89 protein-coding genes and 26 pseudogenes (1 of these 115 cut by a window edge) are annotated in these 115,343 nt (G+C 58.8%); 74 read left to right on the plus strand and 41 right to left on the minus strand.

From position 1 onward, the window contains the following. From WDM24_RS05530 to WDM24_RS05540, 3 genes are all read right to left on the minus strand, one after another. Positions 1-976, minus strand: the 5' portion of a protein-coding gene (locus tag WDM24_RS05530; protein WP_338830693.1) for a hypothetical protein. It extends 986 nt beyond the left edge of the window; only the first 976 of its 1,962 coding nucleotides appear in the window; the start codon lies at positions 974-976; its stop codon lies beyond the left edge, outside the window. Between the two features lie 483 nt (positions 977-1,459). Further along, on the minus strand, positions 1,460-1,744 hold the full coding sequence (locus tag WDM24_RS05535) for a hypothetical protein (protein ID WP_338830694.1): 285 nt from the start codon (positions 1,742-1,744) through the stop codon (positions 1,460-1,462). A 382-nt stretch (positions 1,745-2,126) separates the two neighbouring features. Continuing rightward, positions 2,127-2,669 (minus strand): hypothetical protein, encoded by a 543-nt coding sequence (locus tag WDM24_RS05540; RefSeq protein ID WP_338830695.1) that lies wholly within the window; start codon positions 2,667-2,669, stop codon positions 2,127-2,129. 486 nt (positions 2,670-3,155) lie between these two features. Between WDM24_RS05540 and WDM24_RS05545 the strand changes: the two genes are divergently transcribed. Continuing rightward, positions 3,156-4,850 carry an ATP-dependent nuclease gene (locus tag WDM24_RS05545; protein WP_338830696.1) on the plus strand — a complete coding sequence of 565 codons (1,695 nt, stop codon included), beginning with the start codon at positions 3,156-3,158 and terminating at the stop codon, positions 4,848-4,850. A gap of 207 nt (positions 4,851-5,057) precedes the next feature. On the opposite strand, the gene WDM24_RS05550 is transcribed toward WDM24_RS05545, so the two are convergent. After that, complete coding sequence (locus WDM24_RS05550; protein ID WP_338830697.1) at positions 5,058-6,152, minus strand: DUF4238 domain-containing protein; 1,095 nt, start codon at positions 6,150-6,152, stop codon at positions 5,058-5,060. Between the two features lie 674 nt (positions 6,153-6,826). On the opposite strand from WDM24_RS05550, the gene WDM24_RS05555 reads away from it, so the two are divergent. After that, on the plus strand, positions 6,827-7,645 hold the full coding sequence (locus tag WDM24_RS05555) for an SIR2 family protein (RefSeq protein WP_338830698.1): 819 nt from the start codon (positions 6,827-6,829) through the stop codon (positions 7,643-7,645). Between the two features lie 15 nt (positions 7,646-7,660). Further along, positions 7,661-9,012, plus strand: a protein-coding gene (locus WDM24_RS05560; protein ID WP_338830699.1) for an IS3 family transposase whose coding sequence is annotated in 2 segments (ribosomal slippage) — positions 7,661-7,997 and positions 7,997-9,012 — 1,353 coding nt in all. Because the reading frame shifts where the segments join, the coding sequence is not laid out codon by codon here. Between the two features lie 69 nt (positions 9,013-9,081). On the opposite strand, the pseudogene WDM24_RS05565 reads toward WDM24_RS05560, so the two are convergent. From WDM24_RS05565 to WDM24_RS05575, 3 genes and pseudogenes are all read right to left on the minus strand, one after another. Continuing rightward, positions 9,082-9,971: pseudogene (locus WDM24_RS05565) on the minus strand (IS3 family transposase); the annotation flags it as partial. A gap of 25 nt (positions 9,972-9,996) precedes the next feature. Then, positions 9,997-10,572 carry a hypothetical protein gene (locus WDM24_RS05570; protein ID WP_338830700.1) on the minus strand — a complete coding sequence of 192 codons (576 nt, stop codon included), beginning with the start codon at positions 10,570-10,572 and terminating at the stop codon, positions 9,997-9,999. Positions 10,573-10,978: 406 nt separating this feature from the next. After that, a pseudogene (locus WDM24_RS05575) lies at positions 10,979-12,249 on the minus strand (IS256 family transposase). A gap of 353 nt (positions 12,250-12,602) precedes the next feature. Between WDM24_RS05575 and WDM24_RS05580 the strand changes: the two are divergent. Continuing rightward, positions 12,603-13,421 (plus strand): IS3 family transposase, encoded by an 819-nt coding sequence (locus WDM24_RS05580; RefSeq protein WP_338830701.1) that lies wholly within the window; start codon positions 12,603-12,605, stop codon positions 13,419-13,421. Between the two features lie 20 nt (positions 13,422-13,441). Next, the gene (locus tag WDM24_RS05585) at positions 13,442-13,714 is read left to right on the plus strand and encodes an IS3 family transposase (RefSeq protein ID WP_338695849.1); all 273 of its coding nucleotides are present in this window, start codon (positions 13,442-13,444) and stop codon (positions 13,712-13,714) included. A 420-nt stretch (positions 13,715-14,134) separates the two neighbouring features. On the opposite strand, the gene WDM24_RS05590 is transcribed toward WDM24_RS05585, so the two are convergent. Together WDM24_RS05590 and WDM24_RS05595 are read right to left on the minus strand one after the other, a co-directional pair. Beyond that, positions 14,135-14,371 (minus strand): hypothetical protein, encoded by a 237-nt coding sequence (locus WDM24_RS05590; RefSeq protein ID WP_176529002.1) that lies wholly within the window; start codon positions 14,369-14,371, stop codon positions 14,135-14,137. Between the two features lie 691 nt (positions 14,372-15,062). After that, complete coding sequence (locus tag WDM24_RS05595; RefSeq protein ID WP_338830702.1) at positions 15,063-15,494, minus strand: hypothetical protein; 432 nt, start codon at positions 15,492-15,494, stop codon at positions 15,063-15,065. 1,007 nt (positions 15,495-16,501) lie between these two features. Between WDM24_RS05595 and WDM24_RS05600 the strand changes: the two genes are divergently transcribed. From WDM24_RS05600 to WDM24_RS05610, 3 genes are all read left to right on the plus strand, one after another. Next, a complete protein-coding gene (locus WDM24_RS05600) occupies positions 16,502-16,759 on the plus strand; it encodes a hypothetical protein (protein ID WP_176529000.1) in 258 nt (85 codons plus the stop codon). Between the two features lie 313 nt (positions 16,760-17,072). Next, the gene (locus tag WDM24_RS05605; RefSeq protein WP_275948935.1) at positions 17,073-17,198 is read left to right on the plus strand and encodes a hypothetical protein; all 126 of its coding nucleotides are present in this window, start codon (positions 17,073-17,075) and stop codon (positions 17,196-17,198) included. 775 nt (positions 17,199-17,973) lie between these two features. Continuing rightward, the gene (locus tag WDM24_RS05610) at positions 17,974-19,716 is read left to right on the plus strand and encodes an ABC transporter ATP-binding protein (RefSeq protein ID WP_338695860.1); all 1,743 of its coding nucleotides are present in this window, start codon (positions 17,974-17,976) and stop codon (positions 19,714-19,716) included. A 2,330-nt stretch (positions 19,717-22,046) separates the two neighbouring features. On the opposite strand, the pseudogene WDM24_RS05615 reads toward WDM24_RS05610, so the two are convergent. After that, positions 22,047-23,366: pseudogene (locus WDM24_RS05615) on the minus strand (IS5 family transposase). A gap of 215 nt (positions 23,367-23,581) precedes the next feature. Between WDM24_RS05615 and WDM24_RS44320 the strand changes: the two are divergent. Both WDM24_RS44320 and WDM24_RS44325 read left to right on the plus strand, forming a co-directional pair. After that, positions 23,582-23,938 carry a ParA family protein gene (locus tag WDM24_RS44320; protein WP_414645688.1) on the plus strand — a complete coding sequence of 119 codons (357 nt, stop codon included), beginning with the start codon at positions 23,582-23,584 and terminating at the stop codon, positions 23,936-23,938. A gap of 765 nt (positions 23,939-24,703) precedes the next feature. Further along, positions 24,704-25,363, plus strand: coding sequence for a DUF2188 domain-containing protein (locus WDM24_RS44325; protein ID WP_224924196.1), 660 nt, complete (start codon positions 24,704-24,706; stop codon positions 25,361-25,363). Here the strand turns inward: WDM24_RS44325 and WDM24_RS05625 are convergent. The 3 genes from WDM24_RS05625 to WDM24_RS05635 form a co-directional block, all read right to left on the minus strand. Further along, complete coding sequence (locus WDM24_RS05625; protein WP_224924937.1) at positions 25,250-25,591, minus strand: globin domain-containing protein; 342 nt, start codon at positions 25,589-25,591, stop codon at positions 25,250-25,252. The two genes, WDM24_RS44325 and WDM24_RS05625, sit on opposite strands and share 114 nt — an antisense overlap. Positions 25,592-26,171: 580 nt before the next feature. After that, complete coding sequence (locus tag WDM24_RS05630; protein WP_338701886.1) at positions 26,172-26,369, minus strand: hypothetical protein; 198 nt, start codon at positions 26,367-26,369, stop codon at positions 26,172-26,174. Between the two features lie 459 nt (positions 26,370-26,828). Next, a complete protein-coding gene (locus WDM24_RS05635) occupies positions 26,829-27,665 on the minus strand; it encodes a di-heme-cytochrome C peroxidase (protein WP_338830703.1) in 837 nt (278 codons plus the stop codon). Between the two features lie 883 nt (positions 27,666-28,548). Here WDM24_RS05635 and WDM24_RS44330 point away from each other — a divergent pair. After that, entirely contained in the window at positions 28,549-28,869 is a 321-nt protein-coding gene (locus tag WDM24_RS44330; protein ID WP_414645689.1) for a transposase, read from the plus strand. Here WDM24_RS44330 and WDM24_RS05645 read toward each other — a convergent pair. From WDM24_RS05645 to WDM24_RS05655, 3 genes are all read right to left on the minus strand, one after another. Continuing rightward, positions 28,853-29,065, minus strand: a complete 213-nt coding sequence (locus WDM24_RS05645) for a hypothetical protein (RefSeq protein WP_207835018.1) — start codon at positions 29,063-29,065, stop codon at positions 28,853-28,855. The two genes, WDM24_RS44330 and WDM24_RS05645, sit on opposite strands and share 17 nt — an antisense overlap. Positions 29,066-29,469: 404 nt before the next feature. Next, positions 29,470-29,811, minus strand: coding sequence for a hypothetical protein (locus WDM24_RS05650; RefSeq protein ID WP_338695889.1), 342 nt, complete (start codon positions 29,809-29,811; stop codon positions 29,470-29,472). Positions 29,812-30,615: 804 nt separating this feature from the next. Then, entirely contained in the window at positions 30,616-30,810 is a 195-nt protein-coding gene (locus WDM24_RS05655; protein WP_224924198.1) for a hypothetical protein, read from the minus strand. 898 nt (positions 30,811-31,708) lie between these two features. On the opposite strand from WDM24_RS05655, the gene WDM24_RS05660 reads away from it, so the two are divergent. After that, the gene (locus tag WDM24_RS05660) at positions 31,709-31,906 is read left to right on the plus strand and encodes a hypothetical protein (RefSeq protein WP_338830704.1); all 198 of its coding nucleotides are present in this window, start codon (positions 31,709-31,711) and stop codon (positions 31,904-31,906) included. 578 nt (positions 31,907-32,484) lie between these two features. Here WDM24_RS05660 and WDM24_RS44255 read toward each other — a convergent pair. The 7 genes from WDM24_RS44255 to WDM24_RS05690 form a co-directional block, all read right to left on the minus strand. Then, a complete protein-coding gene (locus tag WDM24_RS44255) occupies positions 32,485-32,634 on the minus strand; it encodes an FAD-dependent monooxygenase (RefSeq protein WP_349259400.1) in 150 nt (49 codons plus the stop codon). A 22-nt stretch (positions 32,635-32,656) separates the two neighbouring features. After that, the gene (locus tag WDM24_RS05665; RefSeq protein ID WP_338830705.1) at positions 32,657-32,857 is read right to left on the minus strand and encodes a hypothetical protein; all 201 of its coding nucleotides are present in this window, start codon (positions 32,855-32,857) and stop codon (positions 32,657-32,659) included. Positions 32,858-32,896: 39 nt separating this feature from the next. Beyond that, the gene (locus WDM24_RS05670; RefSeq protein WP_224924200.1) at positions 32,897-33,061 is read right to left on the minus strand and encodes a hypothetical protein; all 165 of its coding nucleotides are present in this window, start codon (positions 33,059-33,061) and stop codon (positions 32,897-32,899) included. Beyond that, positions 33,058-33,477: an NAD(P)-binding protein gene (locus WDM24_RS05675; RefSeq protein ID WP_338823019.1), complete on the minus strand. Its 420-nt coding sequence runs from the start codon at positions 33,475-33,477 to the stop codon at positions 33,058-33,060. Before WDM24_RS05675 ends, WDM24_RS05670 begins: the two co-directional genes overlap by 4 nt. 189 nt (positions 33,478-33,666) lie before the next feature. Continuing rightward, positions 33,667-33,933: a hypothetical protein gene (locus tag WDM24_RS05680; RefSeq protein WP_176529011.1), complete on the minus strand. Its 267-nt coding sequence runs from the start codon at positions 33,931-33,933 to the stop codon at positions 33,667-33,669. Between the two features lie 414 nt (positions 33,934-34,347). Next, positions 34,348-34,629 carry a hypothetical protein gene (locus WDM24_RS05685; RefSeq protein WP_338695897.1) on the minus strand — a complete coding sequence of 94 codons (282 nt, stop codon included), beginning with the start codon at positions 34,627-34,629 and terminating at the stop codon, positions 34,348-34,350. A gap of 477 nt (positions 34,630-35,106) precedes the next feature. Continuing rightward, positions 35,107-36,260, minus strand: a protein-coding gene (locus WDM24_RS05690) for an IS3 family transposase (RefSeq protein ID WP_338832275.1) whose coding sequence is annotated in 2 segments (ribosomal slippage) — positions 35,107-36,011 and positions 36,011-36,260 — 1,155 coding nt in all. Because the reading frame shifts where the segments join, the coding sequence is not laid out codon by codon here. 1,331 nt (positions 36,261-37,591) lie between these two features. Between WDM24_RS05690 and WDM24_RS05695 the strand changes: the two genes are divergently transcribed. Then, positions 37,592-38,875, plus strand: a complete 1,284-nt coding sequence (locus WDM24_RS05695) for an IS256 family transposase (protein WP_338823021.1) — start codon at positions 37,592-37,594, stop codon at positions 38,873-38,875. Positions 38,876-39,261: 386 nt separating this feature from the next. Then, positions 39,262-39,927: a hypothetical protein gene (locus WDM24_RS05700; RefSeq protein WP_338830706.1), complete on the plus strand. Its 666-nt coding sequence runs from the start codon at positions 39,262-39,264 to the stop codon at positions 39,925-39,927. Here the strand turns inward: WDM24_RS05700 and WDM24_RS05705 are convergent. After that, the gene (locus WDM24_RS05705; RefSeq protein ID WP_338701907.1) at positions 39,897-40,454 is read right to left on the minus strand and encodes a hypothetical protein; all 558 of its coding nucleotides are present in this window, start codon (positions 40,452-40,454) and stop codon (positions 39,897-39,899) included. The genes WDM24_RS05700 and WDM24_RS05705 overlap by 31 nt on opposite strands. A 14-nt stretch (positions 40,455-40,468) precedes the next feature. On the opposite strand from WDM24_RS05705, the gene WDM24_RS44335 reads away from it, so the two are divergent. Both WDM24_RS44335 and WDM24_RS44340 read left to right on the plus strand, forming a co-directional pair. Then, positions 40,469-40,687 (plus strand): alcohol dehydrogenase catalytic domain-containing protein, encoded by a 219-nt coding sequence (locus WDM24_RS44335; RefSeq protein WP_414645690.1) that lies wholly within the window; start codon positions 40,469-40,471, stop codon positions 40,685-40,687. A gap of 213 nt (positions 40,688-40,900) precedes the next feature. After that, a complete protein-coding gene (locus WDM24_RS44340; RefSeq protein ID WP_234600305.1) occupies positions 40,901-41,245 on the plus strand; it encodes a hypothetical protein in 345 nt (114 codons plus the stop codon). A 4-nt stretch (positions 41,246-41,249) separates the two neighbouring features. Here the strand turns inward: WDM24_RS44340 and WDM24_RS05715 are convergent, their stop codons facing one another. The 4 genes and pseudogenes from WDM24_RS05715 to WDM24_RS05725 form a co-directional block, all read right to left on the minus strand. Continuing rightward, positions 41,250-41,849 carry a plasmid pRiA4b ORF-3 family protein gene (locus tag WDM24_RS05715; protein WP_338695900.1) on the minus strand — a complete coding sequence of 200 codons (600 nt, stop codon included), beginning with the start codon at positions 41,847-41,849 and terminating at the stop codon, positions 41,250-41,252. Further along, a pseudogene (tnpC, locus tag WDM24_RS05720) lies at positions 41,846-43,410 on the minus strand (IS66 family transposase). The gene WDM24_RS05715 and the pseudogene tnpC overlap by 4 nt, the downstream one beginning before the upstream one ends. Before the next feature lie 104 nt (positions 43,411-43,514). After that, positions 43,515-44,000: an IS66 family insertion sequence element accessory protein TnpB gene (tnpB, locus tag WDM24_RS44345; RefSeq protein ID WP_414645691.1), complete on the minus strand. Its 486-nt coding sequence runs from the start codon at positions 43,998-44,000 to the stop codon at positions 43,515-43,517. Positions 44,001-44,153: 153 nt separating this feature from the next. Beyond that, positions 44,154-44,420, minus strand: a complete 267-nt coding sequence (locus WDM24_RS05725; protein WP_173643880.1) for a hypothetical protein — start codon at positions 44,418-44,420, stop codon at positions 44,154-44,156. 172 nt (positions 44,421-44,592) lie between these two features. Here WDM24_RS05725 and WDM24_RS05730 point away from each other — a divergent pair, with 172 nt between their 5' ends. Next, complete coding sequence (locus tag WDM24_RS05730; RefSeq protein WP_176529017.1) at positions 44,593-44,817, plus strand: hypothetical protein; 225 nt, start codon at positions 44,593-44,595, stop codon at positions 44,815-44,817. Here WDM24_RS05730 and WDM24_RS05735 read toward each other — a convergent pair. Then, on the minus strand, positions 44,814-45,464 hold the full coding sequence (locus WDM24_RS05735) for a hypothetical protein (RefSeq protein WP_176529018.1): 651 nt from the start codon (positions 45,462-45,464) through the stop codon (positions 44,814-44,816). The two genes, WDM24_RS05730 and WDM24_RS05735, sit on opposite strands and share 4 nt — an antisense overlap. A 1,069-nt stretch (positions 45,465-46,533) precedes the next feature. On the opposite strand from WDM24_RS05735, the gene WDM24_RS05740 reads away from it, so the two are divergent. Continuing rightward, entirely contained in the window at positions 46,534-46,707 is a 174-nt protein-coding gene (locus WDM24_RS05740) for a hypothetical protein (protein WP_176529019.1), read from the plus strand. 247 nt (positions 46,708-46,954) lie between these two features. Here the strand turns inward: WDM24_RS05740 and WDM24_RS44350 are convergent. Together WDM24_RS44350 and WDM24_RS44355 are read right to left on the minus strand one after the other, a co-directional pair. Continuing rightward, positions 46,955-47,694, minus strand: a pseudogene (locus WDM24_RS44350) (IS256 family transposase). A 20-nt stretch (positions 47,695-47,714) separates the two neighbouring features. Then, positions 47,715-48,005, minus strand: a complete 291-nt coding sequence (locus WDM24_RS44355) for a transposase (RefSeq protein WP_414645692.1) — start codon at positions 48,003-48,005, stop codon at positions 47,715-47,717. A gap of 457 nt (positions 48,006-48,462) precedes the next feature. Here WDM24_RS44355 and WDM24_RS05750 point away from each other — a divergent pair. Next, positions 48,463-49,227, plus strand: a pseudogene (locus WDM24_RS05750) (TrbI/VirB10 family protein); the annotation flags it as partial. Positions 49,228-49,231: 4 nt separating this feature from the next. Further along, a pseudogene (locus WDM24_RS05755) lies at positions 49,232-49,449 on the plus strand (DUF2274 domain-containing protein). A 641-nt stretch (positions 49,450-50,090) separates the two neighbouring features. Here the strand turns inward: WDM24_RS05755 and WDM24_RS05760 are convergent. The 3 genes and pseudogenes from WDM24_RS05760 to WDM24_RS05770 all read right to left on the minus strand — a co-directional run bounded on the left by WDM24_RS05760 (position 50,091) and on the right by WDM24_RS05770 (position 53,820). Continuing rightward, positions 50,091-51,080, minus strand: coding sequence for a GDP-L-fucose synthase (locus WDM24_RS05760; protein WP_338830707.1), 990 nt, complete (start codon positions 51,078-51,080; stop codon positions 50,091-50,093). After that, positions 51,061-52,146 carry a GDP-mannose 4,6-dehydratase gene (gene gmd, locus WDM24_RS05765; RefSeq protein ID WP_338695909.1) on the minus strand — a complete coding sequence of 362 codons (1,086 nt, stop codon included), beginning with the start codon at positions 52,144-52,146 and terminating at the stop codon, positions 51,061-51,063. The genes WDM24_RS05760 and gmd overlap by 20 nt, the downstream gene beginning before the upstream one ends. Before the next feature lie 342 nt (positions 52,147-52,488). Further along, positions 52,489-53,820, minus strand: a pseudogene (locus WDM24_RS05770) (IS5 family transposase). A gap of 547 nt (positions 53,821-54,367) precedes the next feature. Here WDM24_RS05770 and glmS point away from each other — a divergent pair. Further along, a complete protein-coding gene (gene glmS, locus WDM24_RS05775) occupies positions 54,368-56,194 on the plus strand; it encodes a glutamine--fructose-6-phosphate transaminase (isomerizing) (RefSeq protein WP_338695911.1) in 1,827 nt (608 codons plus the stop codon). A 510-nt stretch (positions 56,195-56,704) separates the two neighbouring features. Then, positions 56,705-57,975, plus strand: a pseudogene (locus WDM24_RS05780) (IS256 family transposase). A 2,014-nt stretch (positions 57,976-59,989) separates the two neighbouring features. Here the strand turns inward: WDM24_RS05780 and WDM24_RS05785 are convergent. The 4 genes from WDM24_RS05785 to dctA form a co-directional block, all read right to left on the minus strand. Further along, the gene (locus tag WDM24_RS05785; RefSeq protein ID WP_207835033.1) at positions 59,990-60,376 is read right to left on the minus strand and encodes a response regulator transcription factor; all 387 of its coding nucleotides are present in this window, start codon (positions 60,374-60,376) and stop codon (positions 59,990-59,992) included. A 93-nt stretch (positions 60,377-60,469) separates the two neighbouring features. After that, on the minus strand, positions 60,470-61,147 hold the full coding sequence (locus WDM24_RS05790) for a response regulator transcription factor (protein ID WP_176529024.1): 678 nt from the start codon (positions 61,145-61,147) through the stop codon (positions 60,470-60,472). Further along, positions 61,144-63,816 (minus strand): PAS domain S-box protein, encoded by a 2,673-nt coding sequence (locus WDM24_RS05795; RefSeq protein WP_338830708.1) that lies wholly within the window; start codon positions 63,814-63,816, stop codon positions 61,144-61,146. Before WDM24_RS05795 ends, WDM24_RS05790 begins: the two co-directional genes overlap by 4 nt. Positions 63,817-64,759: 943 nt before the next feature. Further along, complete coding sequence (dctA, locus tag WDM24_RS05800; protein ID WP_207835035.1) at positions 64,760-66,082, minus strand: C4-dicarboxylate transporter DctA; 1,323 nt, start codon at positions 66,080-66,082, stop codon at positions 64,760-64,762. A 443-nt stretch (positions 66,083-66,525) separates the two neighbouring features. Here dctA and WDM24_RS05805 point away from each other — a divergent pair. From WDM24_RS05805 to WDM24_RS05970, 35 genes and pseudogenes are all read left to right on the plus strand, one after another. Beyond that, positions 66,526-66,808 (plus strand): annotated as a pseudogene (locus WDM24_RS05805) (DNA-binding protein). Positions 66,809-67,064: 256 nt separating this feature from the next. Then, positions 67,065-68,112, plus strand: a pseudogene (locus WDM24_RS05810) (Rieske 2Fe-2S domain-containing protein). A gap of 3 nt (positions 68,113-68,115) precedes the next feature. Continuing rightward, positions 68,116-68,868: pseudogene (locus WDM24_RS05815) on the plus strand (GntR family transcriptional regulator). A 10-nt stretch (positions 68,869-68,878) separates the two neighbouring features. Further along, a pseudogene (locus tag WDM24_RS05820) lies at positions 68,879-69,860 on the plus strand (PDR/VanB family oxidoreductase). A gap of 1,109 nt (positions 69,861-70,969) precedes the next feature. Further along, positions 70,970-71,647, plus strand: a complete 678-nt coding sequence (locus tag WDM24_RS05825; protein WP_338701888.1) for a molybdenum ABC transporter permease — start codon at positions 70,970-70,972, stop codon at positions 71,645-71,647. Between the two features lie 1,373 nt (positions 71,648-73,020). Next, a complete protein-coding gene (locus WDM24_RS05830) occupies positions 73,021-73,401 on the plus strand; it encodes a twin-arginine translocation signal domain-containing protein (protein ID WP_275948937.1) in 381 nt (126 codons plus the stop codon). Then, positions 73,380-73,844: pseudogene (locus tag WDM24_RS05835) on the plus strand (hydrogenase small subunit); the annotation flags it as partial. The gene WDM24_RS05830 and the pseudogene WDM24_RS05835, both read left to right, overlap by 22 nt. Further along, complete coding sequence (locus tag WDM24_RS05840) at positions 73,811-74,041, plus strand: hypothetical protein (protein ID WP_275948938.1); 231 nt, start codon at positions 73,811-73,813, stop codon at positions 74,039-74,041. The pseudogene WDM24_RS05835 and the gene WDM24_RS05840, both read left to right, overlap by 34 nt. A 13-nt stretch (positions 74,042-74,054) precedes the next feature. Further along, positions 74,055-75,089, plus strand: a pseudogene (locus WDM24_RS05845) (nickel-dependent hydrogenase large subunit); the annotation flags it as partial. A 125-nt stretch (positions 75,090-75,214) separates the two neighbouring features. Further along, the gene (locus WDM24_RS05850) at positions 75,215-75,775 is read left to right on the plus strand and encodes a hydrogenase expression/formation protein (protein WP_224924202.1); all 561 of its coding nucleotides are present in this window, start codon (positions 75,215-75,217) and stop codon (positions 75,773-75,775) included. A gap of 599 nt (positions 75,776-76,374) precedes the next feature. Further along, the gene (locus WDM24_RS05855) at positions 76,375-76,833 is read left to right on the plus strand and encodes a hypothetical protein (protein WP_338695919.1); all 459 of its coding nucleotides are present in this window, start codon (positions 76,375-76,377) and stop codon (positions 76,831-76,833) included. Then, complete coding sequence (locus WDM24_RS05860) at positions 76,815-77,201, plus strand: hypothetical protein (protein ID WP_338695921.1); 387 nt, start codon at positions 76,815-76,817, stop codon at positions 77,199-77,201. Before WDM24_RS05855 ends, WDM24_RS05860 begins: the two co-directional genes overlap by 19 nt. Positions 77,202-77,459: 258 nt before the next feature. Next, positions 77,460-77,802: pseudogene (gene hypA, locus WDM24_RS05865) on the plus strand (hydrogenase maturation nickel metallochaperone HypA). A 28-nt stretch (positions 77,803-77,830) separates the two neighbouring features. Further along, complete coding sequence (locus WDM24_RS05870) at positions 77,831-78,058, plus strand: hypothetical protein (RefSeq protein WP_338832590.1); 228 nt, start codon at positions 77,831-77,833, stop codon at positions 78,056-78,058. 171 nt (positions 78,059-78,229) lie between these two features. Continuing rightward, positions 78,230-78,289 (plus strand): annotated as a pseudogene (locus WDM24_RS44360) (hypothetical protein); the annotation flags it as partial. Position 78,290: 1 nt separating this feature from the next. Continuing rightward, the gene (locus tag WDM24_RS44365) at positions 78,291-78,581 is read left to right on the plus strand and encodes a hypothetical protein (RefSeq protein WP_414645816.1); all 291 of its coding nucleotides are present in this window, start codon (positions 78,291-78,293) and stop codon (positions 78,579-78,581) included. 114 nt (positions 78,582-78,695) lie between these two features. Beyond that, positions 78,696-80,693 (plus strand): annotated as a pseudogene (gene hypF, locus WDM24_RS05880) (carbamoyltransferase HypF); the annotation flags it as partial. A 2-nt stretch (positions 80,694-80,695) separates the two neighbouring features. After that, positions 80,696-81,533 (plus strand): annotated as a pseudogene (hypD, locus tag WDM24_RS05885) (hydrogenase formation protein HypD); the annotation flags it as partial. Beyond that, positions 81,530-82,578: pseudogene (gene hypE / locus WDM24_RS05890) on the plus strand (hydrogenase expression/formation protein HypE). The pseudogenes hypD and hypE, both read left to right, overlap by 4 nt. 800 nt (positions 82,579-83,378) lie before the next feature. Then, positions 83,379-84,480: pseudogene (gene ald, locus WDM24_RS05895) on the plus strand (alanine dehydrogenase). A gap of 728 nt (positions 84,481-85,208) precedes the next feature. Beyond that, on the plus strand, positions 85,209-85,403 hold the full coding sequence (locus WDM24_RS05900) for a 4Fe-4S binding protein (protein WP_165128097.1): 195 nt from the start codon (positions 85,209-85,211) through the stop codon (positions 85,401-85,403). A gap of 187 nt (positions 85,404-85,590) precedes the next feature. Beyond that, complete coding sequence (sufB, locus tag WDM24_RS05905) at positions 85,591-87,087, plus strand: Fe-S cluster assembly protein SufB (protein WP_338830710.1); 1,497 nt, start codon at positions 85,591-85,593, stop codon at positions 87,085-87,087. Between the two features lie 68 nt (positions 87,088-87,155). After that, complete coding sequence (gene sufC, locus WDM24_RS05910) at positions 87,156-87,908, plus strand: Fe-S cluster assembly ATPase SufC (RefSeq protein WP_176529030.1); 753 nt, start codon at positions 87,156-87,158, stop codon at positions 87,906-87,908. Positions 87,909-87,927: 19 nt separating this feature from the next. Then, positions 87,928-89,250, plus strand: a complete 1,323-nt coding sequence (gene sufD, locus WDM24_RS05915; protein ID WP_338695929.1) for a Fe-S cluster assembly protein SufD — start codon at positions 87,928-87,930, stop codon at positions 89,248-89,250. Continuing rightward, complete coding sequence (locus tag WDM24_RS05920) at positions 89,247-90,494, plus strand: cysteine desulfurase (RefSeq protein WP_176529032.1); 1,248 nt, start codon at positions 89,247-89,249, stop codon at positions 90,492-90,494. Before sufD ends, WDM24_RS05920 begins: the two co-directional genes overlap by 4 nt. 469 nt (positions 90,495-90,963) lie before the next feature. Next, complete coding sequence (nifD, locus tag WDM24_RS05925) at positions 90,964-92,466, plus strand: nitrogenase molybdenum-iron protein alpha chain (RefSeq protein ID WP_338695932.1); 1,503 nt, start codon at positions 90,964-90,966, stop codon at positions 92,464-92,466. Positions 92,467-92,533: 67 nt separating this feature from the next. Continuing rightward, positions 92,534-94,090 carry a nitrogenase molybdenum-iron protein subunit beta gene (gene nifK, locus WDM24_RS05930; RefSeq protein WP_338695934.1) on the plus strand — a complete coding sequence of 519 codons (1,557 nt, stop codon included), beginning with the start codon at positions 92,534-92,536 and terminating at the stop codon, positions 94,088-94,090. A 95-nt stretch (positions 94,091-94,185) separates the two neighbouring features. Continuing rightward, a complete protein-coding gene (gene nifE / locus WDM24_RS05935; RefSeq protein ID WP_338695936.1) occupies positions 94,186-95,832 on the plus strand; it encodes a nitrogenase iron-molybdenum cofactor biosynthesis protein NifE in 1,647 nt (548 codons plus the stop codon). A gap of 8 nt (positions 95,833-95,840) precedes the next feature. After that, a complete protein-coding gene (nifN, locus tag WDM24_RS05940) occupies positions 95,841-97,250 on the plus strand; it encodes a nitrogenase iron-molybdenum cofactor biosynthesis protein NifN (protein WP_176529036.1) in 1,410 nt (469 codons plus the stop codon). Then, positions 97,247-97,642: a nitrogen fixation protein NifX gene (gene nifX / locus WDM24_RS05945; RefSeq protein WP_166073337.1), complete on the plus strand. Its 396-nt coding sequence runs from the start codon at positions 97,247-97,249 to the stop codon at positions 97,640-97,642. The genes nifN and nifX overlap by 4 nt, the downstream gene beginning before the upstream one ends. A 6-nt stretch (positions 97,643-97,648) precedes the next feature. Then, positions 97,649-98,113: a NifX-associated nitrogen fixation protein gene (locus WDM24_RS05950; protein ID WP_338695943.1), complete on the plus strand. Its 465-nt coding sequence runs from the start codon at positions 97,649-97,651 to the stop codon at positions 98,111-98,113. A gap of 8 nt (positions 98,114-98,121) precedes the next feature. Further along, on the plus strand, positions 98,122-98,322 hold the full coding sequence (locus WDM24_RS05955; protein ID WP_166073365.1) for a CCE_0567 family metalloprotein: 201 nt from the start codon (positions 98,122-98,124) through the stop codon (positions 98,320-98,322). Positions 98,323-98,335: 13 nt separating this feature from the next. After that, on the plus strand, positions 98,336-98,635 hold the full coding sequence (fdxB, locus tag WDM24_RS05960) for a ferredoxin III, nif-specific (RefSeq protein WP_176529038.1): 300 nt from the start codon (positions 98,336-98,338) through the stop codon (positions 98,633-98,635). A gap of 477 nt (positions 98,636-99,112) precedes the next feature. After that, on the plus strand, positions 99,113-99,964 hold the full coding sequence (locus WDM24_RS05965) for a host specificity protein (RefSeq protein ID WP_224496567.1): 852 nt from the start codon (positions 99,113-99,115) through the stop codon (positions 99,962-99,964). Between the two features lie 645 nt (positions 99,965-100,609). Further along, on the plus strand, positions 100,610-101,005 hold the full coding sequence (locus WDM24_RS05970) for a Rieske (2Fe-2S) protein (RefSeq protein ID WP_338695948.1): 396 nt from the start codon (positions 100,610-100,612) through the stop codon (positions 101,003-101,005). 9 nt (positions 101,006-101,014) lie between these two features. Here WDM24_RS05970 and WDM24_RS05975 read toward each other — a convergent pair whose 3' ends face one another. Next, entirely contained in the window at positions 101,015-101,620 is a 606-nt protein-coding gene (locus tag WDM24_RS05975; protein WP_207835057.1) for a hypothetical protein, read from the minus strand. Between the two features lie 273 nt (positions 101,621-101,893). On the opposite strand from WDM24_RS05975, the gene WDM24_RS05980 reads away from it, so the two are divergent. The 6 genes and pseudogenes from WDM24_RS05980 (at position 101,894) to WDM24_RS06005 (ending at position 106,497) form a co-directional block, all read left to right on the plus strand. Then, on the plus strand, positions 101,894-102,214 hold the full coding sequence (locus WDM24_RS05980) for a HesB/IscA family protein (RefSeq protein ID WP_173643898.1): 321 nt from the start codon (positions 101,894-101,896) through the stop codon (positions 102,212-102,214). A gap of 19 nt (positions 102,215-102,233) precedes the next feature. After that, entirely contained in the window at positions 102,234-102,524 is a 291-nt protein-coding gene (locus WDM24_RS05985; protein ID WP_338695951.1) for a NifU family protein, read from the plus strand. Between the two features lie 11 nt (positions 102,525-102,535). Then, positions 102,536-103,728 (plus strand): annotated as a pseudogene (gene nifS / locus WDM24_RS05990) (cysteine desulfurase NifS). Continuing rightward, positions 103,725-103,949, plus strand: a complete 225-nt coding sequence (gene nifT, locus WDM24_RS05995; protein ID WP_166073478.1) for a putative nitrogen fixation protein NifT — start codon at positions 103,725-103,727, stop codon at positions 103,947-103,949. The pseudogene nifS and the gene nifT overlap by 4 nt, the downstream one beginning before the upstream one ends. A 759-nt stretch (positions 103,950-104,708) precedes the next feature. Then, positions 104,709-106,261: pseudogene (nifB, locus tag WDM24_RS06000) on the plus strand (nitrogenase cofactor biosynthesis protein NifB). A gap of 11 nt (positions 106,262-106,272) precedes the next feature. Beyond that, positions 106,273-106,497 (plus strand): 4Fe-4S binding protein, encoded by a 225-nt coding sequence (locus WDM24_RS06005; protein ID WP_029084666.1) that lies wholly within the window; start codon positions 106,273-106,275, stop codon positions 106,495-106,497. Here WDM24_RS06005 and WDM24_RS06010 read toward each other — a convergent pair. Next, positions 106,494-106,757, minus strand: a complete 264-nt coding sequence (locus tag WDM24_RS06010) for a hypothetical protein (RefSeq protein ID WP_338830712.1) — start codon at positions 106,755-106,757, stop codon at positions 106,494-106,496. The genes WDM24_RS06005 and WDM24_RS06010 overlap by 4 nt on opposite strands. Positions 106,758-106,831: 74 nt before the next feature. On the opposite strand from WDM24_RS06010, the gene WDM24_RS06015 reads away from it, so the two are divergent. The 10 genes and pseudogenes from WDM24_RS06015 to WDM24_RS06060 form a co-directional block, all read left to right on the plus strand. Beyond that, positions 106,832-107,368 carry a hypothetical protein gene (locus WDM24_RS06015; protein ID WP_176529046.1) on the plus strand — a complete coding sequence of 179 codons (537 nt, stop codon included), beginning with the start codon at positions 106,832-106,834 and terminating at the stop codon, positions 107,366-107,368. Then, positions 107,365-107,685 carry a nitrogen fixation protein NifZ gene (locus tag WDM24_RS06020; protein ID WP_166073524.1) on the plus strand — a complete coding sequence of 107 codons (321 nt, stop codon included), beginning with the start codon at positions 107,365-107,367 and terminating at the stop codon, positions 107,683-107,685. The genes WDM24_RS06015 and WDM24_RS06020 overlap by 4 nt, the downstream gene beginning before the upstream one ends. Then, positions 107,682-107,921 (plus strand): nitrogen fixation protein NifZ, encoded by a 240-nt coding sequence (locus WDM24_RS06025; protein ID WP_338695970.1) that lies wholly within the window; start codon positions 107,682-107,684, stop codon positions 107,919-107,921. Before WDM24_RS06020 ends, WDM24_RS06025 begins: the two co-directional genes overlap by 4 nt. Positions 107,922-107,936: 15 nt before the next feature. Then, entirely contained in the window at positions 107,937-108,296 is a 360-nt protein-coding gene (locus WDM24_RS06030) for a DUF3024 domain-containing protein (RefSeq protein ID WP_207835065.1), read from the plus strand. Between the two features lie 32 nt (positions 108,297-108,328). After that, positions 108,329-108,589, plus strand: a complete 261-nt coding sequence (locus WDM24_RS06035) for a hypothetical protein (RefSeq protein WP_173643904.1) — start codon at positions 108,329-108,331, stop codon at positions 108,587-108,589. A gap of 15 nt (positions 108,590-108,604) precedes the next feature. Then, positions 108,605-109,798 (plus strand): DegT/DnrJ/EryC1/StrS family aminotransferase, encoded by a 1,194-nt coding sequence (locus WDM24_RS06040; protein ID WP_338830713.1) that lies wholly within the window; start codon positions 108,605-108,607, stop codon positions 109,796-109,798. Between the two features lie 560 nt (positions 109,799-110,358). Next, positions 110,359-110,833 (plus strand): annotated as a pseudogene (locus WDM24_RS06045) (Rieske (2Fe-2S) protein). A gap of 429 nt (positions 110,834-111,262) precedes the next feature. Continuing rightward, positions 111,263-111,559 (plus strand): hypothetical protein, encoded by a 297-nt coding sequence (locus tag WDM24_RS06050; protein ID WP_338695978.1) that lies wholly within the window; start codon positions 111,263-111,265, stop codon positions 111,557-111,559. 752 nt (positions 111,560-112,311) lie between these two features. Beyond that, positions 112,312-112,659, plus strand: coding sequence for a (2Fe-2S) ferredoxin domain-containing protein (locus WDM24_RS06055; protein ID WP_176529052.1), 348 nt, complete (start codon positions 112,312-112,314; stop codon positions 112,657-112,659). A gap of 91 nt (positions 112,660-112,750) precedes the next feature. Next, positions 112,751-113,799: pseudogene (locus WDM24_RS06060) on the plus strand (IS630 family transposase); the annotation flags it as partial. Positions 113,800-114,381: 582 nt separating this feature from the next. On the opposite strand, the pseudogene WDM24_RS06065 reads toward WDM24_RS06060, so the two are convergent. Next, positions 114,382-115,132 (minus strand): annotated as a pseudogene (locus tag WDM24_RS06065) (OmpW/AlkL family protein). On the opposite strand from WDM24_RS06065, the gene WDM24_RS06070 reads away from it, so the two are divergent. Beyond that, positions 115,050-115,250: a hypothetical protein gene (locus WDM24_RS06070; RefSeq protein ID WP_338701909.1), complete on the plus strand. Its 201-nt coding sequence runs from the start codon at positions 115,050-115,052 to the stop codon at positions 115,248-115,250. The pseudogene WDM24_RS06065 and the gene WDM24_RS06070 sit on opposite strands and share 83 nt — an antisense overlap. The last annotated feature ends 93 nt before the right edge of the window (positions 115,251-115,343 follow it).

Below are 115,343 nucleotides of genomic sequence, written 5' to 3' on the forward strand. Positions count from 1 at the left end.
GTGCTGAAGAGTTGAGCGTGGGCTCCTTACCCTTCAGCGCGAAGTACGCGTATTGATCCAACACTGCCTCTGCTGCAGCAAGCGTCTTGTCGATCTGGACGGCGATGCGGTTGCGCTCGGCAGCATCATTCTTGCCAATGTAGTTGTCATAGGGAAGTTTGAGCATTGCATCCCGGAGGGCGCGCAGGCTCACGGGTCCGTGTGGAGTTCCCTCTGGCCCCCAGGCCATACACGCGCCACCCCCGAAGCCGGCACTGACACCGGCGTGGTGACCCAGGTCCACGTAAAGCTTGTCCAAGGCCTCCACCTCTGCGGCGTGCTTGGCGCGCAGGTCAAGCGGAATGAAGCCAATAGCTTGGCCGAGGCTGTCCACTTTGACCTGGCTCTCTTCAATGACGTTGCACAGGGCTTCATCGACAATGGTCAGAAGACGCTGGCCGCCTCTCCAATGTGTAAGGCGCTCCCACTTTCTAGCACGGGTGCTGGTAAGGGTTTGCGTGGCATTCACGTAGGCCTGGTGCGTGATAACGAGCACGTCGCTTTCGCTCAGTTGCTCATTGGTGGCGCGATGGTCCGTGTGGTCCGCCACAGCCACCTGACGGCCGGCGAGAGAATTGATGGCTGCCACCATCTCGTCGGCTTGGGCGATCAGTCGAGTGACGATGAGGATACCCACGGGCTTCTTATGGCCCGCCGCGGCAGTGTTCTGCTGAGCCTGGAGAGCCGCGTACACCTTGGCTCCTAAGGTTTTCCCTGCGCCAGTGGGCGGCCACAGGATGCGCCACCTTGGCGTGACACCCGCAGCAGTATCAGCAATAGCTCCTTGATAAGTATTTGCCATGGTGGCCCACAGCTTCCTTAGGGAAGCACTGGGCACGTTGTGATAGGATGTGGTCCACTCGTGGGACAAACGGTCCACGAAGGTCTGCGGCGACACGAGAGCGTATTCCTCGTGCAGGCCGATAAGGTCGGTCATGTAGGTATTGGATTCCGGAGTAGGAAATGGGGGGGGGAACCTCTAAAGAAGATACCCTATATAGGTCTGCACCCCATTCTTTGGGTTGCCACTAAGGCCACACAGATGGCCAGGCTATTCGAGTGCGGCCGAGGTGCCGACGCTCAGCACTGCCACACCAACAAAGTCGCAAAGGGGGAGGGGTAAAGCCCCTCCTTGTAAGCAAAGCGGGCTTAGGAGCCCTTGGGAGGCTCATGGATTCGTTGAGCCGGCGCAGGGTTGCTGTACTAGCGTTGAATAACACGCACCACAGAGCTTTCTTGTGAATCCCAAGAGCCCTGTGGAACGTTGTTGTAGATTAACTCAGTGTAATTCTTCCTTGGTGTCGACCTAAGCCAGCTTGGTGTATCGAGCCTGAGTGCCTGAGTGAGCCCTCAGGCCAACCTGTGTAGTCCGAAGGGCGTGCATCGGACTGCCGCGGGTAAGCCCCAAAGCTTACAAACGTCAAAACCGCCTGCGTGGCTTCGGCTCGGTGAGGGCAACTCGAATTTGACTAGCGAACTCCAACCCGCGTTCGGTCAGATACACATGCTTCTCTCGCCGGTCGCCATACACTCGCTGCACCATCGTTATTAGACCCAAGCCAGGTCTGCCGTGTCTGTCGATGGTGCCTAAGTCGCTCAGATAGCGAGTAGCAACAGTTTTCCAGACGCCGCAGCGCTTTGCCAATTCGCTCACCGTCAGGCCGTCTTCCTTCCCCACAAGGAGAAGCATGAGCACGACATTCATCCGCATATTCGGCCTAACGCGAGTGAGCGGCGCCAAAGCGTTTCCGAGCCTCAGGCAGGTCTCGCGCTGGGAGCGTGTTAAGTAAGACTTTGGTTCGTCTATCGCCTCGGCCATGTGATTCACCTCCAAGCGTTCAATGGAGAACAGAGTGAAACACACGTATCGAGGCGCAGACCCCTATGGGTGCCAGATCGGCAACCAATTTCAACAGCATTGTCTTGGGCGTGTACTCATAGATTCATTGCGCGCATGCTGGAGGGCAATGTCCCTCACACGTCCGTGCCTGCTCACAGTCTCCGAGATCACGTATCCTACATCGGGTTACCCCGGCTGCTGCAGCACGTCAGTGGTCTCACCATCGAGGTATTGACCATTGGCATCTCTATTTTGCGCCTTGCAGTCCGAAGGCGTTATTGGCGTGAAGCTCACGGAAGCAGCTCCTCAGCAGGCGTTTTGATATTGGTGCATCAGGCCCGCGTCGTGGCCGGCCTTTTCTATCGTCGTATGCGGCCATGCATCCGCGCGCCATGGTCTCAGCTGCCGCCATGATCGCTGCGCCGTATCTCGGGTTGTCGGGATCGTCCCACTCGTAGTCCTTGGGCTCGGGGCGATCAAAGGGTGGCATTACGTAGCCGGGAGCCCGCATGGTCGCTAAGGCAGCCTTGGCTGGCTCGTAGTCCGGTCCTTGCTCGATGACGAACCGATAGCTGGCTGCAGTGGGCTTCGTTTGTCCAGGCACGAGATACATGCTGCGTGCGTATTCTGCGAGTTCTGCGGGAGTCCAGCCGGCCTTCATGAAGTTGCCTAAGGCTTCGCGCTGCTGGACGGTTTGGAGATAGCGGCGCACCTGCTTGTAGTCTGGGGCCTGCGATAGTGATAACTGCGATGACAATGTGGTGGTGAGGCCGTTAGCTTGCTCGATCAATCGATTTCTTGTGTGGTTAGGGGTGGAGGAAAAACGTTAGGAGCAGAGACCGTCTATGCGCCCCAGCATTGTCAGGCGAGTGGCCCGCGATGGGGCGCCGGTCTTCTTTGTTCGAATGCGCCAATGAGGTGAAGGTCGAAACTGTCTTGAGATTCTAATGGCCGTGGGCTCGCCTATTGTAGGGGGATAGGTCGTTCCTCGTCGCGGCTTCCTCTGTAGGGTAGGCCGTGAGGTTAGGGGTCTAAGTTGTTGATCTGCTCGGAATTGTCTTGATATTTCAATGGGTGACAGGCGGCCCTACGCGAGGCGGCGCAGTAGGGGAGATCAGGCGGGTGGGACGTTGGGCTTTCGATAAGAAGCCGATGAAGGACATCGCCGGCCCTGAGCGGCTGCCACGACTATTCCTCCTCACAACACAAAGGTCAGGCAAGGTCGGAAGCTAAAGCTCTTCATCGCTCAGCCTTCTCACCGGCTCGCGTCCAGGTGGTGGACAACATCGATTTCCCTTCACCGAAAACGCTTCGTTGGTCTAAATGGAATCCGGAGGATTTCCAGTTGAAGATCACGCGCGTTGAAATCGCTAACTGGCGGTCGATTAAGTACATCAACTTCTATCCGGAGGATGTCTGCATCCTCGTCGGAGCGAACAATGCTGGCAAAACCAACATCCTGTCGGCGATCAACTTCATCCTGGGCGAGCGCTGGCCGATGCCTGCGAACCTGGACGACTCGGATTTTTACGGGCGAAATCGCGACAACAGCATCTACATCCGGCTGTGCCTAGACGGCACGTACGTCTCCGAAATCGCGTTCGATACTTCCAAAACATCGTACGCACTAAATGCAATCGACATTCACGGCAGACCTGTCCGCCCATTTACGAATGCTCACCGGGAAGAGCTTGCCTTCGCTTACGTGGATGCTAGCCGAAACTACGAGAGGCAGTTCTCAACGTCGCGCTGGTCCATTTTTGGGCAGGCCCTCCGCCATCTCCATCAAACTTTGAAGGACAATGGAGACCAGCTGGCTCAACTACGCGAGGCACTCGATAGCGCCCACGCTCTCCTGCAAACAGACCAGTACAAGGCCTTTGAAAAGGAGTTGAAGGACGCGTTCGCCGCCCAGCTCAAGACTGCCCGGTACGACGTGTCGTTCGAGTTTCGGACGCTCGAGGAGACCAATCTCTATCGCAGTCTATATCCGACGCTCGTCGAACGAGGCGAGGCCAGAAATCCGCTGGAGGTCGGCTCAGGCGTGCGAAACGTGCTCGTGCTCGCGCTTTTCCAGGCCTTCGCTAAATCATTCCGAGGCGATGCGGTGCTAGGCATCGAGGAGCCCGAGCTATATCTACATCCGCACGCACAGCGCAGCCTGATGAAGCAGTTTGAGGCGTTAGCTGATGCCGGCAATCAAATCTTCGTTTCGACCCACAGTGCCCACTTTCTCGACGTCGCTCGTAGCGACCGCATTGTATTGGTGGACCGCTGTGAAGACGAAGATGACGACGTTTGTACTCAGGTGAAAACGGCTTCCAGCGAGGAGTTGCTCACCGCTCGTAAGAAGCTTCACCCGCAGCGAGAGATGACAGTGCAGTCCGTCCGCGCCTTCATCAGGAACGTGCGAACAGCCGAGATGACCGAGGCGTTCTTTGCCCGTGTCGTTATCGTCGTCGAAGGCCCGTCCGAGCGCGAAGCGATCCCGGTGTTCGCCAGGGCTCTCGGCTTCGATTTCGACGAGCACGGCATTTCAATCGTGTCCGCGGGCGGCAAGCCTGCTATTGACACGCTATGTCAACTTTACGAGGTCCATGGCATCCGCACGTACGTTTTGTTTGACAATGACGGCGGTAAGTCTTCGGAGAAAGCCGCTAATCGTACTTTGTGCCGTCTACTCGGAATAGAAGAAGCGGACGAGCCTGCGGCCTGCGTGACGGAAAACTACGCAATCTTGCAGGACAACTGGGAAACGCAGTGCAAGTCACATGTGGAGGTGATCGACGCCGGTCTCTACGACGCGCTGGAAGCCCAGGCGCGCGCTGAACTCGGTATCTCCGCTGACCGCAACAAACCATTGGTGGCTCGCTTCATTGCCGAGGCCCTTGCGGAAGTAGAACTTGTCCCACAATTTGTCCGAGAGATACTCGACGAAGTGAAGAAGAAGCTCCCTGTTATTCCTGCTTAAGGGCGGCATCCTCGATTAAAAAAGCATATAGGTGTCTTCAAGCAAGTCAGCGAGATCGGTGAGAAGCAGGGACATACGGCGCGGCTCGTTTCAGCTCGGTAGGCGCTCGCAGCGAAGGCCGGCCCCTTTGAAGCAGGCGAGGGTAAAATCCAATGCCGTAGGTCCGGCCAAAGCGGCCCCACTCAAAATTGGCGTGATGCCGCGCACCTACCTATGGCCAGCGCTGACCTTCGCTCGCCGCGTTAGCCACTCTTTCTTTCGAACATATCCGACTGAGCTGCCATTATTGAAACTGACCGGCTTCGGTCGGTATTTTAGAATGCCAGGCCATGCCGATGGCTCAGGGTGAACAAAGCTATTCATGACCAAGAATTGCTGGCTCTGAGCCTTTTCTTCTTCCGAGCCCTTTCTAAAGGCCTCGTGAGGACCGGTGACACTTTGATCCCGGATCAACTCCGTGATTCTGTGTGTGTCCGACTCCCGTTTTGGTGTAGCGGCGACGGCAAGTCCCGTGATGTAGTCTCTTTGATCCCAATTTGAGAAATAAAGATTTTTGTGCGCGCTCAAGCACTGCAGATGATTGAGAGCTTCAATGTCGGCACTACTGGTGATGTCGACGAAATTGGTCCCCCTAGGTATCGAGACGGTATAAATACCAATATCGAAGAAGTATGCGAGCAAATGCGGTGTGAGTGGAAGCGCCAAGATTAGACCGGAGTTACTCATACCAAAACTATCGTCTTTCAATCGCTCAAAGGCCCACCTGTTGGTCATCACCGCCGGATTATCTGAAAGAATGAAATCGACGGTGGTCTTATTTCGCAGCACAATAAACTTCAGATCGCCGCTATAGTCGTGCATTGCGAGGCCGCCGCTCATTGAGAGTGCGATGAGCTGCTTTCTCGTTAGAGACTCCGGTCTCTGCTCTGGATGCTTACGATAAATCGTGTCCATCAGATCTTCGGTGGCTTTTGCGGTTTCTGCGACAGCCTTTTCCGTACGTCTTGTTTGCAGGACCGTGAACAGGCGAAGCCAATCGTCATCGGACGGACTGAGCTGGCAGCCCTTCTCCAACATAGAAAGAATCCGAGCAAAGCGCCCCTCCAGGCCGCTGAGCGCAGTTTCAGCCTTCAGGTCCTCCCCATAGAAGTAGGTCTTGGCGCACTGTCCTTTGGCAGGCGCATTGGGAATATGTCGGCCAGCGCCTAAAATGTAGGTGTTAATTGCGTGTCCTTCGCGCTTCAGCGTAAAGGGCTTCAGTAGGCATCTCGGTACGAAATGCTGGTTCTTTCGATCGGCCATAGATTCTAACCTGCAGCAGGGCGCATCTAACTGGATTCGCCTGGGATTCACCACGTTTCCGTTTCTGCTTCCGTTGAATGCTCACCGGTCGCAACCGAATATCCGCGAGCGCATGCTGGTTTCAGCTCGGCAGCGGCCAGCAGCGAAGCCGCCGTTTTAGAAGGCCGGGGAGGAGCGAAACCCAGAACCGTAGGTCGCCCGAAAGGGGCCCCAAACCAAACTGGAGGCCATCCTGAACCCCGAGCGGTCCGAAACCAGGCGCTTGCGAGGTTTCTATGGTGAGAGCCGAGCGAGAAGGCGCGTGACAGCCGTGGGGTGCCATGTGTCACCACGAGGAGCCCTAATGTCCCTCGTGTTCAGCTCTTCAGCAATCCCACGTACCGTGGTGACCGATGGCGACACCAGTACACGAGCTTGAGCGGTACATGGGATGAGGGGACTGTTCGCAGGTAAGGGGCCATGCGTACAAGCGGAGCCACTTGGTGGCCCTGCGGCAACGGAAGGCGAGTGATCCGCCTTCCAAGTGGTGGCCGGGTGAGCGCTGAGCACAAGGCAGACACGAAATGCTGCCGGTTGTACCGGTATTCCTGCTTTCTCGAAGTGAAATCTCTTGAATAGAACCCTTTATCACCTTAATGGGAGCTTGAAAGTTTTGTACAATTTCGAGTTGCCAGATGGCGCCAAAGCATCTCGTCCACTTCCCGAAGCCGGTTCTGGAAGACTTAGTGAGTGGCCGATGGCTGCCCGTCATCGGGGCGGGCATGTCGTTGAATGCAAAATTGGCACCTCCGGCAAAGATGCCTCTATGGCCCGAGCTGGGCAAAGCTTTTGCCGACGAGCTTCTGGACTATTCGCCAACGAGCGTACTGGACGGCATTTCTGCATACGAGCATGAATTTGGCAGGGCGCGTCTCATAGAGCGTCTCGCAGAACTTTTACACATCAACGGGGCTGAACCGGGACCCGCGCACAAAGAGTTTTGCACTCTGCCGTTCGACATCGTCTGTACGACCAACTTCGATTTCCTACTCGAGAGGCAGTATGACCTCGACCGCCAAGATAATCGAACAGTGCATCCGGTGGTGGACGAAGATCAGCTGTCGATTAACATCGGAGCCTCAGGCACCCTTCTATTCAAATTGCACGGCGATGTTCGTCATCCGACGCGGCTTGTGGTAACTGAGGCGGATTACGATGGATTCCTCACAAACTATCCGCTCATCGCGACCTATTTAGCAAACCAGCTTATTACCAAGACTGCGGTCTTTATTGGTTACAGCTTAGACGATCCCGACTTTCGTCAAATCTGGCACTTGGTAGCAAGTCGCTTAGGCAAGACACGCCGTATGGCTTACGCCATCATGGTGAACGCTCGCCCAGGAGACATCGCAAGGTTCGAGCGCCGTGGTGTCAAGGTCGTCAATTGTTTGCCGTCAGGGCGTGTGAGACAAATTGAAGGATTTTGCGGAGGGAGGATTTCTGGTTCATCGTAGCCACCAGGAGCGAAGATGAAGCAGAAATCCGGACCGGGCAAAGCGCCGGCAGAACAGGTACTAAGGGACATTCGGCGCCAGACCCGCCGGCAGTATTCGGCGGAAGAGAAGATCCGCATCGTGCTGGAAGGACTGCGGGGCGAGGAGAACATCTCCGAGCTCTGCCGGCGTGAGGGCATTGCCGCCTCAATGTATTACGGCTGGTCGAAGGAGTTCCTCGAAGCCGGTAAGCGCCGCCTGGCGGGCGATACGGCGCGTGCGGCGACCTCCGGCGAGGTGACGGATCTCCGTCGTGAGACGGCCGCATTGAAGGAAGTCGTGGCCGACCTCACCCTTGAGAACCGCCTACTCAAAAAAAGCATGAACGGGGATGGGGAGGACGAGGCATGAGATATCCTGCGTCCGAGAAGGCCGAGATCATCCAGTTGGTCGAGCAGTCGCACCTGCCGGCCAAGCGCACGCTGGACAAGCTCGGGATCCCACGCGCCACGTTTTATAGATGGTATGATCGCTATCGTGATGGCGGCGTCGAGGCGCTGGCTGACCACCGGTCTCGACCTGACCGGATATGGAATCGCATCCCCGACGATGTGCGGGGCCAGATCATCGACCTGGCGCTGGAGCTGCCCGAGCTGTCGCCGCGCGAGCTGGCCGTGCGGTTCACCGACGAACGGAAGTATTTTGTCTCCGAGGCATCGGTCTATCGGCTGCTGAAGGCGCATGACCTCATCACCAGCCCCGCCTATGTGGTGATCAAGGCGGTGAACGAGTTCAAGGACAAGACCACCGCCATCAACCAGCTCTGGCAGACCGACTTTACCTACCTCAAGATCACCGGCTGGGGCTGGTACTACCTGTCGACCGTGCTCGATGACTTCTCGCGTTACATCGTCGCCTGGAGGCTTGGTCCCACGATGTGTGCCTCCGACGTCACGGCCACACTCGACCAGGCACTCGCGGCCTCCGGCCTTGACCACATCACCGTCGCGCACCGGCCGAGGCTTCTCAGCGACAATGGTTCGAGTTACGTCGCGGACGATCTGGCCAGGTGGCTCGAACACAAGGGCATGCAGCACGTGCGCGGCGCTCCGTATCATCCCCAAACCCAGGGAAAGATCGAGCGCTGGCATCAGACCCTGAAGAACCGCATTCTGCTCGAGAACTATTATCTACCTCACCACCTCGAACGGCAGATCGGCGCCTTCGTCGAGCATTACAACCACGTCCGCTATCATGAGAGCATCAAAAACCTGACCCCGGCTGACGTCTACTTCGGCAGAGCCGAGACCATCCTAACCGAACGACAGCGCATCAAGCGTGAGACCATCGCAAACCGCCGCTTGCAGCACCAACTGCAGGCCGCTTAAACTCCAACAACAGATGAGCCAGAGCCTCCCTTCTCGAAAAGCCTGATTAGTCTCAAATTATCTGACGACGGACATGTACTGGCTGCCCTGGTCGGAGTGATGCAACAGCGCATCCGGCTTGCCGCGCCGCCAGACGGCCATCAACAATGCGTCCGTCACGAGCTGTGCCGTCATGGCGGCACTCATCGACCAGCCCACCACGCGGCGTGAGAACAGGTCGATCACCGCTGCGACATAGAGCCAGCCTTCGGCCGTCCAGAGATAGGTGAAGTCGGCGATCCACTTCTGGTTCGGCCGCTCGGCGGCGAACTGCCGGTCAAGGAGGTTCGCCGGTACGGTCTCGAGCTGTCGATCGCCGCTGTCCTTCGGTAAGCGCCGACGTCGCGGCCGCGCCCGCAAGCCTTGCAGGCGCATCAGCCGCTCAATCCGGTGCAGGCCGCAATCCGCCCCGTCGGCGAGCAGGTCACGCCACACCCGGCGTGCGCCATAGGTGCGGTCGCTGGCGGCGAAGCTGGCCTTGACCTTGCCGCCGAGCTCCTCGTCGCTGCGGGATCTGGCGCTGGGAGAGCGGTTCAGCCAGGCATGGAAGCCCGACCGCGACACTCCCAGCGCATCGCATAGCCATGCCACCGGCCAGATCGTCCGGTGCTTCGCGACGAAGGCGAACTTCATGTCGCTTCCTTCGCGAAGTAGGCTGCGGCCTTTTTTAGGATATCCCGCTCGGCCTTCAGCTTGGCGACCTCACGGCGCAGCCGCTCGATCTCCTGCTGCTCCGGCTTCATCTGCCCGTGGCCGGGAAAGGCTTGCGCCGGGTCGGAGCCCAACTCCTTCACCCATTTGCGGAGAACATTCTCATGAACATCCAGGTCACGGCCAGCTTGCGCCACCGACACCCCACGTTCCCGCACCAGCTTGACCGCCTCGACCTTGAACTCGCGGCTGAACTTCCGTCTTTTCATCGCCACCTCCGGCTTCATGAAACACCTAATCTCGGTGTCCATCAAACCGGCAGCAGCTCAATCTGTCGACGTACAAGGTGGCGCCAGCAGTCAGCAGATTAACGCCAACGCGGGCCTGTCGCGCAGAGTAGAACGTTCTCATAGATAGATGATGGGCTATGATTTCTGTATCGATCGTTCCCGATTTATCCAAGAGATCCATGAAATCCCAGGAGAGCGTAACCGTACGAGTGCGCTCCTCCACGTGGAAGTAAATTGGGAGGCTGGCTATATAGCCTGCTCGTACACGCAACCGAGGGCCCCGTCGAGCCGCCTCGATCACGATAAAATCGAGCGGCCAGTGCATACATTTCTGGTAGTGCTGACGAAACTGATCCATAGACGCATGGGCTATTACGACCGAATGAACGCCAGCCTCGTCCGCCGCTACTTGACGCTCACGTATGACGAAGAACCATTGTTCAGTGTTCTTCACTAACGAACTCTCAAGACTCTTATGTTGGAACGGCCGGATGTAGCTTTCACCAACCTGTATCGAACTGCCTTTGGCAACAGGATCGTAGTTTTCCAAGTCGGCTATTTTCAGAGTGGCCTTGAGCATTGGTTCCTTAAACGTTGCCGCCTCTCGTGGGAGAGGCGGTAACGGAGTTAAGAATGATCTTAAAGGTAGCCGAAGTTACTGCTGTCGTTAGGGAAGGGGCCCTTCTCTCCCTGAATAGTGGGAGGTGGCAGTACCGGTAAGGGGAGGTCAGTTGTATCGGGCCGCGATGGCCGCTTAGGCGCGTCTGCAGTTGTGCTCTTCATGTCAATCTCCGGGTGATCGGGCTTCTCGTCGTCTCAAATCTAGGCTTCAGTAAAAGCCAGAGAGAGAGTGGCGCGGCACCGTGTCGAGCCACAATGGAAGGTCTCTCATGTGAGAAGGCGGGCGACAACCTACCAATGTCGGCAGTTGGATGACGGTGCTGGACAGAAGAGCTATCGCCAAATTTTGGTGACGGCGCGGCCGGTCAGGCGGCGGCGGGTATGGGCTGACGGTCAGTCGGTTTGGCGATGACCTCGATCCCGTCGTTGAATGTCACACCGAGAACGAGTTTTGGCAACTGGTTGTGGCCATCGAGACAACGCCGGCTTTTCTGCGCGGCCTCAAGCAGTTTGAAGACCATCGCGAGCGCCGTTCTGTTGGACAGGCTATCGTGCGGTGGCGCACGGTAGCGAAGGTGCTTCCAATGGGATTGATGGTCCGCAGGTGTTTCCAGTGTTCGGCCGGGAAGTCGTAGAACGCCAGTAGCGTGTCCCGATCCTTGCTCAGGCAGTCGGCCGCCTTCTCGTATTTGGGCGTATAGCTCTCGATGAAGGCCTCGAACGCCAGCTCGGCGGCGGCCTTGGTTTCGGCCATCCAGATCTCCTGCAACGCGCGTTTGGCTTTAGGCTGCTGGCTCTTCGGCAACTTGGCGATCACGTTGGCGGTCTTGTGTACCCAGCAGCGCTGCTCGCGCGTTTTCGGCCAGACCTCGCCGGCGGCCTTCCAGAACCCGAGCGCGCCGTCGGCGATGGTGAGCCGCGGCGGCACGCCGAGCCCGCGCCGCTTCAGGTCGAGCAGCAGATCGCGCCAGTCCTGCGCGCTCTCGCGGGCGCCATCGGTGAAGCCGACCAGTTCCTTGCGGCCTTCCGGCGTCGCGCCGATCAGCACCAGGATGCAATGCTTTTCGTCTTCGAGGCGTGCTTGGAGATGGATGCCATCGGCCCAGATGTAGACGTAGCGCTTCGCCGACGGATCGCGCCTCTGCCACGCGGTGTGTTCGTCAAGCCAACCGTCCTTCAGACGGCCGCTGGCGGATGCCGACAACCCGGCAGCATCCTTGCCGAGCAGCGCCGCCAGAGCCTCGGAGAAGTCGCCGGTGGAGATACCCTTCAGGTAAAGGATCGGCAGCAGCGTCTCGATCGATTTCGAGCGGCGCATGTAGGGCGGCAGGATCGACGGAGAGAACCGGATGCGGTCGGGATCGGTAGCCTCCGCCTCGCGATCGCGTACACGCGGCTGGCGGACGCCGACCGGACCGATACCATCCATCACCTCGCGTTCCGGCAGGTGACCGTGGCGCACGACGCGCTGGTGGCCGTCCGCAGTCTTCAAATCGGCATGCTTGCCGAGAAAGTCCGCGACCTCGGCCTCGACCGCCTGGGCCAACAGAGCACGCGCCCCATTGCGCAAGATTTCGGTGAGTTGATCGTCGACGTTTCCTGGCTGAATCAACTTGATGATGTTATCTTTGGACACGGCATATCGCTCCTTCGGTGGAGAAGTGGAGGCGTCAAGCACCCCCACGATATGCCGCCTTCCCGATTCCCGCCGTCACCAACTTTCAGCGATAGCTCCTCACCCGCCGAATGTGCCAATTACTTCGCCGACGCCGGATATGGCCAAAACTAAAGTAATCACGCTCTAGGTTGTGACGAACCGAAGTTGCATCCGATGCAAAGACCGCCATGGGATATCGCCCCGAGCGATCAGGCCTTGACGCCTTATGACCGGGAGCACGCCGTCACCTACATGCGCATGCTGGAAGCGGACTGAACCTCCTCCGAATGAGTGGACACCTGTAGTAGGCTCATTGAGCGCGGAGGTGTCGAATGGAACGTCAACGTCGGTCGTTTACCGAGGAGTACAAGCGGCAAGCCGTTGAGCTGGTGGTGTCGAGCGGCCGCTCGATTACGTCGGTTGGCAAGGAACTTGGTCTGCGAGACTCGGTGTTGCGGCGCTGGGTGGATAAGTCCGGCGGACCAGGCTTCGGAGATCGCCCGGTTGCGCCAGGAGAACGAACGGCTGCGCATGGAGCGCGACATTTTAAAAAAGTCGATCGCGATCTTTGCCGGAACCCGGACATGAGCTTCCGCTTCATCGAGGATCACCGCGATGCCTATCCGGTACGGCTGATGTGTGCCGTACTCGAGGTCTCGCCGGCCGGCTATTACGCCTGGCGCGATCGCCCGGTGAGTAAGCGGACAAAGTCCAATGCCGCGCTCCTGGCCGCGATCCGGCAAGTCCATCAAGACAGCAACGGCCGCTACGGCAGTCCCCGCGTCCATGCCGTCCTGCGGAGGCAGGGCCGCGGCGCCAGCCGCGGCCGGATCGAGCGGATGATGCGTCGGCACGGTATCCGCGCCATCATGGCGCCGCCGCGCCGTGTGGGCACCACCGACAGCCGTCACAACCTGCCGATCGCGCCGAACCTGATCGCGCGCGACTTCTCAGCCCCGGTTCCGAGCCGGATTTGGCTCGCCGATATCACCTACATCCCGACCGCGGAGGGCTGGCTGTATCTCGCGGCCGTGATGGATCTCTTCAGTCGAAAGATCGTCGGCTGGGCCATGCGCGATCATATGCAGGTCGAACTCGCAGCAGCGGCACTGACGATGGCCATCCAGCAACAACGGCCCCAGCCGGGTTGATCCACCACTCCGATCGAAGTGTGCAGTATGCCTCACACGCCTATCGCAATGCTCTCGCAGGCGCCGGCATCACCGCATCGATGAGCCGCAAGGCCGATTGCTACGACAATGCTCCGATGGAGAGCTTCTTCCATACCTTGAAGACTGAGCTCGTTCATCATTGCAACTACAAGACCCGCGCCGAGGCCCAGCGCGATATCTTCGCCTTCATCGAAGGCTTCTACAACCGAATAAGGCTCCATTCCGCCCTGGGATATATCGCCCCGATCGAAATGGAGCTAAAAGCCGCCTAAACCAGTCCACTTTCTCGGGGGAAGATCAGACGCAGAGTGCGCAGACTGGCGAGAGGTAGCGGAGATCGTATTGCGCATCAATCCTAAACGCGAGCCGCAGCGCGCCCGCCGAGCGTATGAGACGTATATCGCCCGGACCAAGTGGATGACTAATCAAGGATACCGGCACATCTTGCGTGACGGCGGCCCGGCCGTCGTGGATAACTAACTTCAGGTATCCATGTTCCTTAGGCCGCAATTGCTTTGTTAAGCAGGCTTGCCTGAGGCCATCCACATATTCGGCTGTGTCAACGGCCTCGGAGCCGTCCACCGCATGGACGCGGACTTGGCGACCTCAAGATCTGCCAAAAGCTGATCAATGTTCGCTCGCTCTCGCTGCAACTCTTCAATGATCGAACCGTGTTTTGTCATCCCGCTTCCTTACTCATCAGGTTTGACTGTTGTGTTCGCAGCCACCGTTAAACTCGACGAGCGGGCGTGTTCGGTGATCTTATCGCCAGCACGCTCGGGAGTGTGGCCGCTTGTGAACGTGCCGCGATACCCGAAGAAGAAAAGATGCATGTCGCCGAAATCGGGGCGGTCACCTTCGTAGTCGTCAAGCTCCACTTCATTCCACGCAAGCCCGTCATCCAGATCATTGCGGGGCTCGCCAGGCATGAGGACAGCAGAGCTCGCAGGGGGATGGTTGTGGTCGTAGTTGACCGGAGTTGGCGGCTCTGCGTGCACGCTCAGGCTTACTTGCATAGCTTCGATGACGGCAGGGAGCTTCCCATAGTTTGCGACCGAGTAGGAAGGCCATTCCCACCGCGAAAGTGGCGACCGTGAGCAAGCAACCTATAACAATCTCGGGCACTCAGAACTTCATGCTCGCTCGTCTGATTGAGAGGTGCCATTGCGTCCGTACAATCGAAGGGTGCTGCACCAAATGGTGGTTCAATTGAATAGCTGGCTTCCAGCCCGATCCCTATTGGGATTCGGTTGCGGGAGGTCGGACCTTCTCCCCGCGATGCGTCAACGAGATACTCCGCAGGTTGAGCGCGTGCTAACGTCTAATGGCGTCGCCGTCAGGTTGGCACCTATGCAGACAAGTAGGTGTAGGGCTCGGGTTGCCGTGTCAGGGTGCGGAACGCGTGCCGGCCTGTGCTGGTGTGCCGCGTCTCGGAGTGCACGCTCCGTCAAGTGCTAGAGATGTGTAGTGCGTGGCGACCTTCCGTATATCGCATACGTCATTTTGATGGGACTAACCTCGCTCGCCATCGCCGCGGTCGTAATATTTATGCAATGAGGTGGCCGTCCTCGTGTTCAGCCGCGGTGTCCGATGCCTCGGGATCTTAAGAGGTTCGGCAGCTCAGGGCCCACGGAGCTCAACAAGATGGATGGTTGGATAGTGACAGCGGCTTTCTTCAAGGAAGATGGCGACGATGACGAAGAATTCGGGCACATAGCTTGCGTGGGGGCCGTCGCCGATCCTGCGGAAGTGGTGAGGATGACCATCGCGGAATGCGGCGCAAAAGCCGCAATGCTCAACTGCCCAATCGAAGAGGAGCAGTTGCGAAGACTTGGCGTGAAGCCCGGCGAGCTTCTCATCGTGCACGATGACGAGATCAGTCCGACTATTTCGCACGCTCGTCGTCATTAACGCGGCACGTCTGATGTCGCTCAGTTGCGTCCGGTTCGTGACATTGTCGTCCGGAAAGCACCGCTCGCGCGAGTAGTTAGTCTGCACAAGGTATGAAAGCGCGCCGTTTGCCTCTCTGCGCAATGTGGCCGTCTGGCCCATTGATTGCTGAGCCAAGTATGGCTTGGTCGCTTATTGATTGAGGGCCAAGTCCTCGCACCGTAACTCGTGCGGGCGGTCCCTCAGCCACCGCCCGCGCGGCTTTCCATCGTGGCGCTAGCCGCCATGCTCTGTCGAGGTCAGGCTACGACGGGCGAAAAGACTGGCACCGCTTATCTCTACACTTGAAGTTCGTGACCGTCTGGCACGCGAGTTGCTGAGAGCCTTTTGGCTTGGCTGTTTATTTCACGCAACCCCAGCAGCCAAGCTTGGCGTAGCAAACTTCGCGCGGGCGGCTCCTCCAGACGCCCGCGCCTCTTTTCCTGGGTTCTACCGGTCTTCTGCAACAGGCTCGCTGGGGAGATAGTTCACATGAGCCGTGAAAAGGCTTTGGAAGGCGCCATCGCGGCGCTCGGAGATTGGTCTGGGGGAACGACCGAAACGAGCGTAGTTCTCGCGACGATTGCGCAGCTCACGGCGACTGGGCCGCCCCCTAGCCGGCCTCAAAACCAAAAGCTCGTTTCCCCGACTGACACTCACGATGGCTTTGTGGAGTGTGCTGTAATGGACCGGCTCAAATTCATACCGGCCTTCGAGGCCGCTATTCGCTCTTCCGCCCCTGAGAAGCCATCTGCACTCCGAGAGGTCATCCGCCAGCGCGGAGGCCCTGATGAGTTCGCGGTGACGAGCACTTAGCTCTTTAGGCTGATCAAGATCATATTCTCGCGGCGTGTGCGAAGAGTATCGCTCATGAATGGCAAGCTGCCGCCCGCTCGTGGTCGCTTGGCTAGGGGCGGCTCGCGAGCAATGAAAGACAGCACGGGGAGCATCACTGCGGATGTTGGACCGACATCGATCGGCCTTATCGGCATCTTAATGACAGCGGTCCAACTGGCCGCGCACTTCAAGACCACGCCTCGAACAATCGCTCGTTGGGCTGAAGAGCCAAATTGTCCGTGGGCGAGCACTTCAGCAGGTGAGGTAATGTGGCTGTTAACGGACGTACAGGAGTGGAACCGCCAACGCCGACGCACCGCGCCGCGCTACGCTCCAAAGAGAAGACCATCGAGAAGGTGGTGGAAAAAGCTGGCCGCCGCCAGCGCCTCATTGCGGCGTTTTCCCGGCGATATCCGCCGCAGATCCGGCGATCAGCAGTTCCGCCGCTTGGCGCGCCCCTCTCGCCCAAGATGATCGTTCAGGCCGATGGCTCGCTAGCCCCTGCGCCCACTGAAGAACAAGAATCGAATGAAGCCGATTTTCATCAGTGACAGAATCTTAGTGCTGCCGTGTTTCGCCAGGCTGTCAATGCACTGCCGGCGGCATTGATCGCGTCGATAACGCGCTTCTCAAGTGCACCCAGCGTGTCTTTCGGCACGTAGTCCCGGGCCACCTCAACGCGGAGATCGGCCAGCCTTTTTCAAGCGAGATTGTTCGAGCGACCGCCGGATGCCGATTTGGCTGCCTCATCCGCGGTCACTTTGCATCCGTTATAAGGTTGGAAAGTTCATCCAGAATGTGAGGGTGCCTCCGATGGAGACCACGGCCCCGAGCAGCCGGTGCGCGGCAGGAGAGAGGACGCCGATGGCCCTTGTTTCCATCGAAAATCGCGCGGCGGTTCGTATCATCACCTACGCAAACGCCCCGTTCGGCACCATGGCCGCTGCCGGGACGGCCGAGTGTTCCATGCAGCCGCAGCAGATTAACTGATTAGCGCCAACGCAGGCCTGCCGCGCAGAATAGAACGTTCTCATAGATGGATGATGGGCTATGATTTCTGTATCAATCGTTCCCGAGTTATCCAAAAGATCCACGAAATTCCAGGAGGGCGTAACCGTACGAGTGCGCTCCTCCACATGGAAGTAAATTGGGAGGCTACCTATATGGCCTGCTCGTACACGCAACCGAGGACCCCGGCGAGCGGCCTCGATCACGATAAAATCGAGCGGGCCAGTACATGCATTTCTGGTAGTGCTGACGAAACTGATCCGTAGACGCAAGGGCTATTACGACCGAATGAACGCCATAGTTTTCCAAGTCGGCTATTTTCAGAGTGGCCTTGAGCATTTGTTCCTCGACTTAAACGTTACCGCCTCTCGTGTGAGAGGCGGTAACGGAGTGAAGAATGATCTTAAAGGTAGCGTTCATTAGCGCCGTCGTTAGGGAGGGGCCCTTCGGCCCCACAATAGTGGGAGGTGGCAGCACCGGTAAGAGGAGGTCAGTTGTATCGGGCCGCGATGGCCGCTTAGACGTGTCTGCAGTTGCGCTCTTCATGTCTGTTCCTATTGATAGCGTGATCGGGCTTCTCGTCGTGTGGCGCGGCAGCGTGTCGAGCCACACTATAACTTCTCTCATGTGAGAACCCGGGCGACAACCTACCAAGATTTGGCGGGGTTGGATGACGGTGCTGGACAAAACTGGGTTGGAGTCTAGTAACGGTAAACGGCAGCAAATTCCACAGAGCCGCATCTTTACGTGAGATCGTATGGAATCCAGATCGCAAGGCCATGTCGGCTCTCTCAGTGTAAGCAAAGCCCCATTCCCTGGATCAACCGCAGATCAGGTCAACGACAGCGCATTGTCGCCGGTTTCCGAAATTCTGCATGCGTACTGGCGATCCGATCGGCGCTTGCTTCTCATCGTTGCCACAGTGGTGCTGATCTCCAGCGCGAGCAGCGTCGCAGCCCCCTATGTATTTTCGAGTCTCATTGATCGTCTCCCGCGGGGGGAAGGCATGTCGGCGCTTGCCTGGGGATTCGCCGGCTATGCGGTCCTGCTCGGCATAGCCTCCGCATTGCAGCGCATGCTGCAGTATCTTTCCTTCATGACAGCCGAGAACCTGGGCTTCATCGCTGCAACTCGCTTTTTCGATCGCATCCTGAGAAAAACCTCGGCCTTTTTTCTTGAGCACAATCCCGTGGAGATACAGAGTGCGGCCGCGCGCGGGTGCAGCGGGTTGACGACGTTGGTCCAGCTTGGAATTATGATATTCATCCCGGCTGCAGCGCAACTTCTGCTTACGCTCGCTACTCTCGGTGTGCTCGTCAATATCCAAATCGCTGCAATCGTCGTCGCTTATGGGGCTGTCGCGATTACATTGGGGTGGAATTCCACGCGTCGGGCGCGCGTGTTTCTGGACCGGGCCATCGAAGCCGGACAGGAGAATGCGCGTTTCGTCGGCAACGTCATGAACTCCATGGACACGTTGCGCCATTTCGGCAGTCATTCCTGGATGAGCCAGCGCTTTACGATGAAGGCGCGGGAGGTGCGCGATAACTGGCGAGCCTACGTGTTTCAACGATTGGCCTACATAGCCGTGCTCGGCTTAGCCATCGCGCTACAATTTGCCGTCACACTTCTCCTTCTAATGCCTGAATACCGGGCCGGCGCGGTCACGATCGGCGATATTGTGCTATTCAACACGCTTCTACTCCAACTCAATACGCCCTTCGAGATGGTCGCGCGCGCGATCTCTGACGCGGCGCGGTCGCGAGCCGACCTCATTCCTCTCGCCAGACTGTGGGTCGCACCAGAAGAGCGGCGAACATCTCATGCTCATGATTTCACGCCCTCCGCTGGCCAGCTATCCTTCGAGGGCATTCGGTATGCCTACGACAACGGTCGTGGCGTTACGAATGTCTCATTTCTGGCTAGGCGCGGCGCCATTACCTTCCTTGTCGGCGAATCCGGATCGGGGAAGTCGACAATATTCAAGCTCGTCCTGAAATCGATCGAGCCAGACTGCGGCCGTATTCTGGTCGATGGAACCGATATAGCGACCATCGATCACACGGATTGGTATGCCGCAGTTGCTGTTGTGCCGCAGGACGTGATGTTGCTCAATGAGTCGGTAGCCGACAACATTCTGCTAGGACGGCCCCGCGACGAGGTGCGCCTTCGCGGTGCGTCGGAAAAAGCCGCAATTCTCCGCATTATCGAGGCTCTGCCGGAAGGATTTGAAACAACCGTTGGAGAACGCGGTTTGAAGCTTTCAGGCGGGGAGCGCCAGCGTGTTGCGATTGCCCGCGCGCTCTATGGCGAGCCGGCGATCCTTCTTCTCGACGAGGCCAGCTCCGCGCTTGACGAACGAACCGAGCGCGACATTTTGGACCATATTCGCAGCCTGGCGGAAGATGTGACCGTGCTGGCAATCACTCATCACAAAGGCGTCATTTCTACAACCGACGTCGTGGTCGAGCTGACCGACTGCGGTTTGTCCTTGACCTAGGCGAAGGGGATGATCAGCCCGGCGCATTGATTGTCTGCACTGTAGGCGCATTGCTGGACGAGATGCCTTCGTAATTGCAAGAAGTGGCCCACGCAATCAAGACGTGTCAATTGTGCATACGATGACGTAATTGCGGTCAGCGCCTGCGGCTCAAAAAGTCAGCTATCTTCAAGCCTTCCCGCAAGCTCGCGAATCGGAGGGGACTATGAAGGAACCGCCAGCCAGTTGAGCTCGTCGGATAGCAGGAGAAGGTATTTTTCGAAGCGTTCGGCTCTTTGGTTGGGGACGAGCGCTGTCACCACTTCCTGGAGGTCCTGTCCGACGACGGGTACGATTGACAGCACCGATCGCGCTTCGGCGGTCGTGACATCGGCGGCTCGTTCCCAAGTCTGGTTTTTCTGAAACGCCCGGGTGTTCTGTCATGACGACGATACAACCCGAACGGGCGAGCGAACGCAATTCCCCGAAAGGAGATGAATTTTTAGGTGCAGGCTGACCGCGGGTTTAGGAACCCGGACCGAAACAGGCTGGCGATCGATCGGCGTCGATTGCTGCCGAAAGCGCGGTGAGCCTTGGCGGGCGCGCTGGACTCTCCGGTTTGGCAGAAGGCCAAAAGATTTCTTACGAAGTCAAAGTCGCCCCCAAGCGAGCAAAAGCACCGCAGAAAACCTGCGGGTCTGATCACGTCCGCCGGTGATAGATCTCCGGCAACAATCGCTAAGACGAACAGGCTGCGTTCTTTTCAGAGAGGACGCAGCGAATTAGGATTGCGGCACGTCTTTGGACTGACCATGTTCGCCGTCTTTTGCGTCTATATCCGCGTCGGGCTTTCGATCGTAAGTGCAGTAGGCCACGGCAAGCACGGCTTGCAGGTTCGTTGTCCGCGCTTTCGGCAGGAGCTTGAGCAATTCGGAGTTTGATAAAGCCGAGCGGCCGAGCGCAGCCGTGTGCACGAAAACCCAAGGGAGAGCGCGCGGTTTCGTCGCGCCCTGAGTAGACAATTACTGTTGCAAACGTCTAGGTTGTATGCAACCGTAGACTTGGGCGTCAGAAACCCGAGATAGCATCAGTGGCCATCAATGGGCTAGCGTATAACAGCCCCGTTCGGTGGGACGGTGCGCCCATGTCGAAGGGGCACCCCAAAAGCACATTGGCCGTTCAGGATTACGGTTTCTGAACCGCCGGCAGCCAGTCCGCTACCGGCATCAGAGCTAAAAGCAAAATCCATGAACCATCAGCGAATCTCGCGCCGCGCCGTGGCGATCGCTCGCGTCTGCAGTCTCGAAGTGTTGCACGACAACGAAACATCTCAGCAGAGAGCCGACCGGTTGCTGGTGCCGCACAAGCGGCGTAACGGCATCGTCAACTTAATCGACCGCCGAGCTGAAGGAGGCGCTTCTCAAAGATTCGAGATTCGGCCATTGTGCTTGTCGTCTCGCACCAAGTCGCAAAGGCTCGCTCGCGCGAAGCGACGGCGGTGACGGCTCCCCATGCGAGCCAACAAATAAGCCCGCTAGCCTCTCCGGATTTGTTAGCGATCTGTGGACGCTCACATTGCTGTCGGCCGCCAAAGACGATCTTGGCGGGGTTTCCTCGGCAAGGCGGTTGATACCTTGGTCCGGCGAGTGTCGCCCACGTGTGGATTCAGGATCACTCGCCGAGGAGCTTCGACAATACAACGCCGCTCGCTTGAAATGATTCGAGCGGCGTTGGCTCCTAGCCCCGCGAAGGTGATGCAAAATCCCGACAAGGATGGGGCAGCACAAAGCGTGCCAAGGTTCATGTCTCAAACTGGAACTTTGTAGAACTGCGGGAGTCGATTCCTGGCTCTCGACCCCTTCACTACGCTCAACAGATGGAAAGCCCAACCAACTGAGCTGACGCCATTTAGTGTTCTTCGCGCTGGGACCCTTTGACTCTCGCGGAGCAGGGATTTCCTGTCTCTGGGGCTTCGGGTTCTGTCGCGTCCTTCCAGCAGTTGATGTCGCAATATGGTGCAGGCCCGGAACGTGTTGGAAGTTCAAACCAACCCGCCGGGGAGGGCGGCTGCGCTTCGGTGACAACATCAACCGCCCGTCGACCCGTGCGGACTGGTTTTCGATCCGGCGCGTCTTTTTTCTTTGGCTGGGCCGACCTGACTCTTCTGGCAGGGGATTTGTGCCGGGCTTTGAAGATTATCTAGAAAGCGCCGGTCCGTAGCGGCTGTTGGTTCCAACCAACAGCAGGGATGAAGAGGCCGGTTTCATCGAGATCGTGCCAGCAGGAGCAGCACGATCGGAAGGAATAGTCATCAATGAACACGATCGTCATCAACAATGAAAAGTCGTCCGTTAACAAGCGGGATTGAGGGCGACTGGGGTTGCGAAGGCGCGCCAAAGGACGATCAGGATGAAGCGCAAGAGCTTCCTGAGCCAGGCGAGGATGCGGCGGAAGTTATAGCCGACGGCGGAGAGGATGACGTTGGCCGCATCGCCGGCACGGCAGGTAGCAGCGGCCGAGGTGACCATCGACTTTCAGGTGTCCGATGATGGGTTCGATGGCGGAGCGGCGGCGCAGCTCGCGCTTGATGACACCGAAGACGCCGCGCTTCTGGCCAGAGATGAAGACGCGACGGGGATTTTGTGCGTCGTGGCCGCGATATCCCTTGTCGACATAGGCCCGCTCGATCGCGCAGCCGGTGAGTGTCTCGGTGCGGTCGATGACGTCCCGCAAGGTGTGACCGTCGTACGGGTTATCGGGTAGCGCCCTGGCGTGCAGCACGAACAGGCCACCGTGAGCCCGGCGGTTGTTGGTGACGATAGAGGCTTTGACACCGAACTCGTAAGGCGCGGCTGCTTTGCCCTTGCCGATGCATTCCACCTCCGGGGCGTGGAAGGAATAGAGCTTCCAGCCGCGCTGGCGCTGCTGCTGCGCGCGAATCTGCGTGGCCCGGCTGAGCGAGAGGGCGAACGCGTTCTCGAGCACAGCCTGACCTTCGATCTTGCAGCGGATATCGCGGATGATCCGGCCCAGCCGGCTGCGCAGCTGCCGGTGATGCCGCTTGAATTGCTTGGCATGGGCGTAGCGTCCAGCCATCATTGCCGCGGTCTTGGCAATGCGAAGGTAGGACTGCCGCAGCTTGACCCCGTTCCTCGCCAGGCGGTTGAGCCCCTTGATCGCCGCGTGCAGCAGCTTGGCGTCGGTCGGGAAGGTGATCGCCTTCGGCTGCACGGTGGTATCGACCGTGACCCGCTTGAGGTCTTGGCTGCGTAACGCGCCGGCCTCGTGCGCCACCCGCAAGCTCTCGGCCAGCAACAGCTCCAGCTTGCCGCCGAGCCGCTTGCGCCAGTGGCTCAGGTCCGAGCGCTCGTGCGGGAACGCGTGCTGAAAGAACTCTTCGCCGGTGAAGTACTGATACGGGTCGTGGACTCAACCCACACCCCCTCATCGGACAGGCCGTAAATGTGCTTGAGCAGCAGCCCGATCATGAAGCGGGTCGCGATGCCCGGCCGGCCGTTCTCGCTATAGAGCGGCGCGATCTCGCCGTCGATCCAGTCCCAATCGACCTTGCCGGCGAGCTGAACCAGCTCGTGCTTCATATTGATGATCTGGTCCAGCCTGGCCCGGAACAGATCGCCCGATCCCGTCGTCTTGTGCTTCTTCGGTCGCATCGCCACCTCCGATGCAACGACGGAATCATGACTGGCGATTCGACGGAATCCCGAAAATGAAACTGCAAGGTTCCGATGTCCGAAGCATCAAAACCCTGCAATCCTAACAATCCAAAACGACAAATGCGATTCCAGCTCAATCACTTAGCCGCTCTTCACGGACGACTAAAAAGGGTGTCGGCAAGACGACGCTTGCTGTGCATCTGGCTTGTTTCATGGCGGAAGCGGGCCACCGGGTTCTGATGATCGATGTTGACGCGCAGGGCAGCGCGACCGACACGATCAAGCAGAATACAGGGTCGATCTCGGCGGCCGATCTCTTCAAGCCGGCGACCCGAGTCGCTGGTGAAAACAACGGTATCACGCTGGCGCCGGCCGACAGTGACTTTACGGATATCGATCGCGGCAACGCTGCTGCCGTCATGACCCTGCAGCAATCTCGCCGATGCCGCCGAGCGGTTCGATATCTGAATGATCGATACCCCGCCATCGCTTGGGCTTCGCAGCGCCGCTTGCCTGGTCGCCGCCTCGCATGTGCTGGCGCCAATTTACCTGGAAGATTAAAGGCCTGATGCAGACCGTGATCGGTGTCCAACGACGGTGCGGTCGCCAGGACACGAGAATCTCGGCTTGCTGCATTCGAATTTCAATACCAAGTCGCCTCGTCAACGGACGCACTTAGAGCAGCTCTTGCGCGAAGCGGGAAAGTACGCATTCCCAGGCCAGATTGTTGCACGAGACCGCTATGCCGAAGCCGTTGCGGAACGCGTGCCGGTGTGGAGATTGAAGCGTCGCTGGGCGCAAAAAATCGCGTAGTTTCACAACCGAGGTCGGCAGCATCGTCGCTGGCAATAAGGGTTCGCTATCAGAACCGGACCGGAGAGCTTGTTGTCGATCAAACGCAAGCAGTCGCAGCACTCAACGCAGCAAGGGTGGAGACGGAAAAAGAGCTTGGGATCACGGTCATAATGGAAAAATGGATCGTCTCCCAATCCGCCATCAATCCAGCCTTCGACTCCAACGAGAGAGAGCGAGAAGATTGGCTAGCAGCTAGGCGACATCTCGCTCTCGATACTCGATCTCGCCGATTGAAGCCGCTACGTTCCAGCTCTCGTAATAAGGGAAGCGGCCAAGGCGCGGCAGTTGGTCCCCGCGGTCACAGCAAACAGGCCAGCCCTATCACTACAAGGCACTGCTCCTTGGGAGCCCACCAAAACGGTAGTTGAGGCGACCGCGGCAGATTTGCAGAGTACGACCCGTCTATCGATCACGGGGGCGATGCCGGAGCCAAGCTTTATGGAAAGCGTTCAGTACTTCGTCACGCGCCATGAAGGCCAGTGGAGGGTTGCGCTCATTGTGAGCACTCCGGCGCTTACGCCACTGAGGAAGAGGCGATCCGCGCCGCGGTCGACGCAGCCCACAAGGAGGGAAAGGCAGGACGCGACGCTCAGGTTCTAGTTCAGGGCCATGACCACAGGTTCAGAAACGAGTGGACATATGGCACCAAGACCTATACCCACCGTCCGGCTAATCGGGCTGGAGCCCCAGATACGCACCCACGCTCGATGCCGATCGAAAACGCCGATGGGTCATCGATCGTATGGCGGAACGTCAAGGCGGTCACTACGAATTTCATTTCTCCGCAGGACTCATCGAAGCGCGTTGGCGTGAGTTTCCAATTCAGCGAATCTCGGAACGTCAGCTCAGGAGCACGAACACTGTTCGCGCGACAAGGTTTTTTCGTGTGTCTCCAGCCGACCGGAGACCCACGATTGGGTCACGAATTAGGCTTCTCGCCCGCCGTTGTCAAAACGAACTCTGCCGGCCGGCCGCGCGCAGCATCTCGTTCTGGGCGGTGGCGTAAAGCGTCCGCCACGATTCCCTCAGCTCGGGGTGAAAGAAGGGCCGAATTTGCAATCAAAGCTCCACATCAACGCCTCGCCCATTGCGACGAAGTGCGATGGCTGAACGCAAAGTCTGGCGTGCTTGTGACCTGAAAGCGTGATCAGCGATTGGAACATCGGTCTTTCGTCGAGCGAGGCGGGCAGCGCGGTGATCATATCCAGCGCCTTCATCCGCTGCTGCTCGATATCGCCGCCGAACATATCTCTTGCATCAGGAGCTAGTTCAACGAACCTGTTGTAACACAGGTCAGCGAGGTCGCGACGGACCGGCCACATCGCGTCAAACGATATCCTGATAAGGTCGACCTGCTCGGGCGTCATTGGTCAGACGAGCAGGCTCGTAAAGAATGGTTTTGTGATCTCAGCGACTGACGGCTCCCTTTCGTGGGAAGTGACGACGGAGATAAATTGGTGTTTGCAGTTCCAGCAGCGCCAAAGAACCTGAACTTCGTTCGCATTGACGCGTTCATGCCACTCGCTGGTGACTAACCCAGAACCACAGCGAAGGCATTCTTTGTGATGTGGTATTGAGATTGGTGTCATGTGAAACCTCGTTTCGTATGCACAAGCGACGCAAACGGTAGAAACGCGATAATTTGTAAGCCATCACTTGCGCTTCCTTGAGCAGCTGTGCTGGATCAGATCTCCGTTTCAAGGCTCGTGCCGATAAGCGAGCATACTGTGACCGACAGCATGCTGGAAACCGGTCAAAGAGGGAGCGCCGGAGCGGGTCACAGTGTCTTGAGGTATTCAAGCAACGCCTCTTTGTCTCGGTCGCTTAAACTGGTCCCGTACTCGTGTCCGCATGGGCTATTTCCAGAATTGATATTACTACAATCCGTGACAGACAGAGTTTCGCTCAGCGGCTTCCTGGGTCGCAGCAAGACCAACGTCTTCAATGTCATATTTCCGTCCAACGCTGAACTGCGGTTTGCGCATCCCCTGATGGCTTGAGCAATTCCGCCAGGGTAGGGACCGAGCCGTTATGAAGATGAGGTGCGGCGGCCCAAATACCCTGCAGAACACGAGCCTCGTAGGCGCCCCACGGCTGCTCCCTGCCGCTTGGCCTTTTTGATTGCTTCGGAGGTGCTGGCAGTATCGAAAGCCGTTAGCAAATCCTGCAGCGTTGGTGGTAGTCGCACGAGCCCCAGAGACTCCGGTGTGTCCGACGATCCCGGGTCTGGCGCCGCTGCCACCCGTGCGTTAGTGGAAGGCGCGCCGCCGGCCAACAGGTGTTCTGCGATCGAACCAATGACCGAGGTCGCAAGAATGTTAAGGATCTCATCGTTCTCCTTGAGTGGGACGGTCGCGAAGGGATGTACGCTCCCTTCAGCACGCCCGTCTTCGCTTTCCAGGCGAGGACGTCGTATTCTCGTGTATCGGTACCAACGTTCTGGACCGTAGTCCTCCATGTTTTGATGAATAGAATGCGTTGCTCTCCGTCTTCAATCCCGTGGCATTCGCGACACCCCCCTTCAGCGGAATCCCTTTCACCCTTGCCTCGGGGGGGCTAAAGCAGCGTCAATCTTCCAGGGCCATTTCGGAGTGCCGATTCACTTTACCAAGCTTCAAGCTCACTCAGGCCGTCGAAATTGGCGGAGTTATTGTCGAGGAAATTGATGATCGCGCCCTGACGCATCGGCTCGAACGTAGTGAATACCCCCAGAACCTCGCCAACGTTCCGAGCTAGCCCCAAGATGTCACTTCCATCTTTGGCGAATCCAGGCCATTGTCTTTTGTCCTGTCGCGGCGAATTCCAAAGGAATGGGTATCTCACAGGAGCGTCCGCGGTTTTCATGTTTTCCGGGATCATGAAGTCGGGTGGCGGGCCGATGTCCAGTCCGGATATGCGCTTGAAAATCATACCTACAGCATCCAGACGGCCAACTCCCCAGCCGTTCTTGGGCAGCGCACGCACCATGAGCGTGTGAAACCGCAAGTACCACCCATCTACCTGTCGACGAAGATCCGCAACATCGGCCGCATCCGGCGTTGCGGACCGCAGAACAGCTGCAGAAAACGGAGCGAACGAGCTGTCGCTGGCGATCACGTCGCCGACTGCCTTGTCCAGGCCGCCAAGCAGTGCGTAGAAGTCTACAAACCCCGGACTGCCATCCACCCGATACACCTTGCCGTCAACTTCGATCTGGCGCGAGTGACATGCCGAGCTGGTCATTCCGACGACCTGGAAGTCTTGAGGGCCAGAAGCGTGAAAGCCGGCGGGAAGGTTGGCCGTGTTTGCAGGATTCCGTAGATACCCGTACCGTGACAAGCCATCCGCGAGGAACGGCTGTCCGTTCGTTTGCTTCAGGGCCTGCATCCAAGATAACGAAATCAAACGCGAACCCTGATCGCGCGAATAGAAATCCGCTCTCGCTGCCGCGGTCCAATCCATACGCGGTCCAATCCATACCTTGGTCAACATAGATAGGGTTGGCGTCGGTACCCTGAGCGCTCGATCTTGTCGTGACGAAACGCTAAGGCAATTAGAATGAGAGTACGGAGCATCGTGTGGCCTACCGCTTCCATTGTCAAAATCGCCCGAAGAGACGTTCGCCGAAACCCCACGCCGTCTCCGGCAAACTTGGGCTCGCCTTTCGGCTTGCAGGTCGCCTGATCATTGGTCATTAGAGGGCGCTGTCCAACTAAGTTCAACCTACCAAGTCTTGGGAGAAGGCACCGGCTAGCGGTGTATCGGTAGCCTTACTAATCGCAGAACTTGCCGTAGCGAACCAGACCCACGCCGATTTGTCTCCAGAGACTGACGATCGCTTTGGAGGCCTGGCTAGGTATTGGCGTGCGCTGCCGGGCAACATGCGTCTCACCGCATCGGGGTATCAAAGTCTCGGACCGTGAAATCGTTGGCCAAGCTCTCTTCTGAAAAGCACAAAGAGTCGTTGGGCAGACCTCTTGTTGCTGATTCCGCAACGAGCGCGGTACGATACGATCGATCATCGTACCGGATCTTTGTGTGTAGGGCGTCGACAATTGATCAGCATCAGCCTCATCGCCCAGGGGCCAGTCCTCTTGCGCCGCCGTTCCCCAGATCGTACGTGCGGGGACATAGGGACATAGGGACATAGGGGCGGGCGGCGCAAGCGCATCTGCACCTTCGATCGCAACGAATTTTCGTCGCAGGTCGTGTTACGTCGCCCAAGGCCCCGCATCCCCTGACCGATCGGGTTGGATCAACGTAACCGGCATGAAGCCCCCACCTCGCCATCGTGAGGCTCGCCTGCGATACAGCCTGGCATGAGCTGATCGGTGGAGGTGCAACGATGGCAAATACCATGCTTGATGCCAGGCAGGAAGGTGATTCCTATCGTCGGGTCGAGGTGATCACCGGACAGCGGCGGCGATGGACGGGCGAAGAGAAGGCCCGGATCGTAGCGGAGAGCTTCGAGGAGGGGGCGAACATCTCCGAGGTGGCGCGGCGCAATGGCGTTGCCCGCGGGCTGCTCACGGTGTGGCGACACCAAGCTCTCCGGGGTAATCGAGATCGAGATGAAATCCATCTTCGTGCACCGCGTCCTGAAGGCGATCACGTCGTGTACCTGGAGCCGGCTGTTCAGGTCGCTTTCGTCAAGTGCCGCAAATGACCGAGCGGCTGGCACGTTGATTGCGAAGGCGCAGCGGCTCACTGCGCTGAAGCGCGAGCAAATCGAGTTGGTCGTCGCCGAGACGGCCCGCAGCAGTGAAGCCATCGACCTCGCTGCTATCGACCACATGCACGACAACCCAGTGACGGACGACGACCGCGAAGTGATCGCGTTTGATCGCCATCGTCTTGCGCAACGTCTTCCGCTGCGGATGCCGAACCTGGGAGCCGTGATCCTGCCCGCGGGGTCACCTCGGGCGAGTACTCGATCCTCCGCGCCGGGGTCGCGCTCGCCATCGTCTCCTCGCTCGGCGGCACGCTGGGCGCGGCGTTTCAAAGCATCTCGGCGTACCTCAGGGGGGAGATGGAGAGCAAAGAGATCATTTGACTGACGGCGACCGAGTTCATTGAGGCGGTTCGTGCCGGCCTCGTTCTATACATCGAAAAGCACATAGGAGCGTCCATTGATGGCCGTTCTTTGGTGAATACGAGGCGACGATATCCGATGCTCCCGTCCGTGTCGTTCCGGCTTGAGGAGGACAGGGGCATGTCCGTCCCGCCAGAACGCCAAGCGCTACTAGCTGAGGTATGGACCATTCTCTCAGCCGCCCGCGATCTCGGAGATATCGTTACGCACTTGGTTGCGCGCCGCATTGTGGACGCTCACTTGACTGACCGTCAGCCCCGCATCACGTCGGATATCGAAGTGATTATGATGTACTTCCATTGAGCATATCAAGCTATTGAAGATTTGCGGGGCCGGCCACTGCGCCGGCTTTTTGTTTTGGTCGATCTCTTCGCTTTCGCTTATGGTCCGATCACTTGTGCCTTCTCTGTCGGTCCGGTCGTGCAGCCGCCATGCTGTGCAAGCCGTATTAACGACAGATACGGCCGCGTCTGCGATGAGAATACTATAGCTTCGAGAAGCTGGGTTGATGCTCATGTGCGCCTCCCCTCATCGGCAGACGAATAGCAGCCTCGAAGGCCAGTATAATGTGGTCTGTCCATTGCACCAGCCTCCAGCGATCGCTGGCGTAGGAAGTGACTTTCCGTTTTCGAGGCCGTCTGGGCGGCGGCCTAGTCAGTTCGAGCTTCGCGATCGCGGCAAGCACGACAGCTGTTGCGACCGTCCCTTGGGACCACTGTGTGAGTGCCTCAATGGCGTTCTTCAAGGCCTCTTCACGGGTCATAGCATGATCTCCACGCCGCGCCGCTAGGCCGATGCTACGGAAAGACGCGCGAGCGGCTGGAGGAGCCGCTAGCGCTAGTTAAGGCTGCGCGGACTTGGCCATCTCACGGGGGTTGTGCAAAAGTATGAGAAGCCAAATCCAAACGTCTCTCAGCAACTCGCGTGCCAGACAGTCAGGGAGGCGAAAAGCTGCACAGCCTCTTCACGGGTCATGATCGACACGAAACGCGGCGCTAGGGCGATCAATGAAAAGCGTGCGGACGGCGGAAGGAGCCGCCCGCACGAGTTGCTGGTGGAGACTTGGCCGTCTCACGAGGGTCATCAATAAGCAACCAAGCCAACAGGGCTCAGCAACTCGCGTGCCAGACGGTCACGCTGCAGAGACGCAAAACGGCTTGCTTTCACACCTTGTGCAGACTGACTACCTGCACTGTGGTGGCAGCTTCCGGACGTGCATGTCATGAACCGGACGCGACTGAACGAGATCAGACGTGCGGCGCTTTTAGTCACGTCTGGGGCGCGGGATGATTGGATCAACCTCGTCATCGTGTATAGCTATCAGCGCGCCGGGCTCCAGGCCGAGCCTTTGCAACTGCTCCTTTTCGATCGGGCAGTTAGCATTGCGGCCTTTGCGCCGCAGTCTTTCAGGGTCAGCTTCACGGCTTCCGCCGGATCGGTGACCGCAACCGTGTAAGTTACATGCCCGAAGTCTTCGTCGTCGTCGCTGTCTTTCTTGAAGATGGCGACAGTCACTATCCAACCATCCACCTTGCTGCCCTCGGGAGCAGCCCTCGTCATGTGAAATCGGCTCGGACCGATGATCCTGCAAATTCGGAGCCATCGGGCGTGCATGCCGTCAACCGAGCGCGGCTGCACGCAAACAAGAAACATACCCAGACTAGCCTCAACGGCTCGCGGGAGGCAGGTAACGAGGCATGATGCGCATTGCGCACTCATTAACCTGTGCGTGAAACGCGTCGGCGGTGTCGCTGTTTCCGAAAAATATTCGACGGCGGTCACGGCCAAGAGCTTCGATACAAAATTCGCGCGCTTTGTGGATAGCTCCACGTTCCGCGTCAGTTAGTGCGCTTTGGGCATTCACAGACGAATCGGTCAGGAGGAGGAGCGCGGCGGCGATCAACGGTCGTTTCATATCGGAGGCTCAACAAAGGCGCAGGCGAGATTGGTCCGGAATACTAATCGAGCCATCCCTCGTTGTCGAATTCGGCCGGTCTTGATTAATCCGTATCATCCCGGGAACCTCCTCCACACGAGCCGGGAGTTGCGCTAGACTCATAGCCTCAAGAGGAGGCGACTGGAAGTGCCGAGCGAGAAGCGGGTCAGTGTTGAAGAGCGGCCGGCGATCCTCCCGCGCCTTCGTCCCATACAGGCGTGACGCAGGGCGCGTTTCCAGCGTCTCCTAGCTGATCCTGACATCGCTCAGAATGATCCGGGGCGGTTCAAGTCCATCAAGGCGGCGCAGCACCACACGGCCGTCGGGATGCGCGCGGAAGCCATCCTGCGCAGGCTGATCGAGAGTTAAAGCGTGTCCGCCCGTTGTCGGCCTCGCCACGATGTGAGAGCTTACTTTGAGGATGAAACCGGGGTGCTTTGCGATCACATCATCATCAGCGAGATGCGAGCATAATCAATGGCCGTGACGAACGAACAGATAAAGTCTGTTGCCGTGCTCGGGACCAAAGGTATTGAGTTGCAGCTATCGCTGGCGGACAAGACAGTGCAGGAAGTTCTCTATCAAAGCGGGCCATTCGCTTATTGCTACGGAGTTGCGACCGCCGTCACTACTGCCTCGGCAGCGCCGACGATCATCCGGCTCGCGATGATGTGATAGATGTCGTTAAGCCAGACCGGCGCCGATTCCGCGATCGCGTCGCTATCAAAGTACTCTTGCGTGCAACGCGCTTGAAGAAAACGCCTACGAATGGCGACAGGATCGCGATGATCACCGCCGACCCGGCAAGCACCGTCGGAACCAATACTTGCGCTTCGGTGTTCTGCGCAAGATCTTTCATCATAAACGGCAGGACTGGCGATACAGAACCACTCCAAAAATCGTCATCCATGGGGCAGATGTCAAAATCCATCCCTGCAGCGACCCCGCCTGTCTTGTCATACAGTTCCCCTTCTCGTGACATACTTGTTGTGGGCCGAAGTGAGTACGGAGTTTGCATTCGGTCCACGGACGTGGCCCTGCCACCGCGGAATCGACGTCCGTCCCTTCCCAGCTGACTTCGCCTGCTTCCGATCAGACGGGCGTAGCCAGAAACGCGTAGCCTTCACGAAGAAGGCCCATCGAATGGTCCCGGCCAGCTCCGGTTTGCGCTGTTCCCGGCAAATGGCGCATGCGATGTCGTATACGCGACTGACCCTTTGCTCGCGCCGACGGCAATAGGTCACGAGCGAAGTCTACAAGTCGTCGTTGCGATCCAGTTCCTGGGCAAGAACCAGTGCATCCTCGATTGCCATACCGCCGCCGGATGTCATTTGCGGCGTCAACGAATGGGCCGCGTCGCCCAATAGCACGACACGGCCACGGTGCCAGGGGGCTGGCATCATCAAGACATCAAATGGGCGATAGCTATGTAAATGAAATGGGCGGTAGCTTATGTGCTTGTCTTCCGATCACCTTGGCAGCCGCGACCAGTTCGGGCGCCGTAAAGGGGGCGAGCAGTTTACGGAGATAGTCGCACACCTGATCTTGCAGAATACGAAGCTTTTCGTCCGTGCGTTCCAAGAAGAACAGATAGCACAGTTCTTTCGATAGCGGCAGCGCCGCCAACTACTCGGCCCGTCGGAAGGCGATACAGGACGAAGCCATTCATCGCCTCGGTGCGAAAACCGTATAACGCCATACGCCTTGACCGGCGTAGTGCGGCTTGAACTCTTCGCCGAAGATGCTGTGGCGGATGTTGGAATAGATACCATCCGCAGCGATCAGCAGGTCGGCGCGGCCCGTCTCGCCGTTCGATAGCTGAACCGTCACCCCTCCATCGTCCTGATCAATTCGGGTGACGGTTGTGTTGAATCAATCTTCGCGCCGCCCTTCGTCGCAAAGTCTTCCAGGATCTGTCCCAGACGTGGCCGCATGATTCCCAGTGCGCCAGGACGATCGGCGTCCCAAATTCTTGGGGTGGACTGTTCGCTCAGAATCGTTCCTGCGCCATCGCGCACCGACACGAAGTCCCAACCAAGGCCACCTTCAAGACACGCATCCACCAATCCCAGTTCGGCGAGTGCCAGCAAGGTGTTCCCCAGTAGCGTAATTTTGGTGCCGATCCGGTCACGCTTGTCTCCCACTTCAATGACTCTGGTGGATGCGCCGATCTGTTGAAGCGCATGGGCCACCGTCAAACCGCCAATTCCGCCACCCACGATGAAAACCGTCTTCACCGCGCCCATGTTTTCTCCTCTCCTTGTTGGCCTTTTATTATCTTGGCGATCACACCTCGCGGGCGTCAACAACTCGGTTGCCAAGGAGGAGAGAAGCAAGCGACTCGCGTCTTCACAACGCGCCAGCTAACTGCTCGTGGAGCTTCCGGACATGCATGTTTCCAATCCGACGCTGTTGAATGAAAAATCCGACGTTGGCTAATGATGCCGAGGCCGTGAGGTGATTGGATCAATGTCATCGTCGTGAACCACGGCCAGTTCGCCAGCTTCCCAGCCGAGACTTTGCAACATTGCAGCTTCGAGCGGACGGTTAACCATTGCGCCCTTTGCGACGCTATCTCTCATGGCCAGCTTTGCGGCTTTGCTCGGGTTTGCGACTGCGACCGCGTAAGTTATGTGCCTGTACCCGTCGTCGTCGTCATCGCCGTCTTCCTTGATGGCGACCGTTACTAACCAGCCGTCCATCTTGCCGCTCCGTGAGGCATTGGCGTACGAGCTAACGAGCCTCTGCCAGAGCCATCGAACATCCGTGACACGGGGCTGGCCGCGAGGTCGGGGCCGCGTGCGCCAGTCCGTTGATCAGGTCTCTTGTGCTTTCGAGGCGCGTGACGACCTAGCAGGCTGTTGAAGAACTCAGCCGCGTTCGCAAACGAAGGCTGAATCGTCGCCATTGTGTATGTAGAAGTGACCGACGAGCCTGCCCGCGGTGCCGATCATAGCCCATCGGCGACCGCAGGCGGGGTCATTCTCGTCGTGCCCTTCCCATGAGATCTCCGCGCAGGCCGAACTGTCTCGCGCGCCGTAGCGGACACCGCGCCCGATTGCCGGTAGACCGCGAACCATCGCTCCTTGCCAAGTCATCGTGTTCACTGATCAAACTTAATGGAGCTGGCGGGGCCAGATCAGCCAATCATGCGTGTCGTCCCATAGGGAACAAATCCCGCCTTTCACCATGCCGAGATCATCCAGTTGCTGTAGACTGAGTTCAGAATTCGCCAAGGCCACCCAGCCAAGACCGGCATCCAATGAGAATCGGGAGGCGCCGACATCCAGTGAAGCCTTGATGGCTTCGGTGGCGTTAGCCACCGCGACCGCATACGTTACGTGCCGAAGTTGGCCGCTTTCTATGTAGCCAATTGAAACCATCCAACCTGCTGCCATGTGTGCAATCCGATATGGAGACTGCCCCAGCTTACTCTGCGCCACTAAGCGCAAAGCGCACCTACTAATAGTGGGAGGTTGGAAGGGCCGGCTCCCTTAGGCTCGCAACCTCAAGAGGAGTGGCAGATTTGACGAGCGAGAAGCGGATCAGCGTTGAACGGCCGGCGATCCTGACGTGTCTCCGTCGGGTGCAGGCGTGGCGCAGGCACGGCTCCAGCGGATGCTAGACTTAGACTAACCGATCCCACATCGCCAGAATGATCCCGCGCGACACAAGTCCATCAAAGCCGCGCAGCACTACTTAGCCATCTCGACGCGCGCCATAATCATTCTGATTGGGCTGACGGAACGCTAGGCATATGGTTCCGTGGGCCGGACCCGCTTGCGTAGCGATCTCACGTCGCGCCGAGAACGGCTCAGTCGCGGTCAGTGTAGGGATGCACGTTGTGAGCTGCTGCCGGTTTGATGGACACCCGCTTAAGCTAATCCCACCTTGCGCTCGAACTCAACCGGGCTGAGATAGCCGATGGTCGAGTGCCTGCGGGTCGTGTTGTAAAATCGTTCGATGTAGTCGAACACATCGGCGCGTGCCTCATCTCTGGTTTGATAAATCTTGTTGGCCGTACGCTCGGTCTTGAGCGAGGAGAAGAAGCTCTCCATCGCCGCGTTGTCCCAGACGTTGCCGGAGCGGCTCATGCTGCAAACGATGCCGTGGTCGGCCATCAGGCGCTGGAACTGCTCGCTGGTGTACTGGCTGCCCTGGTCGGAGTGATGCAACAGCGCATCCGGCTTGCCGCGCCGCCAGACGGCCATCAACAATGCGTCCGTCACGAGCTGTGCCGTCATGGCGGCACTCATCGACCAGCCCACCACGCGGCGTGAGAACAGGTCGATCACCGCTGCGACATAGAGCCAGCCTTCGGCCGTCCAGAGATAGGTGAAGTCGGCGATCCACTTCTGGTTCGGCCGCTCGGCGGCGAACTGCCGGTCAAGGAGGTTCGCCGGTACGGTCTCGAGCTGTCGATCGCCGCTGTCCTTCGGTAAGCGCCGACGTCGCGGCCGCGCCCGCAAGCCTTGCAGGCGCATCAGCCGCTCAATCCGGTGCAGGCCGCAATCCGCCCCGTCGGCGAGCAGGTCACGCCACACCCGGCGTGCGCCATAGGTGCGGTCGCTGGCGGCGAAGCTGGCCTTGACCTTGCCGCCGAGCTCCTCGTCGCTGCGGGATCTGGCGCTGGGAGAGCGGTTCAGCCAGGCATGGAAGCCCGACCGCGACACTCCCAGCGCATCGCATAGCCATGCCACCGGCCAGATCGTCCGGTGCTTCGCGACGAAGGCGAACTTCATGTCGCTTCCTTCGCGAAGTAGGCTGCGGCCTTTTTTAGGATATCCCGCTCGGCCTTCAGCTTGGCGACCTCACGGCGCAGCCGCTCGATCTCCTGCTGCTCCGGCTTCATCTGCCCGTGGCCGGGAAAGGCTTGCGCCGGGTCGGAGCCCAACTCCTTCACCCATTTGCGGAGAACATTCTCATGAACATCCAGGTCACGGCCAGCTTGCGCCACCGACACCCCACGTTCCCGCACCAGCTTGACCGCCTCGACCTTGAACTCGCGGCTGAACTTCCGTCTTTTCATCGCCACCTCCGGCTTCATGAAACACCTAATCTCGGTGTCCATCAAACCGGCAGCAGCTCATTGCCACCGCTATGCTGTCCGCTCGGGCTTAGAGGCCCCCAGAGGTACTGGGTCCGTTCTTTTGAAGCGTCCACACAGGACACTGCCGCTGACTGACATACGCGAAGCGCTCTCCTGATCCGTCATGTAATGGTGAGTATTATGTTCTGGACCGATTTTGATGGCGTCGAGTTTAGCCTTATAAGCTTAGCGGGGATATCGCTCGTCGTCAGCGTAAGTTGGCTGCTGATCGGGTGAGCGTCCTACTTCTCGTGATGAGGACAATTCGGCCTCGGCGTGTAGCCTCTTCTTTTGGGGGGCGCGAAGTTGACTCTTCGCTTTGATGATGTGGAACAATTTACCACGGCTTGGTGCTCTTTCCGGGGCGTTGCGACCGTCCTTTCCAAGGTGGGACCATGACGGAGGAACACCGCGATTGGACTCTCATCATCGTACTTCTGAGTATTGCCGGCGCCGTGCTGCTGGTTGAGCGTATGTTCTAGACCTAGACGGCTATTCGAACCGGTTTTTACCGGCCTGCGTCATCCTCGTGTAGGTGCCGCTCTCGTGGATGGACTCTAGCGAGCCACGCGGGATCGCCCTTTTGTAGCCCAGCAGTGAACTCTCGGTGGCGCTACCTGGCTATGTTCTGTTAATATCAGTATTGTAGAAGTTTTCGGTAAGGGGCCGTTGGCATGACGCGGCCCGTTTCATTGTCTCACCCTAACCGGAGAGAATTAGGGCATGTGTATATTCCGGCAATCAGCAATGATTTTTCGGAAGCGGAACGGGACGAACGCGTGCGAACGGACTCAATCGCTGGACTGAGACCGAAGAGCGCTTGCTAGTTGCGCTGCACAAGTCCGGGATGGATCACCGGCCCACAGCGCTCCAGTGCGGCGCCAACCTTCGAGGCTATCGAGATCGAGGGAGTCATGGTGTCAATTCGCCCTGATTTCATCGTCGGCGGCGGCGGAGGTGGGACCATGGCGTCGCGGTGCTCGATAGCGTCGGCACGGAGATCGGGCGAGAGGTTATTGGCGAGATGCCTCGCTGAGGAGCGACCCAAGGCATCCAAAGTTCGCCGCTCTCCTTCGTCGATCCAGAATTTCACATTCGCTATATGCGACATAATATGCGCTCCGTGTACTGGTGGTTGGCAAAGTCGGTCATTGCGACTGCCGAGCCGTTAACGAGCTATCGCTGAAAGTTGGTGACGGCGGGAATCGGGAAGGCGGCATATCGTGGGGGTGCTTGACGCCTCCACTTCTCCACCGAAGGAGCGATATGCCGTGTCCAAAGATAACATCATCAAGTTGATTCAGCCAGGAAACGTCGACGATCAACTCACCGAAATCTTGCGCAATGGGGCGCGTGCTCTGTTGGCCCAGGCGGTCGAGGCCGAGGTCGCGGACTTTCTCGGCAAGCATGCCGATTTGAAGACTGCGGACGGCCACCAGCGCGTCGTGCGCCACGGTCACCTGCCGGAACGCGAGGTGATGGATGGTATCGGTCCGGTCGGCGTCCGCCAGCCGCGTGTACGCGATCGCGAGGCGGAGGCTACCGATCCCGACCGCATCCGGTTCTCTCCGTCGATCCTGCCGCCCTACATGCGCCGCTCGAAATCGATCGAGACGCTGCTGCCGATCCTTTACCTGAAGGGTATCTCCACCGGCGACTTCTCCGAGGCTCTGGCGGCGCTGCTCGGCAAGGATGCTGCCGGGTTGTCGGCATCCGCCAGCGGCCGTCTGAAGGACGGTTGGCTTGACGAACACACCGCGTGGCAGAGGCGCGATCTGTCGGCGAAGCGCGACGTCTACATCTGGGCCGATGGCATCCATCTCCAAGCACGCCTCGAAGACGAAAAGCATTGCATCCTGGTGCTGATCGGCGCGACGCCGGAAGGCCGCAAGGAACTGGTCGGCCTCACCGATGGCGCCCGCGAGAGCGCGCAGGACTGGCGCGATCTGCTGCTCGACCTGAAGCGGCGCGGGCTCGGCGTGCCACCGCGGCTCACCATCGCCGACGGCGCGCTCGGGTTCTGGAAGGCCGCCGGCGAGGTCTGGCCGAAAACGCGCGAGCAGCGCTGCTGGGTACACAAGACCGCCAACGTGATCGCCAAGTTGCCGAAGAGCCAGCAGCCTAAAGCCAAACGCGCGTTGCAGGAGATCTGGATGGCCGAAACCAAGGCCGCCGCCGAGCTGGCGTTCGACGCCTTCATCGAGAGCTATACGCCCAAATACGAGAAGGCGGCCGACTGCCTGAGCAAGGATCGGGACACGCTACTGGCGTTCTACGACTTCCCGGCCGAACACTGGAAACACCTGCGGACCACCAATCCCATTGGAAGCACCTTCGCTACCGTGCGCCACCGCACGATCCGATCGAAGGGCTGCCTGTCCAACAGAACGGCGCTCGCGATGGTCTTCAAACTGCTTGAGGCCGCGCAGAAAAGCTGGCGTCGTCTCGATGGCCACAACCAGTTGCCAAAACTCGTTCTCGGTGTGACATTCAACGACGGGATCGAGGTCATCGCCAAACCGACCGACCGTCAGCCCATAACCGCCGCCGCCTGACCGGCCGCACCGTCACCAAAATTTGGCGATAGCTCTCGTGCTCATCGGTCGATGATGACTTTATGCCTCAACGCATGTGATGCAGCCGGATCGGCACAGTTTTCAGTGACGATCATTAACTAGGGTGGTCATGCCCCCATCAGCAGGTCAATTGCGAGCATTGGTAGTTGATCGCTTGCGGCAATTGTCGTCGATGAGGGGCTTGACTATTTGGCAGGCCGTCGGATCGACCCAGCCCAGAAGGGCGGCCAGAAGATCAGGTTACACCGGCAGACCTGACCACGTCCCGCGCCGCTGAAGCCTGGACAGGTTCAGGCCACGCCTGCTGATGTCCTCAAGCTGAAATATGCCCACCAGGATGCGACGCAGCCGGCGGGAGCGAAGCAATGAGGTATCCGCTGTCTAACGCAGCCCCGATGCTTGGCTCGCTGGCGCCATGCGCGGCCCACGCTCAGGAAAACACGCCAGAGCCGATCCTGCGGGTGACGCTCGATCCGCCCTGCGTCGTGGTGAGACAGGCCGCCACGCAGCGGATCGAGGTGCTGGCGCCGAACTACAAGACGGCGCCGCCCAAGCTGCCAGAGTTCCAACCGTGCAATGTCCTGACGCGGCAGCTGCGCAGCCCCTATGAGAGCGAAGAGCGCGACGGCCTCACTGATGGCGGTGTCTGGTTCGAATTCGCGATCCATCCGCAGGAGCCGGGCAGTTATGCGATCTCTGGTCTGACGATCGTCGCCAAATACGCGGCCGATCCGCCGGCCACACGCGAGGCAACGCTCACGCTCCCCCGGATCGCATTTCAGACCTTCATCCCGCATGTGGCATCCGATCTGCCCTTCCTCGCTGCAGGCAGTCTGTCGATCGCGCTGACCATCAATCGCTCGTCGGATCGGCTCGAGACCGGGAATGCCGTGACGCGAACCGTCACTATCGAGGACCGAGGGCATTCCTACGATGCTGTTGTCGCCGGCGAAATTTGCTGCCTAGACGGGCTCATGCTCTACCCCGCTCAATCGTCGCTTCAGACGCCGGCGCGCAAAGAATCGACGTGACGCATTTCGATGCGGTGACCTGCATATCGAGGCAAACCCGTCAGCGAACGGCGCATCGCCGGTTGGTACGTCCGGCGCACGCCGGTCGTGAGGCGTATTGCGCGGCGTGCTCGCGCGCGACTGGCTGCAACAGTTCGAACCGGTCGCGCCACGCATGCGATCGAGGCATTGCGGCTCGCTGCCCACGATCCTGTACTCGACGCCGAGATCAGCGTGGTCGAGCGCGCGCTCTTCCGCGGCAGCCGTTCAAAGCGATTCTGGAGAAGGACAGCAGGGCGCTTGCCGCCAGCGGCGAGAAGGGCCTGGTGCAGATTAATGGCGGTGCCGTATGCCGGCATGACCACCGATGCGTTCGCAAGCTCAGTGCGCGGCTGGCTCGGACGGCTCAGTTGCGGTGCCAGTTTGGAGGCTACGACGGCAAGATCCAAAACTGCCTGCCGATCACCAAAGTCTGGAACTACACGGTTCGGCTCTACCGGGCGACGATGGCAATTGCCCGAGGCAAAACCGGCGGACTGAATACGCAAGGAGGTGATGCGAAATGAAAGCGCTCATCTTCGAGGGGCCCGGTAAAAAGTTTCTCGCGCAGCGACCGAAACCGGCCATCCTGGAATCGGGAGACGCCATCGTGCGGATCGTGAAAACCACGATCTGCGGCACTGATCTCCACATCCTCAAGGGTGATGTAACGACCTGTCAGCCCGGCCCAATTCTAGGCCATGAGGACGTGGGCGTCGTTGACAGGTTGGCTGTGGCGTGACCGCTTTCAAGGCGGGTGACCGCGTCCTAATCTCCCGCATTCGTCCTGCGGCAAATGCGACTTCTGCCGGAGAGTTATGTATTCGCACTGTCGCACCGGCGGGTGGATCCTCGGCAACAAGATCGACGGCACGCAGGCCGAATATGTCCGGACGCCGCTGCCGACACCAGCCTCCACCATTTGCCTGATGGGGTCGATGAGGGAGCTCTCGTCATGCTCAGCGACATCCTTCCCACCGGATTCGAGTGCGGCGTGCTCAACGGCAAGATCTCGCCCGGCTCCGCCGTCGCCATCGTCGGTGCCGGCCCCGTCGGCTTGGCTACGCTGCTGACCGCACAATTCTACTCGCCTGCCGAGATCATCATGATCGATGTCGATGACAAGGTCACCGGGCGGCGAGATGACGGCGCTCGAGATTGGCTGGAATCCGGCCTCTACCCGAAAGGCAACGCGCGGACATGGGCCGAGCTCGGCCCGTCCCGGATCCGGCCGCTCCTGGTCGTGAGCGCGATGGTCTATGGTAAGCGTAGCTCTGCGGCTCTTTTGATTGGCTCTTGACGCCCTATTTTGATCGTAGCTTTTGCCGACGTGGCTTCCAAATTCCGGACAATGCGTTGACGGCGGCCTCAAGCGCCTGGTCGACGACGTTGGGATCAAACCGCTCCGGGCCCCAGAGGCGCATATGTTCGTGCTCCGGATGGGTGGGGTCACCGATGGCATCGAGGTATTCGGCATAGCCTGGCGCACCGCCGACGTCTTCCGGAGGACAACGACCGGCGGCCTCGAGCAGGAAGGGCATGCCCTCCGTCGTGGTGTTGTCGAACCACTTTTCGAGCTTGATCACGTGATCCCAGCTGTCGCCGAAGTCATAGAGATAGTGGATCGTCTTGGCGCCGGTCTCTCGAACGATATCGCAAAGCCGCGCTTTACGGGCATCAATGGGCTGGTGGCCGTAAGCATTGTCGGGGTCGGGAATCCCCCAATGTGCCTCACCAGCGAAGAACTCGAAGAGGTGACTGTTCGTCCAGCCGAATGCCTCCTGAAGCGTCAGATGCAATCGATCAAGGCGTAGGGTAACGGGTACGACAAGGCGACGCATCACCTCCGGCTTCACATCCTTGAGAGTTACCTTGATCCGGACCGCGGTCGTGTTCAAGCTCATGCCGCCAGCCTCGGATCGTGTGCATGCATCGTATAGGTCGACGCCCAGGGAAGCAGCTCGTCCAGTCGCGCCGCTGGCCAGCCATTGACGAGCTTCGCGAGAACGTCAGCGAGCCAGTGCTCGGCACTGACGCCATTGAGCTTACAGGTCTCGATTAACGAAGCGAGAACTGCCCAATTCTCGGCGCCCTCGTCGCAACCGGCAAAAAGGGAGTTCTTGGCGTTGAGCTTGATCGGCCGCATCGCACGCTCGACAGCATTCGTGTCCATCTCGATGCACCCGTCATAAAGATAGAGCGTCAAGCCGTCCCAATGACGCAGCGCGTAACGCAGGGCCTTCGCCGTGTCGCTCTTCTGTGCAAGGTGATCAAGCTTGGCCTCAAACCACTGCTTCAAGGCTGTCGCCAGAGGTCGGGCATGCGCCTGCCTGCCAGCACGGCGCTCGACATCTGATCGGCCGCGGAGCGCTTTTTCGACTGCGTAAAGTTGGGCGATGCACTCAAGAGCCTCGCGGGCAACCGGAGCTGGCGCCGGAGCGGCCTCGCGCTCGATCTTCACAAACTGGCGCCTCAGATGCGACCAGCGGAAGGCGAGCGTCCCGGACAAGGCGTCCGCACGCGTCTCTCGGGTCATAGTCTTGTAAGCCTGATAGCCGTCGCAGTGGATGATGCCGCGAAAGCCCTCAGGCAGCTGCAAGCCATGAACGGCCCCACGGCCCGGTGCATAGGCGTAAACCACGCCAGGTGGGTCAGGTCCGGCCCAGGGCCTGTCATCGCGCGACAGCGCCCAGAAGTAGCCGGTTTTGGTCCTGCCGCGCCCCGGATCCAACACCGGTGCGGGGGTCTCGTCGACACAGAGCTTCGAAGAGCCGAGCAGAAGCTGGCGCAGACGATGCCACAAGGGCTTCAATTCCTGGGCGGCATAGCCGACCCAGAAGGCGAGCGTAGAACGGTCGATGGCGATACCGTGCGTCGTCAGCATCTGCGCCTGGCGGTAGAGCGGCAAATGCCAATGATACTTGGCGTCGATCACATGCGCGACCAGCCGCTCGGTCGGCAGTCCTCCCCTGATCAATCGCTCGGGAGCAGCATGCTGGAGGACGACGCCGTGACAGACGCGGCAGGCCAGTTTGGGGCTGCGGGTGACGATGACGCGATACTGCGCCGGTACGACGTCCAGCATCTGGCTCTCATCGTGACCGATCTCAAAAAGGGCGCCTGCGCAGCACGGGCAGCAGGTTGCAGCGGGCATCAGGGTCTCGACGATGCGTGGCAAATGCTCCGGCAGCTTGCCACGATTGGCCCCGCGCTTGGAAGTTCTCTTCTCGCAGGTTCTTGGATTGGCGTGATTCTCGGCTGCTTCGAGAGCCGCGACGGCCTCTTCGATGTCCTCCAAAACAAGCTGTAGCTGATCAGCGTCCAGCTTTTCCGACGATCGACCGAACTGCGCATCTTTTGCAAGCTTGAGCAACCGCTCGAGCCTGGCGCAGCGATCCAGCAGAGCCGCGGCAAAGACACGCAAGTCGCCTGGATCGCTCGGCAGCCATCAGGTAAATCACTCATTGGCCCGAGTCTGCCATGCTTCGCGCCACGATGCAGCGAAGATTTTATGTCCTACGCAAAGCGCTTTCGGCTGCGGGATTCGAGGCGCATGCATGCGTGTCCACTCAATGCCGGCCAGAAGCGCGGACAGCTGCGCGACATTCACCCGCATGACGCCGGCCACGATGGGAGGACATGAAGCGGCCGCCATCGAGCCGTTTCCAGTACATCACAAGGCCGCTGCCATCCCAGACGACAATCTTCACCCGATCAGCGCGCTTCGCACGGAAGACCACCACCACACCCTTCATCGCGTCTTGGGTTGAAGCTTCCACGGGGTAAGATGAGGGCCGCCGGCTAAGTTGGGCACCTAAGCCCGGACGATCTAATCCATCTGCCATGTGGGCAGTCACTTGATGCTCCCGCGCTTTGCGCAATATCGCGTCGCACTTTGGGCATGCCGGCATCTGGTCAGCGCAGTTCCTTAAGCGCGCCGCCTCTTCCAACAGACGGTCAGTAAGGGGCTTTGCTTGCTTGAAAAGCATTCGGTGTTTGATCATGCGCTTTATCTCTGCCGAGAGAAACCTATGATGGGTCGCTGGCAATACCATCGCGGGCCGCCCGCGCCAGTTCTGACTTTGACGATTTGGTGTCCCGCGACATCGGGGCCAAGCAACCAAGCCCAGCAACGAGCGTGCCAAACGACCGCACGCGGCCCGAAAGGCTCTGGTCAGCGGTGCCTTGAGAATTGGGGCGGCTCGATCCTAGCCGGTATCAGGACGCCACGTCCGTGAGATCAGCGGATCATTCCGATCATCATATATGGTCACAAGCTCGCCAGCTCTCACGCCGAGGCCCTTCAAGTCAGCTTCGCGTAGTTCGGAATTCGAGATCGCTGCTTCGCCCGCGCTGGCCGCCAACGAAGCCTTTACGGCTTCTGTCGCATCGGCCATTGCGACCGCATAGGTTACATATCGAAGCTTGCCGTCGGCTTTGGGAACGCCGATCGAAACCATCCATCCTGCTGCCATCTCACTCGTCCGATATTCAAGACAGGCGGTTACTCTACGCATCCACGCTTAGTAGCCACCTCCCAATAATGGGAGGATTGCAGATCCGTGGCGGCCCAGTCCGTAGGATCACGGGACCCTCTTCCATGCGTAGCGCGAGCTGCGCTAGGCTACGACTTGGAGGAAAGCCGCCGTGGCGAGCAAGTTTGAGCGGATCGACACTGTCGCGCGGCCGGCCATCCTGCCACGCCTCCTCCGTGTGCAGGCGTGGCGCAGGGCGCGGTTCCAGCGCCTCCTATCTGATCCCAACATCGCACAGAATGACCCGGGAAGGCTCAAGTCTATCAAAGCGGCACAGCACTACATGGCCGTCTCCGTGCGCGCCAAAGCCATCTTCGCCGGGATCATCGATCGCTAGGGGACGCCGGGGGCAGCGCAGCATATAGCCAAATCAAGCATCGGGCCGTAGAGCCTGCCAGCTCCGATCAATAGTTCTTCCGCGACAATTTCGATAGCGCGCCAGCTTTCCGCCACGAGCGTCTTTGCTTTCGCCTCATAGTGCTCGCGCGGCTCCGGCAATTGCGTCATTGCGCTGGTGATGTTGGCTTCGTCATCGCCAGCACAAAGCAGCCGGCCGGTGAAGCGAGCTTCCGCGAATGGCCCTGCCATCGTGATCAAGTTTTCAGTCTTGGGGCTGGCCTTCTCGTGCCACACGTGCCCAATGCGACCCATAAAAGGAATGATGGCAACACACGCGACCTCTATGTCTAGTGCGCGAGCAATCACTGCATGCCCCGCCTCGTGATATGCAGCGATCTCGCGCTCTTCGAATACTTCGGTGTACTCCTGTTCGATATCCGGAGGATGGCAGCGCGACCCTAGGGGCCTGACATTGCTAGGGCGTAACTTTAACGCGCGCATCCGCGTTATGGAAGAGAGCTTCCGTTTTGGAGGCCGCCTAGGTGTCGGCCTACTCGCTTCGAGCTTCGCGATCTCGGCAAGCACGACGGCCGTTGCGACCTTCCCTTGAGACCATTGTGTGGGCGCCTCAATGGCGATCTTCAACGCCTCTTCACGGGTTATGGCATGATCTCCGCAGCGTGCACTAGGCCGATGCTACCGAAAGACGCGCGAGCGGCTGGAGGAGCCGCTCGCGCTAGCGCAAGGCTGCGCGGACTTCGCCATCTCATGGGGGTTGCGCGAAAGTATGAGAAGCCGAGTCCAAACGTCTCTCAGCAACTCGCATGCCAGACCGTCGCGACGCAAAAGAGGCGAAAAGCCGCGCAGCCTTTCCACAGGTCACGATCCACACGAAGCGCGGCGCTAAGGCCAGCACCGTGAAAAGGGTGCGGACGGCGGAAGGAGCCGCCCGCACGAGTTGCTGGTGGAGACTTGGCCGTCTCACGAGGTTCATCAGTAAGCAACCAAGCCATAAGGGGGTAGCAACCGGCGTGCCAAATAGTCGAAATGCAACTCTGCTCGAAGGAGAGGCAGAACGCATCGCTTCCAGCTTTGGCCCGAGGCTTCCAGCTTTGGCCCGAGCAATTTCTCGCAATTCAAATGGCGGCTTCCGGACACATGTCATCAATCGGACACGGGTGAGCGAGATCAGACGTGCAGCGCTTTTAGTGACTTTGGGGTCGCGAGATGATTGGGTCGATCTAGTCATCGAGTATAGCGATCAGCTCGCCGGGCTCCACGCCGGCCTTTGCAATTGCTTCTCTTCGATCGGGCAGTTTAGGATTGCGGCCTTTGCCCCCGCAGTCTTTCAGGGGCAGCTTCACGGCTGACCGCAAAGTTACATACCTGTTCGTCGTCGTCGCTGTCTTCCTTGAGGATGGTGACCGCCACTATCCAACCATCCATCTTGCTGCACCTTGGAAAGAGTCCTTGCTATGTGAGGCCGGCTCGCACCGATAATCTTGCAAATCCGGAGCCACCGGACTTATCAACGCCGCGCAGCACCGCACGGTCGTCTATGCATGCCAAAGTCATTCTGTTGGGGCTGATAGGCGCTAGGCATATGCCGCGCGGAAAGGCGAAGGTCTTCTCAGCCCTATGGGCGAGACGCTAGGTCTTTACGCTCTCTTAACCACTCATGCTGCGGATGTCAGGCAGAAAGCAGGTGACTGCCATGACACTCGACGAATTTGTCGCTGCCGATATCGCTCATCTTCGAAAGCCAATTGCGATCGGCGATAGCTGCCCGCCAATAGCGGACAAGAACAGGCACAGCGCGCTAATCGCAGAACTCGATGCATCGCTCGAGACGATTGATCAGCCGCAGAGCGCGGCCTGGTCAGGCTAGATGCGGTAAGGGGCCCTGCTCCGAGCAAGGGGGCATGATGGTGGCTGTCCCCTGATCAAACGGGGTCACGACTTGAGTCGGCCCAAGCATCCTGAGACGGAGGGTTGCCGTGGAGAACTAGGCCGGAATCGACGTGTCATTGGAACTGTCGAGCGTGTGCGTTGTGATGCCCAGGGTAAAATCCTGAAGGAAGCAAAGGTCGCGAGCGAACCCGACGCCTTACTCAACGGCGCGATGGTTTCCAGTGTCATGTAACGGGCACGCTGGACGGCCCATTCATCGTTCTGCTCGAGCAGGATCGCGCCGATGAGGCGGAGATGGCATCCTCGTTGGGGAAGATGCCAACCACCTCGGTGCGCCGCTTGATCTTGCTGTTGAGGCGCTCGATTGGGTTGGTGGAGTGCAGCTTGGTGCGATGTTGCGGCGGGAATTCATGTAGGCCAGCACATCGGTCTCCGCTTCGTCGAGGAAGTCGGCAAGCTTGGGCAGCTTGGGACGAAGCTGGTCGGCGACCTTCCGCCACTTTTACTTGTGCGGCCTCGGCATCGTCCTGGGCGAACGCCGTGGCAATGAAGGCGGAGACGACGCGCTGCCCGCTCTTGCCGGCGCGCGCCAGCGCGTTGCGCATGAAGTGGACGCGGCACCGTTGCCAGCCGGCGTTGAGCACTTGGCGACGGTGGCCTTGATGCCCTCATGGGCGTCGGAGACGACCAACTTGACGCCACGCAAGCCCCGGCGAGCGAGCTTGCGCAGGAACGCCGTCCAGAACGTCTCGGCCTCGGAAGGGCCAATATCCATGCCGAGAACTTCGCGCCGGCCGTCGCTGTTGACGCCAACAGCGACGATCACTGCGACCGACACGATACGCCCCTGCTGGCGTACCTTCACGTAGGTGGCGTCGATCCACAGATACGGCCAGTCGCCCTCGATCGGCCGGGCGAGGAACGCCTTCACCTTGTCGTCGATCTCCGCGCAGAGCCGGCTCACCTGGCTCTTGGAGATGCCGCTTATCCCATCGCCTGGACGAGATCGTCGACTGAGCGGGTCGAGACGCCCTGCACATAGGCTTCCTGAACTACGGCGGTGAGCGCCTTCTCGGCCATCCGGCGCGGCTCCAGGAAACCCGGGTAGTAGGAGCCCTTGCGCAGCTTGGGGATGCGAAGCTCGACCGTGCCGGCCCGGGTCTCCCAGGTCCGGTCGCGGTAGCCGTTGCGCTGGGCCAGCCGTTCGGGGTTCTTCTCGCCGTAGGCCGCCCGGTGTGGCCCTCGACTTCCAGCTCCATCAGCCGCTGGGCGCAAAAGCCGATCATCTCGCGCAACAGATCGGCATCAGGGGTCTTCTCCACGAGCGTGCGCAGGTTCATCATATCGTCGGTCATCGGTGGTTCCTCGGTTGCGTTGGCGTGTCGCAACCCGATCCTACCGGCGAATCGCCGGTGACCACCGCAAAGCCGCCCGCCCGCTACGGCGCTATTTGAGGCGCGCGTACGGGCGGCTTTGCTCTACCGAGCTACACCATCACTGGGACACGACCGGATTCTCATAGAGCAGTTTCTCGGTGGCTCGCGCATCATCCACATGTACGGGAAAATACGAGACGATGTAGCCAACGCTATTCAGGTTGACTGAGAAGCAGAGGGCACGGTCTTAGAAGCTGCGTTCGGCCGTGGCACCGGCGAATGTCATATGAGAATGAAGCACCTTCTTGATGTGGTACATGCTGTGTCAGCGGGGTTGCGTGTGATCGATCCTCACGACAAGCAGGAGTCGTACCAGCAAGGTCGTTGCCAGCACCAATGTCTGTCCCTCAACTGCTGTGACATCGGCCAATGAAACGCCTTCGAATGCCACGACATCATCTGATGAAACGTTCGCCCAGAATGGCCAGGAACGGAAGCTCGCCTTCGTCAGCGCATCCGTCGACCGCCGGACGACCAGTCCGGATCGCCTCGTGAGGCCAGCTTCGCCGTTTGTGGTGCAGGCCGGCACAGTCATTCCGGCCGCTCTCATCACGGGCATTCGATCCGATCTACCGGGGCAAATCACGGCGCAGGTGACGGAAGCTGTCTATGACAATCCAACGCGGCGAGCTCGAAGGCTGATCGGCACCTACGACAGCCAGGCGGCATTTGGCCAGTCGCACGTACTGTTGGTTTGGACGCGGCTGATTATGCCGAACGGGCGTTCGATCGTCCTGGAACGGCAGCCTGGCGCAGATGCATCTGGATACGCCGGCCTCGAGGACGAGGTCGACAATCACTGGAAAGAGCTCTTGGGCGCGGCAGCGCTTTCGACACTGCTGGCTGTTGGCACGGAGGTCAATTCGGGCGCGGACGCAGGCAACACCAACAGCGACCTCATTGCTGCGCTCCGGCGTGGAGCGGAGGATTCCGCAAATCAGACAGGACAGCAGCTGGTTCGCCGCAATCTCAACATCCAGCCAACGTTGACGATCCGCCAAGGATTCCCGGTGAGGGTGATCGTCAACCGCGACCTGGTGCTCGAACCATATAGAGGATAACGCGATGGCCAAGCTCAAGCTTGGAGCGATCGAAGACGACAAACCGATCAAAGTGGCGCACGAACTGCCGGCAATCGTCCACCGGGACCTCGCTGCCTACGCTGAAATCCTGGCCCAGGAAACGGGACAACCCGTTCAGGATCCAGCCAAGCTGATCGCACCTATGCTGGCGAGTTCATGGCGGCGGACAGGAGCTTTCGCAAAGCTCGGCGCGCGCGTTAGCGTGCGAATGGAGGCGAGGGGTAGCGCTCTGACAGCAAGTTCAATGCGGCCAACTTGGGTTGTCGTTGTCCGCTCGCGAATATGCCCAAGAGTCGAGCCGGCCGCGGCCGGTTCCGTCGCGCATTCGCGTAGAAGAGGCTCGCATACGATTCCTGCGTTCGTGCTAATCAGGCTCGCGGCGGCGGCTGACACCGTGGCGCTCGATTTTTGGCGCCTTCAGGCTAAACTAGCTTGGAAAACAAAAAATCCCCAAAGGCTTTCCGTCTCTCGTAGTTCTGCATCGTCACGCTATCGCCGTGGGTGCTGATGACGGACTATCGCTGGGCATGGCTGAAGAGGAATATTGGCGCGTTCCAACCCAATGATCGATCGCGGCTCAGCATCGACTTCAGATTGCGCTTATCAACTGTCGACTTCGGCGGAGTAGAATAACACATCCGCGATCATGATCATTTTGCGTCGTGATGCAAGCCGGTTGATCCGCATGCTGGCCAGCATGTGCCGGGACTTACATGTTGAGGATCCAACCGGTCGCTGTGTTGAGAAGAAGGCCGTTCACGGAATACATTATTACCGAGTGGCCTGGGCTGACGGACGGCCGGGAGAGTCGCCGCGGACTCGTCGTGCAGGATTGCCTTCCCTTAAGCCCCCACTTGCCGGGGATGAGCTGGATCACTCTGGTGGCCTTTATTGCTCTGGCCGAGATACGCCCGGTACGCCAACTTAATGCCTTCCTCCAGTGAGGTCTGGGCACGCCAGCCGAGCCTGGCCAAATGGCTGACGTCGAGCAGCTTGCGCGGGGTGCCGTCCGGGCGCGACGTGTCGAAGCTGATCTCACCGCGATAGCCGACGGCCGCCGCCACCAAGAGTGCGAACTCGGCGATAGTGATGTCTGCGCCGGTGCCGATATTGACCAGGTCCGGCGACGAATAGGTCTTCATCAGGTGGATGCAGGCGTCGGCGAGGTCGTCGACATAGAGGAATTCGCGGCGCGGCGTCCCGGTGCCCCACACCACGACGTTACCAGCGCCTGAGACCTTGGCCACGTGGAAGCGGCGGATCAGCGCGGCGACGACGTGGCTGTATTCGGGATGATAATTGTCGCCGGGACCGTAGAGGTTGGTCGGCATCACGCTGATGAAATCGGCTCCGTACTGGCTGCGATAGGCCTCGGCCATCTTGATACCGGCGATCTTGGCAATGGCATAGGGCTCGTTGGTCGGCTCCAGCGGACCGGTCAGCATCGAATCCTCGCGCAGCGGCTGCGGCGCCAGGCGCGGATAGATGCAGGACGAACCGAAGAACATCAGCTTCTCGCAACCATTGGCGTGCGCCGCCTGGATCACGTTGGTCGATATCGCGAGATTGTCGTAGAGGAATTCGGCCCGCAACGTGTTGTTGGCGACGATGCCGCCGACCTTGGCGGCGGCGAGGAACACGGCCTGCGGCCGCTTCGCGGCAAACCAGGCGTTGACCGCGGCCTGGTCGCGCAAATCGACCTCGCTGCGCGATACCGTCAGCAGATCGGCCTGTTCGCGCGCCAGCCGGCGCATCAGCGCCGAGCCGACCATGCCGCGATGGCCGGCGATGAAGACCGTCTTGCCGTTCAGTTCAAACGCCGTGCTTGCCATGGGCCGCATCCTGCTTGGCCTCAGCGAGATCGCTGGCGACCATCTCCTTCACCAGCTGCGCGAATGGCGTCTTCGGCGCCCAGCCGAGCTTGGCGCGTGCCTTGCTGGCATCGCCGATCAGGAGATCGACCTCGGTCGGGCGGAAATAGGTCGGATCGATCTGCACCAGGGTCTTGCCGGACGCCTTGTCGACGCCGACCTCGTCGACGCCCTTGCCGCGCCATTCGATGCTGCGGCCGACCTCCGCAAACGCCAGCTCGACGAACTCGCGGACCGAGCGCGTCTCGCCGGTCGCGAGCACGAAATCATCAGGCTCGTCGGCCTGCAGGATTTTGTGCATGCCTTCGACATAGTCGCGGGCATGGCCCCAGTCACGCTTGGCATCGAGATTGCCGAGATAGAGCTTGCTCTCGAGGCCGACCTCGATGCGGGCGACGGCGCGCGTGATCTTGCGCGTCACGAAGGTCTCGCCGCGGATCGGGCTCTCATGGTTGAACAGGATGCCGTTGCTGGCGAACATGCCATAGGCCTCACGGTAGTTCACCGTGATCCAGTAGCCGTAGAGCTTGGCGACGCCATAGGGCGAGCGCGGATAGAACGGCGTCGTCTCCTTCTGCGGCACCTCCTGCACGAGCCCGTAAAGCTCCGAGGTCGAGGCCTGGTAGAACCGCGTCTCCTTTTCCATGCCAAGGATGCGGATCGCCTCCAAGAGGCGCAGCACGCCGATGGCGTCCGCGTTCGCAGTATATTCCGGGCTCTCGAAGCTGACCTGGACGTGGCTCTGGGCGGCGAGGTTGTAGATCTCGGTCGGCCGGATCTGCTGCATCAGCCGGATCAGATTGGTCGAATCCGTCATGTCGCCGTAGTGCATCAGGAACGGCACGTTGCCGGCATGCGGGTCCTGGTAGAGATGGTCGACACGCGCGGTGTTGAACGAGGACGACCGGCGCTTGATCCCGTGCACGGTGTAGCCGAGGCCAAGCAGATATTCGGCGAGATACGCGCCGTCCTGCCCGGTCACGCCGGTGATCAGCGCCACGCGCCGCTTTGAATTCTGAGCCGCCATGGTCTCTATTGGTTGCGCCGTAAAGAGCCCCCCTTAAGAACGCCAGTTGTGAAGCGGCTGCGAGAGATCTAGATGCTCAAGCGCGCTCCACCCGCAACTAGAGGAAAGCGATCGTCAGCTCCGATCATACACATCATATATTCATGTACACTACATACATTGATTTATACCGATCCGGCAGTTGCTCCCAATATTAAAATCATTCGGACCTGGCTTATCGTGGCCGGATAAAGCGACGTGCTGAGGTTAGCCAGTTGCAAGTGAGGAGATCGGCATTGCATTGATAGAATCGCAGCATGCAGGCCGACACCCAGCCACAGCCTGTGCATAGATAGTCGTCCGTTAACAAGCGGGATTGAGGGCGACTGGGGTTGCGAAGGCGCGCCAAAGGACGATCAGGATGAAGCGCAAGAGCTTCCTGAGCCAGGCGAGGACGCGGCGGAAGTTATAGCCGATGGCGGAGAGGATGACGTTGGCCGCATCGCCGGCACGGCAGGTAGCAGCGGCCGAGGTGACCATCGACTTTCAGGTGTCCGATGATGGGTTCGATGGCGGAGCGGCGGCGCAGCTCGCGCTTGATGACACCGAAGACGCCGCGCTTCTGGCCAGAGATGAAGACGCGACGGGGATTTTGTGCGTCGTGGCCGCGATATCCCTTGTCGACATAGGCCCGCTCGATCGCGCAGCCGGTGAGTGTCTCGGTGCGGTCGATGACGTCCCGCAAGGTGTGACCGTCGTACGGGTTATCGGGTAGCGCCCTGGCGTGCAGCACGAACAGGCCACCGTGAGCCCGGCGGTTGTTGGTGACGATAGAGGCTTTGACACCGAACTCGTAAGGCGCGGCTGCTTTGCCCTTGCCGATGCATTCCACCTCCGGGGCGTGGAAGGAATAGAGCTTCCAGCCGCGCTGGCGCTGCTGCTGCGCGCGAATCTGCGTGGCCCGGCTGAGCGAGAGGGCGAACGCGTTCTCGAGCACAGCCTGACCTTCGATCTTGCAGCGGATATCGCGGATGATCCGGCCCAGCCGGCTGCGCAGCTGCCGGTGATGCCGCTTGAATTGCTTGGCATGGGCGTAGCGTCCAGCCATCATTGCCGCGGTCTTGGCAATGCGAAGATAGGACTGCCGCAGCTTGACCCCGTGCTTCCTCGCCAGGCGGTTGGGCCCCTTGATCGCCGCGTGCAGCAGCTTGGCGTCGGTCGGGAAGGTGATCGCCTTCGGCTGCACGGTGGTATCGACCGTGACCCGCTTGAGGTCTTGGCTGCGTAACGCGCCGGCCTCGTGCGCCACCCGCAAGCTCTCGGCCAGCAACAGCTCCAGCTTGTCGCCGAGCCGCTTGCGCCAGTGGCTCAGGTCCGAGCGCTCGTGCGGGAACGCGTGCTGAAAGAACTCTTCGCCGGTGAAGTACTGGAAATACGGGTCGTGGACCCAACGCTCGCACACCCCCTCATCGGCAGGCCGTAAATGTGCTTGAGCAGCAGCAGCCCGATCATGAAGCGGGTCGCGATGCCTGGCCGACCGTTCTCGCTATAGAGCGGCGCGATCTCGCCGTCGATCCAGTCCCAATCGACCTTGCCGGCGAGCTGAACCAGCTCGTGCTTCATATTGATGATCTGGTCCAGCCTGGCCCGGAACAGATCGCCCGATCCCGTCGTCTTGTGCTTCTTCGGTCGCATCGCCACCTCCGATGCAACGACGGAATCATGACTGGCGATTCGACGGAATCCCGAAAATGAAACTGCAAGGTTCCGATGTCCGAAGCATCAAAGCCCTGCAATCCGAACAATCCAAAACGACAAATGCAACTCAATCGCTTAGCCGCTCTTCACGGACGACTAGATATCGCAGCCCACAATGCGTACCGCTCACTCAACTTCCAACAGAACACTCAGCCTAGGGCGCAGCAAGCTCATCGACCGTATCGATGACAATCGCTTCTGCTGGTGCAGGAAATACGGGGAGCTTGCAAACACTTGTATAGTTCTTCGAACGTTTCGACATCGAAAGTTTACCTTCGTACAATCGAGCTATCGATATTGATCGCTTAGTCTGATCTCGACAAGCGGAGCATGCATCTGTCCGAGTATCGCATGTTCGCCTGAACGAGCGCGACAAACATTTCCAGTAACAAATGGCAACACACGCTAGAGCAGCCCCGCAACTATGTCGACAGCAGACCATTCGGAAGCCGCGGCTTCGCGAACTTGGGGTGCATTGATCAGCATGTGTGGAATTGTCGGCATCCTGGGGCGTGGTCCGGTCGTTGGACAGTTGGTCGCTTCGCTCGAGCGGTTGGAGTATCGTGGCTACGACTCCGCAGGCGTTGCGACGCTCGAAGGTCTCCGTATCGAGCGGCGCCGCGCTGAAGGCAAATTGAGAAACCTTGCCGAGCGGCTGCACCGGCAGCCGCTATCGGGTCATATCGGTATTGGTCACACCCGATGGGCGACTCATGGAAGGCCTACCGAAAGAAATGCCCATCCGCATGCGACGGAAAATGTCGCGGTCGTTCATAATGGGATCATCGAGAATTTCCGCGAGCTGAGAGCCGAACTGGAACAGAATGGAGCTCATTTCAGTTCAGAGACCGACACCGAGGTGGTGGCTCATCTCGTTGAATCCTATCTCATGAATGGCTACTCGCCACAGCATGCGGTGCAGGCGTCGGTGCTGCGGCTGCACGGAGCCTTCGCGCTGGTATTCCTGTTCAAAGGCCACGACGATCTTTTGATCGGTGCGCGCAAGGGATCACCCCTTGCGATTGGGCATGGCAATGGCGAAACGTATCTAGGATCGGACGCGATCGCGCTCGCACCCTTGACCGATTCCATTGCCTATCTTGAAGATGGCGACTGGGCCGTGCTTACCCGCACGACTTGTGTGATCCACGACGCGGACGGCACTATCGTCCACCGGGAAACATCAAAGTCAGGCGCGTCGTCACTCCTGGTAGATAAAGCGAATTACCGCCACTTCATGGCTAAGGAAATCCACGAGCAGCCGATGGTGGCCGGGCAGACATTGGCTCATTATGTCGATATCGGCGCCGAGCGCGTAGCCCTGCCGCTGACTCTACCGTTCAACTTCAATTCGATTCAGCGAATCTCGATTACGGCCTGCGGCACGGCGAGCTATGCCGGTTACATCGCCAAATACTGGTTCGAGCGGTTAGCACGCCTGCCGGTCGAAATCGATGTGGCATCCGAGTTCCGTTACAGGGAGGCGCCTTTGCGTAAGGGCGATCTCGCGATCGTCATCTCGCAGTCGGGGGAGACTGCCGACACACTGGCTGCGCTGCGTTACGCCAAGAGCCAGGGTCTGCACACGATATCTGTAGTCAACGTCCAGACCTCGACGATTGCGCGTGAGAGCGAATCCGTGTTGCCCACGCTGGCGGGACCGGAAATCGGCGTCGCCTCCACCAAGGCGTTCATCTGCCAGCTAGTGGTAATGGCGGCGCTTGCCCTGGCAGCAGGCAAAGAGCGCGGTAAACTGCACGAGATCGATGAATCGAAGCTTGTCCGCGAGCTTATCGAAGTGCCGCGGCTGATTGCTGCGGCGCTGTTGATCGAGCCGCAGATCGAGAAACTCGCGCGTCATGTCGCCAAGTCGAGCGATGTGCTCTATCTCGGCCGCGGCACATCGGCCCCCCTGGCACTGGAGGGTGCGCTCAAGCTGAAGGAAATCTCGTATATCCATTCAGAAGGCTACGCCGCTGGCGAGCTCAAGCACGGACCGATTGCATTGATTGATGAGACGGTGCCCGTGGTGGTGATCGCGCCATACGACGCGGTCTTCGGAAAAACTGTCTCGAACATGCAAGAAGTCGCGGCTCGCGGCGGCAACATCATCTTGATCACTGATGCGAAGGGCGCTTCGGAAGCGACGGTGGATACGCTCATGACCATTGTGATGCCGGACATGGGTGGAAGCTTTACGCCCATGGTTTATGCCATCCCGGTTCAGCTTTTAGCCTATCATACTGCCGTCGTTATGGGGACGGATGTGGATCAGCCGCGCAATTTAGCAAAATCGGTCACCGTCGAATAGCCGGCCGCGGCAATGTCGAGGTGCTTCTCCGTTGTCTAGCCATCAGGCTGCGGTGGCTGCCCCATCTGGTGGATTCAAAATCCGGAAAGGCTGTAGTCTCGCGCTTATCCATGGTTGGTCATGGTTGGCGGATACTTGGTTGTCGCCAATTCTGGTAACTGTTAGCAGGCCGTGCGCTCCCCCGGACTTATCGAGACTGCAATCTGGGCATACGTCTAGCATGGCGCGCGGCATCAGAAGGAGAGCGTTCGACGGCTGATTCAATCAGGAGAACTATCGATCGAACCCGCTCCTGATAGGCTGACATTGCGAGCCATGCTCGTAGCCTCACCAATCCCGGCAACGCCAATGCGACGTGCATTGGTGCCGCTTTAGGAAAGCTTGCCGAAAGGATGAGAGGGCATTCACGGTCGAGCTATCGCTGAAAGTTGGTGACGGCGGGAATCGGGAAGGCGGCATATCGTGGGGGTGCTTGACGCCTCCACTTCTCCACCGAAGGAGCGATATGCCGTGTCCAAAGATAACATCATCAAGTTGATTCAGCCAGGAAACGTCGACGATCAACTCACCGAAATCTTGCGCAATGGGGCGCGTGCTCTGTTGGCCCAGGCGGTCGAGGCCGAGGTCGCGGACTTTCTCGGCAAGCATGCCGATTTGAAGACTGCGGACGGCCACCAGCGCGTCGTGCGCCACGGTCACCTGCCGGAACGCGAGGTGATGGATGGTATCGGTCCGGTCGGCGTCCGCCAGCCGCGTGTACGCGATCGCGAGGCGGAGGCTACCGATCCCGACCGCATCCGGTTCTCTCCGTCGATCCTGCCGCCCTACATGCGCCGCTCGAAATCGATCGAGACGCTGCTGCCGATCCTTTACCTGAAGGGTATCTCCACCGGCGACTTCTCCGAGGCTCTGGCGGCGCTGCTCGGCAAGGATGCTGCCGGGTTGTCGGCATCCGCCAGCGGCCGTCTGAAGGACGGTTGGCTTGACGAACACACCGCGTGGCAGAGGCGCGATCTGTCGGCGAAGCGCGACGTCTACATCTGGGCCGATGGCATCCATCTCCAAGCACGCCTCGAAGACGAAAAGCATTGCATCCTGGTGCTGATCGGCGCGACGCCGGAAGGCCGCAAGGAACTGGTCGGCCTCACCGATGGCGCCCGCGAGAGCGCGCAGGACTGGCGCGATCTGCTGCTCGACCTGAAGCGGCGCGGGCTCGGCGTGCCACCGCGGCTCACCATCGCCGACGGCGCGCTCGGGTTCTGGAAGGCCGCCGGCGAGGTCTGGCCGAAAACGCGCGAGCAGCGCTGCTGGGTACACAAGACCGCCAACGTGATCGCCAAGTTGCCGAAGAGCCAGCAGCCTAAAGCCAAACGCGCGTTGCAGGAGATCTGGATGGCCGAAACCAAGGCCGCCGCCGAGCTGGCGTTCGACGCCTTCATCGAGAGCTATACGCCCAAATACGAGAAGGCGGCCGACTGCCTGAGCAAGGATCGGGACACGCTACTGGCGTTCTACGACTTCCCGGCCGAACACTGGAAACACCTGCGGACCATCAATCCCATTGGAAGCACCTTCGCTACCGTGCGCCACCGCACGATAGCCTGTCCAACAGAACGGCGCTCGCGATGGTCTTCAAACTGCTTGAGGCCGCGCAGAAAAGCTGGCGTCGTCTCGATGGCCACAACCAGTTGCCAAAACTCGTTCTCGGTGTGACATTCAACGACGGGATCGAGGTCATCGCCAAACCGACTGACCGTCAGCCCATACCCGCCGCCGCCTGACCGGCCGCGCCGTCACCAAAATTTGGCGATAGCTCTTCACGGTCTCGCGTCAGGTTTTGGTAAGGCAGTCAGCCTATCAACTCCGCCGGGTCTAACAAGCCTGAACCAAATGCGGAAGTGTATGCCCGCTGGGAGCATCAATCGCCATGTATAATCGGATCAATGGCTCCAATCCTCACGCTTTGTCGAAGCTGACGAGCAAGGGGATGCAAACAGCTTCGCGGATGCGTTCGCCAATATGCGCTTGGCCGCGCCAGGCCCCAGTGGCAGCTCATCGTCGGCAACAAGACCGTATTCGCTCGTTCAAAACCCTCCTGTGGTGGAGATCAATAGGCTCAGACCTATCACGGCGAAGAGATCAAGTACATCGCCGACAACCCGCAAGAGTACTCAGATTTCGTGTCCGCAAGAGCAAGGCGAACTGCGGAAATTGCTGAGGACTATGGAACAACTCGAGATTCCGATAATGCGCGATACTTCAGCTGCCAATTAGGAAACAAGAGTGTCGGGCTTCTAAGAATGGAAGGCGGCGACAGCATGACAGAGTTCGACGTCAAGCGATGGCGGGAGCTGTTTCCTGGGCGAACGGGGACTACCTCGAGTGTAGATCTTCAGGTCGTTCATCCGCTTGTCGAGAACGCTGGCGATATTCTGCTCGAGCATCGACTTCGAATGGACGGTAAGGCCGTTGCTCAATTTGCGTCCGGCTAATCCAGAAGCAGGAGCCGGTGCGGAGAAGTTGGGGTTTGTCGAGGTTGACGCCGACAAATGGTCCTCGACCCAGAGACGTCAGAAAATTGGATAAGGAACAGTGATGGTGAATGGCGGCGAAATGGCGCTGCCGCGCGATATCTTTCCGAAATTGGCAACTGTGAGAACGGTGATACCGAGATCGCAGAAGGCTCAGCGACATACGATTGCGAGGATGATTTTATGTGACTAGAGTATAGTTGCGTGGAACGTATCTCGTCGTGCTCTTCGCGCCGTCTTTGCTGCGCTAGGCGGCCTTGGGGAAGGCTCACAGTCAGAAGAGCTCCTGCGCAGAGAAGATGGTACGCAGACTGAGCCGGCCGGCGTAGTCTTCGCCGAGCTGCTAGTGCCTGGTGCGCTCTGTGACAGCATTGCACAAGCCGATAGATCGAATTGGCGGCGTCGTAATAACTTTACGAGGCGCGGCCAAGATCCGCCCGGCCGTCGAAAGGAGGCCGGGCATTTTGCACGCAGATTATGTGGGGTATCTGGAGGCAAAGGTCTTCCGGGCGATCTGATGAGGCCCAAGAGTTCATGAGGAGCAAAGGAGCAGCCTGAGATAGGGCGTGAAGGAGCTACGGAGCGATTGCTGCCTCCCAATAGACAAGGAGGATAGAAGCTGTGACGGCTGTGACGGGCGGCGCGGTGAACAGGAGCTCGTCCCACAGAGCTTTTCGCCCGACGACCAACATCGATGATGAACAAGACGCAAGCAATTGGTTCGAAAATGCTTTCCGGAGAGCTCCTGGGCTGAGCAGAGCTCTTTCGTTGTTGAAAATAGTATGCTTGCTGCACGAGACCGAGCTAAGCAAGCGCGCGAACCTGTCGAATCCTGTCCGGGAGGAGGATCACCCTGAGCACCAGCCTACGGAGATTGAACGGATCCGGGAGTGCCGAGTACCGCGAGCCTCGCGGCGGCAACGTTGGTCTTGATCAACGCGGCTAGCGGGCGGAGCACGTCAAAGGATCAATAAGCCAAAGTAAGAAATCGACCGCTGGTGATGCCGGCCGATTTCGGGGAGTTCATTCCAGTAGATCGTACGAGCTCGAGATAGGATTTCAACATGCAGGTCTTGAACCCTGCTTGAGCGAACTCGCGGGTGACGAGCCTAAAAAAGCGGACCAACCAATTAGACTGGAGCGCGCGGACCCAGCCTCTGGGAGTTCTAATTACAGGCGCAGCGTGCTCGGCGCCAAGAAGCTGATCGATGTCGTGTAACGTGAGAAGTGCGCAGATTGGACATGAGGTTGGCGGTCTTCTGGATTAGGTGTGCCCCCCGTCGCGATTCTCCTGCAGTGCAGCATCGAGGCACTCGATCAGCGTATGCCCGGCGAAGGGCTTGGCCAGAAAGCCAATCGCTCCCGCGTCCAGGGCTGAGGTGCTCACGCGGTCGTTCGGGAACGCAGTAATGAAAATGAACGGCACACGGTGACCCCTCGCCCGCATTTCTGCCAACAGGTCCAAGCCGCTCATAACCGGCATCTGCAGATCCGAAATTACGCAGGAGGTTTCGTTCAATCGCGGTGACCTCAAGAAGTCCTCGGCCGACGCAAACGTTTGGACGATGTAGCCACGCGATTTCAGAAGGTTCTCTGTCGCCGCGCGGACCGACGCGTCGTCGTCAACGACAGATATTAAAGGCGTGCACAAGACGTGCCCTCCGGACGCGGGAATGGCGGCTGCCGCAGCATTAGCCACCCTCGGCGAAAAGTGGGCTTGAGTGTTGAAATTGTAAAATCATACTTAGGTTTGTTCGGGCCGATTTGCGCGGATGCTCAGCGTCTCAGTCATTCTGATCAAATCCGCGAGCGACCGGGCGCGCATCTTTTTCATTACGTGTCCACGGTAGATCTTGACCGTAATCTCGGCGAGCCCCAGTTCGGCGGCTATCTGCTTGTTCATCAGGCCGGTAGCGACCAGCTTCATCACCGCCTGCTCGCGCGGGCTTAAGGTGTTAAATAGAGCCTGCAGTTCCGCGACGGTCTGCTCAGCCTTCCGTCTTTTGCGATCACGTTCGGTCGCGGCGACCACGGCGTCAAGCAGCTCCTGATCGCGAAACGGTTTGGTGAGAAAATCGACGGCTCCGCCTTTCATGGCCCTGACGCTCATGGGAATGTCGCCATGGGCGGTGATGAAGATGATCGGAATATGAATGTTCAACCGCGCCAGGTCAGCCTGGAACTCAAGTCCACTCAGACCTGGCAGCCGGATATCAAGAACCAGGCAGCTAACAACATCGGGAAGCCCGCTCTGTGGCATTTCGCGGGCCGATCCGAATGCAACGACGTCCAGGCCGACCGATTGAAAAAGGTTCGTTAGCGACCGACGCATCGAGACGTCATCTTCGACAACGAAGACTGTCGCATTTGCCGACGCTTCAGCTTTGCTGCCTTCGCGCGGGGGGGAAGGGCGTTCGCTCACGGCACGAGCTCCTTGTGCAACGGCAGGTCAAACCGAAAGCTCGCTCCCGGCCCCTGCTTGCGAACGACTGAGAGGCGCCCTGCATGAGCTTCCACAATCGAGCGGCAGATGGAAAGGCCCATGCCAAGGCCACTCGACTTTGTCGTGAAGAAGGGGTCTAATACTCGGTCGGTATCATCTTCAGCGATCCCGACGCCGCAATCCGTCACGGTAACCTGCACATATCCCGTGCCGTCCTCCGACGACTGAATCACCAGTTCGCGCGTCCGGTCCGTAACTCCGTCCATGGCTTCGATCCCATTCATCACCAGATTGATAATCACCTGTTGCAGCTGAATCCGATCACCGAGGATTGCGGGCAGCGCTTCCGTCAACTTGGTCTTTAGCGTCACTCGGTGGTTAACCAGCTCACGTGCCACCAGAGCAATAACATCCTTAACGACATCATTGATATCGAGCGGTACCATCTCGATCTCGCCTTTCTTCGCAAGTGCGCGAATCCGACGGATCACCTCGCTTGCCCGGATTGCGTCTTCGATTATCCACTCAACCGAACAGCGAGCGGCGGAAAGGTCAGGTGTCTGGCGGCCCATCCAACCGAGGCACGCGTCGGCGTTGCTGATAATCGCGGCGAGTGGCTGGTTGATTTCGTGGGCGATGGAGGTTGTCAGCTCTCCTAGCGTCGTCACACGCGTCACATGCGCAAGCTCCGCCTGCGCCTTTCGGAGCTCTTGTTCGGTTTGATCTCCGCGAATCAAAGCGGTGATGTCGGTGCTGACGCCGCGGTAGCCGAGGAAATTGCCGTTTAAATCAAAAAAAGGCTTGCCGCTCGTCCGGACGTAGATCGGAGATCTCATACGATTGACAGTGCGGTAGACCAGATCCCGAAACGGAAGATGCGCCTCCAGCGTCGCCCGATGTTGCCGCCACTTCTCAGGTTCTTCCTCGACGTCGCACGCGATGTCCCAGCGAGGCAGGCCTATCAATCCCGTCGCCAATATTCCCGCAGCGCTGGTGTGCTCGGATAAGTGGGTGACCTGATGATCTGGTCCCGTCTCCCAGAGCCAGTCGGAAGCTGTTTCGGCGTAATCGCGAAAGCGCTGCTCGCTTTCGCGCAGCGCGGCAAGTGTGTTTTCCAAGCGTTCCCTAGCGGCGTATTGCTCGGTGACATCCATGTGTGTTCCGATCAGTTCGCGCACATTGCCATCGCTGCCGACCACCACATGCGCGACGGAGTGTATGCGTCTTATCCCGCCATCTGCTAGAAGGATTCGAAAATCATACTCGAAGCGCTCTTCCTTGCCTTCGATAGCCTGGCGCTGCACTTCCTGAAGCCGCGGCAGGTCATCTGGATGAACGCGCGACCGAATGGTCTCGATCGATACAGTCTCTTGCGGTTCAAAGCCAAATAGACGGTCGACCTCAGCGGAGCGATACACAAAGTCGAGACTGTAGAGGTCCCAGGACCAGCTGCCCGTGTGACTGAGACGCTGGGCCTCGGCCAAATAGGCTTCGCTACGGCGTAGCTGCTGTTCTACTTGCCTTGCTGCCGTGATATCCGTCGCTGCGCCGACAAACTCGATGTCACCGGTGGCAGTTCTTGTTGCTCGCACCCTCGCGTGGATGTGCTTCACCGAGCCGTCCGGCAGCAGCAACCGGTATTCGTGCTCGAAGTCCCTTGGGTCTCGCATCGCTCGATCGATGATCTCTTGGACCGAAGCTTTATCGTCTGGATGGGTACGCTCGACAACCAGTTCCGGCCCAGGAGCCGTCTGCGGGTCCAATTGGAAAATTCGAAAGTTCTCCTTTGACCAAAAGACCTCGCCGGTAGCAACGTTCCAGCCGAAGCTGCCTGTGTGGCTCAACTCCTGCGCCTGAGCCAAATGGGCTTCGCTCCGCTGCAGGGCAAGTTCGGTTCGCTTTCGCTCCGTGACATCTTCGCACGCTATTAGGACAATGGGCTGGTCATCGGCCCAGAGCATGGCTTTAGCGTTTTCACGTACCCACAGTACCGAGCCGTCTTTCCTGATTTTCTGGACATCCCAGGTGCGCGATTGGCCGATATTTTCAAGGCAGGTGCGAACGCATTTGTGAACGAACGCCCGATCTTCCTTGAGAAAGATTCCCAGCACGGATTGGCCGATCAGTTCGTCGCGAGCATACCCGAGTTGTGTTGCGCCGAAGGTATTGACGTTGAGGACCGTACCGGCTTCATCGAGCATGAAGTACATGGCCGGGTTGTGCTCAAAGATCGCGTGCCACCGTTTTTCGCGATCCTTCAAATCGGCCGCGCCGCGCCGCAGCTGGGCCGCAGCCTCATGCGCAGCCTCTCTTTCCTGGCGGACTCTTCCGATCAGGTGTGTTCCAACGATCGAGACCGTAAGAAATGCGACGACCACCGGAAGAGCTTGGGGGTCGTCAATCCGTAGACTGAACGCCGGCGGCGCAAAGCAGTAGGCCAAAGCAGCGATGGCTAAGACGGAAAGCGCGTATGAAGCGACAGAGCTGCCGATCAACGAAAACAGCAATATCACCAGCAGATAGACGAGCGCCATCGCGGCGAAATGCGTTTGAAGGTAAAAGGAAGCTAGCGTCACCACCGCCAGCGTTATGCTGCCGAAGGCAAACTGCGTGGCCGAACGTTTGAAATTGCTGATCTGATTATGCATTCTTCGACCATCCGGCCGTTATGCGGCAGGAGAGCTATAACATTCTAGGCAAAAATAAGGCAATCCTTTCTGCCCCAGAGACGCTCACGAGCATTTCCGGGATCGATTGCTTACGGTTGAACTGAGCACGTACCGAAGAAAGGCGCATTACAAACGTACGTATAGTTGTCCTAAACCATCCAATATCGCGCGCTGACATGCGTACAACCGAGCCCGGGCTATCTGTTTTCCTTCGCTATTTGAAACGCTCGCGGGCGCGTGAGGCTGCGGCCGAGTACAGCTGCGTGGCGCCAAGGCACATCAAGGTCAGGGTCACCGGCCACATCAATTCAGCTAAGCGCTGACGCTGAACAATGCGGCAGGCCTTCTGCCTATGCGGAGAGCAGCGAAAAGCTGTGGAGCGCCGTGACGTTACCCTCTGGGATCCATCTCATGCTGGTGAAGGGGGCAATCTGGTCCACCGTGATCACGTCCATCGCGGTCTCTTCCGCAATGCGCACCGGAACAAGCCAGATGATCGAGTTGCGCCAGCGTGGTCGCCGCCACATTGTGGGTCGGACATGGCGGGTTCAGTAGCCACGTACCAACCGTTTCATGGGCGGACCGGGTACCGTGGACCGTCACGCCGCACAGATTCTGTCATTAACCGTATGGTCTGGCTCGGCCAACGTTGCCCCGGCATTTGGATGGCCAGGAGCTGTACCTCAAAAGGCGCGCCTGGAGATGGCTGCCGAAAACAATGCTCTCTTTTCCCTTTATATGTGAGGATCTTTCTCAGAGCGGTTGCCTGGACCGCAGCGCAAAGCAGGCGGTCCGAGATCGCGTGAGAAAACGCTCCGGTTTGCAGTTCAGGTCGGCTGAGCCGATCTGAACTGCGAAGAATCAGAAGTTTGGGCAACACTCGCGTTCGACGCGTCTTGTAATCACGGATAAAGTCCGGGGCCTACCTCCTTGTGCTTCTAACGTCGATGCTGGTGGAATCGGCGGGCTGGTTGAGGCGGGCGTGCAGCGTCCCGTGCTTGAGTTCGCCTTCCCACCAGGAGACGAACACAGCTGCGATGCCGTTGCCGGTGATATTGGTAAGGGCGCGTACCTCGCTCATGAACTTGTCGATCGAGAACACGATTGCCATGCCCGGCACTAGCGTTGGGTTGACCACCGACAACGTAGCAGCGAGCGTGATGAAGCCCGCGCCGGTGACGCCGCTTGCCCCCTTCGAGGCCAGCATTGCCACGAGCAAGATCGTGAGCTGCTGGCCAAGAGTGAGATCGACCCCGAGCGCCTGGGCAATGAACAAGGTCGCAAGCGTCATATAGATGTTGGTGCCGTCGAGGTTGAAGGAGTAGCCGGTTGGCACCACGAGGCCGACCACGGGCTTGGAGCAGCCCAGCCGCTCGAGCTTCTCCATCAATTGCGGCAGCGCGCTTTCCGAAGACGAGGTGCCGAGCACGATTAGAAGCTCATCCTTGATATAGGCAATGAACTTGAAGATCGAAAAGCCGACAAGGCGCGCGATTAGGCCGAGAACGACCACTACAAATATCGCGGCCGTCGCATAAAATAGCGCGATCAGACCGATCAGATTGCCGAGCACCGCCGGCCCGAACTTGCCGATCGTGAAGGCCATTGCGCCGAACGCGCCGATCGGAGCCGCTTTCATGATGATAGCGATCACGCCGAACACCGCGTGCGCAACGTCGTCAATCATGCCGCGCAGCCGCGCTCCACGCTCTCCCAGCGCCATCAGCGAAAAGCCAAACAGGATCGCGAACAGGAGCACCTGCAGAACATCGCCGCGAGCCAGGGCGCCGACCACGGTATCGGGAATGATATTGAGAAAGAAATCGACGGTTTTCGAGGCTTCCGCCTGCTTGACGAAATTGGCGACTGCCGCAGCGTCGGGTTTGACGGCAATGCCACGGCCGACTTGAACCAGATTGCCCATGACAAGGCCCAACACCAAGGCAAAGCTGGAGACGATTTCGAAGTATACCAGCGCCTTGACGCCGACGCGCCCAACTTTCTTTGCGTCCTGAATATGCGCGATGCCGGATGCAACGGTGCAGAAGATGATCGGCGCGATCACCATCTTGATCAGCTTGATGAAGCCGTCACCGAGCGCCTTGACCCAGTCGTTGGTCGCGACCGATGGCCACTGCCATCCGACGATGGCGCCAATCACGATAGCGATCAACACTTGGACGTAGAGAATTTTATACCAGGTTTGTGACGCGCGCGCAGGCGCCGCAGTTGCCATAGTGGTCATGACGCTTCCTTCCCGAATTCCCTCGAATGTGAGCCGCCGCGTCGTGAGAGCCGACGGCGTCATACGAGGCTGTCCTTTTGGCCGTAGCCTTGTCCGATTGAAGACGGTTCCGGGAGCCGGCGCGTCATTCCAAAGGCAGGCATTCAGTCACGTTATCTTTTTCGGCAAGCAAGATTTGCACCAGACGCTAATCTGCGGCCGATCAAACCAGGCATAAGCCGTCTATCTCTTGATGAGGTTATCTGAATGCTCGGACCTGCGTTCGCATGTTCGAATGGAAGGCGTTGCGCTGGGTGACGTATCTCTTGCTCTGGCAGGGCACGTAAGCCGAGTCGCGTCTCGGCGTTGAAGCTTGGTGTGATCGGAATGTGTCGAGTGCCGAGTTGATGCAGCAGTGCGTCGCATTGGTAAAATCGATTGTTTGGATCGCAGGTATCCGCGCGATGGAAGCTTGGCGACATCTGAGCGTCAGATCGAGATTCTTTTGGGCGCGTTATCTCCGTCTGGCGGGCCGCACGCTCAAGAAGCACCGGACATATGGCGCAGGGCCAACGTATCGAAGAATTTGGCGGTCGCGTCATCTACGCACTGGATGAGCTGAAAGAGCTGAAAGCGTGGGCCGATCTCGCTGTCAGGGCGTCAACGTCCGAACCCGGTAAAGGCATCGTTACTGCCGGCCAAGAATCGCCCAAGGCTGCGCCCTATGCACGCCAGGAGTCACGGTGATCGCCGCACGAGAATAGCGACGATGCAGGACTGTGATGCAGCAGGATGTGCCGTCTGGCGATGTCCCGGGAGTTTGACCAGCTGATGCCTCTCCATCGCCGGCCGGGACATATAGGGTTGATAAAATCAAATCGTGTATACATGCTGCCATTACGACGACGATTTGGACTGCAAAAATTTCACCATAATGAGCATATTTCCCGCGAAATCTCGAATTGGTGTATACACTAACTATACAGAGAAGCGAGGTTGCCGCATGAGCTGTTGCTTTCCGACCAATGCCTGTACGCGGCCGCTTGGGATGCCGAGGTCAAGCAGGCGCTGTTGCCGCGCACGATCTGCGGCAGGCACGCCGTAATGTATCGGCGGGCCGATGGTGAAGTGGCGGCGCTGGAGGATGCCTGTTGGCATCGGTTGGTGCCGCTCTCAAAAGGGCGGCCTTGAGGGCGACAGCGTTGTCTGCGGCTATCATGGGCTGAAATTCAATGCGCAGGGGCGCTGCACCTTCATGCCCTCGCAAGAGACAATCAATCCCTCCGCATGCGTGCGTGCCTATTCCGCAGTCGAGCGCAATCGCTTCATTTGGCTGTGGATGGGCGATCTAGCGCTGGCTGACCCAGATTTGGTGCCGGACATGCACTGGAACGACGATCCTGCTTGGGTCGCTGATGGTGAGACCATTCACCTCAAATGCGACTATCGTTTGGTCGTCGACAATCTCATGGACCTGACGCACGAGACCTTTGTGCACGGGGCCAGTATTGGCAACGACGCCATCGCGGAAGCGCCGCTTGACGTCACGCACGGCGAGAAGACTGCCACGGTAACGCGCTGGATGAAGGGGAATACCCCCGCCGCCGTTCTGGTCGAAACAGTTGCAAAAGCCTGGTCGGGTGGTCCGCTGGCAAATCATTCGTTTCGAGGCGCCGTGCACCATCAATATCGACGTCGGGGTGGCGCCCGCCGGAACAGGAGCGCCCGAAGGCGATCGCTCGGCGGGTGTCAATGGTATGGTTCTCAACACCATCACGCCCGAAACGGAGACCAGCTGCCATTATTTCTGGGCATTCGTACGTAATTACCTCTTAAGCGAACAGTGTCTGACCACCGAACCCCGCCAAGGCGTTTCCGGCATCTTCCGGGGGGATGAGTTATTCTCGAGGCGCAACAGCGCGCCATCGACGAACATGCCGATCGGGTCTTCTACAACCTCAACATCGACGCTGGCGCGATGTGGGCACGCCGCCTGATAGATCCATGATCGACGCGGAAATCCGCCGCAGCACCGGCAAGCCGCGGAGTAGGACATGGCCGAGCGTTACAGCGATCGCTCTGTCTCACAGACGGTGCGTGCCCAGCTCAGTTTGCGCGATCTGATTCTGTCGGGTGATTTGCGGGCCCGGCGAACGGGTCTCCGAATTGCAGGCTGTGGAGGCGACCGGCGCCTCGCGCACTCCGGTGCGAATGGCGCTGGTTCGACTGCAGGAGGAAGGGCTTTTGGAAGCGATCTCTTCCGGTGGTTTCATGGTAAAGGCATTCTCCGAGCGTGATGTCGTGGACTCGATCGAACTGCACGGCACGCTCCAGAGGCTGGCCGCACGCGTTGCCGCCGAGCGGGGTGTTTCATTGCGCGATCTCGAACCCTTGAAAGGTTGTCTTGACGAGACTGACGGTCTTGTGCGGCAGGATCCAATCTCCGTCCAGACTTTCTCCTCCTACGTCGCGCTCAACGCGCGCTTTCACGCGCTGCTGACGGAATTGTCGCGCATCCGCACTTGATCAGGCAGGTCGATCGCGCGTCCGCATTACCGTTCGCCTCGCCTAGCGGCTTTGTGATGACACAATTGACACTGCCGGATGTGCGCCACACACTCCTAATTGCGCAGGATCAACACCGCGTCGTAATCGACGCAATCGAAAATCGAGAAGGCGCGCGCGCCGAAGCAATCATGCGAGAGCACGCGCAAGTGGCGGCGCGCAATTTGCGCTTGGTGCTCAAGAACAAGACGCATTCCGACCAGCTGCCGGGACTGGCGCTCATTAGGATGGCAGGCGATTGAAGGGAGCTGCATGCGGTTCATTGAAAGCTGGATACCCGCAACCCTCGTTGCGACATGCGATCTGACGCCTTCGATCCGCGAGCTGCTGATCAAGCCGGACAACTTTGATGGCGCGACCTATCCGGTGGGCAGCCATATCAATGTCGCCGTCACTGTCGATGGACACGGCCGGAGACGCGGTCCTACTCCTTGGTCGGCGAAGTCGACCGGGCGGGCTATGGCATTGCGGTGCGGCGCGTGGAGGACTCGCGCGGCGGCTCGCAGTACATGTGGTCGCTCGCGCCGGGCACGCGGCTGACCATTACATTGCCGGTCTCACTGCTGTCGATAGACTGGGCGCGCCGGCACTACTGCCTAATCGCCGGGGCATCGATATTACGCCACGAATAGGGGCAGCTCAAGCGATAGCCCGCCGCGATAGCCAATTCACTTTACATTATGCCGTGCCTTCTCGTGATCAAGCCGTCTATCTGGATGTCCTCGCCCCCTTGCTGAACGAGAGACTTAATATCCATGCAAGCAACGAAGGGCGTCGGCTCGATTTCGATGACTTGTTCGCCTCGCTGCCGCCTGACGCCTTGACACTCTTGTGTGGTCCGATGCGGATGCTCGATACGGCCCGCCGGGCTTGGACCGGCGCAGGGCGCGCACTATCGGACCTACGCTACGAGACCTTCGGTTCGAGTGGCTCGCTGCCGACTGAAGGTTTCCGGGTGTGCCTTGCAGATCGTGCCATCGAGCTAGTGATTCCGCGCGATCGCTCGTTGCTCGATGTACTCAATGCAGCGGGTTACGAGGTGATTGCGGATTGCCGGCGCGGGGAGTGCGGCGTCTGTGCGATCGATCTCGTCAACATCGACGGTGAGCTTGACCACCGCGACGTCTTCTTCAGCGAGCAGCAAAAGCGCGCGAACGCAAAGATCTGTGCATGCGATTCTCGCGCTCACGACACGACCACCCTCGATATACTTCATCGCCTGGACACGATATAGGCTCGTTGCAGCGCTTGTTTCGGCAGTGGGTCCTAGTCCAGCGCTCGGAACAACTGGCGCATGACCACGCATGGGACTGTGGCGCGGTTGCCGGCCGTCATACCTGCTAGCGTTTAAGGAACGGCTAATCAATTCTTCGAAGCAGGAGATGCACGCGAGGATTTCCGTCGAGGAACGTTATGAGACCCCAAGGGCATCTCGCGCACGTCAACTCTGCAATTTCATTGTGCGGCGCTGTCCGCTCGAGGACAATGATGCCAGAAAGCTGACAGAGCGTTAGGTCCACTCCACAGCAATGCCCGCATCTATGCGCGTTTTTCCTCACGTTGAGCACGGAGTGCATCACATTTGGCAAGCGGCACAGACATTGCTGGACGAAGACAGGAGCTGCTGTTGAAGCGGCCCTGTCACAGGAGTCTCCGATGAGGACTGCGATTTCCGCCCTCTTGCCCTCTCTCGCAGAAACGACGCGCGTCAATATGGCACCCCTCATCAAGTTCCGCATGCCGACGGATAGGCTTGCCGGATTGTCAAAGCGGGCGAGGTGGTCCGAAGCCATGTTGAATGTCATAGCGGGCACTGAGCTATACAGCCAGGCCACGCAAGCTCCAACATTTCTGGCGTTTCGCTCGGGCGACCGCGGTCGCCCGGCTCGGCTGCTTGAGGGCGGCCTCGCGCCTCTGGAAAGCCACTTCGCCTCTCTGGCGAGTTCGGCTTCGAACGTTGTGAATCGTGCGCGCAAGCCGTCGTCGTTCTCCGTGCCGTCGATCCGCAGGCGCGTCGTCGCCGCAAAAGGGACGAGTGGGCCGGACACCGCAGATGCATTCGCAATGGGGAAGGCGGCGCGGCCGAAGCTAGTACAGTGTGCGTCGATCCCACAGATTGATCGATTGGTTCAAACCGGAGATTCTGAATCGCCGCTAAAAGGCAACGATGTGAGAATGCGCCGGCGGTTAGCAAAGGACCTTGTGAACCGACCTGGCAGGATGCTCGCTCTTGGAGGTTGGGTCCGGCCAAAAGGCGCTGCATGCCAAATCCTCAGCAAGCCGGACGTGCAGGCGATCGCTCTGCCGATATGGCAACGTGCTCTCACCGTGGAGCTGACGCACATGGATACCGTTTCGGCCGAGATCTGGCAATCCGTTGGGCTCACGATCGAGCTCGCCAGCCTGACGACGATGATCCTTTTGGTTGTTGGCGCGCCACTCGCGTGGTGGCTGGCACGTTCAAAGACGGTTTTGAGCAAGGCGGTGGCGACGATCATCGCGCTGCCGCTGGTGCTGCCTCCGACGGCGCTTGGTTTCTGCGTACTCGTCCTGCTCGGCCCGAACAGACCGGGTGGCTTTCTCGCCTCTTTCTGGGGCGAGCACACGCTCGCCTTTACCTTTGCAGGAATTGTAGTCGGATCGGTCCTCTCAGCGCTCCCTTTGGTGGTGCAGCCGATCCATAATGCCTTTATTGCGATAGGCGGGGGACCGCTCGTCAATCAGCGTGCTTCTCCATTGTATGCCTTCATTACTATCGGTCTGCCGTTGGTGCGACTGGAGTTTCTCAAGGCTGCCTTGGTTGGCTTTGCTCATTCGATCGGCACCTTCGGCGTAGTGATGATGATCGGCGGCAACATTCCTGGGCGCACCAAGGTGTTGTCAGCTTATGTCATTGACTATGTGCAAGCATCGCGCTGGAGCGAGGCAAGTTGGATTTCCGGCGGTATGGTGATGTTTGCCTTTGCCGTCATTTTTATTCTAACCTTCATCGACAAACGCTGTGCCAGAAGAGGCACATGAGGGCACCAGCCCTGATTAAATCCGCTTCGGCATGACGGCCAGACATGTCCGATCGTGAGCGAGCAGCAGCATTGCAAGCCGGATCCGGCCATCCGTTATGGCCGCGGCTGCCGCTGGAATCGGCTTTAATTCGCCGCACGTCGCGCCTCTGCGGGAGGCTGGGGCTTGACGTCGGAGTTCCAAGAGCCGCCTTGCCAAACTGGAGGAGCTCTGCGCTCGATCGCTGGCAAGTGCGTGCCGGCGCGGGTTGCATCGCCTGAGGCGGCAAGCTCATCCACTAAAGGCATACGGGCAATTCGATCCCTGCGAAAGCAACATCGATGCGCTTCGAAGCGATATTCGCAGTCGCGTCCGTCGCCAAACCGATAATGGCGATTGCCTATTACGCTGAGGCAAGTTGCCTACCTCTGCAGGCCGAGATTACCGGGCACTACCTGGACTTCGCAAAAACATGAAAGTAGAGGGGGTGCAGCCTGACGGTTGATCAAAAATTCGATCGCCGAGGGCGCCATAGATTAGCCTCACTTATGGCGCGCCCGGATAGCTCGGATCAAGCAGTGCGTCTTCATCCGAATTTCGTAGCTCCGCCAGAGCCATGAACAGGCTTTCATCGAAGCCATACTAAGCTGCCGCTGCCCCATCTTCTCGACCGATGTGCTCGGGATTGTCGTCGAAAAGTCAGCGAACAGCGATTGTGACAGTATCCCGCGAACAGCCCGTGGAGGCTGATCGAAACGCAAGATGCCACGTTCCATTTGTCGGGATCGCAACGCGAGCGCCCCGCGCGTCAATTTCTAGACGCCCCTCTGACAGGAAAGCCACAGAACTCGAGCTCCTCGAAAGTCCGACGAAGTTTGACTGCGGGGGAGCTTGCGTATTTGCGACAGTCCATGACGCTGTGCGGTTTGGACAAATGCTGCTAAACGGCAGGACCTCGATGGGCAACGCTTTCGAGATCTCAAGACGGCGCATCACATAATCTCCAACGACTTTGCGGGATTGGGACTCGGAGCGGCTGTGCGCGCATGAAAGGGCTCCTCGGCGCTTCCAGGCAATTCAGGTGAGTTGACCTGGACTGGCGCCGCTGGATGAGAGCTTTGAAGGTCCAGACTCCGATTATAGATCCTGTGAAAGTGCTCGCGCAGCAAGCGCCCACTGAATGAAAGATGCATCGGATCGATCCGCCCCGACGGATCATTAGCACGAATGGCGGACAACGCGTAGCTTGTGCCTCGCGAGCTCGGCTCGCTCATCCCTACCGATAATCGCGAAGCGGCGGTCGCGTATCTGCCGAGTGTGCTCCCATGCGGTGGCCTGTTTCTTGCTGTTGGGGTCAGTAATTGTTACGGCCGACAAGTCACTTGGAAGGGGCCATGGGCGGGGCATCGGAAACTTTCTACAGCGTGATCAGACGTCAGGGTATCACGCGTCGTAGTTTTCACAAATTATGCAGTTTGACAACCGGGAGCTTCGGACTCGGTTCGTTCGCCGCAAGCGGTATTGCTTCCGCCTTGGAGATCAAGCCGCGTGTGCCGGTCATCTGGATGCACGGGCTCGAGTGCACCTGCTGCTCGGAAAGCTTTATCCGATCGGCTCATCCGTTGATTAAAGACACGCTGCTATCGATGATTTCGCTGACTATGACGACACGATCATGGCGGCGGCAGGACACTAAGCCGAAGCCATCCTGGAGGAAACCCGTGCCAAGTACAAGGGCAAGTATGTGCTTGCCGTGGAAGGCAATCCGCCGCTGAACGAAGGGGGCATGTTCTGCACAGACGGCGGCAAGCCGTTCGTTGAAAAGCTCAGGTCGATGGCGGAAGAGTCCATGGCGATCGTCGCTTGGGGCACGTGTGCGTCCTCGGGCTGCGTGCAAGCGGCCGAGCCCAATCCGACTGGGGCGGTGCCGATCGATAAGGTGATCACCAACAGGCCGATCATCAAGGTGCCCGGGTGCCCGCACATCGCAGAGGCCATGACCGGCCTGGTGACCTTCATGACCGCGTTCGGAAAGCTGCCGCAGCTCGATCGCCTGGGACGCCCCAAGATGTTTTATTCCGAGCGCATTCACGACAAGTGCTATCGGCGTTCCCATTTCGACGCTGGCCAGTTTGTCGAGGAGTGGGACGATGAGGGGCACGCAAGGGCTATTGCTTATACAACATGGGCTGCAAGGGGCCGACCACTTACAATGCCTGTTCGGCCGTTCGGGAACGGCGGCGTGTCATTCCCGATTCAATCTGGCCACTCGGCATTGAGAAGAACGCCGATCAGATTGGCATGGCCGCTGCCGGCGTTGTTGGGCTGACCGTCGCTGCGCATGCGGCGGTCACGGCTGTGAAGCGGTTGACCCACAAGCCGGATCGCGCAACTGACAAAAGTAAGCCGAGTTGAGGGGAAGGTGACGGTGGCTGTTCAGACACCAAATGGGTTCAATCTCGATCCTTCCGGCAAGCGAATTGTCATCGATCCGCTGACCCGCATCGAAGGCCACCTGCGCGTCGAGGCCAATGTCGATTCTGATAATGTGATCCGCAATGCGGTCTCGAGCGGGACGATGTGGCGTGGCATCGAAGTCATCCTGCGCGGGCGCGATCCGCGGGACGCCTGGGCCTTCACCGAGCGGATTTGCGGTGTCTGCACCGGCACCCATGCGCTCACCTCCGTGCGCGCCGTTGAAAATGCGCTAGGGATCGCCATTCCGGAGAATGCCAACTCGATACGCAATATCATGCAACTGTGTCTGCTTGTGCATGATCACCTGGTGCATTTCTACCACTTGCACGCGCTCGATTGGGTTGACGTGATGTCCGCGCTCAAGGCCAATCCCAAGTCGACGTCGGCGCTGGCGCAGTCTATCTCGCCCTGGCCGCTGTCGTCCCCTGGCTACTTTAAGGATTTGCAGATCAGGCTCACTAAGTTCTTCGGATCCGGGCAACCCGGTCCGTTCAAGAATGGCTATTGGGGGGGCATCCGGCCTACAAGCTTCCACCGGAAGCGAATCTGATGGCCGTGGCGCATTATCTGGAGGCGCTCGATTTCCAGAAAGAAATCGTCAAGGTCCAAGCGGTCTATGGGGGCAAGAACCCGCATCCGAACTGGCTGGTCGGCGGCGTGCCCTGCGCGATCAATATCGACGGAACTGGCGCGGTGGGTGCGATCAATATGGAGCGGCTTAGCTTAGTGTCCTCGATCATCGATCATCGATCGTTCGATCGAGTTTGTCGAGCAGGTCTATCTGCCGGACATTGCAGCGATCGGCTCGTTCTACAAGGACTGGCTGCATGGCAGCGGGCTTTCGGGCAAAGGTGTGATGTCCTATGGCGACATCCCCGAAAATGCCAACGACTGTTCCGCGAAAGGTCTCAAGCTGCCGCGCGGCGTCATTCTTGATGGCGATCTCAGCGAGGTGTTGCCGATCGACCATGGTGATCCAAAGCGCTGCTGTCGAGCGCTGCCGCTGCTGCTGGCGGTCAGACGAGCGGCGCCGGGACGGAACTCTACAGACTCGCTAAACTCGACGATCTCGAACGCAAGCTGATTGCCGAGGTGCTCGGGGAGGGTGAGGTGGCCGGCGTCGTTGCACTGCCGGACGGCTCTCTGGCGCAAATCGGGGAGACCGTGCATGCGGGAATCTGGCGCCTGCGCATCGGGATGGAGCCGGCACATGAATATATTCAGGTCGGGGCGATCCCACAGATTGTGCAGCGCGCCGCGACTGATCTGACGTCCACCGATCTTGTGATAGGCCCGGCGCCGGACGGTGCGATGAACGTGCTGCCGGTGCTCGCCGAAATACGCGGACGGGCTCGTGCCTGGCTGTCTGGCATGCACGCGCATGTCATCAATCTCACGCTGCTGCCGATGAGCGCTGTCGAGCTGGCGTTTCAGCGGCGAAGCGTGGGCAATGGTCCGGTCCGACTGATCTTCTGCGGCTACGGCGCATGCCGAGTGCAGGCGACCCGGATCCGGAACGTCTGGTCGGTGCAATACTTCAATTTTATGGACAACATCATTCTGGATACGCTGGAGGTCGGCGGCGTGCCGATTGTTGTGCTGGCCGCCGACGAAGATCTCGAGCATTCCGCCGAACGCCTGCAGGAAATTATCGAGGCATACTTCACATGAAGTACTTGGAAATCAATCGGCATCCGGCGCGTTCGTCGCAGACGGCGCGCCGGCAACGCGGCATTGGCTGGATCGCGTGTCGATTGAGTACGATGCTTGACCGTGAAATAAGCCCTCGCGGGAGCATGCAAAACGATATGTTCACATCGGTGGCGATGCTTGTGGTAGCCAATCGGCATATCGCCAATCGCAAGCGACGGACTCTGAGCGAACCGCCCAGGGTCGAGGCGAGCGAATTTCGCACGCATGAGCGCTCGCCCGTCGGCATGATTGCGCGTCGGGTCATGAAGGCGGTTGTCATCTTGCGTAAGGCCACTTGCCAACCGCGTGCTGGCCACAAATGGTATCTACCCCTGCGGGCCGGATCCGGTTGCATCGAACTTATTGTCGGCGAGCTAGCGCCATTCGCCGTAATTGCCTGTTGCTCCCCTCTCAGCGATCTTTGCATGCAAAGCTATGCGATCCGCCCGCGCCAAAGCAGCGGTCCTTGCCGGCGTCTGGTCGGACAACCGCTCAGCGTCACATTGGAGCCACGCGTTAGATCTCAGTGCGTCTGGTCGCCGGCTTTTGTTGCGTGAGATGATGGAGGAGCGCCGCCCATGAGCCTCGCCTCCCGCAACAAGATTGATGTCACCGTATCGATTGCTGCCGACGTAATCGCCGCAGTCGAGATCGTGCCCCGAGCCCGGCCGCCGCTGGCGTGGCTGTTCGCCGGCAAACAGGCATCGTCGGTGCTTGAGGGGCTGCCGCGGCTCTTTGCGCTATGTGCCGCTGCGCAGCAGGCTGCCTTACTGGCCGCGATCGAGGCGGCGCGCAAGGAAGAGATCATCCTCGCGACAAAGCAGCATCGTATTACCTTGGTCGTTGCCGAGCGTATCGCGGAATTGCTGCGTGGCCTCTTTGTCGGTCATCTTACGCCGAACGTCGGCCGTGCGGCAGCGGTTCGATCCGTGATGCACGGAACATCAGTGTTTATCGGCAGCGAACAGCCAATCCGCGGCCCTGCTCGACGCGAAGCAATAGCGCGAATTGGGCCGCGATGGCCGCGCTCGGCATAACGAGAGAGGCTTGTGCGCTGAAGTCCGGCAGCCCGTTCGCGCTTCGCATTGCAGAGCTTGATGAGGTCGACTTGAAGTCAATCTCGATCGAGCACTCGTTCCTGTCCGTTGCCGACGACCGCAATATCGTTGAACGGTTACTCGCGGACGACGATACGTTCTGCTGTTGTCCGGATCTCGAGGGGCATGCGCCCGAAACGGGGCCGTTGGCGCGCCAAATGACGCGTGATCGGCTTCCGCCGGGGCGGCCGGGTGCGGTTGCGCGGCTGATGGCCAGAATTACGGAGATGGTTCGGCTGTGCGCTTGGCTCGAGGCTCGTGCTCATATCGAGTCGCGGAACATGGGATCATCGAAAGCTACAGGCTAGGTCCTGGCCGTGCAGCGGCAGCAGTCGAATGCGCCAGGGGGCGCCTCTATCACGCGGTTGAGCTTGATCCTCGGGGCCGGATATCCCGCGTCGAATTCCTAGCGCCGACGGAATGGAATTTCCATCGGTGCGGACCACTTGTCTGGCGCCTTCAGGGCGCGGTGCTGACGGCGAGACCACATCAGGAAGCGGTTCGTGCGGTGATTGCATCGCTCGATCCTTGCGCCGGGTTCACGCTCAATTTTCGCGAGGTTGGCGATGCATGAAATGGCGCTTTGTCTGGGCATCATCGAAATTGTCGAGGAGGAGGCGCGTCGCCGATCGATTTCGCAGGTGCGGAGCATCCGTCTGGAGATCGGGGCCCTGAGCCATGTCGCGCCCGAAGCTATTAAGTTCTGCTTCACAGCTGTCGCAACACGGACCGTCGCCGACGGCGCGGTTCTTAAAATCATCGAAGTGCCTGGCATGGCCTGGTGCATGGCCTGTTTCGAAGAGTGTCGAAATTGCTCTGCGCGCTGAGTGTTGTCCTTACTGCGGCAGTTATCAGTTGCAGATAACGACAGGCGAACAGATGCGCGCGAAAGAGCTGGAGGTCAATTGATGTGACCGTATGCGGTTGCAGTGAAGGAATGTATTCGACCGGACGCGTCGAAGTTCATGATGCGCAAGACCACTGGCGCGCTATCATGCTCGTGTGCAGGACGGTGATCGCCACGGCGCCCATGTGCATGGTGATCAAAGCTTGCTGCATTCCTACCATGCTCGCCAAGACCATGCTTGCCATCATCATCCCGGCCATCTGCAGGCTCGTGATGGGCAGGCCATTCAGAGCTGCGGGGCCGGTGCGGCTACTTTGAAGGCAGCGGACACGAACCGCGAGCGGGTCATTCGGGTCGGACGCGACATACTTGGCAAAGAACGATAGGATAGCGGCGGATAATCGCGCGCTCTTCGTGGCCGATGACCTGCTGGCGTTTAATCTTGTGTCCAGTCCCGGTGCAGGCAAAACGTCGCTGCTCGTCCGCGCCGTGTCCGAGCTCAAGCGCACTCGCCCGATCGGCGTCATCGAAGGCGACCAACAGACCTCGAATGATGCCGAACGCGTTCGCGCGGCTGGCGCGCCGGTTGTTCAAGTCAATACCGGCAGGGAACCACCTCGATGCTTCAATGATCGGCGAGGCCGACGGCCGCTTGCCGCGGCTCACGCGCGGTATTCTCTTCATCGAGAACGTCGGTAATCTGGTCTGTCCCGCAGCCTTCGACCTAGGCGAAGCCTGCAAGATCGTGATGCTATCGACCCCCGAAGGTGAAGACCAGCCGCTCAAATATCCGGATATGTTTGCCGCTTCGTCGCTCGTGCTGATTACAAGATTGATTTGACATCATTCCTTGAGTTCGATGTGAGCAAGATCATCGAGTATGCAAGGCGCGTCAATTCAAGGATCGAAGTGCTCACGGTCTTGGCGCGTACTGGCGAGGGTTTCGGCGCGCTCTATGCCTGGATCGGCAATCAGGCGCATCAGAGACTCGCCGAGAGGGACACAAGGCGATGAGCGCCGCCCCACCTGCGGCCAAACTCGGCTACGCGTGCGCGTGAGCGGAGCTGTGCAAAGGGTCGGATTTCGTCCTTACGTCTATGGCCTGGCCACGCGGTACGGATTGGCGGGGTTTGTCGTCAATGATCCAGAGGGCGTTACGATCGAGGTGGAGGGCAACCGTGCGTCGGAGTTTGTTGCCGCTTTGCCGCTTGAAGCACCACCACTGGCATGCATCGACCACATCTGCGTTCAGGAGACAGGAGCGCTCGCGGCGAAAGACTTTTCGATCGGCACCAGCGAAGGTGGCAAGTCGTCAACGCGGATCGTCGCCGATGCCGCGACCTGCCAGCAGTGCATCAGTGAGTAGTTCGATCCGAAAAGTCGCATTACCGTTATCCCTTCATCAGTTGCTCGCATTGCGGCCCGTCCCTCTCCGAACAGCTTCCCTACGATCGCCGAAACACGGTCATGAAGGCCTTTAGGCTGTGTGCCGCCTGCGTCAGCGAATATCTCGATCCGGCGAGTCGCAGGTTCCATGCGGAGGCGATCGCGTGTCCGACATGCGGCCCGCGGCTCAGCCATGGAAACAACGCTATTGTCGCGGCAATCGTCGACGGCCAAACCGTGGCGGGTGGGCGGATACCAGCTGCTTTGCGACGCGCGCAACCAGGGCGCGGTGCAGCGTTTGCGCGGCAGAAAGCGGCGTCTTGAGAAGCGATTCGCCGTCATGGTCGGTTCCATAGAGCGGGTCAATGAGATCGCGGAAGCGAATGAGCCCGAGTTCGCGCTACTCGAATCCGTAGCTCGTCCCGTCGTCCTTCTACGTTCGCGCCATAATTTAGCACCCGCGATAGCTCCCGGCTTATCGCGGGTAGGTGTCATGCTGCCCGCGGCCCCGCTGCATCACTTCATCTTTCAGGTACTTCGTTCGACCGGAGTATCGCTTGTGGGGACTGGCCCCGTCATCGTTGCCACCAGTGCCAATCTTTGTGGCGAACCGCTGCTGATCGACAACGCACAGGCGCTGCGGCGGCTTGAGGGAATCGCCGACCTTGTCGTGACCCATGATCGCGAGATCCTAACGCGTGCGGATGACTCCGTCGTGTCGGTTGTGGCGGGCCGCGCCCAACGCATTCGTCGCGCCCGTGGCTATGTTCCAGAACCGATCCGGCTGGCAAGATCTGTGCCGTCCGTACTCGCTGTTGGCGGTGCGTTGAAGTCGACCATCACCGTCACGCGGAACAACGAAGCGTTCGTCTCCCAGCATATTGGCGATCTCGATACGGCCGAAAGCATTCGTGTGTTTGAAGAGACGATTCGTCATCTCACATTGGTTCTTGACGACGATCCCGCCGTCATCGCCCACGATCTGCATCCCAATATGGCGTCCACGCGCTTTGCGGAGGGAAGCGGCCGCGCGCTGGTCGCTGTCCAGCATCACCACACGCATGCTGCCGCCGTCATCGCTGAGCACGGTCATGCGGGACCTACGCTATGTTGCAGTTGCTTGGCAGGGGAACCGAAATCGGCCATCGCTTTGCAGCGCAACGCCAGTCTGAGCGCGTGCGCGCATTGCTGGATCAGCAGGGCGGGACCATCACAACCCGCGCGGGCCGGTTGTTTGATGCGGCGGCGGCGCTGCTGGGCATTGCGAGTTTGCAGAGCTATGAGGGCGAGGCCGCAATGAAGCTCGAGGCGCTGGTGCGGCGGACTGAGATTCTCGATGCCGGCTGGACGATGGATGGCGAGCGTGCTGTCGCTTCGTCCGCTTTTTGAGCACTTGATTACAGACAACGTAGGCGCCACGGACGGAGCCGGGCTGTTTCATGGCACTCTCGCCGCCGCTTGCATTGACTGGGTCACGCGCTTTGCGTGAACAACCGGTGTCAATGCCGTCGTCCTAAGCGGCGGCTGCTTTTTGAACGCGGTGCTGGCTGACCAAATTACGCGCGGGTGAAGTCATTGCTGCGAGCCAAGGCGCTAGGCGCTGACATTCGGATGGTTTTACTCGACGATCGACGCTATTCGGCTCGCCGAACAGGCACCGAGCCGGGACGTGGTCTTCTTTGCCACTGGATTTGAGACTACGACGCCACCGACGGCGGTGATGATCCGGATTGCCGAGAAGAAGCGGCTGAAGAGCCTCAGCGTGTTCTGCAAACACGTGCTTACACCGTCCGCCATGCACAGCATTCTCGAGAATCCGAAGATCCGCAATATCGGCGGGGGCGCAATTGATGGCTTCGTCGGGCCTGCACATGTCAGCACCATCATCGGTACGCGACCTTACGAACCTCTGGCAGAACAATTCGGTAAGCCGATCGTGATCGCGGGATTTGAACCGCTCGACGTCATGCAGGCGATCCTGATGCTGGTGCGGCAAGTGAACGAAGGCCGCTGCGGCGTGGAAAATCAATACAGCCGTGCGGTTACGCGCGAAGGCAATCCGCGCGCCAAGGACGAGGTCTCGCAGATATTCGAACTGCGTGAGCAGTTCGAATGGCATGGACTTGGACTCGTACCCAAAAGCGGACTGAAGCTGAAGCGGGCATACGCGAGATTTGACGCCGAGGCGCGTTTTGCGATGCACGAACTGCGTGTCGCTGACAATCCAGCGTGCGAGTGCTGCGCAATTCTGCGCGGAGCCAAGCGGCCGGTCGACTGCAAGCTATTTGGAACTGCTTGCACGCCGGAAAATCCCATAGGAGCCTGCATGGTCTCATCGGAAGGCGCTTGCGCCGCGTATTGGACGTATGGCCGAGTTCGCGATGATCAGCTGGGACGGTTGTCATGAGCGTAAAGGCCCATCAACGCAGACTTGATGTCGAGAACGGACGCATTGATCTTTCTCACGGGTCCGGGGGCCGTGCCATGGCGCACCTAATCTCGGACATTTTTCACCGAGCCTTCGGTAACGAATGGCTCGCCCGCTGCAATGATCAATCGGCGTTTGATGTTGCAACAGGCAGAATAGTGATGACGACGGACGGCTATGTGGTTTCACCGCTGTTCTTTCCTGGCGGCAATATCGGGTCACTCGCTGTGAACGGCACGATCAATGATGTCGCTATGGCCGGCGCGCGTCCGCTCTATCTATCGGCTAGCTTTATTATCGAGGAGGGGTTCCGATTTTCGGATCTGCAAACGATTGCGGAGTCGATGGGCTTAGCGGCGCGCGACGCCGGCGTTTACATCATCACTGGGGACACCAAGGTCGTCGAGCGCGGCAAGGCGGACGGTCTGTTCATCTCCACGACCGGGCATCGGGGTCCTGGCCGATGCGCTCGATCTCTCGGCCGACAAGGCAAGGGTTGGCGACCGTGTCCTGATTTCCGGTAGCCTCGGCGATCATGGGGTGGCGATCATGTCAAGGCGCCAGAACGTCGCCTTTCAAATCGAGATCGCGCTCGGATTCAGCCGCGCTGCACGACCTCGTAGCCGCCATGGTTGCGGCCGGTGGCAGCGGTATCCGGGTGATGCGTGACCCCACGCGTGGCGGCCTTGCCGCCTCGCTCAACGAGATTTCGCATCAATTGGGCCTCGGCTTCCGTCTGCAGCAAGCCGCCATTCCTGTGAAGCCTGCGGTTGCGGCGACCTGCGAACTCCTTGGGCTTGATCCGATCCATGTCGCTAACGAGGGCAAGCTCGTTGCGATCGTCGCGCCTGATTCTGCCGATGCTGTGCTTGCAGCCATGAAGGCGCATCCGCTCGGGTGCGATGCAGCTGATATTGGAGAGGCGGTAGCTGACGATCACAAGTTTGTGCAGATGGCGACCAGTTTCGGTGGCGGACGAGTTGTCGATTGGCTGTCGGGCGAACAATTGCCTCGGATCTGTTGAACATGTCACGCCCAACTGCGGCGGGCATGAGGGGGCACGCATCAGCGGTTATTAGCCATTTAAAAAAATGAGCTAAAGTCTACGACCTGCCCTGCTGGCGGACTGTGATGCTCGCTCTTCCAGAAATTCGGCAAGGCTGGATTTTCATTTGTGGCATTCTCAAGCCGCGAACCCGGTCCCAAGCGTTTTATTCATGCGCCATTCGTCGCTCACCCAAAGTCGTTGCTCCCCACTTGACACTTCGAGGTTAAGGTGAGGCGAAAGGCGCTCTTACGAGGCTCTTTACAGCGCCTTGGCTCAAGTCGCGCCGCTTAGTTTGTAGACTAGTGTCGCACAAGAGCAGCTTAGAAATAAGAGATCCTCGATCTGCTCCCCTGAATCTCGGCGGCTTAGGAGAAGGCACTGACACCGAGGTCCGTGCATTCGCCGACCTCGTGCATAGCCAACGCGTGATTCGCAGGTAATGAGATGAGAATAGGTTTGGTCCAGAGCGGAAGGACCCTGTCATCGCGGCGAAGGTAGTTCTGTAGACGTTTTCAAGACGCCCACGGATCCGTTATATGATTTTTTCAGCGCGGGTGCCATTGCGGTCGAGAGCCTGTTCGCGTCGGCTGCGGAGGGCTCGATCGTTGAGCTCAGCGAGTACGGTTATCTTAGCCACTCAGCATCTTGCCGCATCCTGTTTGAAATCCTGCGCAGCTGGTCAAAGATCGCTGAATTCCTGCGCTATTGTGGCGCTCGCGTCGCAATATCGTTACGCACTTCCGATTAGAAAGCCCCTCCAGGCAGGGAGTTTTCAAATGAAGGTCGGAGTCCTCAAGGAAATCAAGGCGCACGAATATCGCGTGGGCCTTACCCCTGGAGCTGTCCGCGAATACGTGGCGGCGCGCCACCGCGTGATGATCGAGACCGATGCTGGCGCGGGCATTGGCGCGGCGGATGAAGATTATCGCAACGCCGGCACAACGATTCTGGCGTCCGCAGTCGAGGTATTCGAGTCGAGCGAGATGATTGTAAAGGTTAAGGAGCCTTAGCCGTCCGAATGGAGCCAGCTGCGGGAGAGCCAGATCATCTTCACTTATCTGCATCTGGCCCCGGACCCGGAGCAGGCCAAGGGGCTCCTAAAATCTGGGTGGACCGAGATCGCCTATGAGACCGTAACTGATGAGCAAGGTGGCCTTCCGTTGCTGGCGCCCATGAGCGAGGTCGCGGATAGGCTTGCGATTGAAGGGGCGGGTAGCGCCCTGAGGCGTAGTGCTGGCGGACGAGGGCTGTTGATCGGTGGAGTGCCCGGTGTTCAGCCGGCCCGGATCGTGGTGATTGGAGGTCGCCTCGTTGGTACGCACGCGGCGCGCATGGCGATCGGTTTGGGTGCAGAGGTCACCATCATCGACCGCTCGATACCCCGGCTCGAACTGGACGAGCTTGCGCGTTCGGGCCAGAATCTCGACCATCGACGCCGTGGAGGAAGAGGTATTTGCGGCCGATGTTGTGATTGGTGCGGTACTTGTTCCAGGTGCGAGCGCGCCGAAGCTCGTTCGGCGGGGTATGCTGAGTTCAATGCGTAAGAGGGCGGTGATCGTGGACGTCGCTATCGATCAGGGCGGCTGCTTTGAGACATCGCACCCAACCACTCACGCTGATCCAACCTGCGAAGTGGATGGCGTCATTCATTATTGCGTGGCCAATATGCCCGGCGCCGTGCCGCTGACCTCAAGCCCGGCACTGACTAACGCCACGCTGCCGTTTGGTTTGGCACTGGCCAACAAGGCGTTTGCCGCCGCGCTCGAAAATCCGCACCTGCGCGCGGGCCTCAATGTCCATCGGGGCCGGCTAACTTACAAGGCCGTGGCCGAGAGCCTAGGGTTGCCTTTCTCATCGATCGAACAGGCTGCGGCCTGATCCCGGAGGCCCTTACGGGCGTTTCCTCCCTGACTTGGGCCACTCTTCGGGGTGGCTTTTTTTTCGGCTCGATCAATTTGCTAACCAGCGCGGGCGGATGTTTGAAACGCGAAGCGAAGCCGGGGAACACCAGATGATCGCGCTTGGCTTTCAGTTGCCCCATGAAGCGAGGCAATGTGCCTTTGCTCGTACAGGCATATGGATGAAGGTTACCGGTCATCTTCGGGCTTGAAAGCGGGTGCCGCGGCACCTAAACGCCGCGATCATCGGAGTGACTTTGTCTGGCGCGATCGCCGCGACAGTTTCTGGCTCTGCGGTGGAGATGTGCGTCGTTCCGGTGTGACCCCCGCCGGTTGTTCATCGTGGCGCTTTAGTCGAATCCGCCGCCATTCCGGTGAGCAGAACCAATAACATGGGGCCCGGCCGACCTGGCGGCGGAGCACTCGGGAACAGGCGACCCGATCGCAGCCGCGTGACCGCGGCCATGGGAAGGATCGCGCCATAGGGCTGGCGGACGCAGTTCACGTGGTTGGCTGACCGCCGTCATTGATCGTGCGCCACGGCACCGAGATCAAGCCACTATGATTCCGAATGTAGAGTTTGCGACACGCCGTCGAGGCGGCGACATGCGCTCTGAAAGATAGCCGAGACAAATCAGCCCAGACTGATTGGCACGAGACTTGAAGGCAAGACGCGGTCCCGCACCTTCTGCTTATGGAACCGCAGTGATGGCCTACAAGATAATCGCGTCCCAGTGCACCGTCTGCGGTGCGTGTGAGTTCGAATGTCCCAACGCTGCGATTAGCCTGAAGAACGACATATATGTGATCGATCCGACCAAGTGCACCCAATGCGAAGGAAATTCTGACGCGCCGCAGTGCGCCGTCGTTTGCCCGGTGCCCGAGACCTGTGTGCCGGCATAGGGAATTAGCTGATGAGTGGGGCCCCGGCGCGAAACAGAATGAAGACACCACTGAGAGCGGCAGCCTACCGGCTTCGTCGACCGATTCTCTTACGCGCTGGCCCCGAGTTGGTCCTAACTTGTGGGATCAGTTCGGAGAGGGGGCGCCGGAACTGGTTGGAGTTGTCTTTGCGCGAGCGGAGCAGGCAATGGTAGCTGTAGAAGAGACGGTCGAGTGCGTCCGGCGTATCGACGTCGACCAGTATCGATATGGGTTTGAGACGCAGATCGAGTCCGACAAGGCCCCGAAGGGGCTGTCGGAAGACACCGTCCGCTTCATCTCTGCAAAGAAGAATGAGCCGGCCTGGATGCTGGAATGGCGCCTGGAGGCGTATCGCCGCTGGCTGACCATGACCGAGCCGACCTGGGCGCGCGTCAACTATCCGAAGATCGACTATCAGGACATCTACTACTACGCGGCGCCGAAGCCGAAGAAGACGCTGTCCTCGATCGACGAGATCGATCCGGAAATCCTCAAGACCTACGAGAAGCTCGGCATTCCCTTGCGGGAAGTCGCGATCCTCGAAGGCGTCGAGCCGCCGCCCGGCGGCCCGCCGTCGCCCAGCCGCAAGATCGCGGTCGATGCCGTGTTCGATTCGGTGTCGGTGGCGACCACCTTCCAGAAGGAGCTGAAGGCGGCCGGCGTGATCTTCATGCCGATCTCGGAGGCGATCCGCGAGCATCCCGAGCTGGTGCAGAAATATCTCGGCACCGTGGTGCCGACCACGGACAATTATTTCGCGACGCTGAACTCGGCGGTGTTCTCCGACGGCTCGTTCGTCTACGTGCCGCCGGGCGTGCGCTGCCCGATGGAGCTGTCGACCTATTTCCGCATCAACGAGCGCAACACCGGCCAGTTCGAGCGCACGCTGATCATCGCCGACAAGGGCTCCTACGTCTCCTATCTCGAAGGCTGCACCGCGCCGCAGCGCGATGAGAACCAGTTGCACGCCGCGGTGGTCGAGCTCATCACGCTCGACGATGCCGAGATCAAGTATTCGACGGTGCAGAACTGGTACCCCGGCAATTCCGAGGGCAAGGGCGGCATCTACAATTTCGTCACCAAGCGTGGCGACTGCCGTGGCCGGAATTCCAAGATCTCCTGGACCCAGGTCGAGACCGGTTCGGCGATCACCTGGAAATATCCGAGCTGCATCCTGCGCGGCGACAATTCGAGCGGCGAGTTCTACTCGATCGCGATCTCGAACGGTTTCCAGCAGGTCGATAGCGGCACCAAGATGATCCACCTCGGCAAGAACACGTCGAGCCGGATCATCTCCAAGGGCATCGCCGCCGGCAAGTCGCAGAACACCTATCGCGGCCTCGTCAGTGCGCATCGTAAAGCCACCGGCGCGCGCAACTACACCGCCTGCGATTCGCTCCTGATCGGCGACAAATGCGGCGCGCACACCGTGCCCTATGTCGAGGCCAAGAACTCCTCGGCAACGTTCGAGCACGAAGCGACCACGTCGAAGATCTCCGAGGACGTGCTGTTCTACTGCGTCCAGAGAGGCTTGAGCGAGCAACAGGCCATTGGGCTTGTCGTCAATGGCTTCGCCAAGGACGTTCTGCAAAAACTGCCGATGGAGTTCGCGGTGGAAGCGCAGAAGCTGATCTCGATCTCGCTCGAAGGGGCCGTCGGATAGCCAACCGTCCCGCGGGACCTCCCGAGTGCGGCTCACCCGGGATGATGCATTTCAGGAGATAGATCAGAATGGCGCTACTCGAAGTTCGAGATTTGCATGCCGGCATGGACGAGCGCGAAATTCTTCGCGGGTTCGATCTTACGGTCAACGCGGGTGAGGTACACGCGATCATGGGGCCGAACGGCTCCGGAAAGACCACGCTCAGCCACGTTATTTCCGGCAAGCCCGGGTATCAAGTGAGTGCAGGCCAAATCCTGTTCAAGGATGAAGATCTTCTCGCGATGGAACCGGAGGAGCGCGCTGGCAAGGGAATATTTCTTGCGTTTCAGTATCCGGTCGAAATTCCCGGCGTGACCACCATGAACTTCCTGCGTACGGCGTTGAACGCTCAGCGTAAAGCGCGCGGGCAAGAGGAATTCTCCACGCCCGATTTTCTGAAAAGGGCCGGCGAGATAGCCAAGTCGCTCAACATCCCACAAGGCATGCTGAAGCGCGGCTTCAATGTCGGATTTTCCGGCGGCGAGAAAAAGCGCAACGAGATTTTGCAGATGGCGCTATTCGAGTCGAGCCTGTGCATCTTGGATGAGATAGATTCCGGCCTCGATATCGACGCGCTGCGCATCGTCTCCAACAGTATCAACGCTCTGCGTTCGCCGGAACGGGCGATGATCGTGATCACCCACTATCGGCGGCTTCTCGACTATATAACGCCGGATTTTGTGCATGTGATGTCCAAAGGGCGGGTAAGGAAGCGCGGCGGCAGAGAACTCGCGCTGGAGCTCGAGGCTTGTGGCTACGCTCAATTCGAAGGTGCGGCCTGACCTCTCAAGAGATTTCCTGATGAAGCAAGTTTTGGCAAGAGAAGCCGACGCCGGACGTGCAAAGAGCAATCTCTTCACCGCGGCGCACGGACGGCTGCCTGGCTGTGGGCCTGTCGCCCATATCCGTGCGAGGGCATTCGAGGCCTACGAGCGTGCCGGCCTCCCGCATCGGCGCATCGAGGCTTGGAAATATACAGATCTATGCGCCTTGATCGGCGAGGTACTGCCACTCGCTCCGCGACCAGATGCAGCTGCGCTGGTGCGCGCAAAGTCGTCGGTCATGCAAGCGGCTGCCGATCAAGCAGTCAAACTGGTTTTGGTGGATGGAATATTCGCACCCGAGCTATCCGACGTCGGTAGCCTCGAAAATGGGGTCGATGTGCGGTCGTTGCGAGAGATTCTGGAGAATCCGGCCAACAGTGCAATGGCCGGCCTGGTGCTTTCGACCACAACTGATGCGATGATCTCGCTCAATGCCGCGATGGCGACCGACGGCCTGGTGATTACGATCGCCGAGGGCAGCGCGATTAAGCGTTCCATTCAGATCGTTCACGTTGCAACCTCATTGTCGGTGTCCGATTTTACCCGTTCCTACCTGCAGCTAGGTAAGGGAGCGCACGCGGCTGTGGTGGAAACATTCGTCGCGGCTGATGGCGCGAGCCGATATCAAACCAACGATGCGATAATTGTCCTGGTTGGTGACGAGGCGAGCCTTTCGTATATCCGGGTGGCAGCTGATGCCGCTGACGCCGTGAACCTTTCGTCGGGAATCATCGTAGTCGGTACCAGAGCGAGCCTCAATCTCTTCAGCATGACCTGCAGCGGCTCCATCGGTCGCTATCAGGGATTCGTCACACTGGCCGGCGAGGGATCCAGGCTCTCGGCGAACGGGGTCAATCTCATCAGGGAAAAACAGCACGCCGACACAACAATCGTAGTCGACCACGCCGTGCCGCATTGCATCAGTCGGAATAAGTTCCACGCGGTCGTTGACGATTGCGGCCGCTCGGTGTTCCAGGGCCAAGTCGTCGTACGTCCCGCATCGCAGAAGACGGATGCCGCGCTGATGACGCGCGCGCTGCTCCTGTCCGACCAGGCCGAGGCGGACAATAAGCCCGAACTCGAAATCCTTGCCGACGACGTGACTTGCGGCCACGGATCGACTTCAGGTGCGCTGGACACCAGTCTCATATTCTATCTGCGCGCTCGAGGTTTATCAGAGAAGGATGCGCAGGCGTTGTTGATTAGAGCATTCATTGGCGAGCCGATCGAGGAGATCCCCGCCGGCAATCTGCGCGAATTTGTGACCGCGCGAGCTGAACACTGGCTGCGGGCGCGATGAGTGTGCACCCCGCGATAGGCAACGGTAGTTACCAGGTCAGCCGTCTGCGCGCGGACTTTCCTGCGCTGTCCATGACGGTGTACGACAAGCCGCTTGTGTACCTTGATAACGCCGCATCCGCGCAAAAGCCGAATGCGGTTCTTGACCGCATGATGCATGTATACTCCAGCGAATACGCCAACGTACATCGCGGCCTGCACTATCTGGCGAATGCGGCGACGGAGGCGTATGAGGGCGCCCGTACCAAGGTGGCGCGGTTTGTGAACGCACATCTGAACGAAGAGATCGTCTTCACCCGCAGCGCCACGGAGGCCATCAATCTGGTCGCCCAGACCTTCGGCCGTGAACGGGTCAGCGCCGGCGACGAGATCGTTCTGTCGATTATGGAACACCACTCCAACATTGTGCCGTGGCATTTTTTAAGAGAACGGCTCGGCGCAGTCATCAAGTGGGCGCCGGTTGATGATGACGGCAATTTCCTGCTCGATGCATTTGAGCGGCTCTTGACCCCGCGCACCAAGATGGTTGCGATCACTCAGATGTCGAACGTGCTGGGTACCATTTTGCCAGTGAAAGACGTAGTGAGGATCGCACATGCACGGGGTATTCCCGTACTGGTCGACGGCTCGCAAGGATGTGTCCATTTGACCGTCGACGTCTGCGACATCGATTGCGATTTCTACGTAATGACAGGCCATAAACTCTATGGTCCGACAGGGATCGGCGTGCTTTACGGCAAGTCAGAGCATCTTTCGTCAATGCCGCCCTTCAATGGTGGCGGCGAGATGATCCGTCAGGTCTCGCGTGCCGGCGTCATCTATGGTGAACCGCCGCACCGGTTCGAGGCGGGGACGCCGCCGATTGTCGAGGCGATCGGTTTGGGGGCGGCTTTAGATTACATCAATTCGATAGGCAAAGAACAGATCCGCAAGCACGAGAACGCGCTGCTCGCCTACGCAAATGAGAAGCTAGGGGACATCAACGCCGTACGAATCATCGGGACGCCGGCCGAAAAGGGGCCGATCATCTCCTTTGATATGAAAGGCGCGCATGTACATGACATTGCCACGGTCGTCGACCGCGCCGGAGTTGCAGTGCGGGCGGGTGGCCATTGCGCGATGCCGCTGCTCGAGCGCTTGGGTGTGCTGGCGACGTGCCGTGCGTCTTTCGCACTTTACAACACAAGTGAAGAGATTGATACGCTCGTGCGGGCACTTATCAAGGCGCGACAGCTGTTCTCGTGAGCCCGTGAACTTGCGGCGTCTGGGCGGTGGAGCATCGAACTCCAGACGATGACGACGTCATAACCGTTGGCATCATCGTCGTCGCTGAAGGCAAGTATCTGTAGATCTCAACAGGCATGGATGGCGTAGGCAAACCCGGGCTCGATCAGCCGGCCTTTGCCGCTCGGTTCGCTTGTTACGGGCGCTCTCTCGAGCGCGGAGCATCGCGATCGGCAGCCGCACATCTGGAATCGTGCGGCGCTACTTCACATATCGCCGCCCCTGTTCCATTTCGAACAGGACCAAACGAAGGTTTCTCCGGGCAAAGCGCAATGTCGCGTTAGCCACAATACCCCGTGCTGCACCACCGAGCGCGCTAACTGATGTAAATCGTTCCGCTTTTTGTGCTCGCGCCGCATTGGCATGCTCGTTGCAAAACTCTAGGTCACGAAGCCGCTCTCGCAACAGCTAACCCTCGAAGGACCTCAGCATGAGCCTCGCCTCGACCCGGAGCATCGCAGAAATCAGGGCTCGCAACAAAGAGCTGATTGAGGAGGTGCTGAAGGTCTATCCGGAGAAGACCGCAAAACGGCGCGCCAAGCATCTCAACGTGCACCAAGCCGGCAAGTCGGACTGTGGGGTCAAGTCCAACATCAAATCCATCCCTGGTGTGATGACAATCAGAGGCTGCGCCTACGCAGGATCCAAGGGCGTGGTCTGGGGGCCGATCAAGGACATGGTCCATATCAGCCATGGACCGGTGGGCTGCGGTCAGTACTCGTGGGGCTCGCGTCGTAACTATTACGTTGGCACGACCGGGATCGATAGCTTCGTGACCCTGCAATTCACCTCCGACTTCCAGGAAAAGGATATCGTATTCGGTGGCGACAAGAAACTGGTCAAAGTTCTTGACGAAATCCAGGAGCTTTTCCCACTCAACAACGGCATCACCATCCAGTCGGAATGCCCGATCGGATTGATTGGAGACGACATCGAGGCTGTGTCAAGAGCGAAATCCAAGGAGTATGGCGGCAAGACCATCGTGCCGGTCCGCTGCGAGGGCTTTCGCGGCGTCTCGCAGTCGCTCGGCCACCACATTGCCAACGACGCCGTGCGCGATTGGATTTTCGACAAGTTCGAGCCAGGTGGTAAACCGAAGTTTGAGTCGACGCCGTACGATGTTGCGATCATCGGAGACTACAATATCGGTGGCGACGCCTGGTCATCGCGAATTCTTCTGGAGGAAATGGGCCTGCGGGTGATTGCGCAGTGGTCTGGTGACGGTTCACTCGCTGAGCTCGAGGCAACGCCGAAGGCAAAGCTCAACATTCTGCATTGTTACCGCTCCATGAACTACATCTCCCGCCACATGGAAGAGAAGTTCGGTATTCCGTGGTGCGAGTATAACTTCTTTGGACCTTCAAAGATCGCAGAGTCGCTGCGCAAGATCGCGGGCTACTTCGACGATAAGATTAAAGAAGGCGCTGAGCGGGTGATTGAAAAGTACCAGCCGCTGGTGAACGCCGTAATAGCAAGATATCGCCCGCGCCTGGAGGGCAAGACGGTGATGTTGTACGTCGGCGGTCTTCGCCCGCGTCATGTGATTGGCGCATACGAGGACCTCGGGATGGAAGTCGTGGGTACCGGATACGAGTTCGGCCACAACGACGACTATCAGCGCACCGCCCAGCACTACGTCAAGGACAGCACGCTCATCTACGACGACGTCAATGGCTACGAGTTCGAGAGTTTTGTCGAAAAGCTCCAGCCCGACCTGGTCGGATCGGGCATCAAGGAAAAATACGTTTTCCAAAAGATGGGTATACCGTTCCGGCAGATGCATTCCTGGGACTATTCAGGTCCATATCACGGCTATGACGGCTTTGCGATCTTCGCGCGCGACATGGATATGGCTGTCAACTCGCCGATCTGGAAGAAGATGAAAGCGCCTTGGAAAGAAGCTTCGAAGGCGAAGCTCTTGGCTGCAGAATAAAGCAATGTATCTGGCTCTTCGTGGAGAGCCGGGACGATACCAATTTCGATAGTGAAGGATCTCAAAAATGGCGCAGAGTGCAGAACACGTGCTCGATCATCTCGAACTGTTTCGCGGTCCAGAATACCAGCAGATGCTGGCTAACAAGAAGATGTTCGAGAATTCCCGCGATCCAGCCGAGGTTGAACGCATCAAGGAATGGACGAAAACGCCTGAATACCGCGAGAAGAATTTTGCGCGGGAGGCGCTGGCGGTAAATCCGGCCAAAGCCTGCCAGCCGCTTGGCGCCGTGTTCGCCTCGGTCGGTTTTGAGGGCACGCTGCCCTTCGTCCACGGCTCGCAAGGCTGCGTGGCCTACTACCGCAGCCATCTGTCGAGGCACTTCAAGGAGCCGAGTTCCTGCGTCTCTTCCTCGATGACGGAAGACGCCGCGGTGTTCGGCGGCTTGAACAACATGATCGATGGACTTGCCAACAGCTACAACATGTACAAGCCCAAGATGATTGCGGTTTCCACGACCTGCATGGCCGAGGTGATTGGCGATGATCTCAATGCGTTCATCAAGACATCGAAGGAAAAGGGCTCTGTTCCGGCGGAGTTCGACGTGCCGTTTGCACACACGCCGGCGTTCGTCGGTAGCCACGTCACCGGGTATGACAACGCACTCAAGGGTGTTCTGGAGCATTTCTGGGACGGCAAGGCCGGAACAGCGCCGAAGCTGGAGCGCAAGCCAAACGAGTCGATCAACATCATTGGTGGGTTCGATGGCTACACCGTCGGAAACCTTCGTGAGATTAAGCGCATCTTGGCGCTGATGGGTATCCAATACACCATACTGGCCGATAACTCCGACGTCTTCGATACCCCGACTGATGGCGATTTCCGGATGTATGACGGCGGCACCACGCTGGAAGACGCAGCTAACGCGGTTCACGCCAAGGCGACAATCTCAATGCAGCAGTGGTGTACCGAAAAAACGCTGCGGCTCGTGTCTGAGCATGGCCAGGACGTCGTCTCTTTCAATTACCCGGTGGGCGTCTCCGCAACAGATGACCTTCTCCTGGCGCTATCACGCATCAGCGGCAAGCAGGTCCCGGAGCAACTCGCGCGAGAGCGTGGCCGCTTGGTTGATGCCATCGCTGACTCCAGCGCGCATATCCATGGCAAGAAGTTCGCAATCTATGGCGATCCGGATCTCTGCTATGGGTTGGCCGCCTTTCTGCTCGAACTCGGCGCCGAACCAACCCATGTGCTGTCCACCAACGGCAATACGGCGTGGCAGGACAAAATGCAGGCGCTGTTTGCAGGCTCACCGTTTGGGCATGCCTGCCAGTCCTATCCGGGGCGAGACCTCTGGCACATGCGCTCGCTCTTGTTCACCGAGCCGGTCGATCTTCTGATTGGCAACACCTATGGCAAGTACCTGGAACGTGACACAGGAACGCCACTGATCCGCATGGGCTTTCCGGTGTTTGATCGGCATCATCACCACCGCTCCCCTGTGTGGGGCTATCAGGGCGGCCTGAATGTGCTGGTGAAGATCCTCGACAAGATATTCGACGAAATCGACCGGAAGACCAACGTTCTTGGCAAAACTGACTACAGCTTCGACATCATTCGTTGATGACGGACAATGCACGTGCCGTCGCCGAAAACACTGGCGATAGCACAAGCGCACGATGGCTCAACTTGCAATTAGTTCGGCTAAGAGGAGAACGGATGAGTTCGCTGTCAGCTACGGTCCAGAATATTTTCAACGAGCCGGGCTGCGCCAAGAACGGCAGTAAGTCGGAGGCTGAGCGCAAGAAGGGATGCACCAAGCTACTGCAGCCGGGTAGTGCGGCGGGCGGCTGCGCCTTCGACGGTGCTAAGATCGCGCTACAGCCGTTTACCGACGTCGCTCATTTGGTGCATGGTCCAATCGCTTGCGAAGGCAACTCCTGGGACAATCGCGGCGCGGCGTCTTCCGGTTCGAATCTATGGCGCACCGCATTCACAACCGATATGAACGAAACCGATATCGTATTTGGAGGTGAGAGGCGGCTCTGGAAGGCGATCAAGGAAATCGTCGACAAGCATGACCCGCCCGCCATTTTCGTCTATCAGACCTGTGTTCCCGCGATGATCGGCGACGACGTCAACGCGGTCTGTAAGGCCGCCTCGCAAAGGTTTGGCAAACCGGTCATCCCGATCAATTCCCCGGGGTTCGTTGGCTCCAAGAACCTCGGCAACAAGCTCGCCGGCGAGGCTTTGCTGGAACATGTGATCGGAACGCGGGAGCCAGACCGCACCACACCTTACGACATCAATCTGATCGGAGAATACAATCTTTCGGGGGAGCTCTGGCAAGTTAAGCCTTCGCTCGATGAGCTTGGAATCCGGGTTCTCTCATGCATCTCGGGCGATGCCAAATATCGTGAAGTCGCGTCATCCCATCGCGCGCGGGCGGCGATGTTGGTGTGCTCAAAGGGCATGATCAACGTCGCGCGCAAGATGGAGGAACGCTACGGAATCCCGTTCTTCGAAGGCTCGTTCTACGGTGTCCAGGATTCAAGTGATTCGCTGCGCCAGATTGCCCGCTTATTGGTTGAGCGCGGCGCACCGCAAGATCTGCTCGGGCGCACCGACGCGGTGATCGCGCGCGAGGAGGCGCGGGCCTGGGCCGCGATCAAACCGTACAAGTCACGCTTCAAGGGAAAGAAGGCTTTGCTGATTACCGGCGGGGTCAAGTCATGGTCGGTCGTTGCGGCACTACAGGAGGCCGGGCTCGAATTGGTCGGAACCAGCGTGAAGAAATCGACAAGGGAGGACAAAGAGCGCATCAAGGAGCTCATGGGACAGGATGCCCACATGATCGAGGACATGTCGCCGCGTGAAATGTACGAGATGTTGAAGGGCGCAAAAGCGGACATCATGCTATCGGGCGGCAAATCGCAGTTCGTCGCGCTGAAAGCAGCGACGCCTTGGCTCGATATCAACCAGGAGCGATGCCATGCCTATATGGGCTATGTCGGAATGATCAAGTTAGTGGAGGAGATCGACAAGTCGCTCTCAAATCCGATGTGGGAGCAGGTACGTCGACCGGCACCATGGGAGGCCTTGGCCAGGGCGAAGCTGCATATGCAGTCGCCGGCGGCCGAGATCACCTGCGAACCGGCGCTCGCCGAAACGGCGCGCCGCGCGAGGAAGATTTGCCACTGTAACACGGTCGATCTCGGCACGATCGAGGATGCGATCTACGCGCATGGTCTGAGAAGCGTCGAGGAAGTCAAAGAGCACACCGATGCGGTCGGTGGTTGCTGCAAGAGACGCATCGAGGACATCTTGGTGTCCTCGCCATCTGCCATGCTGCAGGCCGCAGAATAGGGGGAATCATGGCCCTCACCACGGTGCCAACAAAAGCCTGCGCGGTCAACCCGCTGAAGATGAGCCAGCCGATTGGCGGCGCATTCGCCTTCATGGGGCTGCGCGGGGCGATGCCGCTTCTGCATGGCTCGCAAGGATGCACTTCTTTCGGGCTCACGCTCTTTGTGCGGCATTTCAAGGAGGTGGTACCGCTGCAGACCACCGCGATGAGCGAGGTCGCGACCGTGCTCGGCGGCTATGAGAACCTCGAGCAGGCGATACTCAATATCTACAACCGAGCCAAGCCAAAGATCGTCGGAATCTGCTCGACCGGCATCACCGAGACTAACGGGGACGATGTGGATGCTTACCTCAAGCTAATCCGAAACAAGCATCGGCAACTTGCGAAATTGCCGCTGGTCTATGTCTCGACACCCGATTTCAAGGGCGCGTTCCAGGACGGCTGGGAGAAGGCTGTGACGCGCATTGTGGAATTGCTGGTGGAAGGGCCCAACGTCAACGGCCTGCGCGATTCCTCGAGAGTGAACGTTCTTCCAGGATGTCACCTCACGCCGGGTGATCTTGACGAACTCCGTGCCATCCTGGAGGATTGTGGGTTGCGGCCATCCTTCCTGCCTGACCTGGCAGCGTCGCTCGATGGGCATATCCCCGACGAGTTTACGTCAACGACCATCGGCGGCATCGGCGTCGACGAGATCGCGAGCATGGGCCGCGCCGGGTGGACCATTGCAATCGGCGCGCAGATGCGGCGAGCGGCAGAGGTCATGCAGGCCAAAAGCGGCGTTCCATTTCGCCTCTTCGAGCGGCTGTGCGGCCTCGGTCCGTGCGACGAATTCATGACGTTTGTGAGTGAAATCAGCGGCCGTCCCGTGCCACCGAAATATCGGCGGCAGCGCGGCCAGCTCACGGATGCAATGCTGGACGCGCACTTCCATATTGGTGGTCGCAGACTTGCGATCGCCGCTGAGCCAGACCTCCTATATGATCTCTCCAGTATGCTGCACGAGATGGGGGCGCAGGTGCGTGCGGCCGTAACGACCACACAATCGGCGGTGATCGAGCGGATCAAGACCAACGAGGTGCTAATTGGTGATCTTGAGGATCTCGAAGAGCTTGCCAGAACCGAGAATTGCGACTTGCTGATCACGCATTCGCATGGCAGGCAAGCGGCTGCCCGGCTGAAAATTCCGTTCTATCGTGCGGGTTTTCCGATGTTCGATCGACTTGGCGCAGGGCACCAACTATCGATTGGTTATCGTGGTACCCGCGATCTGATCTTCGATATCGCCAATCTCGGGATCGCGGACCGCGAGGAGAACCATCAACCTACGCCCGATCGATGGCGGGCTCCGGTCGCACTGCCATCAAGGTCCGGGCATCTCAGTTCCATCGGTGCAGCCGAGAGGTCGACTGCATGAAGGTCGCATTCGCCACTCAAGATCTAAGGCGCGTCGATGCTCATTTTGGTTGGGCAAAGAATATTGCTATCTACGAGGTCGCGCCAAGCGGACATGTGTTTCTCAAAGCGGTTGAGTTTGAGGGCGATCTCAAGGAAGACGGCAACGACGACAAGTTAGCGCCGAAGATCGAGGCGATTAAAGATTGCGCAATTCTTTACGTTGCTGCCATCGGCGGCGCCGGTGCTGCCCGGGTGGTCGCCAACAAGATCCATCCGATCAAGGTAAACAAGCCAGAAAACATTCTGGTGTTGCTCGAAAAGCTCGAGGATGTCCTAAGAGGCACACCACCTCCCTGGCTACGCAAGGCAATGGCAAAGGACCAGCGGAGCACATTCGAGTTCGACGAATGAGATGAAATGACAGCAGAAATAGAGCAGCAGGACAGCTCCGCCGATGCGCTGTTCATCAAGGAGCTAGTAAAGATTTGGCGCGCTCAGGACACCACGGGAGCCTGGAAGGCCAAGAGCGATCTCGACCTTCTCGAGCCCTATGTCTTGGACAAGGAAAAGCGGCGTGCGTTGCCGATTGTCGGTGATCCTGGCCCCGATACGCTGTGGCGGCTGGAACTGTTCTTCAACGCGGTCGCGCTCGCGGTCGAGAGGGAAGCCGGTGTGATGATCCAGCCGATCTTGAAGCTGCATCATGAAGGATTTGGCCGCATCGTGCTGATCGGAGGCCGGCTGATCGCCGTGAACAAGCGGCTGCGTGATGTGCATCGCTTCGGGTTCGATAGCCTCGCAAAGCTCGCGCAAGAGGGAGGCAAATATGTCAGGGAGGGAATCGACCTGATACGGAAGTTTCCGGACGTGGCGAACTATTGAGGATACCGATGAGCGAACGTGAAACACTGAAGGCTGAAATAAAGAAGCTATCGGCCAAAGCGCTACAAGCCAAAATGGATCTGCACGACCTTTCGGAGGAATTGCCCATCAACTGGACCTCGATCATGGTGTTTGCGCAGAAGGCGCACGATGCCTATGCCGAACTTGAGCGCAGAAACCATGATCTGAAGGCGTTGGAAAATACTTAAGAGGGGCCGACTCATGTCATTTACAGCGCGCGATGGCCGCGACTGGACGCCAGACTACCTGATGTCGATTGACGCCAAAAAATGCATCGGCTGTGGCCGCTGTTTCAAGGTGTGTGGCCGAGGTGTCATGGCGTTGAAGGGAATCAGCGAGGACGGCGAACTTGTTGATCTTGACGATGACGAGGACGATGAGATCGAAAAGAAGATCATGGTTCTGAATGATCAGGGCGCCTGCATCGGCTGCGGCGCGTGCGCCAGAGTGTGTCCGGCCAATTGCCAGGTCCATGTTTCAGCCCCAGCCGAAGCTGCCTGACCGGTGGCCTAGCCCGCTTGCGGCAGGCGCTATATTTGCAATGGAATAGATCCATTGTTGATCACTTGATCTGCGAAGGAGATCAGACCCGCATGTTCTGACGGCTTCGGTTGTTAAGACACAGCGAGCGGAGACGTTGCAGCTAAGACTGTTTGATCGGCAAGGCAAGCGCATACCCTTGGGTGACAACACCGTCTCGAAGATCAGTCTCTTAGCAGTGGGGTCAGCGTTTCGTGCAGGTGTATTGCGATTGAGGTCATAACGCATTGCGCAATGCTGATCCAGATGAGGGAGCACGCTCCTCGGGTGAACGGTACCGTCTTTATTTGTTTGCCTGCTCCCTTGAGGATTGGAAGAGCCTAAATTGGCTGCCTATGCGTCAGGTTATGGTCAGCTAACCTGTATATCATCCTCCGCAGAGCTCGTGCGGCACGAGCTCATACAGCGAGTAATTGTGCCGAGAGGAGAGCGAATCTGATGTATGGCAGAATCGTCGGATCGTCCAGCCAGTCTGGAAGCGCCAGCCACGTTGATGAGTCTGGAGATGAGGGAGAGAGCCCGCGATTTGCGGACACAGTTGCCGGCATGGAGCCCGGTGCGTCGTCGTCGGTGACAACGACGCCATACTCTCTGGCTTCCGATCCGCCGATCATAGAGATCGATCGATCTTCCTTCACGGAGGGAGTGAGGAGATTTTTGGGCGGTGACATCAGGCACATCGCCAGTAACCCAGAAGAGTACTCGGATTTCGTGTCCGGGAAGGCTCGGCGCGCAGGAATGGTTGCTGGAAGCTACCTCCACACTTACGATGATCCAAGCAAGCCAGCACGATTCTACAGCTATCAGTTGGGTGATGAAACTGTCGGGCTTTTAAGAGCAGGTGGGCCGGCTCGAATCAAGGGGGAGCAGTTTCGGCAACAGTTTGGACGCAATGATATCACGTCCGTGGTTGACCTTCGGGTTACTCATCCGTTGGTCGAGAACGCGGGCGATATTCTGCTGGAGCATCAACTGCGACAGGACGGCGACCATCCCTTGGTCTTGTCACGTCCTGGCTTGGAGGGCATGGAACCTCGTCTGGCCGAAATGGGTTTTGTTCACATGGGGCGTAATTATTGGGCGCTTGATCCTAACCAGCATCCCGAAGTGTGGACGAAAAACGAGAGCAACGAGTGGCAGCGAGTAGACAAACCTACGAAGTATCTTACTAAGGTCGAGGATAGTGACACCGCTTCTGAAGCAAGTGTCGAAAGTGCCGAAGCGGCCTCTTCAGATGATGATCCGTCATTCTACTTGGAGCAAGCTCTCGAAGGATTGCGCATGGAGTAGAACAGCCGCAATAAAGAGACCTGGGCAGGAAATGACGGCTGTTTCGTGAATGGACGCGCCGCCGCAAAGGTCCTAGCGTTAAACGAGGGGGCGTTCGTTAGCAGCGTGCGGCCCCATTCGCCTGCCTATCCTATTCAGAAAGTAATGATATTCTCGCGCTTGCGGGCCGTGCAGCTGGAATCGGTGCAACGAAGATCGAGTACGAATCCGCGCCCCAATCGTGTAGCCAATGCAACGGCGCGTCATGATATGAGCGGGTTGAGGGCGGTATGTGCTCAAGGAGGCTTCGGATCAAACTATATGCCAAGGTGACGATCGCGACACAATTCGCAGCGTCATTTGGTCTAGTTGGCGCAAGTGGAAAGGCTGTGGCGATCAGTGAGCAACCACTGCGCTTAGTTCAGTAAGGTGTCGGAGAAGTTGGCGCGCGAAAGTTGCAGCTGCGAATGGGCAGGGAGTAGGCAATAATCCTCGATGCTCGCGCGGAGCTGACCCAATCGTGCACCTGCGCCAATCAGCTGCGCTGCACTGACGAAGCATTAAGGTCGGATCGTCAGAAAGCCGAGCGGTTCTGGCTCTTCTACGGTTCTTGCATGTTTGATCGTCCCGCGAAATGAAGAGCGTCCTGCAATAAACGAGCAATGAATGCAGCCAGATGCAATCTATGCGATTTGTGGCATTAACGACATTCCAAGCCGCCGGGCCATGGGTTTCCATCTGATGGTCGTCGATGACGAGGGCGGTCACCGGCCGTGGTCTATCGTTGTAGTGCGGTGGGGCAAGCAGGTGTTTGGTTATGCCAATAAATGCCCGCACAACAGCGTCAATCTGGACTGGAACTGGAACGAATTCCTGGATCCAAACGGCATCCGGCTGATGTGCGGCAAGCACGGATCGACCTTCGAGCTCGCCACGGGACGGTGCGTCGAAGGTCCATGTAAGGGTGGCGCGCTCACGCCGATTGCGTTGACGGTTCTGGATGGTGATATTTGTGTCGTCGGTATGCCTCTTGTCGAAGACGATGCGCTTCCCAACGAATGAAGGCTGCGTTCAGACCGGCCGGTTTTCGTTACGGTTTTTCACGGGTTCCATCCTCTTCAGCCCGTCTTCGTACGAGATCTCGTCATAGGATAGCTCAAGATCGGACAGCTCGATGTCGTTTGCCGCATCGAGCAGGTAATCAAGCTTGCCGCCCGCATCGAGCTTCTTGATGTCGTCCTTGCTGACTCCGACCAGGTCCATCATCTCCTTCCAAACGGTGGATTCGTCACACGGTAAGACGTGGAAGGTAACATCACCGAGCTTGATTCGGTATTTCGCCAGCAAATCTATGTTGTTGCAGAATATGAAATAGCTGCCATTCGGGCTTAAGGCGCCGTCAAGGACGGCTGCGACGTCAGCCAGATACGCGAAGGAATGCAGATACCCTGCCAGCACCGGAATAGTGCGTTTTCCTTCCTGCGCGATCGTTAGAACCTGCTCGATGGAATAGTCCGGCGGTCGCTTCTCGTCGGCGACCTGGGTCTGGAATTTCAGTGCGACATCGCCGCGAAAGCCGAACCGGCCCGGCTTGGTGGTCCCGCCTTTGAGTACGGCATTGAGCAGGCGACCCTCCTTCTCAAGTTTGCCGAGTGCGGTGTTTTCGATTGCAGTCATTAAAATCGTCCTCGATCTGAGCTCCTCACCGACGACTTGGCCGGTGCGAATGCAATGCAAATTGCTTGCCGTCGCATGCGTGGCGGCCTTCGGCGTATCTTAGATAAGAAAGGCGTAAGTGGGCTGCGATTGCCTCCAAGTGGCTTTGAAAGAAACCCGACACGAGTTCAAAAGCCAACAGGTGCGATCCGGAAAGGTAAGCATCATCAAGCGTCCTCTCGCTGGCACATGACTTGCCCTTCAGCAGGCAAAGCTAAGCGGTTGAGAGAGGCCATGATCAAGCTAACGGATAGCGCAGTGAATGCGGTCAGGGGCGCAATGTCGTCATCGGCGCAGCCAGCAAGCGGGCTGCGCATTATGGTCGAGGCAGGCGGCTGCAACGGACTCAAATACATGATGGGTCTGGCCGAGGAGCCGAAGCCTGACGACACGGTGATCGAGTGTGACGGTGTGAAGGTGTTTGTCCACAACAAGAGCCATGACCATCTGGTCGGCACAACCATCGATTTCGTGATGGCGCTGGAGAGCCCAGGCTTCACTTTTAATAACCCAAACGCCACTTCGAGCTGCTCCTGCGGCAAATCGTTCAGCTGATAAGAAAAGGCGTCAAAACATGCTGGCGGAACCCGAACAACTGAGGCAATTGACGGCGATCTCGACCGGCCGAGCGGGACGCATCCCCGCTGTAATTGAGGAGATCCGTGCCAATCTGCAACGCAGTGGCGCCGACTATCAGTTGATTGGAATTGATGGCAGCAAGATCATGGTAGGCGCAACCCGTGCCTGCGCGCTCTTTAAGCTCTTGAGGATGACGCTGGAAGGCGTTCAAGTGCAGCTGGCCGACAGGCTCGTCGAATTCGTCCGCCTGATCACGGTTGTTGTTGCAGGTAAGACGCGGGATTGAATGGGGATCAAATGCCGGTTTATCTAGACAACAATGCGACGACGCGGACCGATCCATCCGTCGTGCAAGCCATGTTGCCGTTCTTTACCGAGCAGTTCGGAAATGCCTCCTCGGCCCACGCCTTTGGCGGTGAGGCCGCGGCCGCGCTGAAGCAGGCGCGGCGTAGCTTGCAGGCTTTGCTAGGAATGCCTACGATCATGAAATCGTTTTTACCTCCGGTGGAACCGAGGCCAATAATGCCGCCATTCTTTCTGCGCTTGCCACCCAAGATGGTCGCGACGAGATTGTCACGACCTCGGTTGAGCATTCCGCCGTGCTTGCGCTGGTCGAGCAACTGGCGACAAGAGGTGTCAAGACGCATATCATACCCGTAGATGCCCACGGCTGGCTCGACGTCGAGGCCTTTCGCTGCGCGCTCGGGCCACGCACAGCGATCGCCTCGATTATGTGGGCGAACAACGAGACCGGCACCATTTTTCCCGTGGAGTTTTTAGCCGGCTTGGCACGTGAGGCGGGCGCACTGTTCCATACCGATGCGGTCCAGGCCATAGGCAAGCTGCGCGTCGACCTAAGGGACAGTGCGATCGATATGTTGTCGCTGTCCGCACACAAATTGCACGGTCCCAAAGGAATGGGCGCGCTCTACCTGCGCAAAGGGACAAAATTCCGACCCCTGATCTGGGGCGGATCACAGGAAAGGCGGCGCCGCGGCGGAACGGAAAATATTCCCGGCATCGTCGGTCTTGGAAGGGCTGCGGAGCTTGCTGTGGAGCGGCTCGAGCCGGAGCGCGTTCGCATTGGTGCATTGCGCGACCGTCTGGAGCAGGGGATCTTACATAATGGCGAATGCTTGGCGCTCGGCGATGTCAACAACCGGTTAGCGAACACAGCCAATATCGCTTTCGATCATCTCGAAGGCGAAGCAGTCGTCCATCATCTCAATCGTGCGGGCATTGCCGTGTCGCTCGGATCAGCCTGCAGCTCCGGCTCAATGGTGCCGTCGCACGTTCTGCGCGCCATGCAGGTGCCGGCGTGGAGGATGCGCGGCGCGGTGCGCTTTTCTCTCTCGCGTGAAACCACCGTCGCGGAGGTTGACGAGGTCGTGTGCGCTCTGTCAGACATTGTTGCTCGCTTGCGTGCCACCTCGCGGGAGTCTGGCGCTCCGCCCAGCTATGCGTCACAGTCGAGGGAGTTGAGCTTGTGAAAATCATGATCCGCCGCTCGTCGGACGCGGGCCTGTCGATCTACGTGCCAAAAAAGGATCTCGAAGAGCCGATCGTGGAATCTGAGTACGAGTCGCTCTGGGGCGGCTGGATCAAGATAGCTAATGGCTGGGTGCTCGATTTACCCGAGATGGCGAGCGACACACCATTGCCGATCACAATCAATGCCAAAAAACGGGGCGAGAACGGGAAAGATCCATGAACATGAGCCCAATCTTCTACATCGGCATTGGAGAGAATTGCTAATATCGTTTCGCTGACCTGCTTGGCCAGGAGGTCGATAGTATCGTTGCCGGGCTTCGGTGTCTCGATCTCGATTCCGATCAGTGCCTCGACATATTGCAGCCAGAGATCAGGAAGCTCTTGGCGGCTGCTCGCTATGGCAGCATCGTGGTTCAGTTGCCAGACGCCATCAAGGAAAGGCGGACCGAACGGAGCTTTCTTGCTCTCGCTTCAACTATCGCTATTGCGAAGCAATGCGGCGAAGATCATCAGGCGTTCCTGCCGATACCACGATGCAATCGTCGATCCGAGCGTCTTCTCAATGCAATGAGCGCCGTGTTCAGCTCAAGCAAGGCCTGACACCGATTTGGCTCGCTCGCGCGTTGGGGATAATGCTCATAATTAACGGCGCTGTGACGTCGGATCGCCAGAAGTATCGACCCATTTGTGGCCGGCAGCAGCGCGCAAAACCATGCAGATAGAGCAAGGATCCCGGCGCCTAGCGCGAGTATGAATGCACCATCCACGGATCTCTGTGTCTCAATCACGACGTACCTGCCGCATTTCCAACATGCGCTTCTTTGCTATTCTAGTATCAATATCGATCATTACCGCTGACTGTTTAAGTAGGGCTGCAACGTCACCGTTTCCGCTATGGCATGTGAGTTGCTACTCCCCTCATGAGGCGTTCTCAGGATTGGTCTTGGAAAGCCGATGATGCCTGCACGGGGAGATGAAAATGAACGCGGTCGTTGGGCACGGCAGATATGTCGAAGGTTCATTGGACAAGATGATGCGGCCCACCGCCGAGCACAGGGGCTGCGGCACGTCGGTCAACACAGGCCAGGCGAGCTGCCGCTCACGGGCGGCCCACGGCGAACTGCCGGCCGAGATTTGGGAAAAGGTGAAGAAGCATCCCTGCTACAGCGAAGGGGCACATCATCACTACGCCCGTATGCATGTCGCGGTGGCTCCGGCCTGCAACATCCAGTGCAACTACTGCAACCGCAAATATGATTGCGCCAATGAATCGCGTCCGGGCGTGGTGAGCGAGAAGCTTACCCCCGAGCAGGCGGTGAAAAAAGTGCTCGCGGTCGCGACCATCATTCCGCAGACGACTGTGCTTGGCATCGCTGGTCCCGGCGATCCGTTGGCCAATCCAGAAAAAACATTCAAGACGTTCGACCTGGTCGCCAAGGCGGCTCCCGACATCAAGCTGTGTCTGTCGACCAACGGATTGGCCTGCCGGACTATGTTGACACCATCGCCAAGTCCAAGATCGAGCACGTCACCATCACCATTAACACGATCGATCCTGAAATCGGCGCAAAGATCTATCCGTGGATCTTCTTCAGCCACAGGCGCTACGTTGGCATCGACGCGGCAAGGATACTCACCGATCGTCAGCTACAGGGTCTCGAGATGCTTAGCGAGCGGGGTATCCTATGCAAGGTCAACTCGGTAATGATCCCGCATATCAATGACCATCACCTTGTCGAGGTCAACAAGGCGGTGAAGTCGCGCGGAGCCTTCCTTCACAATATCATGCCGCTGATCTCGGCGCCCGAGTACGGCACAGTATTCGGCCTCAACGGTCAACGAGGTCCGACGGCTCAGGCACTGAAAGCACTGCAGGATGCTTGTGAGGGAGGGGTAAACATGATGCGGCATTGCCGTCAGTGCCGCGCCGATGCGGTGGGTCTGGTCGGAGCGGATCGCGGAAGCGAGTTCAACATCGACCGAGTCATGAAAATGGATGTCAAATATGACCCCGAGATGCGCAAAGCTTATCAAGAAAAGGTAGAGGCTGAGCGTGCCGCCAAAGTCGCGGCCAGCCGAGCGGGCCTCGCGGAGTTCGCCGGCGAGATGAGCGAAATCACCGTTCTGGTCGCGGTTGCAACCAAAGGCTCGGGGCTGATCAACGAGCACTTTGGACATGCAAAAGAGTTTCAGGTGTACGAAATTTCCACATCCGGCGCCAAATTCGTCGGCCACCGGCGCGTGGATGTCTACTGCCAGGACGGCTATGGCGAGGGGGATAGGCTTTCGACCATCATCCGAAGCGTAAATGACTGCCATGCGGTGTTCGTGGCCAAGATCGGCGGTTGCCCGAAGAGCAATCTGATCAGGGCCGGAATCGAACCGGTCGATCGATACGCGCATGAGTTCATAGAGAAGTCGGCGATCGCTTGGTTCAGGTCCTATCTCGAGAAGGTAAAACGCGGAGAAATCCAGCATGCCCAGCGAGGTGACGCCGACATTCGGTGTGGGTCCCTGATCTCTGCGGGGTAAAGGGGGCGTATGTGCCATTCAAGATCATTGCCTCGCAGTGTACGAGCTGCTCAGCCTGCGAACCGTTGTGCCCGAATGTTGCGATCTCGGAGAGCGCGGGGCGCTTCGTCATTGAACCGGCGAAATGCACCGAATGCATCGGTCATTTCGATGAGCCACAATGTGTCGCGGCTTGTCCCGTCGACGGCACCTGCGTCATTGACACCTCCTTGCCGCGTTACCAGGCGCCATCCTAAAGAATTAGCCCATGATCAGAATGCCAAGAGCTGCTGCTGAAAGCGTCCAAAGCGTCGTACTGCGCGTTAGCGGCGCCGTAGGCGCCGAGGTTCGGGCCTTTCTCAGAAACGGCGGCTGCTCTGGATTGGCCGCTGCCCGCGAGCAGAAAGAACGCTGTGGGCAATTCGTCCCGTGCAGCGCTCCAACGACGTTTCTCGACGCCGGCAGCCGCCTTCCAGGCGGTGCTGTCATCGTCGATGTGACTGATGCTGCTGCGCACGCCAGTCCATCATTGGTTGGACCAGACGCTTCGCGGCGGAGCGTGACGGCGCACACCCAAGAGCACAGCTGCCGATGAACTTAACAGCCAACCCGCCGTCCGGCAGCCAGAGAGCGCTGATCTTGTCCACGCCGACCGGCGATGATCTCCCCGGCGCGACCGAGGCTCGGCTGCGGCAGGCACGGCTGTTCGATCATCTTGACGAGGTTGCAAACCAACATGTAGTCGAAGCGCGTGCGCTCACCTCGGACCGCGCCGCCGCATTGATGATCGAGGCGCGCCGCATCGCGCCGCAGCTGCTCGGTCAGCTGATGAGTGATACGGACGTCGAGTTCTGCGACATGGTGGCGCGCGATGTTCCCTATCAGTGGTTGCCAGCCGTAGTGAGCGGCCCAGATGCCTCGGTGGAGTTCGAGATCGCGCGATCGCCCTTGCCAGAGGCGCCAACTGCTCTACGGCACGGCCCTGATCGGCAGGTTTACCTAGAAGCGGCGAGCTGCATCTCAGATATTGAATTGACAAATCGCGCCGGAGGTGAGGGCGAAGTGATGCGGGACCTCGCCTGCGATGGCTCGGGCATGCCTGCATGTCCGCTGGGGAGAGGCGCATGAGCAACATCGTTCGCGACAGCGACGTCGTCGAGCTCAGCGGGCCGCCTGTCTTCAGCTTTGGCGAAAAGGTACGAGCCAATCGCACCATCCGCAATGATGGCACCTATCCCGGCAAGCAGGTTGGCGACATTCTGGTCACGAAGGGAGAGGTGGGTTACGTCGTCTCGATCGGCACGTTCCTGCAGCAATTCTTCATTTACGGGGTCGAGTTTCTGGAAACGGGCTACCGAGTTGGCATGAAGCGCAAGGAGCTTGAGTCGGTGGACACGTGCGAGGAGACCGATGATCTGCCATTGCCGGAAGAGGCTGTGTCATGAGTGAGTTCCGCTTTTCGAGGTATCGCTGGGGCCAGCGCGTTAAAGCCGTCGTCGACCTCATCAACGACGGCTCTTTTCCCAATACGGAGCCCGAGGAGTGCTTGCTCGGCGCCGGAGCGACCGGCGAGATCATCAGGGTGGCTATCCATAACCAAGCGAACGTGCCGATAAATACTGTCGATTTCGGTGAACGCCTGCTCATCGGCTGTCTAGAAGAAGAGATCACAGTGCTTTGAAGGAGGGAGTTCGCGATGAATGCCGCGCTGATGAGGAAGGTAAAGACGGGGCTGATTCCTCACCCGAACGAACTCGATCGCAAGCGGATCGAGCGCGGCTTGAGTTCGCGCAAGCGTTATCTGTATGTTTCACCGAACGTGACGCCGGTGAGGGGTGGCTATCTCATCGAGAGCGCCTGTTGCTCGCGCAATATCGATAAGGATGGCGGTCTGATTGATGTTGCCTTGATTCTTTATGATGCCGTGGGTGGGATCTGGAAGCTGTTTTGCAAGAACCACGCAAAGGGAATCTGGGAGTTCTACAGCCTTTACCACCGTCTGACTTCAGCAATCGACGAATTGAACACCGATCCGGAACGTCTGTTCTGGCAATGACGAACGAACTTGACGAGCCATAAGGAGCCACGATGGCGCTCAGTGCGGAGGAATTGATCGAAATCGAGCAGCTGCTTGCGGACGATGGCGCCGATACGGGCTCCTTTGTCGAGCTGCCGCGCCGCTTCCCGCAGCTTGCCTGGGTACGTTGCGATGCGTCGGATGTAGCGGACCAGCCGTTCCGGCAGTTTCCTCATTTCGACCTGCATTTGCTAGATGGCTCGGATCACTGCGTGCGGATTACGGCCGATCCGACACGGGCGACCGGCATTGTACTGGCGAAAAGGAATTGAGGGCGGTGAGCTGCATTGAACTCGCAGCGCACCCCGCTGGATAGCGCGGATAGTGTTGAGGCAAATCCATCCTTTATTCCACTGTCCGATCCCGATATCACCTTAGCCGAGCTCTCTGCCGTGGAAACATTGCTATGTTCACCGCAAATCTCCAATGGGCGGACCACTGAGGCGTTCGAGCACGCTTTCGTAGCGTATCTTGGCCGCAAATATGCCGTTGCCGTATCAAGCGACCCCATCGGGCTCCTGCTTGCGCTCAAGGCGCTCGGGATCGAATCAGGGCAGGAAGTCATCGCCTCGCCCTATTCCTTTCGCGAGACGGTCCATGCCATCAGTCTCGCAGGCGTACGGGTGGTATTTTCCGACATCGACTATTGGTCGGCAACATTGGTCCCAGCAAAGGCCGAGAAACGCATCACGGCAAACACGCGGACGATTGTCGCCAGCAATTCCAACGGTCATCGGGCGCCATGGTCGGAATTGCGTGCGATTGCCCAACGCGATCACCTACCGCTTTTGGAGGATTCCACCGAGGCGATCGGATCGAGCTATAAGGGCGAGCTCGTCGGCAGGTTTGGCGACCTGGCGGTATTCGACTTTGCTCAGCCCCTGGCCATAAGTTGCGGCGAAGGCGCCATGGTCGTGACCGATGATATCGATATCGCGGTTAGCTTGCGTCGGTATTGCGCCCATCGACTGGACGAGCGCTCCTCCGTTGTCGTCAGTGCCATCGCACCTTACCAGGCTCGTATGAGCGATCTCACCGCGGCTTTGGGGTTGGCACAGCTCAAGCGTCTCAACGAAAGCCTGGAGCGTCGCCGGTTGGTCGAGCAGCTCTACAACGCGCATATGCAATCATTTGAAGGCATCAAACCGCCTTACGTTGGCCCCCATGTGACCGAGGTGAACTGGATGCTCTATCTCGTCCATCTAGGGATGCGCTTCACGCGATCCGGCCGTGACGCCATTGTCGATGATCTGCGTGCCGCCAAGATTGAATCCGCCGCCTATAGCCATCCATTGCATTTGCAACGTCACTATTTTGATCTCGGCCATCGGCGGGGCGATTTCCCGGTTGCGGAAAAGATCGCCGATCGCGCCCTGGCGCTGCCGTTTCACACCCATCTCACGAACGACAAGGTCGAATTTATCGCCGAAACCACGAAAGAGGCGTCGATCAATGTGGGCGCGTGCGCAGCGATCTACTAAGATGCTGGTCATCCACGACTGAAGGAACAATAGGTTGAGTTGCGATGAGCCGCTGCCATTGCGCCAGACCAGCAACGCGATGGCGGGCCGTCTGTGGCGGCATTTGCGCGCAGATCGCCACCCCGACGAATATGGAGGAAGGCCGGATTCCACATCTTCGTCCGAAATCCCGGAAGAGAAATGCTCTCCGACAGCGATCGTGCAAAACACTGGCAAAGTAGCGAAGGCGCCGTCTCCGACCAGAGGGTCCAGGCCCGCGCCAGGGCCTCGGAACCGAGCACGTCATAAATCCAGATCCTCAGTTTCGGTTCGGGTCTTTAGGTTGACCAGTAAGGAATTGCTGTTAACTCGCAACAGGTCATTGTTCACGTCCGCTTCGCTCCGAACGGGAGGGTGGTGCAAATCAGCGAGCGCCCGGCGAAGCTCACGCCGAACCAATGGTTTGATGTCCTTAACGCCCGTGCCAGCTCAAGCTATCGCCCGATCGCTCGTGGTCGTGGTGTTTTTCGACTGACGCGGACCGCGATCGAAACCTTCAAGCAGGAAACCACGAGGCGGGAATGAGCGAAGGTATAATCGGCAACCTGCTGAGCGATCAGATCGAGGTATTCGCCGTATGTCCCGCTGATGCTATCGAGCGGACTGGCGCAAAGGGCTTTAGCCTGTCGCGGATCGATGCTAGCGGCGAGTGCCGGCCGCTTCTAATTATTGTGGTGCGCACTTTCGGGAACGATTATTTCGGGTATGTCAACCGTTGTCCGCATGACAGTGCCTGGCTCAACATCGGCTCCGGCGAGTTTTTCTCTCCAGATCGCTCCATTCTCAGATGCGGACGGCATGGTGCGAGATTCGAGGTCGACACTAGGGTATGCATTCGATGGGCCCTGCAACGGACAAGCGCTTGAGCCGGTCGCACTCACCGTGATAGATGGTGACGTCTGCCTGTGCGGCGTCAAGCTGCTGGCGGATGATCGGCGTGCCGACCTATTCGAGGACAGCGGCGAAACCATTGATGTTATGATCCACCCCGATTAACAGCTGCATCGCTTAGCTATTGCTCGAGTTGCCTTAGGCGTTTGGCGCCGGATAAAGCCTTGTGAGCGTTGGCGCAGGTGCGTGTCGTCGCTTTTTGAACTTGTAAGAGCAGAACGTTTTGAACCCGCAAGTTCAGTGGCACGCATCCGGATCCCGGTCATGCACCCGGCGATCTCCGTGGCACGAAGGAAGGGCTGTGGCGCTAACTCACCAAATGGACCTGGCATGCAAGAACCGCTTCTGGCTGCCGGTGGATGACAATAGGTTCGAGAAAGAAATGCCCTCGGCGGCTGCAAGCCCACCGAGGGCACCGTCTGGGCTGGAAGAATGGGGAGACCTAGACTGACAGGACCGTTTGAGCAGAGAAATGACGATCCTGTATCCGATGTTCGCGGGACACGCAGCGCGCAACGCACGCCGAACGATCGGATGTCCGCGGGCGCCGCCGGCGTTCGTGTCTGCGTTTCAATTGCAATGCCAACCCTCTGTACATCCGACGCCCTTGGCGAATTTCGTCACCTTAATCCACTGACGGCATCGCTCCAGGTCAAATGCTTTAACGAGCACGTGCGCGTGGTCATTCTCATCGTTCCGCAAGATGCGGCGAGCGAATCTCGAGTTGAAGCGCTCGAAGCGGTTGAGGCAAGCCGACATCGTTGTGTGGGCGGTTTTGCCGCTGCTGCCAATCAGGATTGCGGCAGGCCAGCTCTGTCGCCTCAAACGTAAGCTCGGTGATCACCTGTGCCTCGCTCGGACCCCGTCGCGATTGGGCGCTATCTTTGACGAAAACGCGTGATGAGCAGCGGCACGTGCGCGGCGCTTAGGAAGTTCTTTGGTTCGCGGTCGAACGATGCAATTAGCCGACTCCCCTGGGCAGAGCGCTCTCTTCACTGGGCCGATCGCCATACGCGCTCCTCGATAGACGGGACGCAGATCACGGCTCATTCCGCGAAATGCCGTGCAAGGTCTGAACAGACCGAGCGAGTATCTTCCGTCCAATCGCAGGAGCGGACTGCGGAAAGCTGAAGCTGAAGCGTTGAACATGATGCGACGTTTGTCATGTCCGGAACAGGAGAGAACGACATTGTCGTAACCGCGGCAATGAGTGTCAGTGACGCCGGAGGCGGGCAAGGGATCGTTGCGGAAGCGAGCGTTACGCATTGGCGTGGAAGTTGCTTGAACATGTTGGATGGTTGAGCAAATGATGCGTGAGCAGAAACGGTCGCGATTTGGGAGAAGGCGTTGAAATTGATCAAGGAGGCCGGTCAGACGCGGAGGTATCTGCTCGCGGATTTTCCGATAACAAGCACGATTAACAAGCACGATGATGTCCGCTCGCTTCGGCTGCTTTCGCGAGCACGAGTGGGAGTCAGCTGCTTCAATTGATCGATCCGGCGTTCAACTGAAGAATAGATTGTGCGGCAAGTACTCCGGCGTTGCCGCTTTTCAGATGAACCCGTTGATTTCAGGATAGGCGCATGAACGCAGAAACCGAATTCGAGCTTCCTCAACTTTACAGGTATCATGTCTTTGCCTGCCATACGCAGCGTCCGCCGAATCATCCGCACGGCAGCTGCGGTGCCTCGGGCGCGCAAGCCCTGTGGGATAGGATGGGCAAGGCGATCGAATCGCAAGGTCTGGACCATGTCGGCTTCACGGTGGCGGGCTGCCTCGGCTTTTGTAACTCCGGCCCTTTGATGGTCGTCTATCCCGACGGAGTCTGGTACCGCGCGACCACGCCCGAGGACGTGGACGAAATCGTAAATTCTCATCTCGTACAAGGCAAACGTGTGGACCGTCTTGTGATGGTGCTCAAGCGAAGCTAATGTCCTGAGTCACAAAGTTCGCAATCGTAAATTCGCAGTAGATTCGCGTCGCCGTCCCAAGGATGGAGCTGTAGCAGCGACGGAGGATCTGATGGCGGTCCAGCAACTTGCGCCCCTGACATTGAGCGATGAAGAGCATGCCGAACTGAAGTCGCTGACGATGCAGCGGAAGACAGCGCAGGCGCTGGCTCTGAGAGCCCGGATCGTGCTGACCTGCGCGGAGGGCGGTCAGAACAAGGAAGTCGCGGCCAAGCTGGACCTGGACCGATCGACGGTAGGCAAGTGGCGGCGGCGTTTTGTGGAGTGGCGCGTGGACGGGCTGCATGACGAGCCGCGCTCCGGGGCGCCACGTACGGTTGACGATGCCCGCATCGAAGCCGTGATCGTGAGGACGTTGGAGAGTTGCCCCGAGAACGCCGCCCATTGGAGTTCTCGCGACATGGCGAAGGCCAGCGGCCTATCAGTGTCGACGGTGCAACGCATCTGGCGGGCCTTTGGGCTCCAGCCGCACCGGATGGAGACGTTCAAGCTCTCGACCGATCCGAACTTCGTGGCCAAAGTGCGCGACATTGTGGGCCTCTACGTCTCGCCACCGGAGCACGCCATCGTTCTATGTGTGCATGAGAAGTCCCAAATCCAGGCGCTGGACTGCAGTCAGCCGATGCTGCCGATGCGTCCCGGCCAGCCGGCCCGAAGAAGCCATGACTACACGAGGCACGGCACCACATCGCTGTTCGCCGCCCTCGACATTGCTAGCGGACGGGTCATCGGCAAGTGCTATGGACGCCACCGTGCTGCTGAGTTCCGCAAGTTCCTCGACGAGATCGAAGCTGCCGTGCCGCGTGAACCGGACGTCCATCTCGTCATGGACAATTACGCCACGCACAAGACCCCCTTGACCCAAAAATGGCTGGCTAAACGGCCGCGTTGGCACGTGCACCTGACCCCGACCAGTTCGTCATGGCTCAACCAGGTCGAGCGCTTCTTCGCGCTCCTCACCGATAAGAAGATCAGGCGCGGCATCTATCGCAGCGTCGCCGCTCTCAGGGCTGACATCACTTCGTTCATCGGCCGCCACAACGCCGTTTCCGATGGACCAAATCTGCCGATGACATCCTTGCTTCCATCGAACGCTTCTGCCGGTACAATGCCCCCGGCAAAACACGACCCGATGTCGCGAACTTCTGGTTCAGGACACTAGAGGCTTCGCTTAGCGCCGCTTGGTCCGGGCTATCGGGAATGCACGGCTTATCTGTTCAAAGACTGGGGTCGTTGAGCTGTTCGATCGTTCTTAAGGTGACTGGGTGCCCTCACGCCTCCAAGGAGGTGCGCAACAGGAGGCCATTGACCTTGTCGCTGTGGCCTTGGATTCAAAAATGTTCGGTGAGAGACGGACCGGTCAGAGTAGTGCGCTTGATCGAGTCCGATGAGGCCCGAGCGTCACCCCTTTGTAGCGCGGTCTATCCCAGAGCGACAACCGATTTGAATTGCCGCCTTTGATAAGCGGCTGGCACTCTGCAGCGTGCAAGGAGGCAGGGAGCTGAATCTAGTCGATCACTATTAGTGATGCAGGCGTTCCGCCACTTCATGCCATCAATTCGTAGCTCACAGAGCGAGCATTGTTGCGCGTGCAGTCCGGCGCCGGCGAGACGGTGCACCTTAAACTCGCCGTCTCGCTCGCATCTGAACAAGCCGATCTCTTCCCTGGAGCTTGTGCTATCGTCAGAACTTGTACGTGATTCCGCCGCTGACGAGCCATGGGTCGATATTGGCGCGGCCAGTGACGGCTATCGCATTGTTTACGGTCGCCGAGTAATCCGGCCGCAGCCACAACTTCTTCACGTCGAAGTTGAGGCCCCAGTGACGGTCAAGCATGTAATCGAAGCCGAATTGGACCGCGGCGCCAAACTGGTTGCTGATGCGTACATCCGCCACCGCAAGCCCCGCGAGCGGCGTATTGGCTGCTGATTGGTTGAAGAATGCGGTGTAGTTGATGCCCGCGCCGATATAGGGCTTGAGCGGCCCGAAATCGGTGAAGTGATATTGCAGCGTCAGTGTCGGAGGCAATAGCCAGGCCTTTCCAACATCGAGCCCGTTGAGCGTGCCGCTACCGCTGATGTGATGGCTGGCCACGCCGAGAATGAGTTCGGCGGCAATGTTTTTTGTGAAGAAATAGGTGATGTCGAGCTCCGGTATCACTCGATCGCTGATCGACAGGCCCGAGCTTGGTGACGACAGCGGCGGGGCTCCCGCGACGTTGACCGAGCTGCCTGCGCTGTCCGGCAAGACGCCGAGTACGCGCAGGCGGATCATCCACGGATTGAAGGGGGCGATCGGGGGGCGATTTGTAATAGACCGGTGCCGGCGCCAGATCTGCAGCCTGTACCGAGATGCTGACGGAACTGAACGAGGTCGCGAGCGTGAGCAGCGATGCCGTCGTCAGAAGGGTTCTTGCTTTCATCAAGTTCTCCATTCCAAGTCCGCGCGAAGAGTCGCGCGAGAACCTCTGTCACACATCGCGGATGGAGAAGGATTTGATGCCGATCAAAATGGCTACGGCCGTAGCGCAATTAAGCAGCCAAGTTGCATAAGCACCACGGCCGTGAAGTGTCGTGGCGCCTGTTCATCGATATTCGACTCAATATTCTGTCTGAGCCGAACTCTACGAGGAACTGGTTATCATC

Source organism: Bradyrhizobium sp. 27S5, assembly GCF_037217225.1.
Lineage (GTDB): Bacteria > Pseudomonadota > Alphaproteobacteria > Rhizobiales > Xanthobacteraceae > Bradyrhizobium > Bradyrhizobium septentrionale.

What these genes read in the sequence shown, in the direction of transcription:
- WDM24_RS05535 (WP_338830694.1), bottom strand. Translation starts at nt 1,744, where the DNA reads ATGAATGTCGTGCTCATGCTTCTCCTTGTGGGGAAGGAAGACGGCCTG.
- WDM24_RS05550 (WP_338830697.1), bottom strand. Translation starts at nt 6,152, where the DNA reads ATGGCCGATCGAAAGAACCAGCATTTCGTACCGAGATGCCTACTGAAG.
- WDM24_RS05555 (WP_338830698.1), top strand. Translation starts at nt 6,827, where the DNA reads ATGGCGCCAAAGCATCTCGTCCACTTCCCGAAGCCGGTTCTGGAAGAC.
- WDM24_RS05570 (WP_338830700.1), bottom strand. Translation starts at nt 10,572, where the DNA reads ATGCTCAAGGCCACTCTGAAAATAGCCGACTTGGAAAACTACGATCCT.
- WDM24_RS05580 (WP_338830701.1), top strand. Translation starts at nt 12,603, where the DNA reads ATGGAACGTCAACGTCGGTCGTTTACCGAGGAGTACAAGCGGCAAGCC.
- WDM24_RS05590 (WP_176529002.1), bottom strand. Translation starts at nt 14,371, where the DNA reads ATGCCTGGCGAGCCCCGCAATGATCTGGATGACGGGCTTGCGTGGAAT.
- WDM24_RS05595 (WP_338830702.1), bottom strand. Translation starts at nt 15,494, where the DNA reads ATGGGCCAGACGGCCACATTGCGCAGAGAGGCAAACGGCGCGCTTTCA.
- WDM24_RS05605 (WP_275948935.1), top strand. Translation starts at nt 17,073, where the DNA reads ATGGCCCTTGTTTCCATCGAAAATCGCGCGGCGGTTCGTATCATCACC.
- WDM24_RS05610 (WP_338695860.1), top strand. Translation starts at nt 17,974, where the DNA reads ATGGAATCCAGATCGCAAGGCCATGTCGGCTCTCTCAGTGTAAGCAAA.
- WDM24_RS44320 (WP_414645688.1), top strand. Translation starts at nt 23,582, where the DNA reads ATGGCGGAAGCGGGCCACCGGGTTCTGATGATCGATGTTGACGCGCAG.
- WDM24_RS05625 (WP_224924937.1), bottom strand. Translation starts at nt 25,591, where the DNA reads ATGACGCCCGAGCAGGTCGACCTTATCAGGATATCGTTTGACGCGATG.
- WDM24_RS05635 (WP_338830703.1), bottom strand. Translation starts at nt 27,665, where the DNA reads ATGGATTGGACCGCGGCAGCGAGAGCGGATTTCTATTCGCGCGATCAG.
- WDM24_RS44330 (WP_414645689.1), top strand. Translation starts at nt 28,549, where the DNA reads ATGGCAAATACCATGCTTGATGCCAGGCAGGAAGGTGATTCCTATCGT.
- WDM24_RS05650 (WP_338695889.1), bottom strand. Translation starts at nt 29,811, where the DNA reads ATGAGCATCAACCCAGCTTCTCGAAGCTATAGTATTCTCATCGCAGAC.
- WDM24_RS05660 (WP_338830704.1), top strand. Translation starts at nt 31,709, where the DNA reads ATGGCCGTGACGAACGAACAGATAAAGTCTGTTGCCGTGCTCGGGACC.
- WDM24_RS44255 (WP_349259400.1), bottom strand. Translation starts at nt 32,634, where the DNA reads ATGATGCCAGCCCCCTGGCACCGTGGCCGTGTCGTGCTATTGGGCGAC.
- WDM24_RS05675 (WP_338823019.1), bottom strand. Translation starts at nt 33,477, where the DNA reads ATGGGCGCGGTGAAGACGGTTTTCATCGTGGGTGGCGGAATTGGCGGT.
- WDM24_RS05680 (WP_176529011.1), bottom strand. Translation starts at nt 33,933, where the DNA reads ATGGACGGCTGGTTAGTAACGGTCGCCATCAAGGAAGACGGCGATGAC.
- WDM24_RS05685 (WP_338695897.1), bottom strand. Translation starts at nt 34,629, where the DNA reads ATGGCAGCAGGTTGGATGGTTTCAATTGGCTACATAGAAAGCGGCCAA.
- WDM24_RS05700 (WP_338830706.1), top strand. Translation starts at nt 39,262, where the DNA reads ATGAGGTATCCGCTGTCTAACGCAGCCCCGATGCTTGGCTCGCTGGCG.
- WDM24_RS44335 (WP_414645690.1), top strand. Translation starts at nt 40,469, where the DNA reads ATGAAAGCGCTCATCTTCGAGGGGCCCGGTAAAAAGTTTCTCGCGCAG.
- WDM24_RS44340 (WP_234600305.1), top strand. Translation starts at nt 40,901, where the DNA reads ATGCTCAGCGACATCCTTCCCACCGGATTCGAGTGCGGCGTGCTCAAC.
- WDM24_RS05715 (WP_338695900.1), bottom strand. Translation starts at nt 41,849, where the DNA reads ATGAGCTTGAACACGACCGCGGTCCGGATCAAGGTAACTCTCAAGGAT.
- tnpB (WP_414645691.1), bottom strand. Translation starts at nt 44,000, where the DNA reads ATGGTATTGCCAGCGACCCATCATAGGTTTCTCTCGGCAGAGATAAAG.
- WDM24_RS05725 (WP_173643880.1), bottom strand. Translation starts at nt 44,420, where the DNA reads ATGGCAGCAGGATGGATGGTTTCGATCGGCGTTCCCAAAGCCGACGGC.
- WDM24_RS05740 (WP_176529019.1), top strand. Translation starts at nt 46,534, where the DNA reads ATGACACTCGACGAATTTGTCGCTGCCGATATCGCTCATCTTCGAAAG.
- WDM24_RS05760 (WP_338830707.1), bottom strand. Translation starts at nt 51,080, where the DNA reads ATGGCAAGCACGGCGTTTGAACTGAACGGCAAGACGGTCTTCATCGCC.
- gmd (WP_338695909.1), bottom strand. Translation starts at nt 52,146, where the DNA reads ATGGCGGCTCAGAATTCAAAGCGGCGCGTGGCGCTGATCACCGGCGTG.
- glmS (WP_338695911.1), top strand. Translation starts at nt 54,368, where the DNA reads ATGTGTGGAATTGTCGGCATCCTGGGGCGTGGTCCGGTCGTTGGACAG.
- WDM24_RS05795 (WP_338830708.1), bottom strand. Translation starts at nt 63,816, where the DNA reads ATGCATAATCAGATCAGCAATTTCAAACGTTCGGCCACGCAGTTTGCC.
- dctA (WP_207835035.1), bottom strand. Translation starts at nt 66,082, where the DNA reads ATGACCACTATGGCAACTGCGGCGCCTGCGCGCGCGTCACAAACCTGG.
- WDM24_RS05825 (WP_338701888.1), top strand. Translation starts at nt 70,970, where the DNA reads ATGGATACCGTTTCGGCCGAGATCTGGCAATCCGTTGGGCTCACGATC.
- WDM24_RS05830 (WP_275948937.1), top strand. Translation starts at nt 73,021, where the DNA reads ATGGGCGGGGCATCGGAAACTTTCTACAGCGTGATCAGACGTCAGGGT.
- WDM24_RS05840 (WP_275948938.1), top strand. Translation starts at nt 73,811, where the DNA reads ATGGGCTGCAAGGGGCCGACCACTTACAATGCCTGTTCGGCCGTTCGG.
- WDM24_RS05855 (WP_338695919.1), top strand. Translation starts at nt 76,375, where the DNA reads ATGAGCCTCGCCTCCCGCAACAAGATTGATGTCACCGTATCGATTGCT.
- WDM24_RS05860 (WP_338695921.1), top strand. Translation starts at nt 76,815, where the DNA reads ATGGCCGCGCTCGGCATAACGAGAGAGGCTTGTGCGCTGAAGTCCGGC.
- WDM24_RS05870 (WP_338832590.1), top strand. Translation starts at nt 77,831, where the DNA reads ATGTATTCGACCGGACGCGTCGAAGTTCATGATGCGCAAGACCACTGG.
- WDM24_RS44365 (WP_414645816.1), top strand. Translation starts at nt 78,291, where the DNA reads ATGATGCCGAACGCGTTCGCGCGGCTGGCGCGCCGGTTGTTCAAGTCA.
- WDM24_RS05900 (WP_165128097.1), top strand. Translation starts at nt 85,209, where the DNA reads ATGGCCTACAAGATAATCGCGTCCCAGTGCACCGTCTGCGGTGCGTGT.
- sufB (WP_338830710.1), top strand. Translation starts at nt 85,591, where the DNA reads ATGGTAGCTGTAGAAGAGACGGTCGAGTGCGTCCGGCGTATCGACGTC.
- sufC (WP_176529030.1), top strand. Translation starts at nt 87,156, where the DNA reads ATGGCGCTACTCGAAGTTCGAGATTTGCATGCCGGCATGGACGAGCGC.
- sufD (WP_338695929.1), top strand. Translation starts at nt 87,928, where the DNA reads ATGAAGCAAGTTTTGGCAAGAGAAGCCGACGCCGGACGTGCAAAGAGC.
- WDM24_RS05920 (WP_176529032.1), top strand. Translation starts at nt 89,247, where the DNA reads ATGAGTGTGCACCCCGCGATAGGCAACGGTAGTTACCAGGTCAGCCGT.
- nifD (WP_338695932.1), top strand. Translation starts at nt 90,964, where the DNA reads ATGAGCCTCGCCTCGACCCGGAGCATCGCAGAAATCAGGGCTCGCAAC.
- nifK (WP_338695934.1), top strand. Translation starts at nt 92,534, where the DNA reads ATGGCGCAGAGTGCAGAACACGTGCTCGATCATCTCGAACTGTTTCGC.
- nifE (WP_338695936.1), top strand. Translation starts at nt 94,186, where the DNA reads ATGAGTTCGCTGTCAGCTACGGTCCAGAATATTTTCAACGAGCCGGGC.
- nifN (WP_176529036.1), top strand. Translation starts at nt 95,841, where the DNA reads ATGGCCCTCACCACGGTGCCAACAAAAGCCTGCGCGGTCAACCCGCTG.
- nifX (WP_166073337.1), top strand. Translation starts at nt 97,247, where the DNA reads ATGAAGGTCGCATTCGCCACTCAAGATCTAAGGCGCGTCGATGCTCAT.
- WDM24_RS05950 (WP_338695943.1), top strand. Translation starts at nt 97,649, where the DNA reads ATGACAGCAGAAATAGAGCAGCAGGACAGCTCCGCCGATGCGCTGTTC.
- WDM24_RS05955 (WP_166073365.1), top strand. Translation starts at nt 98,122, where the DNA reads ATGAGCGAACGTGAAACACTGAAGGCTGAAATAAAGAAGCTATCGGCC.
- fdxB (WP_176529038.1), top strand. Translation starts at nt 98,336, where the DNA reads ATGTCATTTACAGCGCGCGATGGCCGCGACTGGACGCCAGACTACCTG.
- WDM24_RS05965 (WP_224496567.1), top strand. Translation starts at nt 99,113, where the DNA reads ATGTATGGCAGAATCGTCGGATCGTCCAGCCAGTCTGGAAGCGCCAGC.
- WDM24_RS05970 (WP_338695948.1), top strand. Translation starts at nt 100,610, where the DNA reads ATGCAGCCAGATGCAATCTATGCGATTTGTGGCATTAACGACATTCCA.
- WDM24_RS05975 (WP_207835057.1), bottom strand. Translation starts at nt 101,620, where the DNA reads ATGACTGCAATCGAAAACACCGCACTCGGCAAACTTGAGAAGGAGGGT.
- WDM24_RS05980 (WP_173643898.1), top strand. Translation starts at nt 101,894, where the DNA reads ATGATCAAGCTAACGGATAGCGCAGTGAATGCGGTCAGGGGCGCAATG.
- WDM24_RS05985 (WP_338695951.1), top strand. Translation starts at nt 102,234, where the DNA reads ATGCTGGCGGAACCCGAACAACTGAGGCAATTGACGGCGATCTCGACC.
- WDM24_RS06015 (WP_176529046.1), top strand. Translation starts at nt 106,832, where the DNA reads ATGAACTTAACAGCCAACCCGCCGTCCGGCAGCCAGAGAGCGCTGATC.
- WDM24_RS06020 (WP_166073524.1), top strand. Translation starts at nt 107,365, where the DNA reads ATGAGCAACATCGTTCGCGACAGCGACGTCGTCGAGCTCAGCGGGCCG.
- WDM24_RS06025 (WP_338695970.1), top strand. Translation starts at nt 107,682, where the DNA reads ATGAGTGAGTTCCGCTTTTCGAGGTATCGCTGGGGCCAGCGCGTTAAA.
- WDM24_RS06030 (WP_207835065.1), top strand. Translation starts at nt 107,937, where the DNA reads ATGAATGCCGCGCTGATGAGGAAGGTAAAGACGGGGCTGATTCCTCAC.
- WDM24_RS06035 (WP_173643904.1), top strand. Translation starts at nt 108,329, where the DNA reads ATGGCGCTCAGTGCGGAGGAATTGATCGAAATCGAGCAGCTGCTTGCG.
- WDM24_RS06050 (WP_338695978.1), top strand. Translation starts at nt 111,263, where the DNA reads ATGTCCGCGGGCGCCGCCGGCGTTCGTGTCTGCGTTTCAATTGCAATG.
- WDM24_RS06055 (WP_176529052.1), top strand. Translation starts at nt 112,312, where the DNA reads ATGAACGCAGAAACCGAATTCGAGCTTCCTCAACTTTACAGGTATCAT.
- WDM24_RS06070 (WP_338701909.1), top strand. Translation starts at nt 115,050, where the DNA reads ATGCTGACGGAACTGAACGAGGTCGCGAGCGTGAGCAGCGATGCCGTC.